At 72.3% G+C, this 113988-nt stretch carries 106 protein-coding genes and 2 pseudogenes (2 of these 108 running past the window's edge); 77 read left to right on the top strand and 31 right to left on the bottom strand.

Annotation, left to right across the window (positions count from 1 at the left end; all coding sequences use genetic code 11):
- From metH to ACH4UK_RS24895, 3 genes are all read left to right on the top strand, one after another.
- Positions 1–538: the 3' end of a methionine synthase gene (metH, locus tag ACH4UK_RS24905; protein ID WP_398359675.1), read on the top strand. The gene continues 2975 nt to the left of window position 1, outside the view; 538 of the gene's 3513 nt are visible here — the last part of the coding sequence; its start codon lies beyond the left edge, outside the window; the stop codon is at positions 536–538.
- Positions 539–681: 143 nt separating this feature from the next.
- Entirely contained in the window at positions 682–1392 is a 711-nt protein-coding gene (locus tag ACH4UK_RS24900) for an HAD family hydrolase (RefSeq protein WP_398359673.1), read from the top strand.
- A gap of 324 nt (positions 1393–1716) precedes the next feature.
- Entirely contained in the window at positions 1717–3315 is a 1599-nt protein-coding gene (locus tag ACH4UK_RS24895; RefSeq protein ID WP_398359671.1) for an ABC transporter substrate-binding protein, read from the top strand.
- 139 nt (positions 3316–3454) lie between these two features.
- Here ACH4UK_RS24895 and ACH4UK_RS24890 read toward each other — a convergent pair whose 3' ends face one another.
- On the bottom strand, positions 3455–4126 hold the full coding sequence (locus tag ACH4UK_RS24890; protein WP_073769744.1) for a response regulator transcription factor: 672 nt from the start codon (positions 4124–4126) through the stop codon (positions 3455–3457).
- A 9-nt stretch (positions 4127–4135) separates the two neighbouring features.
- Complete coding sequence (locus ACH4UK_RS24885; protein WP_398359669.1) at positions 4136–4981, bottom strand: RecB family exonuclease; 846 nt, start codon at positions 4979–4981, stop codon at positions 4136–4138.
- Positions 4982–5158: 177 nt separating this feature from the next.
- On the opposite strand from ACH4UK_RS24885, the gene ACH4UK_RS24880 reads away from it, so the two are divergent.
- The 3 genes from ACH4UK_RS24880 (at position 5159) to ACH4UK_RS24870 (ending at position 8160) form a co-directional block, all read left to right on the top strand.
- Complete coding sequence (locus tag ACH4UK_RS24880; RefSeq protein WP_398359667.1) at positions 5159–6409, top strand: site-2 protease family protein; 1251 nt, start codon at positions 5159–5161, stop codon at positions 6407–6409.
- A gap of 73 nt (positions 6410–6482) precedes the next feature.
- Positions 6483–7394 carry a tRNA (adenine-N1)-methyltransferase gene (locus tag ACH4UK_RS24875; RefSeq protein ID WP_398359665.1) on the top strand — a complete coding sequence of 304 codons (912 nt, stop codon included), beginning with the start codon at positions 6483–6485 and terminating at the stop codon, positions 7392–7394.
- 184 nt (positions 7395–7578) lie between these two features.
- A complete protein-coding gene (locus ACH4UK_RS24870; protein ID WP_398359663.1) occupies positions 7579–8160 on the top strand; it encodes a hypothetical protein in 582 nt (193 codons plus the stop codon).
- A 49-nt stretch (positions 8161–8209) separates the two neighbouring features.
- Here the strand turns inward: ACH4UK_RS24870 and ACH4UK_RS24865 are convergent, their stop codons facing one another.
- Positions 8210–8521, bottom strand: coding sequence for a ferredoxin (locus ACH4UK_RS24865; RefSeq protein WP_398359661.1), 312 nt, complete (start codon positions 8519–8521; stop codon positions 8210–8212).
- Between the two features lie 240 nt (positions 8522–8761).
- Here ACH4UK_RS24865 and arc point away from each other — a divergent pair, with 240 nt between their 5' ends.
- The 6 genes and pseudogenes from arc to prcA all read left to right on the top strand — a co-directional run bounded on the left by arc (position 8762) and on the right by prcA (position 14625).
- The gene (arc, locus tag ACH4UK_RS24860; protein WP_398359659.1) at positions 8762–10528 is read left to right on the top strand and encodes a proteasome ATPase; all 1767 of its coding nucleotides are present in this window, start codon (positions 8762–8764) and stop codon (positions 10526–10528) included.
- A gap of 236 nt (positions 10529–10764) precedes the next feature.
- Positions 10765–12276 (top strand): depupylase/deamidase Dop, encoded by a 1512-nt coding sequence (gene dop / locus ACH4UK_RS24855; protein ID WP_398359657.1) that lies wholly within the window; start codon positions 10765–10767, stop codon positions 12274–12276.
- A 130-nt stretch (positions 12277–12406) separates the two neighbouring features.
- Complete coding sequence (locus tag ACH4UK_RS24850) at positions 12407–12625, top strand: ubiquitin-like protein Pup (RefSeq protein ID WP_003970166.1); 219 nt, start codon at positions 12407–12409, stop codon at positions 12623–12625.
- Positions 12626–12779: 154 nt separating this feature from the next.
- Positions 12780–12975: pseudogene (locus ACH4UK_RS24845) on the top strand (endonuclease domain-containing protein); the annotation flags it as partial.
- Complete coding sequence (gene prcB / locus ACH4UK_RS24840) at positions 12927–13772, top strand: proteasome subunit beta (protein ID WP_398359655.1); 846 nt, start codon at positions 12927–12929, stop codon at positions 13770–13772. The pseudogene ACH4UK_RS24845 and the gene prcB, both read left to right, overlap by 49 nt.
- 58 nt (positions 13773–13830) lie before the next feature.
- Positions 13831–14625: a proteasome subunit alpha gene (prcA, locus tag ACH4UK_RS24835; RefSeq protein WP_398359653.1), complete on the top strand. Its 795-nt coding sequence runs from the start codon at positions 13831–13833 to the stop codon at positions 14623–14625.
- 44 nt (positions 14626–14669) lie between these two features.
- On the opposite strand, the gene ACH4UK_RS24830 is transcribed toward prcA, so the two are convergent.
- Positions 14670–15704, bottom strand: coding sequence for a LacI family DNA-binding transcriptional regulator (locus ACH4UK_RS24830; protein WP_398359651.1), 1035 nt, complete (start codon positions 15702–15704; stop codon positions 14670–14672).
- 135 nt (positions 15705–15839) lie between these two features.
- On the opposite strand from ACH4UK_RS24830, the gene ACH4UK_RS24825 reads away from it, so the two are divergent.
- The 12 genes from ACH4UK_RS24825 to ACH4UK_RS24770 all read left to right on the top strand — a co-directional run bounded on the left by ACH4UK_RS24825 (position 15840) and on the right by ACH4UK_RS24770 (position 28012).
- Positions 15840–17099 (top strand): MFS transporter, encoded by a 1260-nt coding sequence (locus tag ACH4UK_RS24825; RefSeq protein ID WP_398359649.1) that lies wholly within the window; start codon positions 15840–15842, stop codon positions 17097–17099.
- Positions 17100–17108: 9 nt separating this feature from the next.
- Positions 17109–18470 (top strand): Pup--protein ligase, encoded by a 1362-nt coding sequence (gene pafA, locus ACH4UK_RS24820; protein ID WP_398359648.1) that lies wholly within the window; start codon positions 17109–17111, stop codon positions 18468–18470.
- Between the two features lie 149 nt (positions 18471–18619).
- A complete protein-coding gene (locus ACH4UK_RS24815; RefSeq protein ID WP_398359646.1) occupies positions 18620–19558 on the top strand; it encodes an FKBP-type peptidyl-prolyl cis-trans isomerase in 939 nt (312 codons plus the stop codon).
- A 43-nt stretch (positions 19559–19601) separates the two neighbouring features.
- The gene (locus tag ACH4UK_RS24810) at positions 19602–19973 is read left to right on the top strand and encodes an FKBP-type peptidyl-prolyl cis-trans isomerase (protein WP_398359644.1); all 372 of its coding nucleotides are present in this window, start codon (positions 19602–19604) and stop codon (positions 19971–19973) included.
- A gap of 163 nt (positions 19974–20136) precedes the next feature.
- Entirely contained in the window at positions 20137–21090 is a 954-nt protein-coding gene (locus tag ACH4UK_RS24805; protein WP_398359642.1) for a helix-turn-helix transcriptional regulator, read from the top strand.
- Positions 21091–21103: 13 nt separating this feature from the next.
- Positions 21104–22060: a helix-turn-helix transcriptional regulator gene (locus ACH4UK_RS24800; RefSeq protein WP_398359640.1), complete on the top strand. Its 957-nt coding sequence runs from the start codon at positions 21104–21106 to the stop codon at positions 22058–22060.
- Between the two features lie 23 nt (positions 22061–22083).
- Complete coding sequence (locus tag ACH4UK_RS24795; RefSeq protein ID WP_398359639.1) at positions 22084–22389, top strand: hypothetical protein; 306 nt, start codon at positions 22084–22086, stop codon at positions 22387–22389.
- 63 nt (positions 22390–22452) lie between these two features.
- Positions 22453–22650 carry a hypothetical protein gene (locus tag ACH4UK_RS24790; RefSeq protein ID WP_398359637.1) on the top strand — a complete coding sequence of 66 codons (198 nt, stop codon included), beginning with the start codon at positions 22453–22455 and terminating at the stop codon, positions 22648–22650.
- Positions 22651–22868: 218 nt separating this feature from the next.
- Positions 22869–23165 (top strand): Sec-independent protein translocase subunit TatA, encoded by a 297-nt coding sequence (gene tatA, locus ACH4UK_RS24785; protein ID WP_398359635.1) that lies wholly within the window; start codon positions 22869–22871, stop codon positions 23163–23165.
- A gap of 49 nt (positions 23166–23214) precedes the next feature.
- Positions 23215–24180: a twin-arginine translocase subunit TatC gene (gene tatC, locus ACH4UK_RS24780; RefSeq protein ID WP_398359634.1), complete on the top strand. Its 966-nt coding sequence runs from the start codon at positions 23215–23217 to the stop codon at positions 24178–24180.
- Between the two features lie 17 nt (positions 24181–24197).
- Complete coding sequence (locus ACH4UK_RS24775) at positions 24198–25091, top strand: diacylglycerol kinase (protein WP_398359632.1); 894 nt, start codon at positions 24198–24200, stop codon at positions 25089–25091.
- A gap of 80 nt (positions 25092–25171) precedes the next feature.
- Positions 25172–28012 carry a DEAD/DEAH box helicase gene (locus ACH4UK_RS24770; protein ID WP_398359630.1) on the top strand — a complete coding sequence of 947 codons (2841 nt, stop codon included), beginning with the start codon at positions 25172–25174 and terminating at the stop codon, positions 28010–28012.
- A gap of 161 nt (positions 28013–28173) precedes the next feature.
- On the opposite strand, the gene ACH4UK_RS24765 is transcribed toward ACH4UK_RS24770, so the two are convergent.
- The 3 genes from ACH4UK_RS24765 to ACH4UK_RS24755 all read right to left on the bottom strand — a co-directional run bounded on the left by ACH4UK_RS24765 (position 28174) and on the right by ACH4UK_RS24755 (position 30443).
- Positions 28174–28611: an SPW repeat protein gene (locus tag ACH4UK_RS24765; RefSeq protein ID WP_398359628.1), complete on the bottom strand. Its 438-nt coding sequence runs from the start codon at positions 28609–28611 to the stop codon at positions 28174–28176.
- Positions 28612–28740: 129 nt separating this feature from the next.
- A complete protein-coding gene (locus ACH4UK_RS24760) occupies positions 28741–29700 on the bottom strand; it encodes an ADP-ribosylglycohydrolase family protein (RefSeq protein WP_398359626.1) in 960 nt (319 codons plus the stop codon).
- Between the two features lie 95 nt (positions 29701–29795).
- Positions 29796–30443: a fasciclin domain-containing protein gene (locus ACH4UK_RS24755; RefSeq protein ID WP_398359624.1), complete on the bottom strand. Its 648-nt coding sequence runs from the start codon at positions 30441–30443 to the stop codon at positions 29796–29798.
- A gap of 655 nt (positions 30444–31098) precedes the next feature.
- Here ACH4UK_RS24755 and ACH4UK_RS24750 point away from each other — a divergent pair.
- From ACH4UK_RS24750 to ACH4UK_RS24730, 5 genes are read left to right on the top strand one after another with little or no spacing between them, the layout of a single operon-like run.
- Complete coding sequence (locus ACH4UK_RS24750; protein ID WP_398359622.1) at positions 31099–32373, top strand: NAD(P)/FAD-dependent oxidoreductase; 1275 nt, start codon at positions 31099–31101, stop codon at positions 32371–32373.
- Entirely contained in the window at positions 32370–33092 is a 723-nt protein-coding gene (locus ACH4UK_RS24745) for a DUF1365 domain-containing protein (protein ID WP_398359620.1), read from the top strand. The genes ACH4UK_RS24750 and ACH4UK_RS24745 overlap by 4 nt, the downstream gene beginning before the upstream one ends.
- On the top strand, positions 33089–34354 hold the full coding sequence (locus ACH4UK_RS24740) for a class I SAM-dependent methyltransferase (protein ID WP_398359619.1): 1266 nt from the start codon (positions 33089–33091) through the stop codon (positions 34352–34354). Before ACH4UK_RS24745 ends, ACH4UK_RS24740 begins: the two co-directional genes overlap by 4 nt.
- Complete coding sequence (locus ACH4UK_RS24735) at positions 34351–35703, top strand: class I SAM-dependent methyltransferase (protein ID WP_398359617.1); 1353 nt, start codon at positions 34351–34353, stop codon at positions 35701–35703. The genes ACH4UK_RS24740 and ACH4UK_RS24735 overlap by 4 nt, the downstream gene beginning before the upstream one ends.
- Positions 35700–36503, top strand: a complete 804-nt coding sequence (locus ACH4UK_RS24730) for a DUF1295 domain-containing protein (RefSeq protein ID WP_398359615.1) — start codon at positions 35700–35702, stop codon at positions 36501–36503. The genes ACH4UK_RS24735 and ACH4UK_RS24730 overlap by 4 nt, the downstream gene beginning before the upstream one ends.
- A 49-nt stretch (positions 36504–36552) precedes the next feature.
- On the opposite strand, the gene ACH4UK_RS24725 is transcribed toward ACH4UK_RS24730, so the two are convergent.
- The 5 genes from ACH4UK_RS24725 to ACH4UK_RS24705 form a co-directional block, all read right to left on the bottom strand.
- Positions 36553–37920 carry a cryptochrome/photolyase family protein gene (locus tag ACH4UK_RS24725; protein WP_398359614.1) on the bottom strand — a complete coding sequence of 456 codons (1368 nt, stop codon included), beginning with the start codon at positions 37918–37920 and terminating at the stop codon, positions 36553–36555.
- A 38-nt stretch (positions 37921–37958) separates the two neighbouring features.
- Complete coding sequence (locus tag ACH4UK_RS24720; RefSeq protein WP_398359612.1) at positions 37959–38711, bottom strand: anti-sigma factor domain-containing protein; 753 nt, start codon at positions 38709–38711, stop codon at positions 37959–37961.
- On the bottom strand, positions 38708–39292 hold the full coding sequence (locus ACH4UK_RS24715) for a sigma-70 family RNA polymerase sigma factor (RefSeq protein WP_398359610.1): 585 nt from the start codon (positions 39290–39292) through the stop codon (positions 38708–38710). The genes ACH4UK_RS24720 and ACH4UK_RS24715 overlap by 4 nt, the downstream gene beginning before the upstream one ends.
- 373 nt (positions 39293–39665) lie before the next feature.
- Positions 39666–40517 carry a siderophore-interacting protein gene (locus tag ACH4UK_RS24710; RefSeq protein ID WP_398359608.1) on the bottom strand — a complete coding sequence of 284 codons (852 nt, stop codon included), beginning with the start codon at positions 40515–40517 and terminating at the stop codon, positions 39666–39668.
- Positions 40518–40563: 46 nt separating this feature from the next.
- Positions 40564–41472: a 5'-3' exonuclease H3TH domain-containing protein gene (locus ACH4UK_RS24705; protein ID WP_398359942.1), complete on the bottom strand. Its 909-nt coding sequence runs from the start codon at positions 41470–41472 to the stop codon at positions 40564–40566.
- A gap of 270 nt (positions 41473–41742) precedes the next feature.
- On the opposite strand from ACH4UK_RS24705, the gene ACH4UK_RS24700 reads away from it, so the two are divergent.
- The 4 genes from ACH4UK_RS24700 to ACH4UK_RS24685 all read left to right on the top strand — a co-directional run bounded on the left by ACH4UK_RS24700 (position 41743) and on the right by ACH4UK_RS24685 (position 46962).
- Positions 41743–42879 (top strand): glycine betaine/L-proline ABC transporter ATP-binding protein, encoded by a 1137-nt coding sequence (locus ACH4UK_RS24700; RefSeq protein ID WP_398359606.1) that lies wholly within the window; start codon positions 41743–41745, stop codon positions 42877–42879.
- On the top strand, positions 42872–45493 hold the full coding sequence (locus ACH4UK_RS24695) for an ABC transporter permease/substrate binding protein (RefSeq protein ID WP_398359604.1): 2622 nt from the start codon (positions 42872–42874) through the stop codon (positions 45491–45493). The genes ACH4UK_RS24700 and ACH4UK_RS24695 overlap by 8 nt, the downstream gene beginning before the upstream one ends.
- 163 nt (positions 45494–45656) lie before the next feature.
- The gene (locus tag ACH4UK_RS24690; RefSeq protein WP_398359602.1) at positions 45657–46202 is read left to right on the top strand and encodes a helix-turn-helix domain-containing protein; all 546 of its coding nucleotides are present in this window, start codon (positions 45657–45659) and stop codon (positions 46200–46202) included.
- A 49-nt stretch (positions 46203–46251) separates the two neighbouring features.
- Positions 46252–46962, top strand: a complete 711-nt coding sequence (locus ACH4UK_RS24685) for a helical backbone metal receptor (RefSeq protein WP_398359600.1) — start codon at positions 46252–46254, stop codon at positions 46960–46962.
- On the opposite strand, the gene ACH4UK_RS24680 is transcribed toward ACH4UK_RS24685, so the two are convergent.
- Positions 46901–48088, bottom strand: coding sequence for a TDT family transporter (locus ACH4UK_RS24680; RefSeq protein ID WP_398359598.1), 1188 nt, complete (start codon positions 48086–48088; stop codon positions 46901–46903). The two genes, ACH4UK_RS24685 and ACH4UK_RS24680, sit on opposite strands and share 62 nt — an antisense overlap.
- Before the next feature lie 70 nt (positions 48089–48158).
- Here ACH4UK_RS24680 and ACH4UK_RS24675 point away from each other — a divergent pair, with 70 nt between their 5' ends.
- Together ACH4UK_RS24675 and ACH4UK_RS24670 are read left to right on the top strand one after the other, a co-directional pair.
- Complete coding sequence (locus ACH4UK_RS24675) at positions 48159–49091, top strand: LysR family transcriptional regulator (RefSeq protein ID WP_398359597.1); 933 nt, start codon at positions 48159–48161, stop codon at positions 49089–49091.
- Between the two features lie 58 nt (positions 49092–49149).
- A complete protein-coding gene (locus tag ACH4UK_RS24670) occupies positions 49150–50112 on the top strand; it encodes a DUF2510 domain-containing protein (RefSeq protein ID WP_398359595.1) in 963 nt (320 codons plus the stop codon).
- A 78-nt stretch (positions 50113–50190) separates the two neighbouring features.
- On the opposite strand, the gene ACH4UK_RS24665 is transcribed toward ACH4UK_RS24670, so the two are convergent.
- The gene (locus tag ACH4UK_RS24665) at positions 50191–51393 is read right to left on the bottom strand and encodes an amino acid deaminase/aldolase (protein WP_398359594.1); all 1203 of its coding nucleotides are present in this window, start codon (positions 51391–51393) and stop codon (positions 50191–50193) included.
- A gap of 978 nt (positions 51394–52371) precedes the next feature.
- Here ACH4UK_RS24665 and ACH4UK_RS24660 point away from each other — a divergent pair.
- The 5 genes and pseudogenes from ACH4UK_RS24660 to ACH4UK_RS24640 all read left to right on the top strand — a co-directional run bounded on the left by ACH4UK_RS24660 (position 52372) and on the right by ACH4UK_RS24640 (position 56289).
- Positions 52372–53307 carry a hypothetical protein gene (locus ACH4UK_RS24660; RefSeq protein WP_398359592.1) on the top strand — a complete coding sequence of 312 codons (936 nt, stop codon included), beginning with the start codon at positions 52372–52374 and terminating at the stop codon, positions 53305–53307.
- The gene (gene mycP / locus ACH4UK_RS24655) at positions 53304–54485 is read left to right on the top strand and encodes a type VII secretion-associated serine protease mycosin (protein ID WP_398359590.1); all 1182 of its coding nucleotides are present in this window, start codon (positions 53304–53306) and stop codon (positions 54483–54485) included. Before ACH4UK_RS24660 ends, mycP begins: the two co-directional genes overlap by 4 nt.
- A 63-nt stretch (positions 54486–54548) precedes the next feature.
- Positions 54549–54682: pseudogene (locus ACH4UK_RS24650) on the top strand (TetR family transcriptional regulator); the annotation flags it as partial.
- 59 nt (positions 54683–54741) lie between these two features.
- On the top strand, positions 54742–55470 hold the full coding sequence (locus ACH4UK_RS24645) for an SseB family protein (protein WP_398359588.1): 729 nt from the start codon (positions 54742–54744) through the stop codon (positions 55468–55470).
- A 105-nt stretch (positions 55471–55575) separates the two neighbouring features.
- Positions 55576–56289, top strand: a complete 714-nt coding sequence (locus tag ACH4UK_RS24640; RefSeq protein ID WP_398359586.1) for an MIP family channel protein — start codon at positions 55576–55578, stop codon at positions 56287–56289.
- 84 nt (positions 56290–56373) lie between these two features.
- On the opposite strand, the gene ACH4UK_RS24635 is transcribed toward ACH4UK_RS24640, so the two are convergent.
- Entirely contained in the window at positions 56374–56736 is a 363-nt protein-coding gene (locus tag ACH4UK_RS24635; protein WP_010057174.1) for a DUF1844 domain-containing protein, read from the bottom strand.
- A 346-nt stretch (positions 56737–57082) separates the two neighbouring features.
- On the opposite strand from ACH4UK_RS24635, the gene infC reads away from it, so the two are divergent.
- From infC to ACH4UK_RS24590, 9 genes are all read left to right on the top strand, one after another.
- Positions 57083–57799 (top strand): translation initiation factor IF-3, encoded by a 717-nt coding sequence (infC, locus tag ACH4UK_RS24630; protein ID WP_398359940.1) that lies wholly within the window; start codon positions 57083–57085, stop codon positions 57797–57799.
- 121 nt (positions 57800–57920) lie between these two features.
- A complete protein-coding gene (gene rpmI, locus ACH4UK_RS24625) occupies positions 57921–58115 on the top strand; it encodes a 50S ribosomal protein L35 (protein ID WP_003970213.1) in 195 nt (64 codons plus the stop codon).
- A gap of 107 nt (positions 58116–58222) precedes the next feature.
- On the top strand, positions 58223–58606 hold the full coding sequence (rplT, locus tag ACH4UK_RS24620; protein ID WP_073737428.1) for a 50S ribosomal protein L20: 384 nt from the start codon (positions 58223–58225) through the stop codon (positions 58604–58606).
- Between the two features lie 129 nt (positions 58607–58735).
- A complete protein-coding gene (locus ACH4UK_RS24615) occupies positions 58736–59581 on the top strand; it encodes a TrmH family RNA methyltransferase (protein ID WP_398359584.1) in 846 nt (281 codons plus the stop codon).
- A 173-nt stretch (positions 59582–59754) separates the two neighbouring features.
- Positions 59755–60912, top strand: coding sequence for an ATP-binding protein (locus tag ACH4UK_RS24610; protein ID WP_398359582.1), 1158 nt, complete (start codon positions 59755–59757; stop codon positions 60910–60912).
- A 116-nt stretch (positions 60913–61028) separates the two neighbouring features.
- Positions 61029–62168 carry a phenylalanine--tRNA ligase subunit alpha gene (gene pheS / locus ACH4UK_RS24605; RefSeq protein ID WP_398359581.1) on the top strand — a complete coding sequence of 380 codons (1140 nt, stop codon included), beginning with the start codon at positions 61029–61031 and terminating at the stop codon, positions 62166–62168.
- Complete coding sequence (gene pheT / locus ACH4UK_RS24600) at positions 62168–64681, top strand: phenylalanine--tRNA ligase subunit beta (RefSeq protein WP_398359579.1); 2514 nt, start codon at positions 62168–62170, stop codon at positions 64679–64681. The genes pheS and pheT overlap by 1 nt, the downstream gene beginning before the upstream one ends.
- A 421-nt stretch (positions 64682–65102) precedes the next feature.
- Positions 65103–66452 (top strand): transcriptional regulator, encoded by a 1350-nt coding sequence (locus tag ACH4UK_RS24595; RefSeq protein ID WP_398359577.1) that lies wholly within the window; start codon positions 65103–65105, stop codon positions 66450–66452.
- Positions 66453–66537: 85 nt separating this feature from the next.
- Complete coding sequence (locus ACH4UK_RS24590; RefSeq protein WP_398359575.1) at positions 66538–67068, top strand: NUDIX domain-containing protein; 531 nt, start codon at positions 66538–66540, stop codon at positions 67066–67068.
- Between the two features lie 34 nt (positions 67069–67102).
- Here ACH4UK_RS24590 and ACH4UK_RS24585 read toward each other — a convergent pair whose 3' ends face one another.
- Together ACH4UK_RS24585 and ACH4UK_RS24580 are read right to left on the bottom strand one after the other, a co-directional pair.
- Entirely contained in the window at positions 67103–68281 is a 1179-nt protein-coding gene (locus tag ACH4UK_RS24585; protein ID WP_398359573.1) for a cytochrome P450, read from the bottom strand.
- 136 nt (positions 68282–68417) lie between these two features.
- Positions 68418–69278, bottom strand: coding sequence for a 3-hydroxybutyryl-CoA dehydrogenase (locus tag ACH4UK_RS24580; protein ID WP_032793898.1), 861 nt, complete (start codon positions 69276–69278; stop codon positions 68418–68420).
- A gap of 233 nt (positions 69279–69511) precedes the next feature.
- On the opposite strand from ACH4UK_RS24580, the gene ACH4UK_RS24575 reads away from it, so the two are divergent.
- Positions 69512–70786: a glycoside hydrolase family 10 protein gene (locus ACH4UK_RS24575; RefSeq protein WP_398359938.1), complete on the top strand. Its 1275-nt coding sequence runs from the start codon at positions 69512–69514 to the stop codon at positions 70784–70786.
- An 88-nt stretch (positions 70787–70874) separates the two neighbouring features.
- Here the strand turns inward: ACH4UK_RS24575 and ACH4UK_RS24570 are convergent, their stop codons facing one another.
- Positions 70875–71084, bottom strand: a complete 210-nt coding sequence (locus ACH4UK_RS24570; protein ID WP_398359571.1) for a DUF1918 domain-containing protein — start codon at positions 71082–71084, stop codon at positions 70875–70877.
- Between the two features lie 47 nt (positions 71085–71131).
- Positions 71132–72160, bottom strand: a complete 1029-nt coding sequence (locus ACH4UK_RS24565) for a DMT family transporter (protein ID WP_398359569.1) — start codon at positions 72158–72160, stop codon at positions 71132–71134.
- Here ACH4UK_RS24565 and ACH4UK_RS24560 point away from each other — a divergent pair.
- The 5 genes from ACH4UK_RS24560 (at position 72159) to ACH4UK_RS24540 (ending at position 76863) form a co-directional block, all read left to right on the top strand.
- Entirely contained in the window at positions 72159–73619 is a 1461-nt protein-coding gene (locus tag ACH4UK_RS24560; RefSeq protein WP_398359567.1) for a PLP-dependent aminotransferase family protein, read from the top strand. The two genes, ACH4UK_RS24565 and ACH4UK_RS24560, sit on opposite strands and share 2 nt — an antisense overlap.
- A gap of 67 nt (positions 73620–73686) precedes the next feature.
- On the top strand, positions 73687–74262 hold the full coding sequence (locus tag ACH4UK_RS24555; RefSeq protein ID WP_398359565.1) for a histidine phosphatase family protein: 576 nt from the start codon (positions 73687–73689) through the stop codon (positions 74260–74262).
- A gap of 132 nt (positions 74263–74394) precedes the next feature.
- Positions 74395–75564: a serine hydrolase domain-containing protein gene (locus ACH4UK_RS24550; protein ID WP_398359563.1), complete on the top strand. Its 1170-nt coding sequence runs from the start codon at positions 74395–74397 to the stop codon at positions 75562–75564.
- 74 nt (positions 75565–75638) lie between these two features.
- A complete protein-coding gene (locus ACH4UK_RS24545; protein WP_398359561.1) occupies positions 75639–76136 on the top strand; it encodes a peptidylprolyl isomerase in 498 nt (165 codons plus the stop codon).
- Between the two features lie 187 nt (positions 76137–76323).
- Positions 76324–76863 (top strand): hypothetical protein, encoded by a 540-nt coding sequence (locus ACH4UK_RS24540; RefSeq protein ID WP_398359559.1) that lies wholly within the window; start codon positions 76324–76326, stop codon positions 76861–76863.
- Between the two features lie 131 nt (positions 76864–76994).
- Here the strand turns inward: ACH4UK_RS24540 and ACH4UK_RS24535 are convergent, their stop codons facing one another.
- On the bottom strand, positions 76995–77399 hold the full coding sequence (locus ACH4UK_RS24535) for a DUF5997 family protein (protein ID WP_398359557.1): 405 nt from the start codon (positions 77397–77399) through the stop codon (positions 76995–76997).
- A 58-nt stretch (positions 77400–77457) separates the two neighbouring features.
- Here ACH4UK_RS24535 and ACH4UK_RS24530 point away from each other — a divergent pair, with 58 nt between their 5' ends.
- Together ACH4UK_RS24530 and ACH4UK_RS24525 are read left to right on the top strand one after the other, a co-directional pair.
- Positions 77458–78258 (top strand): LysR family substrate-binding domain-containing protein, encoded by an 801-nt coding sequence (locus ACH4UK_RS24530; RefSeq protein ID WP_398359556.1) that lies wholly within the window; start codon positions 77458–77460, stop codon positions 78256–78258.
- A 206-nt stretch (positions 78259–78464) separates the two neighbouring features.
- Positions 78465–79760: a hypothetical protein gene (locus ACH4UK_RS24525; RefSeq protein WP_398359937.1), complete on the top strand. Its 1296-nt coding sequence runs from the start codon at positions 78465–78467 to the stop codon at positions 79758–79760.
- On the opposite strand, the gene ACH4UK_RS24520 is transcribed toward ACH4UK_RS24525, so the two are convergent.
- The 3 genes from ACH4UK_RS24520 to ACH4UK_RS24510 all read right to left on the bottom strand — a co-directional run bounded on the left by ACH4UK_RS24520 (position 79671) and on the right by ACH4UK_RS24510 (position 82112).
- A complete protein-coding gene (locus tag ACH4UK_RS24520; protein WP_398359554.1) occupies positions 79671–80669 on the bottom strand; it encodes a MerR family transcriptional regulator in 999 nt (332 codons plus the stop codon). The two genes, ACH4UK_RS24525 and ACH4UK_RS24520, sit on opposite strands and share 90 nt — an antisense overlap.
- 3 nt (positions 80670–80672) lie before the next feature.
- Positions 80673–81428, bottom strand: coding sequence for a HEAT repeat domain-containing protein (locus ACH4UK_RS24515; protein WP_398359935.1), 756 nt, complete (start codon positions 81426–81428; stop codon positions 80673–80675).
- A 75-nt stretch (positions 81429–81503) separates the two neighbouring features.
- Entirely contained in the window at positions 81504–82112 is a 609-nt protein-coding gene (locus ACH4UK_RS24510; protein ID WP_398359552.1) for a GPP34 family phosphoprotein, read from the bottom strand.
- Positions 82113–82513: 401 nt separating this feature from the next.
- Between ACH4UK_RS24510 and ACH4UK_RS24505 the strand changes: the two genes are divergently transcribed.
- The 6 genes from ACH4UK_RS24505 to ACH4UK_RS24480 all read left to right on the top strand — a co-directional run bounded on the left by ACH4UK_RS24505 (position 82514) and on the right by ACH4UK_RS24480 (position 87886).
- Positions 82514–82858: a hypothetical protein gene (locus ACH4UK_RS24505; protein ID WP_398359550.1), complete on the top strand. Its 345-nt coding sequence runs from the start codon at positions 82514–82516 to the stop codon at positions 82856–82858.
- A 158-nt stretch (positions 82859–83016) separates the two neighbouring features.
- On the top strand, positions 83017–84045 hold the full coding sequence (gene argC, locus ACH4UK_RS24500) for an N-acetyl-gamma-glutamyl-phosphate reductase (RefSeq protein WP_398359548.1): 1029 nt from the start codon (positions 83017–83019) through the stop codon (positions 84043–84045).
- The gene (gene argJ, locus ACH4UK_RS24495) at positions 84042–85196 is read left to right on the top strand and encodes a bifunctional glutamate N-acetyltransferase/amino-acid acetyltransferase ArgJ (RefSeq protein WP_398359547.1); all 1155 of its coding nucleotides are present in this window, start codon (positions 84042–84044) and stop codon (positions 85194–85196) included. The genes argC and argJ overlap by 4 nt, the downstream gene beginning before the upstream one ends.
- Positions 85193–86122, top strand: coding sequence for an acetylglutamate kinase (gene argB / locus ACH4UK_RS24490; protein WP_398359545.1), 930 nt, complete (start codon positions 85193–85195; stop codon positions 86120–86122). Before argJ ends, argB begins: the two co-directional genes overlap by 4 nt.
- The gene (locus tag ACH4UK_RS24485) at positions 86119–87324 is read left to right on the top strand and encodes an acetylornithine transaminase (protein WP_398359544.1); all 1206 of its coding nucleotides are present in this window, start codon (positions 86119–86121) and stop codon (positions 87322–87324) included. Before argB ends, ACH4UK_RS24485 begins: the two co-directional genes overlap by 4 nt.
- 25 nt (positions 87325–87349) lie before the next feature.
- Positions 87350–87886, top strand: a complete 537-nt coding sequence (locus ACH4UK_RS24480; RefSeq protein ID WP_019764598.1) for an arginine repressor — start codon at positions 87350–87352, stop codon at positions 87884–87886.
- Between the two features lie 10 nt (positions 87887–87896).
- Here ACH4UK_RS24480 and ACH4UK_RS24475 read toward each other — a convergent pair whose 3' ends face one another.
- The 3 genes from ACH4UK_RS24475 to ACH4UK_RS24465 all read right to left on the bottom strand — a co-directional run bounded on the left by ACH4UK_RS24475 (position 87897) and on the right by ACH4UK_RS24465 (position 90700).
- Positions 87897–88613: a L,D-transpeptidase gene (locus tag ACH4UK_RS24475; protein ID WP_398359542.1), complete on the bottom strand. Its 717-nt coding sequence runs from the start codon at positions 88611–88613 to the stop codon at positions 87897–87899.
- 88 nt (positions 88614–88701) lie between these two features.
- Entirely contained in the window at positions 88702–89301 is a 600-nt protein-coding gene (locus ACH4UK_RS24470) for a pyridoxamine 5'-phosphate oxidase family protein (RefSeq protein WP_398359540.1), read from the bottom strand.
- Between the two features lie 10 nt (positions 89302–89311).
- On the bottom strand, positions 89312–90700 hold the full coding sequence (locus ACH4UK_RS24465) for a hypothetical protein (RefSeq protein ID WP_398359538.1): 1389 nt from the start codon (positions 90698–90700) through the stop codon (positions 89312–89314).
- A 120-nt stretch (positions 90701–90820) separates the two neighbouring features.
- On the opposite strand from ACH4UK_RS24465, the gene ACH4UK_RS24460 reads away from it, so the two are divergent.
- The 3 genes from ACH4UK_RS24460 (at position 90821) to ACH4UK_RS24450 (ending at position 94607) form a co-directional block, all read left to right on the top strand.
- A complete protein-coding gene (locus ACH4UK_RS24460; protein WP_398359536.1) occupies positions 90821–92014 on the top strand; it encodes an argininosuccinate synthase in 1194 nt (397 codons plus the stop codon).
- 87 nt (positions 92015–92101) lie between these two features.
- The gene (argH, locus tag ACH4UK_RS24455) at positions 92102–93529 is read left to right on the top strand and encodes an argininosuccinate lyase (protein WP_398359534.1); all 1428 of its coding nucleotides are present in this window, start codon (positions 92102–92104) and stop codon (positions 93527–93529) included.
- A 106-nt stretch (positions 93530–93635) separates the two neighbouring features.
- A complete protein-coding gene (locus ACH4UK_RS24450; protein ID WP_398359532.1) occupies positions 93636–94607 on the top strand; it encodes an aldo/keto reductase in 972 nt (323 codons plus the stop codon).
- A 31-nt stretch (positions 94608–94638) separates the two neighbouring features.
- On the opposite strand, the gene helR is transcribed toward ACH4UK_RS24450, so the two are convergent.
- Positions 94639–96804, bottom strand: a complete 2166-nt coding sequence (helR, locus tag ACH4UK_RS24445) for an RNA polymerase recycling motor ATPase HelR (RefSeq protein ID WP_398359531.1) — start codon at positions 96802–96804, stop codon at positions 94639–94641.
- Positions 96805–96911: 107 nt separating this feature from the next.
- Entirely contained in the window at positions 96912–98357 is a 1446-nt protein-coding gene (gene rox, locus ACH4UK_RS24440) for a rifampin monooxygenase (RefSeq protein WP_398359529.1), read from the bottom strand.
- A 292-nt stretch (positions 98358–98649) separates the two neighbouring features.
- Here rox and ACH4UK_RS24435 point away from each other — a divergent pair, with 292 nt between their 5' ends.
- Together ACH4UK_RS24435 and ACH4UK_RS24430 are read left to right on the top strand one after the other, a co-directional pair.
- A complete protein-coding gene (locus ACH4UK_RS24435; RefSeq protein ID WP_398359527.1) occupies positions 98650–99201 on the top strand; it encodes a TetR/AcrR family transcriptional regulator in 552 nt (183 codons plus the stop codon).
- Positions 99198–100742, top strand: coding sequence for an MFS transporter (locus tag ACH4UK_RS24430; protein WP_398359525.1), 1545 nt, complete (start codon positions 99198–99200; stop codon positions 100740–100742). The genes ACH4UK_RS24435 and ACH4UK_RS24430 overlap by 4 nt, the downstream gene beginning before the upstream one ends.
- 88 nt (positions 100743–100830) lie before the next feature.
- Here the strand turns inward: ACH4UK_RS24430 and ACH4UK_RS24425 are convergent, their stop codons facing one another.
- Positions 100831–101502 (bottom strand): 1-acyl-sn-glycerol-3-phosphate acyltransferase, encoded by a 672-nt coding sequence (locus ACH4UK_RS24425; RefSeq protein WP_030088450.1) that lies wholly within the window; start codon positions 101500–101502, stop codon positions 100831–100833.
- A gap of 263 nt (positions 101503–101765) precedes the next feature.
- Between ACH4UK_RS24425 and ACH4UK_RS24420 the strand changes: the two genes are divergently transcribed.
- From ACH4UK_RS24420 to ACH4UK_RS24410, 3 genes are all read left to right on the top strand, one after another.
- The gene (locus ACH4UK_RS24420; RefSeq protein ID WP_398359523.1) at positions 101766–102923 is read left to right on the top strand and encodes a glycerophosphodiester phosphodiesterase; all 1158 of its coding nucleotides are present in this window, start codon (positions 101766–101768) and stop codon (positions 102921–102923) included.
- Between the two features lie 152 nt (positions 102924–103075).
- On the top strand, positions 103076–103621 hold the full coding sequence (locus tag ACH4UK_RS24415; protein WP_398359521.1) for a sigma-70 family RNA polymerase sigma factor: 546 nt from the start codon (positions 103076–103078) through the stop codon (positions 103619–103621).
- A gap of 46 nt (positions 103622–103667) precedes the next feature.
- Positions 103668–104171, top strand: coding sequence for a GNAT family N-acetyltransferase (locus ACH4UK_RS24410; RefSeq protein ID WP_398359520.1), 504 nt, complete (start codon positions 103668–103670; stop codon positions 104169–104171).
- 30 nt (positions 104172–104201) lie between these two features.
- Here the strand turns inward: ACH4UK_RS24410 and ACH4UK_RS24405 are convergent, their stop codons facing one another.
- Positions 104202–104663 (bottom strand): hypothetical protein, encoded by a 462-nt coding sequence (locus ACH4UK_RS24405; RefSeq protein WP_398359518.1) that lies wholly within the window; start codon positions 104661–104663, stop codon positions 104202–104204.
- 1 nt (position 104664) lies between these two features.
- On the bottom strand, positions 104665–105024 hold the full coding sequence (locus ACH4UK_RS24400; protein ID WP_164613410.1) for a hypothetical protein: 360 nt from the start codon (positions 105022–105024) through the stop codon (positions 104665–104667).
- Between the two features lie 635 nt (positions 105025–105659).
- Between ACH4UK_RS24400 and ACH4UK_RS24395 the strand changes: the two genes are divergently transcribed.
- From ACH4UK_RS24395 to cobT, 6 genes are all read left to right on the top strand, one after another.
- Entirely contained in the window at positions 105660–106742 is a 1083-nt protein-coding gene (locus ACH4UK_RS24395) for a methionine ABC transporter ATP-binding protein (protein ID WP_398359516.1), read from the top strand.
- The gene (locus ACH4UK_RS24390; protein ID WP_398359514.1) at positions 106739–107410 is read left to right on the top strand and encodes a methionine ABC transporter permease; all 672 of its coding nucleotides are present in this window, start codon (positions 106739–106741) and stop codon (positions 107408–107410) included. Before ACH4UK_RS24395 ends, ACH4UK_RS24390 begins: the two co-directional genes overlap by 4 nt.
- 85 nt (positions 107411–107495) lie before the next feature.
- The gene (locus ACH4UK_RS24385; RefSeq protein WP_398359513.1) at positions 107496–108362 is read left to right on the top strand and encodes a MetQ/NlpA family ABC transporter substrate-binding protein; all 867 of its coding nucleotides are present in this window, start codon (positions 107496–107498) and stop codon (positions 108360–108362) included.
- Positions 108363–108464: 102 nt separating this feature from the next.
- Positions 108465–109151, top strand: a complete 687-nt coding sequence (locus ACH4UK_RS24380; RefSeq protein ID WP_398359511.1) for a GNAT family N-acetyltransferase — start codon at positions 108465–108467, stop codon at positions 109149–109151.
- A gap of 108 nt (positions 109152–109259) precedes the next feature.
- Entirely contained in the window at positions 109260–110498 is a 1239-nt protein-coding gene (gene cbiE / locus ACH4UK_RS24375; protein WP_398359509.1) for a precorrin-6y C5,15-methyltransferase (decarboxylating) subunit CbiE, read from the top strand.
- A gap of 333 nt (positions 110499–110831) precedes the next feature.
- Positions 110832–113988, top strand: the 5' portion of a protein-coding gene (gene cobT, locus ACH4UK_RS24370; RefSeq protein ID WP_398359507.1) for a nicotinate-nucleotide--dimethylbenzimidazole phosphoribosyltransferase. It continues 485 nt past the right edge of the window; only the first 3157 of its 3642 coding nucleotides appear in the window; it begins with the start codon at positions 110832–110834; the stop codon falls past the right edge of the window.

The following is a 113988-nucleotide window of genomic DNA, read 5'->3' as shown; positions in this document are numbered from 1 at the left end:
GGGCGACGACCTGATCCTGCTCCACGAGGACGGCTCCGAGCGCACCCGCTTCACCTTCCCGCGCCAGCGCCGGGGCCGCCGGCTCTGCCTCGCGGACTTCTTCCGCCCCGAGGAGTCCGGCCTGCGGGACGTCATCGGCCTCCAGATCGTCACGGTCGGCTCCAGGATCGGCGAGGCCACCGCCGAACTGTTCGCCGCCAACTCCTACCGCGACTACCTGGAGCTGCACGGCCTGTCCGTCCAGCTCGCCGAAGCCCTCGCCGAGTACTGGCACGCCCGGGTCCGCAGCGAGCTCGGCTTCGCCGGGGAGGACCCGGCGGACGTCGAGGACATGTTCGCGCTGAAGTACCGGGGCGCGCGGTTCTCACTCGGTTACGGAGCGTGCCCGAACCTGGAGGACCGGGCCAAGATCGCCGACCTCCTCCAGCCGGAGCGGATCGGGGTCCACCTCTCCGAGGAGTTCCAGCTGCACCCCGAGCAGTCCACCGACGCCATCGTCATCCACCACCCCGAGGCGAAGTACTTCAACGCCCGGTAGGACGGACTTCGCCCCGCCGTCACGCGCCCTTCGCGCACCGCGGCGGGACACGTCGTACACTGGTCGGTCCAGCGCAGGCCGGTCGCCCTCCCACTTCTGGGAATGGCGGCCGGCCTTCTCGTCCCTTACGGAAGGTGTGCCGGATGACCAGTACGGTCCCCGCGTCCTTGACCCGCACGGCCGAAGGCGCCGCCCTGCAGGCGGTCCTTCTCGACATGGACGGAACCCTGGTCGATACCGAGGGCTTCTGGTGGGACGTCGAGAAGGAGGTCTTCGCCGGCCTCGGGCACCGGCTGGACGAGTCCTGGCGGGACGTCGTCGTCGGCGGCCCGATGACCCGCAGCGCCGGCTACCTCATCGACGTCACCGGCGCGAACATCCGGCTGGAGGAGCTGACCGTGCTGCTCAACGACGGGTTCGAGAAGCGCATCGAGCGCGGGGTGCCGCTGATGCCGGGCGCCGAGCGGTTGCTCGCCGAGCTCGCCGTGTACGAGGTGCCCACCGCGCTCGTCTCGGCCTCCCACCGGCGGATCATCGACCGGGTGCTGGAATCGGTGGGCCGCCACCACTTCGCGCTCACGGTCGCCGGGGACGAGGTCGCCCGGACCAAGCCCCACCCCGAGCCCTACCTCACCGCCGCCGCGGGTTTCGGCGCCGACCCCTGGCGCTGCGCCGTCATCGAGGACACCGCGACCGGCGTGGCCGCCGCCGAGGCCGCCGGATGCCGGGTCGTCGCCGTACCGTCCGTCGCCCCCATCGCCCCCGCCGCCGGACGGGTGGTCGTCGGCTCCCTCGAAGAGGTCGACCTCGCCTTCCTCCGCAAGCTCATCACCGGAGCGGGCGGTACGGGCTGACGCCTGCCGAACGCGCACCCGCACCCGATCGCGCACTTGTGAACGAACAGCGGATTTTCTGCCGCGGTCCGTGTGTGTTCCGGCAACGTTCCGTGGATGTGGATCAGTAGCAGGGTGCATATGTGAAGAGGGCAACCGGGTGACCTTCCTCACCCGGAGACCCCTGACGGTCCACCGTGATGGGGTGGGCTGTCCGCAATGATGATCGTATGTCGCCCGCTCCGGCCGCCGGGGGAGCGGGGGCCCGCATCCGGACGGTCGGTCGGGCCGGCCACGGCTACTAACTTTGATTCCTCACCTGCCGGGATGAGGGAGAACGCCCAGATGAACCGCAAGACCCTGGTGCTGCCGGCCATTGTCGGCCTGCTCGCCCCCGTGCTCGCCGCCTGCGGCAGCACGGACAGCGGCGCCGGTGGCAACGATGCCATCGTCGTCGGCACCACGGACCAGCTCGTGGCCTCCAAGGAGAACCCCGCGCCGCTCGACCCGGCCATCGGCTACGAAGCGGGCGTCTGGAACGTCCTGCGGCAGACCGTGCAGACCCTGACCGCGGTGCCCAGCGGCGGCGGCGAACCGGTGCCCGAGGCCGCCCGCAGCTGCACCTTCACCGACACCGCGAACGAGAGCTACCGCTGCACCCTGCGGGCGGGCCTCACGTTCGCCGACGGGACCCCCGTCACCGCCGAGGACGTGAAGCACTCCATCCAGCGCGTCATCGACATCGGCGCGGACAGCGGACCGGTCGGTCTCCTCGCCAACATCGACATGATCGAGACCAAGGGCGAGGACCAGGTGATCTTCCACCTGAACACGCCCGACGCGACCTTCCCGTACAAGCTCGCCACCCCCGCCGCCGGCATCGTCCCGAAGGCGCAGTACCCGGCGAAGAAGGCGCGCACCGGCTTCCAGGTCAACGGCTCCGGCCCGTACACCATGAAGCCGCAGGTCGAGGACGGCCGCGTCGTCAAGATCGCCTTCACCAAGAACCCCTCGTACAAGGGCGAACTGGAGGTCCTCAACGACAAGGTCGAGATGGCCCTCTTCCCCGACGCCGAGGCCATGGGCAAGGCGCTCGACGAGAAGAAGATCCACATGATGACCCGGGCCATGTCGCCCGAACAGGCCCACGACATGCTCGTGGACCCCAAGGAGGGCGTCGAGCTCACCGAGATGCCCGGCCTGGCCATCAGTTACCTCGGGTTCAACACCAAGGACCCCGTGGTCGGCAAGCCCGTCCGGCAGGCGATGGCGCAGATCATCGACCGGGGCGAGATCGCGGGCAAGGTGTACGGCACCACCGCGGAACCGCTCTACTCCCTGATCCCGTCGAGCATCGCCGGGCACACCAACGCCTTCTTCAACAAGTACGGCGAGCCCAGCACCGGCAAGGCCGCGGCGATCCTGCGCGGCGCCGGGATCAAGACGCCGGTGAAGTTCACCCTGCACTACACCAGCGACCACTACGGCTCGGCCACCGCCGAGGAGTTCAAGGCGATCCGGCAGCAGCTGAACAGCTCGGGCCTCTTCGACGTCTCCGTCCAGGGCAAGGAATGGTCGAAGTACCGCCCCGAGCAGAAGCGCGGCGACTACGCGGCCTACGGCATGGGCTGGTTCCCCGACTTCCCGGACCCGGACAACTACACCGCGCCCTTCCTGGACGAGAACAACTTCCTCAACTCGCCCTACCGGTCGCGCGAGGCGCAGCGGGTGCTCATCCCGCAGTCCCGCAGCGAGGCCGACCGCAGCGCGGCCGCCGCCACGTACGAGAAGCTCCAGGACATCGTCGCCACCGACGTGCCGGTGCTCCCGATCTGGCAGGGCAAGCAGTACGTGGCCTCCCGCGACGGGATCGCCGGCGTGGAGCGGTCCGTCAGCGCCACCTCCGAGCTCCAGCTCTGGGAGCTCAACCGGCCCGGCGCCTGACGCCCGGAACGCCTTCGGACCACCGAAGCCGTCCGGCCCGCCCCTCCTGAACCAACAGGCCGGGCCGGACCGGACGGCTTCGCCGTATGCCGTATGCCGTATGTCGAGTGCCGTCCACGGAGAACGGCCGCCGGGGCCGCTACTGCGCGCCGGGGCGCACCAGCCCGCTCTCGTACGCGTACACCGCGGCCTGCACCCGGTCGCGCAGGCCCAACTTCGTGAGCACATGGCCCACATGCGTCTTGACCGTCGTCTCGCTGACGAACAGGTCCGCGGCGATCTCCGCGTTGGACAGGCCGCGCGCCACCAGCTTCAGCACCTCGACCTCACGGTCCGTCAGCGTGTGCAGCGCGTCCGGCACCGGCTCCTCACCGGAGGGCAGGTGGTCCGCGTACTTGTCCAGCAGCCGGCGCGTGATGCTCGGCGCGAGCATCGCCTCGCCCGCCGCCACCACCCGGATCGCCTGCACCAGCTCGGCCGCCGGAGCGTCCTTCAGCAGGAAGCCGCTCGCCCCCGCACGCAGCGCCTCCACCACGTACTCGTCGAGATCGAAGGTGGTCAGCACCAGCACCTTCGCCGGGCCGTCCTTCCCGGGGCCGGTGATCTGACGGGTCGCCTCCACCCCGTCCATCCGCGGCATCCGGATGTCCATCAGCACCACATCGGGCTGCAGCGCCCGCACCTGATCGATGGCCTGCAGACCGTCACCGGCCTCGCCGACCACCGCCAGATCGCCTTCGGCCTCCAGAATCATCCGGAAACCGGTGCGCAGCAGAGGCTGGTCATCGACCAGAAGGACGCGGATCGCCACAGGAACTCCTTAAGGGCCCTCAAGGGCCACGGCTCGGCCGGCCTCGGCCTGGACCGGTCCCATTCTGCCCTGGTCATCCTCACCCGAGCCCGTCGGGCGGACCGACAGCGGGTAGACCGGGGGAGTCCCGCCGAATTCCGGACAGACCGCCTGGTGGTCGCACCAGCCGCACAACTTCGTCGGCCGGGGCCGCCAGTCACCGGTCTCCGTCGCCAGCGCGATCGCGTCCCACAGCGCCTGCAGCTTGCGCTCCACCCGCTCCAGGTCCGCCACCACCGGGTCGTACGTCAACACGTCCCCGCTGCCCAGATAGACCAGCTGGAGGCGGCGCGGCACGACGCCCTTCAGCCGCCAGATCACCAGCGCGTAGAACGTCATCTGGAACAGCGGCCCCTCGGAATACTCCGGCCGCGGTGCCTTCCCCGTCTTGTAGTCGACGATCCGGACCTCGCCGCTCGGCGTGACGTCCACCCGGTCGATCACCCCGCGCAGCCGCAGCCCCGACGCCAGCTCCGTCTCGACGAACAGCTCGCGCTCCGCCGGCTCCAGACGCGTCGGGTCCTCCAGCGAGAACCACCGCTCCACCAGCCGCTCCGCCTCACCCAGCCAGCGTGCGAGCCGCTCGCCCTCGGCGTCCTCGGCGAACAGCCCGGTCAGCTCCGGCTTCGACTCCAGCAACCGGTCCCACTGGCCGGGAATCAGCGCCCGCGCCCGCGGCGCCGTCCGGTCGGCCGCCGGGGCGTCGAAGAGCCGCTCCAGCACCGCATGGACCAGCGTGCCGCGGGTAGCCGCCTCGCTGGGCTTCTCCGGCAGCTTGTCGATGACCCGGAAGCGGTAGAGCAAGGGACACTGCATGAAATCACTCGCCCGCGACGGCGACAGGGACGAAGGCGGCTGGGGCGGCCGCGGCACGGAAGTCATGTCTCCAGACCCTACGGCCCGCCACTGACAGCGAGCGGCATACCATCGACGGCACACCCTCGAACACTGCATGATCGTGGCAAAGGCCACACACCGAACCGAAGGGACCTCGTGGACGAGAGCGGCGACAGCGGGCGGCCGCAGCCCGGCGCAGGGGGAACGGACCCCGGCGCCGCCCCCGACAACGGCAAGCCGAAACGCCCCGCGGAGCCCGGCGGCGGCCTGCTCATGGGCCGCCCCTTCGGCGTGCCCGTCTACGTCGCCCCCAGCTGGTTCGTCGTCGCCGCGCTGATCACCTGGGTGTTCGGCGGCCAGCTCGACCGCGTGCTGCCCGAGCTGGGCGGGGCCCGCTACCTCGTCGCCCTGTTCTTCGCGATCGCCTTCTACGCCTCCGTACTCGTCCACGAACTGGCCCACACGGTCGCGGCCCTGCGCTACAAACTCCCGGTCCGCCGTATCCAGCTCCAGTTCTTCGGCGGCGTCTCGGAGATCGAGAAGGAGAGCGAGACACCCGGTCGCGAGTTCGTCCTCGCCTTCGTCGGACCGCTCCTGTCCCTGGTCCTGGGCGGGGTCTTCTACGGCGCGATGCAGTTCGTCGAGCCCGGCACCGTTCCCGGCGTCCTCCTCGCGGGCCTGATGATCTCCAACCTCATCGTGGCCGCCTTCAACCTGCTGCCCGGCCTGCCCCTCGACGGCGGCCGGATGCTCCGCGCCGTCGTCTGGAAGATCACCGGTAAGCCCATGAGCGGCACCATCGCCGCCGCCTGGGTCGGCCGGGGCCTCGCCGTCGCCGTCCTCGTCGGACTGCCGCTGCTCACCCACACCGGAACGCTGGGCGGCACCGCCCAGGACATCGGCGGCGTCGAGACCGTCATGGACGCGCTGCTCGCCGCGATCCTCGCCGGCATCATCTGGACCGGCGCCGGGAACAGCCTGCGCATGGCCCGCCTCCGTGAGCACCTGCCCGACCTCCGGGCCCGCACCCTGACCCGCCGCGCCGTCCCCGTCGAGTCCGCCACCCCGCTCTCCGAGGCGCTGCGCCGGGCCAACGAGGCGGGCGCCCGCGCGCTGGTCGTCGTCGACGGACTGGGCAACCCCAAGGGCGTCGTCCGCGAGGCCGCCATCGTCGGCGTCCCCGAACACCGCCGCCCCTGGGTCGCCGTCAGCGGCCTCGCCCAGGACCTCACCGACGGCATGAAGGTCCCCGCGGAACTGGCCGGCGAAGCCCTCCTGGACCGCCTCAAGGCCACCCCCGCCACCGAATACCTGGTCGTCGAGGAGACCGGCGAGATCTACGGAGTCCTCTCCACCGCCGACGTCGAGCGCGCCTTCGTCAAGGCCATGGCCCGCCCCGGCGCCTGAGCCCCCGGTCGCGGGCCCGTCGCCGCACCGGCCGGGCGGTCGGCGGTCCGGGAATCACCGGTAGGCTGGTCACATGTCTGAACCGACCGGTGCCGCCCGCCGACGTGGGCCCTTCAAGGTCGGGGACCAGGTCCAGCTCACCGACCCCAAGGGACGCCACTACACCTTCACGCTCGAGGCCGGAAAGAACTTCCACACCCACAAGGGTTCTTTCTCGCACGACGAGCTGATCGGTGCTCCCGAGGGCAGTGTTGTCCGAACCACGGGAAACGTCGCCTATCTCGCGCTGCGCCCCCTGCTCCCCGACTACGTCCTGTCCATGCCCCGCGGCGCCGCCGTGGTCTACCCCAAGGACGCCGGCCAGATCCTGGCCTTCGCCGACATCTTCCCCGGCGCCCGCGTCGTGGAGGCCGGGGTCGGATCCGGCTCGCTCAGCACCTTCCTGCTGCGCGCCATCGGTGAGCAGGGCATGCTGCACTCCTACGAGCGCCGCGAGGACTTCGCCGAGATCGCCCAGCAGAACGTCGAGCGCTACTTCGGCTCCCCGCACCCCGCCTGGCAGCTGACCATCGGCGACCTTCAGGACAACCTCTCCGACACCGACGTGGACCGCGTCGTGCTGGACATGCTCGCCCCCTGGGAGTGCCTGGAGGCCGTCTCCAAGGCCCTGGTCCCCGGCGGCATCCTCTGCGCCTACGTCGCCACCACCACCCAGCTCTCGCGCACCGTCGAGTCCATCCGCGAGATCGGCTGCTTCGCCGAACCGCAGCCCTGGGAGTCGATGATCCGCAACTGGCACGTGGAAGGCCTCGCCGTCCGCCCCGACCACCGGATGATCGGCCACACCGGCTTCCTGGTCACCGCCCGCCGCCTCGCGGACGGCGTCGAGCCGCCGCTGCGCCGCCGCCGCCCCTCCAAGGGCGCCTACGGCGAGGACTACGACGGACCCGGCAGCCGGAGCGGCTCCGCCGCCTCCCGCGACTGATCCGTACAACGCGCCGACGCCGCCGCGCAGTTCCCCGACCGACCGGGGAACTGCGCGGCGGCGTCTTTTCGTTGGCACCCCGCCGTTCCGCCCGGGTGTGAGGTGTGGCACGATGCTGGCCACCCCTCAGGGGTGTTCCCCACCCCCCCACCGGGCTTCCAGGAACCATCAGGAGACATACCGCGTGCAGACCTCCGCGCTCCCGGATCTCGCCCACACCGCGGCCAAGCCGGTGCACTGGCTCGCCACGGCCGCGGCGATGGCGGGAGTCGTCGCGCTGGCCGGGCTGCTCCAGCCCCGTACGGCCACCGCGACCGCCACCGCCCCCGAGCAGCGGACCACCACGCAGCACGGCGCTCCCCTGCCCGCCCCGGACCCGGCCGGTGCGGACTTCCCGCTGGAGTGCGGCGGAGCCGGGACGACCGTCGCGCGACAGGCCCCCGGGGACCTGGACGGAGACGGGCGGCCGGAAACCGTCGCCGTGGTGCACTGCGCCGCCGGATCGGGGACCCCGCCCGGCGGCATCTACGTCCTGACCCAGACCGGCCGGGCCGCGCCCCGGGTCGTGGCGACCCTGGTGGATCCCGCTGACAAGAAGACGGTCGGGGACTTCGCCGTACGCGACGGCGTCGTCTCGGCGACCCTGCTCGGCTACTCCTCGCTCGACGTGCCCCGCTGCTGTCCCGACCAGGAGGAACAGGCTTCCTGGCGATGGAAGGGGCAGACGTTCGTCCGCACGTCGGGAGCGCTCGCGCGCAGCGTCTGAGCGCGCCCCCAGGGCCTTCGCTCAGCCGCCGGGCGCGAGCCCCCGCGGGCTAGCCGGCGTCCGGCCCGTACACCTCGACGTTGTCCTTGACGCGCCGCACGTGGATGCAGTCCCCGGGGCACTCCTTGGCCGAATCGACGACGTCCTGGAGCAGCGGCAGCGGCACCGGAGTGGTCGCCCCCGGGTTCTGCAGGAGCTCGTCGTCGCCGCTCTTCACATACGCCAGGCCGTCGATGTCCAGCTCGAAGACGTCGGGGGCGTACTGCACACAGATGCCGTCCCCCGTGCAGAGGTCCTGGTCGATCCAGACCTCCAGGTCCTGCGTGTCACTGTCGCCCGGCGAGTCCTGCTGCACGGTCATGTGTCCTGCCGTTCCTGCGTATCTGAACCAATTGGAGCCAGCCCTGACGGGTGTTGAACACTTCGACGATACAACCGGCGGCTTTCCGGTGCCGCAGGGTGGGTATTCCCTTGACGTGAGGGAGATCGCAAGGGTGAAGATCGGACACGCCCCGCAGTCTTTGTGATCTAGGGGTTTCAATCATCACCCACCCAGGTAGGGTCAGGAAGCGTCCAGCTCCCCATGGAGGAGGTGAGGACCGTGGCAGCCCACGACGACGACATCAACCGCGGCACCCGGCCCGCGCGAGGGTCAGAAGACCCAGCCGGCCAGGTTGCCTATCTCGAGCAGGAAATCGCCGTCCTGCGACGTAAGCTCGCCGACTCTCCGCGTCATACGAGGGTTCTCGAAGAGCGGATCGTCGAGTTGCAGACGAACCTGGCAGGCGTGTCCGCACAGAACGAGCGGCTCGCCAACACGCTCCGCGAGGCGCGTGACCAGATCGTGGCCCTCAAGGAGGAGGTCGACCGGCTCGCGCAGCCGCCGGCCGGCTTCGGTGTCTTCCTGCAGGCCAACGAGGACGGCACCTGCGACATCTTCACCGGGGGCCGCAAGCTCCGGGTGAACGTCAGCCCCAGCGTCGAGCTCGAGGACCTCCGGCGTGGTCAGGAGGTCATGCTCAACGAAGCGCTCAACGTGGTCGAGGCCATGGAGTACGAGCGGGCCGGGGACATCGTCACCCTCAAGGAGATCCTGGAGGACGGCGAGCGCGCCCTGGTGGTCGGGCACACCGACGAGGAGAGGGTGGTGCGGCTCGCCGAGCCGCTGCTGGACATCACCATCCGCTCCGGCGACGCCCTGCTCCTGGACTCCAGGTCGGGTTACGTCTACGAGGTGGTCCCCAAGAGCGAGGTCGAGGAGCTCGTCCTCGAAGAGGTCCCGGACATCGACTACGACAAGATCGGCGGCCTGGGCGACCAGATCGAGCTGATCCGCGACGCGGTCGAGCTTCCGTATCTGCACCCCGACCTCTTCAAGGAGCACGAGCTCCGCCCGCCGAAGGGCATCCTGCTCTACGGTCCGCCCGGCTGTGGCAAGACCCTCATCGCCAAGGCCGTCGCCAATTCGCTCGCCAAGAAGGTCGCCGAGGTCACCGGGCAGCCCACGGGGAAGAGCTACTTCCTCAATATCAAGGGTCCCGAGCTCCTCAACAAGTACGTCGGCGAGACCGAGCGGCACATCCGCCTGGTCTTCCAGCGTGCGAGGGAGAAGGCGAGCGAGGGCACCCCCGTCATCGTCTTCTTCGACGAGATGGAGTCCCTCTTCCGCACCCGCGGCAGCGGCGTCAGCTCGGACGTGGAGAACACCATCGTCCCCCAGCTGCTCGCCGAGATCGACGGGGTGGAGGGCCTGGAGAACGTCATCGTCATCGGCGCCTCCAACCGCGAGGACATGATCGACCCCGCCATCCTGCGACCCGGCCGTCTCGATGTGAAGATCAAGATCGAGCGTCCGGACGCCGAGGCCGCGAAGGACATCTTCGCGAAGTACCTGACCCCGGGTCTCCCGCTGCACGCGGACGATCTGGCCGAGCACACCGGCTCCCGGCCGGCCGCCGCGCACGCCATGATCCAGTCCGTCGTGGAGCGGATGTACACGGAGTCCGAGGAGAACCGCTTCCTCGAGGTCACGTACGCCAACGGCGACAAGGAAGTCCTGTACTTCAAGGACTTCAACTCCGGCGCGATGATTCAGAACATCGTCGACCGGGCAAAGAAAATGGCCATCAAGGCATTCCTGGAACAGGGCCAGAAGGGGCTGCGGGTCGCTCATCTCCTGCAGGCCTGCGTGGACGAGTTCAAGGAGAACGAGGACCTGCCGAACACCACCAACCCGGACGACTGGGCCAGGATTTCCGGCAAGAAGGGCGAGCGGATCGTCTTCATCCGCACGCTCGTCACCGGAAAGCAGGGCGCGGACACCGGGCGGTCCATCGATACGGTGGCCAATACCGGCCAGTACCTGTAATACGCGGACCGGCTGCGGAAGCCCCCAGGGGCCTCCGCAGCCGGTTGCATTCCCCCGTTCCGGCCATGCCGGAGCAATGTCGTAATGGAGCTCCCCACCGGCGCAGAGGCGCTCTAGGCTCTGCGGTACCGCCGAGTCGCGCAGTGCGGTGACGGGCACCGCACAACGCACCGGACTCAGCAGCGGTACTTGAGCGTCGCTCCCGGAGGGGACCGACGCCGGGCAAGGAGGGCCGCATGACCGTACGGCGAGTAATGGGCATCGAGACGGAATATGGGATCTCCGTCCCCGGCCACCCCAACGCCAATGCCATGCTCACCTCGTCCCAGATCGTCAACGCCTACGCGGCGGCGATGCACCGGGCACGACGCGCCCGCTGGGACTTCGAGGAGGAGAATCCGCTGCGTGACGCGCGAGGCTTCGACCTCGCCCGGGAAACCGCCGACTCCAGCCAGCTCACCGACGAGGACATCGGCCTGGCCAATGTCATCCTCACCAACGGCGCCCGGCTGTACGTCGACCACGCGCACCCCGAATACAGCTCCCCGGAGATCACCAATCCGCGCGACGCGGTGCTCTGGGACAAGGCCGGCGAACGGATCATGGCAGAGGCCGCCGAACGGGCGGCCGCCATCCCCGGCGCACAGCCGATCCACCTCTACAAGAACAACACCGACAACAAGGGCGCCTCCTACGGCACGCACGAGAACTACCTCATGCAGCGGGAGACGCCCTTCTCGGACATCGTCCGCCACCTGACGCCGTTCTTCGTCTCGCGCCAGGTCTTCACGGGTGCGGGCCGGGTCGGCATCGGCCAGGACGGCCACGAGCACGGCTTCCAGATCAGCCAGCGCGCCGACTACTTCGAGGTCGAGGTCGGCCTGGAGACCACGCTCAAGCGCCCCATCATCAACACCCGCGACGAGCCCCACTCCGACGCCGAGAAGTACCGCCGGCTCCATGTGATCATCGGAGACGCCAACCTGTCGGAGATCTCCACCTATCTCAAGCTCGGCACCACGTCCCTGGTGCTGTCCATGATCGAGGACGCCTTCATCAACGTCGACCTCGCGGTCGACCAGCCCGTGCGCACCCTCCACCAGGTCTCCCACGACCCGGACCTGCGGCAGCTGATCACGCTCCGCAACGGCCGGACACTCACCGCGGTCCAGCTGCAGATGGAGTATTTCGAGCTGGCCCGCAAGTACGTCGACGAGCGGTACGGCGCGGACGCCGACGAGCAGACCAAGGACATCCTGATCCGCTGGGAGGACACCCTCAACCGGCTGGAGACCGATCCGATGAGCCTGTCGGGCGAGCTGGACTGGATCGCCAAGCGGGAGCTCATGGAGGGCTACCGCCGCCGCGACGCGCTGGACTGGGACGCCCCCCGGCTGCATCTGGTGGACCTCCAGTACGCGGACGTACGGCCCGACAAGGGCCTCTACAACCGACTGGTGGCCCGCGGGAAGATGAAGCGGCTCCTGGACGAGGACGAGGTCACCAGGGCCCGTACGAAGCCCCCGGAGGACACCAGGGCCTACTTCCGGGGCCGCTGCCTGGAGCAGTACGCCGACGATGTGGCGGCGGCCTCCTGGGACTCGGTGATCTTCGACCTGCCGGACCGCGACTCCCTGCAGCGGGTGCCCACCCTGGAGCCGCTGCGCGGCACGAAGGAACACGTCAAGGATCTGCTGGACCGCTGTCGTACGGCGGAAGAGCTGGTCCGGGTGCTGTCGGGCGGCTGAAAGGCCTCCGGGCTGGGAATCAATCACCTGAGGCGCGGGCGTTGACACAACTACCGGGTCAAATGTCGGACCCCGTGGGTAGGGTCTGATCAAGAGCTTCGATTGCTTCGAACCGAGCGGGGTGAGCTACATGGCGACCAAGGACACCGGCGGCGGACAGCAGAAGGCGACGCGTTCCACCGAGGAGGTCGAGGAGCAGGCGCAGGACGCGCAGGCGTCCGAGGACCTTGCGGAGCGACAGGAGAAGCTGAGCGACGACGTCGACTCGGTTCTGGACGAGATCGACGATGTCCTCGAAGAGAACGCCGAGGACTTCGTCCGCTCCTTCGTTCAAAAGGGCGGACAGTAGTTCACCGATGTGAACGCCCGATAGCGTTCCGGGCGCTCGCGCACCCACCCGCGCAGACAACGGGGGAGACGGAGTGACGGCGTCCGCCACGGCGTGCGCCGTCGCCCCGCCGGCCGGGGGGTCGTTTTCCGGCCCCGCCGGATCCGTGCGGATATCCCCCGCCGAACATGTGGATCACTCCCGCCGGACGGGTAGGGTCCCTGGCGTACGTACCTGCTTCAACTGCAATTCGGCCATCGGCAAGTTGGGGGATGATCCTGACTCTCTTGCGCAGGGCCATCGCATACCTGGAGGGAAACGCGTGGAAGCCAACACTCGTAGCACCGGGCGTCTACCAGCTGCCTTCCTGACGCCGGGTTCGTCCTCGTTCATGGACTTCCTGTCCGACCAGTCGCCCGAGATGCTCCCGGGCAACCGGAGCCTGCCGCCGCTCCAGGGGACCATCGAGGCGCCGCACGGGACGACCATCGTCTCGGCGTCCTTCCCCGGTGGCGTGGTCCTGGCCGGTGACCGGCGCGCCACCATGGGCAACGTGATCGCGACGCGCGACATGCAGAAGGTCTTCCCGGCCGACGAGTACTCGGCGGTGGGCATCGCCGGCACCGCCGGACTGGCCGTGGAGATGGTCAAGCTGTTCCAGCTGGAGCTGGAGCACTTCGAGAAGGTCGAGGGCGCCCAGCTCTCCCTGGAGGGCAAGGCCAACCGGCTCTCCACCATGATCCGCAGCAATCTGGCCATGGCCATGCAGGGCCTCGCCGTGGTGCCGCTCTTCGCCGGATACGACGTCGACCGCGAGAAGGGCCGCGTCTTCTCCTACGACGTCACCGGCGGCCGCACCGAGGAGAACGGTTACGCGGCCACCGGCTCCGGCTCGGTCTTCGCCCGCAACTCGATGAAGAAGCTCTACCGCGAGGACCTGACGGAGGAGCAGGCCCTCACCCTGGTCGTGCAGGCGCTGTACGACGCGGCGGACGACGACTCGGCGACCGGCGGCCCGGACGTGGCCCGCCGTATCTACCCGATCCTCACCGTCATCACCGACGAGGGTTTCCGGAGGCTGACCGACGAGGAGTCCGCCGAGATCGCGCGCTCCATCCTGGAACGCCGACTCGAGCAGCCCGACGGCCCGCGCGCCGCGCTGCTCTGATCCGGACCCCGAGCCTCCCCAGACGCACTCGTCACTGACAGAAAGGGACGGATAGCCGGTGTCGACGCCGTTCTATGTCTCACCCCAGCAGGCCATGGCCGACCGGGCGGAATACGCCCGCAAGGGCATCGCCCGTGGTCGCAGCCTCGTTGTGCTGCAGTACGCCGACGGCATTGTGTTCGTCGGCGAGAACCCGTCCCGTGCGCTGCACAAGTTCAGCGAGATCTATGACCGGATCGGCTTCGCGGCCGCCGGCAAGTACAACGAGTACGAGAACCTCCGCATCGGCGGTGTGCGCTACGCCGATCTGCGCGGATACACCTACGACCGGGACGATGTGACGGCCCGTGGGCTGGCCAACGTCTACGCCCAGACGCTCGGCACCATCTTCTCCAGTGCGGCCGAGAAGCCGTACGAGGTGGAGCTGGTGGTCGCCGAGGTCGGCAGCGACCCCGACGGCGATCAGATCTACCGGCTGCCGCACGACGGTTCGATCGTGGACGAGCACGGCTCGGTCGCGGTCGGCGGCAACGCCGAACAGATCAGCAGCTTCCTCGATCAGCGTCACCGCGACGGCATGACCCTCGCCGAGGCGCTCAAGCTGGCCGTCCAGGCGCTCTCGCGGGAGCCGGGCGGTGGCGAGCGGGAGATCCCCGCGGAGCGGCTGGAGGTCGCGGTCCTGGACCGCACCCGCCCCCAGCAGCGCAAGTTCAAGCGGATCGTGGGACGTCAGCTGGCCCGGCTGCTGGACACGGAGGCCGCGGGCAGCACGCCCACGGACGCCCCGTCCGACACCGAGGACAACGACACCGCCGACACCACTCCCGACTCCACGGAGGAGACGGAGAAGTAGGCGGAGCGCCCTCGGTGCCCCCGGGCCACGGCCCGGGGGCACCGTCACGCCCGAACGGCGGGCGGCGGCCCCGTGGAGCCGCGTACGACGAGCCGGACCGGCAGACCGCCCGGCGCGACGGGGCGGCCGTCCAGCACGGCGAGCAGCGCCTCCATGCCCCGCTCCCCGACCTGCTCGGCCGGCAGCCGCACCGTGGTCAGCTCCGGCTCCAGCGCGGTGGCCAGCGCCAGATCGTCGAATCCGGTCACCGACAGCTCGTCCGGCACCCGCAGCCCGAGCCTGCGGGCGGCCTTGCAGGCGCCGGCGGCCAGGATGTCGTCGTCGCAGACGATCGCGGTGGGACGGTCCCCGGTGACCGCCAGCGCCTGTTCGGCCGCCTCGCGCCCCGCCCGTACGTCCAGCGGGGCCCGTACGGTGCGCATCGTCGCGTCCCCTGCCGCGCGCAGCGCGTCGTGCAGGGCCTCGGCGCGCACCGAGAACGTCCAGGTGTCCACGGCGGACGCCAGGTGCAGGAAGCGCCGGTGGCCGAGTCCCAGCAGATGGTCCGTCACCTGCCGCATCCCGTCGGCGATGTCGAGGTTCACATGGGCGGCGGGCCCGGTGTCGGACGGGTCGCTGTCCAGCATCACCAGCGGCAGGTCCGCTCCGTGCAGCGCGCCCAGCGCGTCGGCGGCCATCGAGGACGCGATGACCCCGTCGAGCGCCGCGCGGGCCGAGGCGAACGGGTCCCGGGCCGGGCCCGTGCCGTCCGGCGAGGGATAGAGCACCACGCCGAAGTCGTGCTCGGCGGCGAGGGCCGCGGCCCCGGCGTACACCCGGGCGAAGAACTCGTTGGTGAGCGCGGGCACCACCAGCAGCGCGGTCCTGGTGCGTCCGAGGCGCAGGCTGCGGGCCGCCAGGTTGGGGCGGTAGCCGATCTCCGCCGCGGTGTCCCGGACCCGCTGGGCCGTGGCCTCCGACACCCTGCCCGGCCACTTCTCGCCGAGCACCAGGGACACCGTCGCCTGGGAGACACCCGCCGCACGGGCCACGTCGCGGCTGGTGGGCCGGGCGGGGACGGGCTGCTGCGCGCTGGTCACTTCGGCCTCCGTGCGGGATGTTTCCGTGATGCCGCGAGGTGGACCCGCGAACTGCGCACATGGTACGTATGAGCCTCGACGTTATACGTAACACCTCGGTGGCGGCGCAGCCGGACCGGGCGGAGAGGGGCGTAGATGGCCGCGGGATATCTGGACATCCTCCGGGCGCGGCATGCCGCCCGGCTGCTGACGGGCACCCTGGTGGGGCGGCTGCCCAACGGCACCGCGCACATCGCGATCGTGCTGTTCACCCGGGCGGAGGGCGGCAGCTACACGCTGGCCGGCGCGCTCGCCGCCGCCTACGGGCTGGCCACCGCCGTGGGGCAGCCGCTGCTCGGCCGGGCGGTGGACCTGTACGGGCAGCCGCGCGTCCAGCTCCCGGCCGCCGTGGTCTCCGCGCTCGGCATGGCCCTGCTGGCCTTCACCGGCCTCGGGTCGCTCCTGCCGGCCTACCTCGCCGTCATCGTCGCCGGAGTCGCCACACCGCCGCTGGAGGGCGGCCTGCGGGCCCTGTGGCCCAGTGTCCTCAAGGGCGAGGACCAGGTGCACCGGGCCTACGCCCTGGACGCCGTGGCGCAGGAGATCATGTTCACCGTCGGGCCGCTCCTGGTGACGCTGCTCGTCTCGCTCTGGTCCCCGGCCGCCGCCCTGCTCGTCATCAACGTCATCGGCGTTCTGGGCGCGCTGTCGGTCGTCCTGTCCGAGCCGTCGCGCGCCTGGCGCTCCGCGCCCCGCGAGGCGCACTGGCTCGGCGCCCTGCGCTCGCCCGGACTCCTCGCCCTCCTCGGCGCGTTCTTCTTCGTCGGACTCGCCCTCGGCTCGATCACGGTGGCCGGGGTGGCGTACGCCGACGACCACGGCCGGGAATCGGTGTACGGCTGGCTGATGGCCGCACTCGGCCTCGGCGCGCTGGTCGGCGGCCTGGCCTACGGGGCGCGGCAGTGGTCCGGTGCGCCCGAGAAGCGGTTGCGGCTCATCGTCGGGCTGCTGGCGCTGGGCTATCTGCCGTTGACGCTCACCCCCTCGGTGCCCGTCATGACCGCCCTCGCCGCCCTCGCCGGAGTGTTCCTCGCCCCGGCCATCGCCTGCTCCTTCATCGTGGTCGACCGGCATGCCCCGCGCGGCACGGTGACCGAGGCGTTCTCCTGGCTCGTCACCACGTTCGGCGTAGGCGCCGCGGCGGGAACGGCCGTTGCGGGACCGGCCGTCGAGCTCGGCTCCACCGCCTGGAGCTTCGCGGTCGCGGGGGCCGGGGGAGTGGCGGCTCTGACGGTCCTGCTGGCCACCGGACGGGTCCTCGCGGCTCCTGGCCGTACGCCCGCCGTGGTGGCGGGATCGGAAAATGATCGAAACGGTGCCGTCGAACCCGGTTTCAGCTCAGGCCATAAGGCGTAATGTTCAGTCATGGACCGCCGCATTTTCGGGCTGGAGAACGAGTACGGCGTCACGTGCACGTTCAGGGGACAGCGCCGACTGTCACCTGACGAAGTGGCGCGCTACCTCTTCCGCCGTGTTGTGTCATGGGGCCGCAGCAGCAATGTCTTTCTGCGGAACGGCGCCCGCCTCTACCTCGATGTGGGATCGCATCCGGAATATGCAACCCCCGAATGCGACAATGTGACCGAACTGGTCACGCACGACAAGGCGGGCGAGCGCATTCTCGAAGGCTTGCTCGTCGACGCCGAACGCCGCCTGCACGAGGAGGGAATCGCGGGCGACGTCTATCTCTTCAAGAACAACACCGACTCGGCGGGAAACTCCTACGGCTGCCACGAGAACTACCTCGTGGCCCGGCACGGAGAATTCTCCCGGCTCGCGGACATCCTCATTCCGTTCCTCGTCACCAGGCAGCTGATCTGCGGTGCGGGCAAGGTGCTCCAGACCCCGCGCGGCGCGGTCTACTGCGTCAGCCAGCGTGCTGAGCACATCTGGGAGGGCGTCAGCTCCGCGACCACCCGCTCCCGGCCGATCATCAACACCCGCGACGAACCCCACGCCGACGCCGAGCGGTACCGCCGCCTCCACGTCATCGTCGGTGACTCGAACATGTCCGAGACGACCATGCTGCTCAAGGTCGGCGCCACCGACCTGGTGCTCCGCATGATCGAGGCGGGCACGGTGATGCGCGACCTGACCCTGGAGAACCCGATCCGGGCGATCCGCGAGGTCAGCCACGACCTCACCGGACAGCGCAAGGTGCGCCTGGCCAGCGGCCGGGAGGCCTCGGCCATCGAGGTCCAGCGGGAGTACTACGAGAAGGCCGTGGACTTCGTCGAGCGCCGGGGCATCCGCACCGGCACCGTCGACCAGGTCCTGGAGCTGTGGGGCCGCACCCTGGACGCGATCGAGGCCGAGGACCTCGACCGGATCGGCACCGAGATCGACTGGGTCATGAAGTACAAGCTCATCGAGCGGTACCGGGCCAAGCACAACATGACCATGTCGAATCCGCGGGTCGCCCAGATAGACCTCGCCTACCACGACATCCACCGCCGCCGAGGCCTCTTCTACCTCCTGGAGCGCAAGGGGCAGACCGCCCGCATCTGCAACGACCTGAAGATCTTCGAGGGCAAGTCGGTGCCCCCGCAGACCACCCGGGCGCGGCTGCGCGGCGACTTCATCCGCAGGGCCCAGGAACAGCGGAGGGACTTCACCGTCGACTGGGTCCACCTCAAGCTCAACGACCAGGCGCAGCGCACGGTGTTGTGCAAGGACCCGTTCCGTTCCGTGGACGAGCGGGTGGAGAAGCTCATCGCCGGCATGTGAGCCGACGTCACCGCACCACGGCCCCGGCCCCCAGGACCCACCGGTCCTGGGGGCCGGGGCCGTCCGTGCGGGGTCCGGCCCCAACCGAATCAAAGGGCCTAGAGTGTTGCGGGACTGATTCACCGTGCCCCCTGAGATCTGAGGAACCAGTGCGCCGAATTGCCGGCCTTCTTCTCGCCCCCCTCCTGCTGCTGTCGGCAGTGGCGTGCGGCAGCGACGACAAGGCCTCCGACTCCGCCTCGTCCAAGAACGGCTTCCCCGCGATCACCGCGGGCGCCAAGTTCGGCGAGAAGCCCACGCTCTCCAAGGGCGAGGGTGATCCGCCCAAGGAGCTGAAGACCGACGTCGTCAGCGAGGGGGACGGCGCGAAGCTCAAGAACGGCGACGCGATCCAGGTCAACTACCTCGGCCAGGCGTGGGACTCCACCAAGCCGTTCGACAACAGCTTCGACCGCAAGCAGCCCTTCGACCTGACGCTCGGCGCCGGAATGGTCATCCAGGGCTGGGACAAGGGCCTGGTCGGCCAGAAGGTCGGCAGCCGCGTCGAGCTGGTCATCCCGCCGGAGCTCGGCTACGGCGACAAGGGCCAGGGCGACATCAAGCCCAACGCCACGCTCGTGTTCGTCGTCGACATCCTGAAGGCCACCCAGATCCCGGCCTCCGCCAAGGGCACCGAGGTCGCCCAGGACAACATCGACCTGCCCAAGGTCGGCGTGAAGGCCGACGGCAAGGCCCCGACGGTCACCATCCCCAAGGGCGACCCGCCGAAGAAGCTCGTCTCCAACTACGTCCTGGAGTCCGACGGCGACGTGGTCAAGGAGTCCGACAGCGTGGTCGTGAACTACGTGGGCATGATCTGGAAGGGCGCCAAGGAGTTCGACAACACCTACACCACCGGCAAGACCCAGACCTTCCCGCTGTCCCAGGTCACCCTCAAGGGCCTGAAGAACGGCCTGATCGACAAGAAGGTCGGCAGCCGGGTGCTGCTCGTCATCCCGCCGGACCAGGCCTTCGGCGACCAGCAGCAGCAGGCCATCCCGAAGAACTCCACCCTGGTCTTCGCCGTGGACATCCTGGCCAAGGTGTAAGACTGTCCCGGTTGCCCAGTTCATCATTTAGAGGAGCAGTTCAGTGAGCATCGAGAAGCCCGAGGTCGACTTCCCGGGCGGCGAGCCGCCGGCCGACCTGGAGATCAAGGACATCTGGGAGGGCGACGGCGCGGTGGCCCAGGCCGGCCAGAACGTCTCCGTCCACTACGTGGGTGTGTCCTTCTCCACCGGCGAGGAGTTCGACAGCTCCTGGAACCGCGGCACCCCGCTGCAGTTCCGGCTCGGTGGCGGCCAGGTCATCTCCGGCTGGGACCAGGGCGTGCAGGGCATGAAGGTCGGCGGCCGTCGCCAGCTGACCATCCCCGCGCACCTCGCCTACGGCGACCGCGGCGCCGGCGGCAAGATCGCCCCCGGCGAGACGCTGATCTTCGTCTGCGACCTCGTCGCGGTCTGATCCGTTCCGCTTGCGCGATCGAGGGCCCCCGCCGCACGGCGGGGGCCCTCACCGTTCTCCGGCGGGGCCGCGCACCGCTCTTCGGACAGCGGGCCCGGCTTTTGGTCCCCACACCCCGGGGCGGTACGGTCGACGGTCGTAGCGCACAAGAGAAAGGGCGTCGATGGCGATTGCCAAGGCCGAGCGGTTGATGAACCTCGCACTGTGCCTGCTGGGGACCCGGCGCCCGCTCAGCAAGCGCGAGCTCCGCGGATCCATCGAGGCCTACCTCGAGGCGGGCTCCGACGACTCCTTCAACCGGATGTTCGAGCGCGACAAGGACGATCTGCGCGAGCTCGGCCTCGTCATCGAGACCGTCGAGAACCTCGACGGCGACACCGGCTACCTGGCCCGCCGCGACAGCAACCGGCTGCCCCCCATCACCCTCGACGCCGAGGAAGCGGCGGCCCTCGGCCTCGCCGCGAAGGTCTGGCAGCAGGCCCGCCTCGCCGGAGCCGCCAGCGGCGCCCTCCAGAAGCTGCGGGCCGCGGGCATGCCCGAGGCCGAGGACGACTACGAGGTGCACAGCGCCCTCGAACCCCGCATCCCTGTGCACGAGGCCGCGTTCGAGCCCCTGATGCTGGCCTGCCGTGACCGCCGCCCGGTCACCTTCGACTACCGCAAGGCCAACTCCGCCCGCCCCGAACAGCGCCAGGTCGAGCCCTGGACCCTCGAATGCTGGCGCGGCCACTGGTACCTCGCGGGCTGGGACCGCGAGCGGGGGGCCGAGCGCGTCTTCCGGCTCTCCCGCATCACCGGCAAGGTCCGCTCCCGCGCCGGCGCCTTCAGCGCCGAGGTGCCCGACGTGGTCACCGTCCGCGAGACCGTGGAGAGCTGGGCCGGCGAGACCGCGACCCGTACCGCCCGGATCCGCCTCCGCGCCGGAGCCGGCTACCCGCTGCGGTCGCGCGCGATGACCGTCAGGGAACGCGGCGACGGCTGGGACGAGCTGGAGATCCCGTACGGACACGGCCTCGACGCCTGGCTCGTCGAGTTCGGCCCGGACGTCGTCGTGGAGGAACCCGCCGATCTGCGGGCCGATGTGGTGGACCGGCTGCGCGCCGTGGCCAAGGACTAGGGGTACGGAAACGATGGCTACGAACGCGATCGACCAGACCCGCCGGATGCTGTCCCTGGTGACGTATCTGCGTGAGCGCCCCGGCGCGCACGTCCAGGACGTGGCACGGGCCTTCGGGATCACCGAGGACGAGCTGATCTCGGACCTCGACGTCCTGCCCATGTGCGGCACCAGCTTCCGCGGCGGCGACCTCCTCGACATCGACACCGACGGCGACCGCATCTGGTGGCACAACCCGGACGACGTCGCCGAGCCGCTCCGCCTCGCCGCCGACGAGGCCACCGCGCTGCTCGTCGCCGCCCGTGCCGTCGCCACCCTGCCCGGCCTGCGCGAGAGCGACCGGCTCGCTCTCGTCCGCGCGACCGCCAAGCTGGAGACGGCCGCCGGCGAGTCCGGCGCGGCCAGCTCCCGGCTCTCGGTGACCTTCGAGGCCGAGGGCGGCGTCTTCGCCGACGTCGACCGGGCCATCTCCGAGCGCCGCCGGCTCTGGCTGCGCTACTACTCGCCCGCCCGCGACGAACTCACCGAGCGCGAGGTCGACCCGATCCGGCTCTTCGCCGTCGGCCACACCTATATGGAGGGCTGGTGCCGGCTCTCCGAGGCCCGCCGGACCTTCCGGCTGGACCGGGTCGCCGAGATCCGGCTCCTGGACGCCCCCGCCGCCCCGCCCGAGCTGGAGCTGCGCGACCTGTCCGCGGGGCTGGTCCAGCCCGCGGCCGAGGACCCGGAAGTCGTGATCGAGGTCGGCACCGGCGGCCGCTGGGTCGCCGAGTACTACCCGCACGACTCCGCCGAGGAACTCCCCGACGGCGGCCTCCGGATCACCCTGCGCACCCCCGACCCGGCCTCGCTGCGCCGGCTCGCCCTGCGCCTCGGCGGCGACGGCCGCATCGTCACCCCGCCCGAGCTCGCGGACAGCGCCCGCGAGGCGGCCCGCGAAGCGCTCGCCGCCTACGAGGACTCGCTCTGAGACCCGGGGGAGGGGAGACGACGATGAACCGGACGCCCCTGTCTCCGGCCGCCGCCACCGGGATCCGCCCGACGTCCCAGCCCGGACCCGTCCCCGTGCCGGTCACCGCCGCCGTGCGCTTCCGGGCCGCCTGCCCCGACTGCCGCGGGCGCTTCGAGCTGGCCGCCGCGGCGCTGCGCCTGGCGATCGGCGCCAGCAGCCGCACCACCTTCTACACCTTCACCTGCCCCGAGTGCGGCGCCTCGGTCCGCAAGCCCGCCGGGGAGCGCATCATCGAACTGCTCACCGGGGGCGGCGTGCGGACGCTGCGCCTGCACACCGCTCTGTAGCGACCCGACCGCAGCGCCCGTGGAAAGCCCTGTGGGAAGCCCCGAAGGAAGAGGCACCGCCGTATGTTCTGGCCCATGCTCGCCATCGCCCTCGGATTCCTGGGCATCGCCGTGCTCGGCGTGCTCGCCATCAAGGTCTTCGTCGAGGCCCGGCGTCTCGGCGTGCAGGTCACGGACACCACCGAGCGCATCAACCGGGCGTCCGAGGACCTGGAACGGGCGGCTACCCGGCTGGCGGCCACCGGTGACGGCCTGCGATAACGCGCCCGGGGGCCTGATGTTCGACAGCACCGGGGGGTACGCTGCAGGGGTCGGCCCAGGCAGGGAGGTGCGGGCCGCAAGCCGGAGTACGCACGGGCATTGCCTCGCGTTTACCCCTGCGGGTTACGATCGCTGCCAAGCGCAATGATCGGACGTATGCCCGGTCGAACGGGTAGCGAGCCCACCCTCCAGCCGCCTCAGTGAGAAGGAAGTCGCCCATGATCGGCAATCTGAAGCCCCTCGAGATCGTTCTGATCATCGCCGTCATCCTGCTGCTCTTCGGTGCCAAGAAGCTTCCCGACATGGCGCGCTCGCTCGGCAAGTCGGCCCGCATCCTCAAGAGCGAGGCCAAGGCGATGAAGAAGGAGGACGCCACGACCGCGGCGCCCACCACCGAGACCGTCGAGGACCCGGCCCCGCCGCAGTCCACCACCGCGCGCACCATCCAGGCCGCGCCGGGAGACGTCACCAGCTCGCGCCCGGTCAGCGAGGCCAAGCCCACCACCCAGAGCTGACAGCTGACGCGTTCCGCCGACAGCCGCCGCACGAAACGAGGGAAGTGGGTTGCTCAAGTCTGCCCGCAAGCAGGAGAAGGACGACGAGGGGCGGATGCCTCTCCTCGATCACCTGCGTGAGCTGCGTAACCGGCTGCTGAAGGCCGTGCTGGCGATCGTCGTGGTGATGATCGTGGCGGCGTTCTACCAGAAGGAGATCTACGAGTTCCTTCTGGCTCCCATCCAGGAGTCCGTGGGCTGCAAGGACGGCGTGGTCATCACGGTCGACGGCAAGTCCTGCGCACTGCTGAAGACCGACACCTTGATCGGGCCGTTCACGAACGCCCTCAAGGTCGCGCTCATGTCCGGCGTGCTGCTTGCCACTCCGGTCTGGCTGTACCAGCTGTGGGCGTTCGTCGCCCCGGGCCTGCACAAGGGCGAGAAGCGCTACGCCTACGCCTTCGCCGTCGTCGGCGCACCGCTCTTCCTGGCCGGTGGCTACCTCGCCTACGCGATCCTGCCGCAGACCGCCGAGATCATGCTCGGGTTCAGCCCCGATGACGTACAGAACCAGATCGGGCTCGACAGCTATCTGGATCTGCTGGTCCGGATGGTGATCGTCTTCGGGCTCGCCTTCGAGCTCCCCCTGCTTCTCATCGCGCTGAACATGACCGGAATCGTCTCCGGGAAGCGGATGCTCACCTGGTGGCGCGGGATGATCGTCGGCCTCACCGCCTTCGCGGCCATCGCCACTCCCGGTGGCGAGCCCATTTCGATGCTGCTGCTGGCCGGTCCGCTCGCACTCCTCTACTTCATCGCCGTCGGCTTCTCCCTGCTGAACGACAAGCGGCGCAACCGCAACAACCCCGACGCCGAGCTCAGCGACGACGAGGCCTCGGATCTCGATCTGACGCCCGAGCCCGTCGGCAGCGTGGAGAACGTCTCCGGCTCCCGCCCCGCACTTCCGGAGCAGGCTTCCGGTGAGGCGGACGGATCGGGAACGCACCGGCTCAACGGTTACGACGACATCACCTGACCTTGTAGGGTCCGCTGGTGACCAGCGAGATCACCCTCTTCGTCAATCCCACCGCGGGACGCGGCCGGGGCGCGCACGCCGCGCAGCCGGCCGCTTCCGCGTTGCGGGACGCCGGATTCTCCGTCCGTACGGTGCTTGGCGAGGACGCCGACGACGCCCTGCGCCGAGCCCGTGAGGCCGTGGCCGCGGGGACCGGGGCACTGATAGCCGTGGGCGGGGACGGGCTGATGTCCCTCGCCCTCCAGGCCGTCGCCGGGACCGCCACCCCGCTCGGTGTCGTCGCCGTCGGCACCGGCAACGACTTCGCCCGCGCGCTCGGTCTGCCGATACGTGACCCGGCCGCCGCCGGACGGCTGGCCGCGCGGGCGCTCAAGGAGGGCGGCCACCGCGACATCGACCTCGGGCGGGTCGGGGAGCGCTGGTTCGGCTCCGTCCTCGCCTCCGGCTTCGACTCCCGGGTGAACGACCGGGGCAACCGGATGCGCTTCGTCGGCGGCCGGTTCAAGTACGACCTCGCGATCCTCGCCGAACTGGCCGCCTTCAAGCCGATCCCGTACCGGATCCGGCTCGACGGGGGAGAGGCCCGCGAGATCGAGGCGACGCTCATCGCGGTCGGCAACGGAACCACCTACGGCGGGGGCATGCGGATCTGCGCCGGGGCGGAGATGGACGACGGGCTCTTCGACGTGACCGTGGTGGGGCGGTGCAGCCGCACCACGCTCCTCAAGGTCTTCCCGAAGGTCTACCGGGGCACGCACCTGGACCACCCCGCCGTCACCGTGCACCGGGTCTCCTCGATCGAGCTGGCGTCGGCCGGGGTCACGGCGTACGCGGACGGCGAACCGCTCGGCGCGCTGCCGCTCACCGCCACCTGCGTGCCGGGTGCCGTGCGGGTGCTCACCGGGCGCTGAACCGGTCCTCACCGGTGAATGGCCAAGGGCATTTAAAGATCGCGCTGAGTGTCAGAGGTGGCGGGTAGGCTCGTATCAAGATGACAGAGGACCTCTCACCAGCTGAGCGATACCAGGCTTCTCAGGTCCGTGCGGCCGAGATGGCGACGGCCCTCGGGCCCTTCCGAGAGATGTACGAGTTCGGACTGGACCCGTTCCAGATCGAGGCCTGCCAGGCCCTGGAGGCGGGCAAGGGGGTGCTGGTCGCGGCCCCGACCGGGTCGGGCAAGACGATCGTCGGCGAGTTCGCCGTGCATCTGGCCCTGGAGCAGGGCCGCAAGTGCTTCTACACCACGCCGATCAAGGCGCTCTCCAACCAGAAGTTCGCCGATCTGGTCAAGCGGTACGGCGCGGACAAGGTCGGCCTGCTGACCGGGGACAACAGCGTCAACTCCGAGGCTCCGGTGGTCGTGATGACCACCGAGGTCCTGCGGAACATGCTGTACGCGGGCTCCCAGTCGCTGTCCGGCCTCGGCTATGTGGTCATGGACGAGGTGCACTACCTCTCCGACCGCTTCCGGGGCGCGGTGTGGGAGGAAGTGATCATTCACCTCCCGGAGTCGGTGACGCTGGTCTCGCTGTCGGCCACCGTCTCCAACGCGGAGGAGTTCGGCGACTGGCTGGACACCGTGCGCGGCGACACCGAGGTGATCGTCTCCGAGCACCGCCCGGTGCCGCTCTGGCAGCACGTGATGGCCGGCCGCAAGATGTACGACCTCTTCGAGGAGGCGACCGACCACGGCGGCCGGGGCGCCGGACGCCGTGAGGTCAACCCGGACCTGGTCCGCCTCGCCCGGCAGGAGAACCAACAGGGCTACAACCCGCGCGAGCGCCGCCGGGGCAAGATGGTGCGCGAGGCCGACCGCGAGCGCGAGAGGCGTCAGCGCAGCCGGATCTGGACGCCCGGCAGGCCCGAGGTCATCGACCGGCTGGACAACGAGGGCCTGCTGCCCGCCATCACCTTCATCTTCAGCCGGGCCGGCTGCGAGGCCGCCGTCCAGCAGTGCCTGCACGCCGGACTCCGGCTCAACGACGAGGACAAGCGCCGGCTGGTCCGCGAGATCGTCGAGGAGCGGACCGCGTCCATCCCCGGCGAGGACCTGCACGTCCTGGGCTACTACGAGTGGCTCGAGGGCCTGGAGCGCGGCATCGCCGCCCACCACGCGGGCATGCTCCCGACCTTCAAGGAGGTCGTCGAGGAGCTGTTCGTCCGCGGCCTGGTGAAGGCCGTCTTCGCCACCGAGACGCTGGCGCTCGGCATCAACATGCCCGCGCGCTCGGTGGTGCTGGAGAAGCTCGTCAAGTGGAACGGCGAACAGCACGCCGACATCACCCCCGGCGAGTACACCCAGCTCACCGGCCGGGCCGGACGCCGCGGCATCGACGTCGAGGGCCATGCGGTGGTCCTGTGGCAGCGCGGCATGGACCCGACGGCGCTCGCCGGCCTCGCCGGCACGCGGACGTATCCGCTGCGCTCCAGCTTCCGCCCCTCGTACAACATGGCGGTCAACCTGGTGCAGCAGTTCGGGCGGCACCGCTCGCGGGAGCTGCTGGAGACCTCGTTCGCCCAGTTCCAGGCGGACAAGTCCGTCGTCGGGATCTCCCGGCAGGTCCAGCGCAACGAGGAGGGCCTGGAGGGCTACAAGGAGGGCATGACCTGCCACCTCGGCGACTTCGAGGAGTACGCGCGCCTGCGGCGCGACCTCAAGGACCGCGAGACGGAGCTGGCCAAGCAGGGGGCGGCGCAGCGGCGGGCGGCGGCGGCCTCCTCGCTGGAGAAGCTGAAGTCCGGGGACATCATTCATGTGCCGACGGGGAAGTTCGCCGGCCTCGCCCTGGTGCTCGATCCCGGTCTGCCCGCCGGGCGGGCCAACGGCCACCGCGGGTTCGACCATCACGACGGCCCGCGTCCGCTGGTGCTCACCGCCGAGCGGCAGGTCAAGCGGCTGGCCTCGATGGACTTCCCGGTGCCGGTCGAAGCGCTGGACCGGATGCGGGTGCCGAAGTCGTTCAACCCGCGCTCACCGCAGTCCCGGCGCGATCTGGCCTCGGCGCTGCGGACCAAGGCCGGGCACATGGCGCCCGAGCGGCACCGCAAGCAGCGGGCGGCGGCGGCCGACGACCAGGAGATCAGCCGCTTGCGGACCGAGCTGCGGGCGCACCCCTGCCACGGGTGCGACGAGCGGGAGGACCATGCGCGGTGGGCCGAGCGCTACCACCGGCTGCAGCGGGACACCCGGCAGCTGGAGCATCGGATCGAGGGGCGGACGAACACGATCGCCCGGACCTTCGACCGGATCGTCGCGCTGCTGACCGAGCTGGACTATCTCCGGGGCAACGAGGTCACGGAGAACGGGCGGCGGCTGGCCCGGCTGTACGGGGAGCTGGACCTCCTCGCCAGCGAGTGTCTGCGCGACGGCGTCTGGGAAGGGCTCAACCCCGCCGAGCTGGCCGCGTGCGTCTCGGCGTTGGTGTACGAGGCGCGGCAGGCCGATGACGCGGTCGCGCCCAAGTTGCCGTCCGGACCGGCCAAGGTCGCCATGGGCGAGATGGTGCGGATCTGGGGGCGGCTGGACGCCCTGGAGGAGGACTTCAAGATCAACCAGACGGAAGGGGTCGGGCAGCGCGAGCCCGATCTCGGCTTCGCCTGGGCGGTCTACATGTGGGCCTCCGGCCGGACGCTGGACGAGGTGCTGCGCGAGGCGGAGATGCCGGCGGGCGACTTCGTACGGTGGTGCAAGCAGGTGATCGACGTGCTGGGGCAGGTGGCCGCGGCGGCACCCCGGGACGCGGGGGCGGGGGCAAGCGGCGTGGCGAAGAACGCCCGTAAGGCGGTGGACGCGGTGCTGCGGGGTGTGGTGGCGTACAGCTCGGTCGGCTGACGGTGAGGGAAGGGCGGGGGTGGGGCGCCTGCGGCGGGCTGTTCCCCTCCCCGCCCCTTCCTGGAACCGGGGCTCCGCCCCGGACCCCGCTCCTCAAACGCCGGAGGGGCTGAGGAAAGCCGGAGGGGCGGGGCCGTCGGTGTCGCGGGGGTGTCCTCCGGTCACGTGTTGCGGGTTCTTGTCGCGGCTCCCGCGCAGACCATGCCCAACAGCACGGCCAGCCCGCCGACGATGATGTTGTTGATCACGATCCCGGCGTCCGGGCTGCTGCCCACCACCCAGCTCGACACGATGATCCACGCGCCGATGGCGCAGATCGCCCAGCTCAGGCCGTACATGCGCTCGGGCATCACGGTGAAGCCGAGGGCCAGTACCGCGATGGCGATGCCCATCACCAGGTTGTGCGTGACCAGAGCCGGCTGGCTCGCCGTGAAGTGGAGCACCCACGGGGAAACGGCGCAGTAGAGGCCGAGGAGGAACACCGGCGCGTCCACCAGCGCCACATCACGACCGCCCATCACGCGGTCGTACCGCGCACGCATTTCGGAGGCATCGGGGTGGCCCGATATATCGCTCCTCGCGTGTGAGACGTTGCTCATGAGATTTCGTCTCCTTCGGAACTGCGGGCCCCGCCGCCGTGCGGATGGATGCGGCAGGCACCCTTCCCTCCATAGTGCTCTTATCTGGAACTTATGTGTACATATGGGGCGATATTGCTTGGGGGATTCTCAGGAGGCCCGGGGGCCCTCGGCGTCCAGCCGGCCGGACAGGGCCAGGAGGTCACCCGCGGTCAGGCGGCGGTCCCCATGGCCGGGCAGCGGTACGTGCAGGAGCTCGGTCCAGCGGTCCGGGACCGCCCCGATGCCGTACACCGCACCCGCCAGGCCGCCCGTCACCGCCGCCACCGTGTCGGTGTCCCCGCCCACGTCGACGGCGGCCGCCAGGGCCCGCTCAAGGGTGTCCGTCGTGCGCAGTGCCCAGAGCGCCGTGCCCAGACAGGGCCACACCGCACCGTTGAACTCGGTCGCCAGGCCCGGGTGCCAGTCGGGCGCCAGTACCGTCGCCCAGCGGGCCCGGTGATCGGCGTGCACCTCGGCCGGCGCCCCGGGGACGGCGGCGAGCGGATCCTCGCCCGCCGGCGCCACCCGGACCAGCTCGTGGAAGACGGCGGTTCCTTCCCAGGCCGCCCGGTCGCCGTGGGTCAGCGCCGCGATCCGGCGGGCCGCCCCCATCGTCGCCGGGCGCCCGGCGTGCGCGAAGTACACCGCCGAGGTGGTCGCCCGCATCAGTGAACCGTTGCCCGCGGCCCGCCCGTTGAGCTGGAAGTGCAGGCCCGCGGCCACGTCCCACGGCTCGCCGTTGGTCAGCACGTCCTCGGTCTGGATGCCGATGTCCTTCGGGGTGCCCGCCGCCCACCGCTGGAACCGGTCGAACACGTCCGGCAGGTCCAGGCCGCCGCGCTCCAGCAGGGACTCCCCTACCAGCACAGCCATCTGCGTGTCGTCCGTCGCCTCGCCCGGATCCCAGCCGCCGCCCCCGCACAGCGTCCCGACGCCGTCCGGGAAGCGGGCGGTGAACACCCCGGCGGGGCCGAACTCGAACGGGGCGCCGAGCGCGTCCCCGGCGGCGGACCCGATCACGGCTCCGGCCACGCGGTCGCCACGGCCCACGGATTCACGGCGTGTCATCCGGTCAGGCCAACGCCGCGCCCGCGCACGACGAGGGGCGGGGAGCCGCGGCGTACGCGGCTCCCCGCCCCTCATCCGTGGGGGATCAGCGGGAGTTACTTCGGGGGCATCAGGACCGAGTCGACGATGTAGACCGTCGCGTTGGCGGTCGGGACGTTGCCGCAGACGACCTTCGAGGCGTCGTTCACGGTGTACTCGGTGCCCGAGCCGGCCGTCGTCAGCTTGCTCTTCTCCAGCGTGTCGAAGGAGCCCTTCTCCAGCTGCTGCGGCGTCAGCTTCTCGCCCACCACGTGGTAGGTGAGGACCTTGGTGAGCTCGGCCTTGTTCGCCAGCAGCGCGTCCAGGTCGGCCTTCGGGATCTTCGCGAAGGCGTCGTTGGTCGGGGCGAACACCGTGATGTTCTCGGCGTTGTTGAGCGTGTCGACCAGGCCGGCCTGCTTCACGGCGGCCACCAGCGTCGACAGCTCCTCGTTGTTCGAGGCGGCCGTGGCGACCGGGTCCTTCGCCATGCCGTCGAACGAGCCCGCGCCTTCCTTGGGCACCGACGAACAGGCCGGGCCGAACGGCTCGTCCATGGTCATCGAGTCGTCGGCCGAAGGGCTGGCCGGTGCGGACGCGCTGGGCGTCGAGCCTGCCGCGGAGTCCTTGGAGGAGTCGTCCGAGGAGCAGGCGGTCAGCGTCAGCGGCAGCACGGCGGCTGCGGACACGGCCACGGCTGCACGGCGGAAGAGGAGGGTGTTCATGGTGTTCTCCTGGATCGAAGGTGTTGAGCGAAGAAGGGAAGGGGCGAGGCGAAGGTCAGGGGGCGAGCCGGCGGCCGCCGGAGGCCGTTCGGTGACCGGGGAACCGGGCCCGTCTGCCCAGCCGCGGAAGACGGACCCGGCGCCGGGGCGAGCCGTCCGGCCAGGAGAGAGCACACTCCTGCGGCTCGTGCGGCGCCACGGCCGGAGGCGGTGAACCACCCGGACGGCTCCCCGGCCGTCCCGGCGGCGTCACACCCCCGGCCGCGCCGCGGACCGGAACCGCCGACGGGCGCTCCGCCGCCGCCCCGCCCCGGCCGCCGCGGGGACCGGCGCCGGCCGGTTCCGTACGGCATGCCGGGGAGACGCGACGGCCCGTCCCGCATCCGGCGGCCGGGCCGCCGGGCGCGGCGATCATGGCGCGCGCCGAGCGGGACCGCCGGGGCGGGCGAGCCCCGTGCATCCGCGCATCGTTCCGGTCTGTTCTCACACAGGGGGTTCGACGCCGGTCGGCCGGCGGATTGGTCCCGGATGCTCATTCACCCGTTCGGAGCAGAGTCGATGATCGACCAATCCTTTCGGCCACCGGCCACGAATGGAGGGTGAGGAGCGCTCCAGGAGCGCTCCGAACCGTGCGGAAGGACCTGAGGGAGCCGGGATGCCAGGGGAACGGCGGCGGACTGCCGTGGTGGGAGCCGGAGTGGCGGGACTGACCGCCGCCCATGTTCTCCGGGATGCTCATGAGGTGACGCTGTACGAAGCCGACGACCGCGTCGGGGGCCACGCCCACACCCACGATCTGGACGGGTCCGACGGCCGGGTGCACCGCGTCGACTCCGGGTTCATCGTGCACAACCGGCGGACCTACCCCCACCTGCTGCGGCTCTTCGACGAACTCGGCGTCGCCACCCAGGAGTCCGAGATGTCGATGTCCGTACGGTGCGAGGGCTGCGGTCTGGAATACGCCGGCGCCCGCGGACCCGCCGGGCTCTTCGCCCAGCCGCGCTCCGCCGTGCGCGGCCGCTATCTGCGGATGCTCGCCGAGGTGCCGCGCTTCCACCGTGCGGCCCGGACCCTGCTGGCACTGCCGGAGAGCGCCGCGGGCGGCCTGACGCTGGGGGAGTTCGCCCGGCGCGGGCGCTTCTCGCCGTACTTCCACGCCCACTTCCTGACGCCCATGGTCTCCGCCGTCTGGTCCTGCGACCCGGTCACCGCCCTGCGCTACCCGGCCCGCTACCTCTTCCGGTTCCTCGACCACCACGGGATGCTCGCCGTCGGCGGCTCACCGGTCTGGCGCACCGTCACCGGCGGCTCGCGCGCCTACGTCGACCGCGTCGTCAAGCAGCTCGCCGCCGTGCACACCGCGACCCCGGTACGCGCGATCACCCGGCACGCGGACGGCGTCGACGTCACCACCGAGGACGGCACGACGACCCCGTACGACTCGGTCGTCATCGCCACCCACCCCGACCAGGCGCTACGGCTGCTCGCCGACCCGAGCGACGCCGAGCGCGGCACGCTCGGCGCGTTCCGCTACTCCCGCAACCCGACGCTGCTGCACACGGACACCACCCTGCTGCCGCGCGCCCGGGGCGCGAGGGCCTCCTGGAACTACCTGATGCCCTCCTGCGCCGCCGACGCCGACCGCGTCACCGTCAGCTACGACATGAACCGGCTCCAGCGGCTCGACGCCCCGGAGAGCTTCGTCGTCACGCTGAACGGCGCCGACCGGGTCGCCCCGGACACCGTCCGCGCCCGCATGGTCTACGAGCACCCCGTCTACACCCCCGAGTCCGTCTCCGCCCAGGCCCGCCTGCCCGCCCTGTCCGGTCCCGTCACCGCCTACGCGGGGGCCTACCACGGCTGGGGTTTCCACGAGGACGGCTGCCGTTCGGGGGTCGAGGCCGCCGCCGCCCTGGGGGTGGCCTGGTGACCGCCCTCTACCCGTGCACCATCACGCACGTACGGACCCGGCCCGGGAAGTACGCGTTCCGGCACCGTACGTACCTGTGGCTGATCGACCCCGACCGGCCGCCCCGGCTGCCGCGCGCCCTGCGACCGCTGGCCCGCTTCGACCCCCGCGACCACTTCGGCGGCACCGCCCCCACCATCCGGTCCGGCCTGGAGCGCTTCCTGCGGGCCCGGGACGTCGAACTCGGCGACGGCACCGTCACCATGCTCACCCAGGCCCGGGTGTTCGGGTACGTCTTCAACCCGATCACCGTCTACTGGTGCCACCGCGCCGACGGCAGCCCGCTCTGCGTCGTCGCCGAGGTCCACAACACGTACGGCGGACGGCACGGCTATCTCCTGCGTCCCGACGGGAACGACCGGGCTGTGACCGGCAAGGAGTTCTACGTCTCGCCGTTCTTCCCGGTGGACGGCGGCTACCGAATGCGGCTGCCCGAGCCCGGGTCCCGGCTCGACCTGAGCATCCATCTGGAGCGCGACGGGGCCCGCCCCTTCACCGCGACCGTACGGGGAGGCCGCCGCCCGGCCACCCCCCGGGAGCTGGTGCGCCTCGCCCTGCGCCACCCCCTCTCCACCGTCCTCGTCTCCGCCGCGATCCGCCTGCACGGCATCCGGCTCTACCTGCGCGGGCTCCCCGTGCAACCCCGTCCCCCTCACCGCCCACAGGAAGGCATGCAGTGACCGCTCCCACCTCGGCGCTGCCGGCAGAGCACACCCCCGGTACCGACCCGGAACGCTGGCCCGACATCGTCACCCTGCCCCGGGTCTCCCGCGCCCGGACCGCCGTCGCCGAACGCATCGTGCGCCGCGCGCTCGCCGGGCTCCCGCTGCGCGCCCGGCTCGCGGGCACCGAGGACATCGGCCTCGGCGGCCCGCTCATGGACATCCGGAACCCCGACGCCTTCTTCCGCCGGATCGGCGCGAGCGGGCTCATCGGCTTCGGCGAGTCCTACATGGCCGGCGAATGGGACACACCCGACCTGGTCGGCGTGCTGACCGTGCTGGCCGACAACGCGGCCGACCTCGTCCCCCGGCCCCTGCAACGCCTGCGCGGCATCTGGGCGCTGCGCAGGCCCACCGCCCACATGAACACTCCCGAAGGCTCCCGGGACAACATCAGCCACCACTACGACCTGTCCAACGAGCTCTTCGCCCTCTTCCTCGACGAGACGCTCTCCTACTCCTCGGCCGTCTTCCGCGGCTTCCCCGCCGAGCACGCCCTGCTGCCCGCCGCCCAGCACCGCAAGATCGACCGGCTGCTGGACGCCGCCGGGGTCGGCGAGGGCACGCGCCTCCTGGAGATCGGCACCGGCTGGGGCGAACTGGCCGTCCGCGCGGCCGCCCGGGGCGCGCGGGTCGTCACCGTCACCCTCTCCGCCGAACAGCGCGAGCTGGCCCGCACCCGCGTCCGCGAAGCCGGGTTCGAGGACCGCGTCGAGGTACGGCTGAGCGACTACCGCCAGGTCACCGGCGATTACGACGCCATCGTCAGCGTCGAGATGGTCGAGGCGGTCGGCGAGGAGTTCTGGCCGGTCTACTTCGAGACCCTGGACCGGCTGCTCGCCCCCGGCGGCCGGATCGCCCTCCAGGCCATCACCATGCCCGACGACCGGCTGCGCGCCAGCCGCTCCACGTACACCTGGATCCAGAAGTACATCTTCCCCGGCGGACTGCTGCCCTCCACCGAGGCCGTGGAGCGGATCACCGCCGACCACACCCGGCTGCGCACCACCCACCGCATCCGCTTCGGCGCGCACTACGCCGAGACGCTCCGGCTGTGGCGGGAGAGGTTCACCGGCCGGGCGGCCGAGGTCGACGCCCTCGGCTTCGACGCCGTCTTCCGCCGGATGTGGACCTTCTACCTCGCCTACTCCGAAGCGGGCTTCCGCTCCGGCTATCTCGATGTGCAGCAACTGCTCCTGACCCGAGAGGAGACCGCGTGACCACGACCGCGGCCAAGCCCCCCGCCCGGCGCACCCCGACCGGGGCCGCCCAGCGCGTCGAACCGCTGATCGAGCGGCTCCTCGGCGGCCCGCCGCCCGTCCGGGTGCGGATGTGGGACGGCAGCGAGACCGGGCCCCGGGACGCCCCCACCGTCCATGTGCGGACCCGCAGAGCGCTGCGCCGCCTCCTGTGGGAGCCGGGCGAACTCGGTCTCGCCGAGGCCTACATCACCGGCGAAATCGACCTCGACACCGATCTCGGCGACGGGCTGCGCGCGATGCGCCGCGCCGTGCGCGACCGCGGCCTCACCCCGCCCGCGCCCGCCCTCGGCGACCGGGTCAGGGCGGCGGGTCTCGCCCTGCGCCTCGGCGCGGTCGGCCCCCGCCCCCCGGTCCCCGCCGCCCGCGCCGGACTGCGCGGGACCCTGCACAGCAAGGCCCGCGACCGGGCGGCGATCAGCCACCACTACGATCTGTCCAACGCCTTCTACGCCCTGCTCCTCGACGAGACGATGGCGTACTCCTGCGGCTACTGGACCAGCGACGCACCCGGCTACGGCGCGGTGGACGCGCAGCGCGACAAGCTGGAGCTGATCTGCCGCAAGCTCGGACTGCGGTCCGGCGCGCGGCTGCTGGACATCGGCTGCGGCTGGGGATCGCTGACCCTGCACGCGGCCGAGCGCCACGGCGTGCACGTCACCGCCGTCACCCTCGCCGCCGAGCAGGCCGCGTACGTACGGGAGCAGGTCGCCGAACGCGGCCTCGACGATCGCGTCGAGGTGCTGAACATCGACTACCGGGACATCGCCGGACGCCCCGGGACCCTCGGCGTCTACGACGCGGTGTCCACGATCGAGATGGGCGAGCACGTCGGGGACGCCGAGTACCCGGCGTTCACCGCGATCCTGCACGACGTGCTCCGGCCGCGGGGCAGGGCGCTGGTCCAGCAGATGTCGCGGGGGACGACCGCGCCGGGCGGCGGCGCGTTCATCGAGTCGTACATCGCCCCCGACATGCACATGCGCCCGCTCGGCGAGACCGTCGCCCTGCTGGAGGGGGCCGGTCTCGAGGTCCGCGACGTCGAATCGCTGCGCGAGCACTACGTCCGGACGGTGGAGGCCTGGCGGCGCACCCTGGAAGAGCGCTGGGCGGAGTTCGTCGCGCTGGTGGGGGAGGAGACCGCGCGGGTGTGGCGGCTCTATCTCGTCGGCGGCGCGCTCGCGTTCGAGGAACGGAGGATGGGCGTCGACCAGATCCTCTCCGTACGGCCCGATCCGGTCGGCTCCGCGGCGATGCCCGCCACCCGGCGTGACTGGTACGCGCCGGGGGACCCGGGATCGGACCGGTGAGCGGCTTCGCCTGGGCCGCGTTCGCGAACGGACTCGCGGGCGCGGCCGTCGCCGCCCTCGGCGTCATGCTCGTCACCTTCGCCGTCGCCCTGAACAAGGGCGTGCACCGGATCGTCGACGTCGCCTGGGGCATCGGGTTCGCCGCCGTCGCCCTGGTCTCCTACGGCCTCTCGGCGGGTGCGGGCGACGACGGCCGCCGGCTCCTGGTGACCGCGCTGACCGTGATCTGGGGGCTGCGCCTGGCCGTCCACATCGGGCGGCGCGGCCGGGGCCACGGGGAGGACCCGCGCTACGCGAAGATGCTGGCCAAGGCCCCCGGCAACCCGAACCTCCATGCCCTGCGCAAGGTGTATCTGCTCCAGGGGGCGCTGGTCTGGCTGGTCTCGCTCCCGGTGCAGGCCGCGCAGTACCTCACCGCGCCGCTGGCCTGGTGGGCCTGGGCGGGGGCGGTCCTGTGGGCGGTCGGGCTGGCCTTCGAGGCGATCGGGGACGCGCAGCTCGCCCGGTTCAAGGCCGACCCGGCCAACAAGGGGAAGATCATGGACCGGGGGCTGTGGTCCTGGACCCGCCACCCGAACTACTTCGGCGACTTCTGCGTCTGGTGGGGTCTCTTCCTCTTCGTCTGCCAGGCACCCGCCGCCGCTGCCGCCACCGTCGTCGCCCCGCTGGTGATGAGCTTCCTGCTGACCAAGGGCAGCGGCGCGGCTCTGCTGGAGCGGCACATGGCCGACCGGCCCGGGTTCGACGCCTACATCGCGCGCACCAGCGGCTTCCTTCCCCGGCCGCCGCGCCGGTCCTGACGGCCGAACAGGCACGTCCCGCCGGCCGTCCGATCGCGTCGTCGTCCGGTCAGTCCAGGCCGCGGGCCCGCTCGAAGCGGGCCCGCGCCTCGGCCAGGTCCACCAACGGCTCCGGGTAGTCCAGGGCCGCCCGGTCCAGGCCCTGGAGCTTCCAGGGCTCGTGGATCGCGCCCCCCGCAAGCTCCGCCAGCTCCGGCACCCAGCGGCGTACGTAGTCGCCCCGCGGATCGAAGCGCTTGCCCTGGATCACCGGATTGAGCACCCGGTTGGGCCGGGTGTCCGTGCCGGTGCCCGCCACCCACTGCCAGTTGAGCTGGTTGTTCGCCAGATCGCCGTCGACCAGCAGGTCCAGGAAGTGCCGGGCCCCCACCCGCCAGTCCGCGTACAGCGTCTTGGTGAGGAAGCTCGCGGCCAGCATCCGGCCCCGGTTGTGCATCCAGCCCTCGTGGGCGAGCTGCCGCATCGCCGCGTCCACCAGCGGATAGCCGGTGAGCCCGGACTTCCAGGCGGCGATCTCGTCCTCGTCGGAGCGCCAGCGGTCGCGGCGCGGCCGGTAGTCGGACCAGGAGGCGTCGGGGCGGGCCGCGAGCACCTGGTGGTGGAAGTCGCGCCAGGCCAGCTGCCGTACGAACGCCTCGCCGCCGGGCCCGCCCTTCTTCCGTGCGCGGTGGACCAGTTCGGCGGCGGAGACCGTGCCGAAGTGCAGATGGGGGGAGAGCCGGGACGTCGCGTCGCCGGCCAGATCGTCGTGGCCGTCCTCGTAGTCGGCCATCGGTCCGTTCAGCCAGGACGTGACCAACGCGCGGCCCGTCTCCTCGCCGCCCCGGGCCAGCCCGGGGGAGAGGTTCTCGAGCGTGTCCCGGTCCGGGAGCGCGTCGCCGGACACGCCGTCCGGCACCCGGACCGTGCGGGGAGCGGTCAGTGTGCCCCGTACTCCCTCCGCCTCCCAACGGCGGAAGTACGGGGTGAACACCGCGAAGTGGTCCTTGCCGCCCGTCGGGACCACCCGGCCCGGAGCGAGCGCGGTGACCACCGCGTCATGGATGCGCAGGTCGCAGCCGGAGCCCGCCAGGGCCTTCCGGATCTGCTCCTCGCGCAGCGCCGCGTACCGGCTGACCCCGGCGGCGAGGTGCACGGAGGCCGCGCCGGTCTCCTCGGCCACCCGCCGGACCTCGGCGGCCGTACCGCCCCGCCGGACGATCAGCCGGCCGCCCCGGTCGCGGAGTCCGGCGTCCAGGCCGGCCAGACAGTCGGCGAGGAACGCCAGCCGGTTGGGCGCGTCGAAACCGGCCCGGTGCACGGCGTCGTCCCGGACGAACAACGGGATCACCTCGTCCGCGTCCCGCAGGGCGGCACACAGCACCGGGTTGTCGTGCAGCCGCAGGTCGGAGGTGAACAGCACCACAGCGACGCTCATGGAACGTGTGCTCCCTTGCGGTATTCGTGGGTGAGCGGTCAGGCGGCGGGGAAGTCCATCAGCGCCACCGGCGACGAGGTCGGTTCGGCGGACCCTCCGGCGGGCTCGACCGTGATGCCCATCCCGGACGCCCGGTCCACCGGCCCGTCCAGCAGGACCGCGTCGTCGGCGGCCGTCGGGTCCATCAGACCCGCCGAGCGCATCGTGCCCGCGTCGTTGAACCAGAGCTGGTAGACCCTGCCGCTCGGCGGCCGCTCCATCCCGGAGGCCAGGAACACCGCGCGGTTGTGGCTCTGCGAGACGACGACGGTGCCGTGCGCGCCGCCGGTCAGCTCGCCCGATGCGGTCTTCGCGTCCGGGGCGGAGAGGACCTGGGCCAGCTGCTCGTTCTGCCGCTGTGCCTGGTTCGCCTCCTGTCGCGCGTCCTGTGCCACCTGGTTCTGCCAGACCGCGACCCCGCCGAACGCGGCAGCTGCCGCTATGCAGGCGGCCAGGGCGTAGGAATACCAGCGGCCGGTGCGTCCGCCGCCGCCGGTCCGCTCGCGTCTGCCGTGCGCCGGAGTCTCCTGGCGTACGGTCGTGATCTCCCGCAGTACCCGGTCGCGGAGCTCGCGGGGTGGGGGATCGGCGACCGCGAGGCCGAGCCGGGCGGCGGTGGCCGACAGCTCCCGCACCTCCTGGGTGCAGGCCTCGCAGTCCTCCAGGTGCCGCTCGAACGCCTGCCGTTCGGAATCCGGCAGCGCGTGCAAGGCGTAGGCACCGGTCAGCGTGTGCAGCTCGGCCGTGCTCATGCGCTCACCCCCAGGCAGTCGCGCAGCCGGATGAGGCCGTCGCGGAGTCGAGTCTTGATGGTGCCCAGCGGCACGGCTAGCAGTTCGGAAACCTCACGGTAGGTCAGGCCCCGGTAGTAGGCCAGGGTCACCGATTCCCGTTGCAGCTCGGACAGGGTGCGCATGCAGCGCCGTACCTGTTCCCGCTCCAACCGGGACTCCACCTGTTCCGACACCTCGTCGAAGGCGGGCGTCCGGTCCAGCAGCGCAGCCTTGTGCTCACGGGCGGCCGAGGCCTCGGCCGAGCGGACCCGGTCGACGGCCCGGTGGTGGGCCAGGGTCAGCACCCAGTTCATCGCGCTGCCTCGGGAGGCCTGGAAACGCGGGGCGGTCCGCCACACCTCCACCAGGACCTCCTGCGCCACCTCCTCCGACTGGGCCGGATCGCGCAGCACGCTGCGCACCAGGCCGAACACGGGCCCGCTCACCGCGTCGTACACCGTGGCGAACGCGTCCTGGTCGCCCCGCGCGACCCGCACCAGGAGCTCCTGGAGATCGGGACCGGGCGCGGGGATCCCACTGATGTGTACGGCTTCCTTCACGCGGGTTCCTCCCGGGACGATCGCGGTTCCGGCAGTGATTCGGAGCTGACGGCCGAACGGATTGGTCGGGTGCGGGCGATCTTTCCAGATCGGGTCCCGGGAGGGCGCGACGCGCCCGGCGAACGGTGCGCGCCGCCGCAGCCGGACGGCTGCCGGAACCGTCGATACGGTCCGTGGTGCGGCGGCGACGCGGGGCGACCTCGCGGTCGGGGGGCCACGCGGGTGGCTCCGAGGCCGGGCGGGGCGACCGGGCAGTGCGACCACGCGCGGGTGGCCCCGGGGCCGGGCGGTGCGACCGCGCGGGGTGGCCCCGGCGGCGGCCCCGGGGCCGGGCGGAGCCCCCGGCGCGGCTGGTCGGCGGTTCGGGCGGGTGCTACGCGGCGGCCGAGCCGCTCTCCTGCTCGCGTTCCACCTGCTCGTTCCACTCGCGCTTGACGGCGCGCCAGGCGTCGTCGTTCTGGCCCAGACGCCAGTAACCCGAGATCGACAGCTGCGGCAGCGGGATCTGCCGCTCCACGCGCAGATACCGGCGGATCTCCTTCACGAAGCCCGCCTCGCCGTGCACGAAGGCCTGGACCTCACCCGCGGGGAAGTCGAGCCCCTTCACGGCGGCGGTCAGCAGCTCGCCGACCGGGCGGCCGTCGCGGTGCAGCCAGGTCACGGCCACCCCGTCGGGCGTCACGATCTTCTGCTCCTCCGAGGCGTCCGACACCTCGACGAAGGCGTGCACCAGTGCGCCCGACGGCATCTGCTCCAGCGCCGCCGCGATCGCCGGCAGGGCGCTCTCGTCGCCGACCAGCAGGTGCCAGTCCGCCGAGGCCTGCGGCCCGTAACCGCCACCGGGGCCGAGGAAGGTCACCTGCTCGCCCACCCGGGCCCGCTGCGCCCACGGTCCCGCGAGGCCCGCGTCGCCGTGCACGACGAAGTCGACGGCCATCTCCCGGGCGACCGGGTCCCACGAACGCACCGTGTACGTACGGGTGGTGGGCCACAGCTCGCGCGGGTGGTCCTCCCGGATGGCGGCCATGTCGAACGGGTGCGCGTAGTCCGCGCCCTCGGGCGCGAAGCACAGCTTGATGTAGTGGTCGGTGAAGCCGGAGAGGGTGAAGTCCGCAAGCCCTTCGCCGCCGAGGACCACCCGCACCATGTGCGGGGTGATCTGCTCGGTGCGCACGACCTGCGCCCCCTGGGCCTTGGGTCCCTGCCGGGCCGGCCGCTCTGCCACGAGGTACTCCCTGGTTCGAAGACTTAGGTATGCCTAAGTTAACACCTCAGTGCTGAAGAGTGGTCAGAAGTCGGTGGAGCGCTCCGCCCAGCCCCCACTGCTCCGCCAACGCCTCCAGGGCTGCCGGATCGCGCGGCTCGCGCGGCACCGCCGGATCGAAGTCGGGCAGCGGTACGTCCCCGGCCACCCGGACCACCTTCGGCGCGACGGCCACATAGGCGCGCGACTCGTCCAGCCGCTTGCGCTGCGAGGGGGTCAGCTTCGCCGTCGGGTCGTCCACCGCGGCCATGATCCCGTCGAGATCGCCGAAGGCGTCCAGCAGCTTGGCCGCCGTCTTCTCGCCGATGCCGGGGACGCCGGGGAGCCCGTCGCTCGGGTCGCCGCGGAGCAGCGCCAGATCGACGTACCCCGCGCCGTCCACGCCGTACTTCTCGCGCAGCCACGCCTCGTCGGTCATCTGGAGCGTGCCGACGCCCTTGAGCGGGTAGAGCACGCGCACCTGCCGGGCGTCGTCGACCAGCTGATACAGGTCGCGGTCGCCGGTGACGATGTCCACGGGTCCCTTCGCGCGCGCCGTGAGGGTGCCGATGACGTCGTCCGCCTCGTACGGCGTGACGCCGACCCGGGCGATCCCGAGCGCCGCCAGCACGTCCTCGATGATCGGCACCTGCGGGGACAGCGTGTCGGGGATCTCCTCCTCGTCCGTCTGTCCGGCGGGCGTCTCCTCGGCGACCCGGTGCGCCTTGTACGTCGGGATCAGGTCGACGCGCCACTGCGGGCGCCAGTCGTTGTCCCAGCAGGCGACGAGGTCGTCGGGCCGGTGGTCCTGAACCAGCCGGCCGATGAAGTCGAGGAGTCCGCGCACGGCGTTCACGGGTGTCCCGTCCGGCGCGCGCACCGAGTCGGGCACGCCGAAATAGGCGCGGAAGTACAGGGAAGCGGTGTCGAGGAGCATCAGGCGTCGCGTCACAGACCCGATGATGCCCCACGCCGCTGACAGTCGCCGTCCGTCGCACCCGGTGACCCCGCTGTGGCCCTCCGTCGCAGGTCAGTGACCTGGGTCACTGTTGCGTTTGGTCTGCGTAAGGAGGGGCAGGCGCGCCACCGGAGCGGACCACGTCGCATTTTCAACTAGTGCATGTGCCACGCGGACCGAACCCGCATCGCTCCACGGTCTGCCGGCGGGGGTGGCAGACCGTTTTTCGGTTCAACGCGTGAGGTGTATGTGTCCAGGCTGCAAGCCGAACACCTGTACAAAGTCTTCGGCAGACGACCCGATGAAGCCGTGCGAAAGCTCGAGAGCGGCGTCGACCGCGACGAGCTGCGCGCCGACGGAACGACCGCAGCGGTGATCGATGCCTCGTTCACCGTGGAGCCGGGTCAGATCTTCGTCGTCATGGGGTTGTCCGGCTCGGGCAAGTCCACCCTGTTGCGGATGCTCAACGGTCTGCTCGACCCCACCGCGGGCCGGGTGCTCTTCGACGGCCAGGACCTGACGGCCCTGAGCGCCGGAGACCTGCGGAACGTCCGCTCCACCAAGATCAGCATGGTGTTCCAGCACTTCGCGCTCTTCCCCCACCGGAGTGTCCTGGAGAACGCCGCGTACGGCCTGGAGGTCCAGGGCGTGCCGCGCGTGGCGCGCGAGGCGCGTGCCGCCGAGGCGCTGCGGATGACCGGCCTCGAAGGCTGGGAGCGGTCCTGGCCCGACGAGCTGTCCGGCGGAATGCAGCAGCGCGTGGGCCTCGCCCGCGCCCTGGCCACCGACGCCGACCTGCTGCTCATGGACGAGTCCTTCAGCGCGCTCGACCCGCTGATCCGCCGTGACATGCAGGACCAGCTGCTGGAGCTCCAGAAGCGCCTGAAGAAGACCATCGTCTTCATCACCCACGACCTCAACGAGGCCATGCGCCTGGGCGACCGGATCGCCGTGATGCGCGACGGGAAGATCGTCCAGCTCGGCACCGCCGAGGACATCCTCGTCACCCCGGCCAACGACTACGTCGCCTCCTTCACCCAGGACGTCGACCGCTCCCGGGTGCTCACCGCCGGCGCGATCATGGCCGAGCCGCACACCGTGATGGGCTCCACCGCCGCGGACGGCAAGGAACTGCGCACCCCGCAGGACGTCATCGCCGCGGCGCCCGCCACGGTCGCGGAGTCCACGCCGATCATCGACCTGTTCACGCCCTGCTCGCAGAGCGCGAACCCGGTCGCTGTGACCGACGCCAAGGGCAAGCTCGTCGGCGTCGTCCCCAGCTCCCGGCTGCTCGCCGTCCTCGGCGAGCCGATGACCCCGGCCGAGGCCCCCCGCGACACCGAGCCCGCAGCCGCGGGCGGCGTGAAGAAGGTGGCCAGTGTTTAGGCTCCCCCTCGGCGAATGGGTCGACTCCGCGGTCGACTGGCTGCAGACCCACCTCGCCTGGCTCTTCGACGCCATCAGCTCCATCGTCAGCGGCATGTTCGACGGCATAGCCGCCGTCCTGTCCGCCCCCGCGCCGCTGCTGTTCGCGGGCATCGTCGCCGTCATCGCCTGGTGGCTGCGCGGCCTGCCCGCGGCCCTGCTCACCTTCGTCGGGTTCGCCCTCATCGACTCCGTCGAACTGTGGGACGAGGCGATGGACACCCTCACCCTGGTGCTCGTCGCGACCCTGGTGACCCTGGTCATCGCGGTGCCGCTGGGCATCTGGGCCTCCCGGTCCAGGACGGTCAGCGCGATCACCCGGCCGGTCCTGGACTTCATGCAGACCATGCCCGCCATGGTCTACCTGATCCCCGGCGTCATCTTCTTCGGCGTCGGCGTGGTCCCCGGCATCATCGCCACCATCATCTTCGCGCTGCCCCCGGGCGTCCGGATGACCGAACTCGGCATCCGCCAGGTCGACGGCGAGCTCGTCGAGGCGGCCGAGGCCTTCGGCACCACCTCGCGCAACACGCTGCTGCGCGTCCAGCTGCCGCTCGCCCTGCCCACGATCATGGCCGGTATCAACCAGGTCATCATGCTCGGCCTGTCCATGGTCGTCATCGCGGGCATGGTCGGCGGCGGCGGCCTCGGCGGCTCCGTCTACCGCGCCATCGGCAATGTCGACGTCGGCCTCGGCTTCGAGGCGGGCATCTCCATCGTCATCCTCGCCATGTACCTGGACCGGATGACCGGCGCCCTCGGTACCGAGGTCTCGCCGCTGGCCCGCCGCGCGGTCGCCAAGGCCCAGGCCATGGCCGACGGCTGGAAGATCTGGACCTACCGCCCGCAGCCGCGCATCGCGGTCGTCGGCATCGTCGTCCTCGCGCTCGTCGCGGGCGGCATGAGCATCTTCGGCGGCTCCAAGGACGACACCGCCGGCCAGAGCCCGAAGGTCGGCGACGGCAAGAAGATCAGCATCGGCTACATCCCGTGGGACGAGGGCATCGCCTCCACCTTCCTCTGGAAGGAACTGCTGGAGCAGCGCGGCTTCGAGGTCGACGTCAAGCAGTACGAGGCCGGCGCGCTGTACACCGGCATGGCCAACGGGCAGATCGACTTCCAGACCGACTCCTGGCTGCCCGTCACCCACGCCAGCTACTGGAAGAAGTACCAGAAGGACCTGGAGGACCTGGGCTCCTGGTTCGGCCCGACCTCCCTGGAGCTGGCCGTCCCGTCGTACATGAAGGACGTCCAGTCGATGGACGACCTCAAGGGGCGCGCCTCCGAGTTCAAGGGCCGGATCGTCGGCATCGAGCCGAGCGCCGGAGAGACCGCGCTCCTGAAGGACAAGCTCCTGCCGGGCTACGGCCTCGACAAGGAGTACAAGCTCATCGACGGCTCCACGCCGTCCATGCTGGCCGAGCTGAAGCGCGCGTACGCCAAGAAGGAACCGATCGTCGTTCCGCTCTGGTCGCCGCACTGGGCGTACAACCAGTACGACCTCACCAAGCTCAAGGACCCCAAGAACCTCTGGGGCAAGGGCGACGGCATCCACACCCTGGCGCGCAAGGGCTTCTCCCAGGAGAACCCCGAGGTCGGCAAGTGGCTGAAGAACTTCGAGATGACCGAGGACCAGCTCACCAGCCTGGAAGCCGAGATCCAGAAGTCCGGCTCCGGCAAGGAGCAGGAAGCCGTCCGCACCTGGCTGAAGGCCAACCCGGGTGTCGCCGACAAGTGGTCCCCCGTCCCGAAGGACGCCAAGGCCGCCGGCGGCAAGGACGAGCGTGACCGCGCGCTGGAGGTCGCCTGGTTCCCGTGGGAGGAGGACATCGCCGCCACGTACCTGTGGAAGGCGGTCCTGGAGGAGCGCGGCTACAAGATCAACCTCAAGCAGTTCGAGGTCGGTCCGATGTACGCGGCGATGTCGCGCGGCCAGATCGACGTGCAGTTCGACGGCTGGCTGCCGTACACCCAGAAGAATTACTGGGACAAGTACGGCGACAAGCTGACCGACATCGGCTCCTGGTACGGGCCGACCTCCATCGAGGTCGCCGTCCCCGACTACGTCAAGGACGTCAAGACCCTCGACGACCTCAAGGGCAAGGGCTCCGACTTCAAGGGCCGGATCGTCGGCATCGAGCCCGGCACCGCCACCATGGAGAACCTCAAGGAGAACGTCCTGCCGCAGTACGGCCTGGACAAGGAGTACGAGGTCCTCGACTCGTCCACGCCCGGCATGCTGGCCGAGCTGAAGCGCGCGTACGCCAAGAAGGAGCCCATCGCGGTCCTGCTGTGGACCCCGCACTGGGCGTACAACGAGTACGGCATGACGAAGCTCGCGGACCCGAAGAAGGCGTTCGGTGACGGCGACCGGCTGCACACCATCGCCTCCAAGGAGTTCCCGAAGCAGTACCCGCAGCTGACGGAGTGGTTCAAGGACTTCAAGCTCACCGAGAAGCAGCTCGGCGGACTGGAGAACGAGATCCAGAAGCGTGGCGCGGGTCACGAGGAGGAAGCCGTGAAGGCCTGGATGGACGACAACCCGGGCATCGCGGACACCATGGCACCCCAGTAGGGGCTCCACGGGCACGAAAGCACAGGTCGCAAGGGGTGGCCCCCGCCGTCGGGCGGGGCCACCCCTTCCGGCTGTCCCGAGGCCGATTACCGGACGTCGTGCGCAACCATGTGCGTAAGGTGCTGGCAACCGCGAGGATGGCGGAGGCGGGAGGGAGCCGGACATGGACGACAAGGACACACCGAGGGTGGGCGCCGCCGTCCGCAGACGGCGCAGAACCCTCGGTCTCACGCTGGCCGCGGTCGCGTCGCGCAGCGGCCTCTCCGTGCCCTTCCTCAGCCAGATCGAGAACGAGCGCGCCCGCCCCAGCGCCCGCTCCCTCGACCGGGTCGCCGAAGCGCTGGAGACCACCACCGCCCGTCTGCGGGCGGCCGCCGACTCGGCGCGCGCCGTGGACGTCGTCCGGGCCGCGGAAGGCGAGGGCGTACGCCGCCTGGTGCGCGGCCGGCACCAGCTCAGCGCCCTGGAGTTCACCGGCGAACCCGACCTCGGGCGCGAGTTCCAGCACCGCAACGACGAACTGATGTACGTCGTCGAGGGCGCCGTGGACGTCGAGGCCGAGGGCCAGGTCCACCGCCTGGAACACGGCGACACCCTCTTCCTCTCCGGCGGGGTGCGCCACCGCTGGCGCGCCACCGTGCCCGGCACCCGGCTCCTGGTCGTCGCGGTGGCCGAGCACATCGACGCCACGTACGACTCGCGCCGCTAGGGTCCCTCGGCTCCTTCCCGAAAGGCCGTCCCCTCCCGAAAGGCTGTCCGTGCGCGTCGTCTCGCTGGTTCCCTCGCTCACCGAGGCCGTCGCCGTCACCGCACCCGGACTGCTCGTCGGCGTCACCGACTGGTGCACCCACCCCGCGGATCTCACCGCCGCCCGGATCGGCGGCACGAAGAACCCGGACGTGGCCGCGATCGCCGCCCTCGCCCCCGACCTCGTGATCGCCAACGAGGAGGAGAACCGCGCCCCCGACCTGGACGCACTGCGGGCCGCCGGGCTCGACATCCTGGTCACCGATATCCGCACCCTGGACCAGGCCCTCGCCGAACTGCACCGGGTCCTGGTCACCGGCTGCGGGCTCGCCCGGCCCCGCTGGCTGGACGAGGCCGAGGCCGCCTGGGCCGCCCTGCCCGCACCCTCCGGGAGCCCGCGCCCCGCCGTCGTACCCATCTGGCGCAGGCCCTGGATGGTGCTGGGCCACGACACCTTCGCCGGCGACCTCCTCGCCCGCCTCGGGATCCGCAACGTGTACGCGGACCACGCCGAGCGCTACCCGCGCATCCCCCTCGGCGAGCTGAACGCCTCCGGGGCCGAGTTGGTCGTGCTGCCCGACGAGCCCTACCGGTTCACCGCGGACGACGGGCCCGAGGCCTTTCCCGCGCTGCCCGCCGCGCTCGTCGACGGGCGGCTGCTCACCTGGTACGGGCCGTCGCTGGCCGAGGCGGCACGGGCGCTGCCGTCAGCGCTCCGCTGAGCACCCCGCGCGCCGTCCGCGTGCCGGCCGCCGCCCAGGCCGCGACCAGGAGCACGTACAGCGCCACCGCCAGCCAGGTCAGCGCGTCCAGCCCGGTGTGCCGCGCCAGACCCGCCGCCCCCGTCACACACGTACCGACGGGGAAGGTGAACGCCCACCAGGTCATCGCGAACCCCATCCCGTCCCGCGCTGCCCGCACCACCATCGCGGTCACCAGGGCCAGCCACAGCAGCGCGAAGCCCATCACCGGCACCCCGTACAGCACGGCGAAGGCGCCGAACGCCGAGGCGTAAGGAGCCCCGACCGCGCCCGGAGCCGCGTCGGCCAGCTGGTTCACGGCGGTCGTCGACTGCCCGAGCGGCCCCAGCACCAGAAACAGCGTCGGGGTCAGCGCGAGCGGCAGCGGGCCGTGGTGGACCAGCCGGGAGAAGACCAGCGGCAGCACCACCAGGGTGGCCAGCAGCGACAGACCGAACATCGCGTAGCAGGCCAGCAGCAGCGCCTCACGCCCCTGCCCGGCCCCCAGGTGCGGCACCAGCAGCGCGCCCTGCGAGGCCGACACCATCGGCGCGACCAGTGGCAGCAGCCAGACCGGCGACGCGGTGCCCGGCGCGGGGCGGTGGCGCACCACCATCAGATACGGCACCACGACCGCGGCGGCCAGCCCCACCGCCGTGCCCGCCACGAACAGCACCACGTCCACCGCGAGCGCCGCCCGCGCGCCCACCACGTCCCCGCCCACCGTCAGGGTGGCCCCGCCGACGGCCAGCAGGGCCATCGACAGACAGCCGTAGAACGGGGCGACCGCCGGGTCCATCAGATGGGCGCGGGCCTGGTCGCGATGGCAGATCCAGTGCCCGGCCCGCGCGGTGAGGACGGCCAGGAGCAGCACGGCCGACAGCGCCCACACGAGGATGCAGGCGGCGCGCAGACCGGGAACGCCCGCCGGGAGCGCGGCGCCGGCGCTCGCGACGATCGCGGTGCCCATGACGCTCGCGTACCAGTTCGGGCCGATGTGCCGCAGGGACGGCAGTCGCTCCGGGCCGTCGGACGCCCCCACCGGCCGGGGGGACAGGGCGACCGGGGGCGACGGGGGAGCGGTCCGGGTCTGCGGAAAGATGGCCATGCCACGATTCTTCGCGGCCCGGCCCCCGCCCACCAGGGACCCCGCTCCTATGAGGCCATAAGCTGGCTTGATGACCGGCGAAGCACAGCAGCCCCCCATCCTTCTCTCCCACCGGGTCCCGGACCTCGGAGCGCTGGAACTGCTGCTCGCCGTCGCCCGGCACGGCAGCCTCGGGCGGGCCGCGCGGGACGTCGGCATCACCCAGCCCGCCGCCTCCAGCCGCGTCCGGTCCATGGAGCGGCAGCTCGGCGTCGCCCTGCTGGACCGGTCCCCGCGCGGCTCCCGGCTCACCGACGCGGGCGCCCTGGTCACCGACTGGGCGCGCCGGATCGTCGAAGCGGCGGAGGCCTTCGACGCGGGCGCCCAGGCGCTGCGCGACCGCCGCGACTCCCGGCTGCGGGTCGCCGCCAGCATGACGATCGCCGAATACCTGCTGCCGGGCTGGCTGATCGCCCTGCGCGGGGAACGGCCGGACACCGCGGTCTCGCTGCTCGTCGGCAACTCCGCGTCCGTCGCCCGCCGCCTGGTCACCGGCGAGGCCGACCTCGGCTTCGTCGAGGGCCTGTCGATACCGGAGGGCCTGGACGGCACCGTCATCGCCCACGACCGGCTGGTCGTCGTGGTCGCCCCCAGCCATCCCTGGGCCCGCCGCCGCACCCCGTTGCTGCCCGGTGAGCTCGCCGCCACCCCGCTGATCCTGCGTGAACACGGCTCCGGCACCCGCCAGGTCCTGGACGCCGCGCTGGCCGTGCACGGCGGCCTGGCCCAGCCGCTGCTGGAACTCTCCTCCACCACGGCGGCCAAGAGCGCGGCCGAGAGCGGCGCGGGCCCCTGCGTCCTGAGCGAACTGGCCCTCGGCGAGGAGCTGTCGTCCCGTCGCCTCGTCAAGGTCCCCGTCGCGGGGGTACGGCTGCGCCGCCAATTGCGCGCCGTCTGGCCCTCCGGCCACCGTCCCACCGGACCGGCCCGCGATCTGCTGTCCCTGACCGGCCAGAACTCCTGACCCCGAGAAGGCCGGGAACCCCGGCGACCGTGTCGGAGCCGGACTCTAGAGTGTGAGCATGAGTTACGCGACGCCGCCCGGCTGGTATCCGGACACGGGCGCACCCGGCACCGAACGCTGGTGGGACGGCGCGGCCTGGACCGCGCACACCCGCCCGCTCGCCGCCGCCCACGCCGCACCGCAACAGCCGCCCGCACCGGGGGCGTTCGGCCCGCCGACACCTCTGTCGCACCAGCGCGACCCCCGGGGCGAGGCCGGGGGCGGCAACCGGACGAAGGTCCTGGCGATCACGCTCTCCGGGGCCCTGGTCGTGGGCGCGGCCGTCACCGGCGCGGTGCTGCTGGGCCGCGACGAAGGCGGTACGCCGGCGGCCCCCAGGACGGCCGTCTCGTCCCCCGCCGCGACCTCCTCCACCCCCACGGCCACCGCCTCCTCCGCCGCGCCCGCCCCGGACGAGGACCCCACGGTCCTCGTCGACCAGCTCAACGGAATCACCCTGCCGGTGCCCGAGGGCTGGGAGAAGCCGGAGAACACCTCCGACGACGCCTCCACCATCCGCACCGAACAGTCCTACGACTGCCCCGGCGCCGCGTCGTTCTGCTACCACGGCACGGTCACCACCCGCACCGCCCGGGGCGGCGAGACCGCGGCGAAGGCGCTGGCCGAGACCGACATCGTCACCGCGGCCGACGCGGCCTTCGAGGAGGACAGCATCGGCCGGCGCACCCACGGCGGCATCAGGTCCCACCGGGTGCTCAAGGCGCAGGAGCTGACCGTCGCCGGACGCACCGGCTACCTGGTGCGCTGGCAGGTCACCACGGGCAAGGGCCCCGGCGGGTACGTGCAGTCCCTCGTCTTCCCCTCCTCGGTGGGCACCGGGACCCCGGTGATCGTCCGCTTCGCCTTCGACGCCGACGTCCCCGAGCTGCCGCTCTCCCTGATGGACACCATCACCCGGGGCATCCGCCCGCTCGGCGACAGCGCGACGAGCGGCGGCGTGGGCGCGTCCATCGGCCCCTGAGCGGGTTCCCGGGGCCGGGGCGGGGCCGGGTTCCCGGGGCCGGGGCGGGGCCGGGTTCCCGGGGCTGGGGCGCGCGGGTCAGAGGAAGGTGCGTCCCTCGCCCCGATAGGTCGGAACACTCGCCGTGACCCGGTCGCCCTCGATCAGGTGCAGGGCGTCGAAGCGCTCGCACAGCTCCCCGGCCTTGGCGTGCCGGAACCACACCTTGTCGCCGATCAGCAGGTCGTCGGCGGGGGAGCCCAGCAGCGGCGTCTGCACCTCGCCGGCGCCCTCCTGCGCGTCGTAGCGCAGCCCTTCGGGCAGATACGGCACCGGCGAGCGGTCCGCGCCGGCCGCGCCGGACGCCGGATAGCCGCCCCCGAGCACCGTCACCACGCCCACGCCCGGCCGCCGCACCACGGGCTGGGCGAACAGCGCCGCGGGGCGTCCGGTGAACGACGTGTAGTTGTCGAACAGCCGGGGCACGTACAGCCCCGAACCGGCCGCGATCTCCGTCACCGCGGCCTCGGCAGCGGTGTGCTGCACGCTGCCCGTCCCACCGCCGTTCACGAACTCCAGGTCCGGCACGACCGCCCGGACCGCCCGCACGACTTCGGCCCGGCGCACCGCCAGCTCCTTGCGGGCCGCCGCCTGCATCAGCCGGATCGCCCGGGACCGCAGCGGCCGCCCCGCCAGTGCGTCGCCGACCCCGGCGACATGACCCTCGTACGCCATCAGCCCCACCAGCCGGAAGCCCGGCCGCCGGTTCACCGAGCGGGCCAGCTCGGCCAGCTGGGCGGGGGACCGCAGCGGCGAGCGCAGCGCCCCGATCCGCACCCGGCCGCCCAGCATCCGCAGCGAGGTGTCCAGCTCCAGGCAGACCCGGATCTCCTCCCGCCCGCCCGCCCGGGAGGCGTCGATCAGCTCCAGCTGGGCGTGGTCGTCGACCATCACTGTCACGGCCGCGGCGAGCTTCGGATCGGCGGCCAGCTCGGCGAAGGCGGCCCGGTCTGCCGAGGGGTAGGCCAGCAGGACGTCGTCGAACCCGGCCCGCGCCAGCCACAGCGACTCCGCCAGCGTGTACGACATGATCCCGGCGAACCCGGGGCGCGCGAGCACCCGCTCGAGCAGGGCCCGGCACCGCACCGACTTGCTCGCCACCCGGACCGGCTTCCCGGCCGCCCGCCGCACCAGATCGTCGGCGTTGGCGTCGAACGCGTCCAGATCGACGATGGCGATCGGGGCGTCGAGATGGGCGGTGGCCCGGTTGTACCGGGTCCGGTCAGCGGCGCGGGCAGTCATGGCCGCAGCTTGCCAGAGAGCCGCTACGGCTGGGTAGGGGGACGATCAGGACAGATCCTCCCGCGCCCGGGGCGTCCCGTTCCCCGCCGCTCGCCCGCAGCCCGTAGAGTGACGTGCACGCGAGCACCAACGGGCCTGTCAGCGGCGGTGATCCGTGGTCGGTACGAGGACGTGTAAGCAGGGGGCCGGATGAGTACCGAAGCGCAGCGCGCCCCTGTGCCGCCCCGCCCGACCACCCCTCCCACGCCCCAGGCCCCCGCGCCGCAGCCCCCCGAGTCCGCCCCCCAGGCCCCGGCCCAGCAGCCCTCGCCGCACGGCCCGGCTGCACCGATCCCGCAGACCCCGCCGATCCACTCCGCTGCACCGGCTCCGCTGGACCCGAAGGCCCCGCCGGCCCGCTTCACTCTGGCGGCCCGTGCGGTCCCACCGGCTCGTCCGGCACCTTCGGCACCTTCGGCACCTTCGGTTCAGCAGGCCGCACCGGCCCAGCAGGCCGCACCGGTCCGTCCGGGCGCACCGACCCCGGAGGCCGCACCGGCTGCTCCCGCCCGGGTGGCCCCGCAGGCTGCACCGACCGCCTCTGCCCGAGTGGCCCCGCAGGTAGCGCAGGACCCATCGGCCCAGCAGGCCGCACCGAACTCGCAGGCCCCACAGGCCGCACCGGCTGCTCCCGCCAGGGTCGCCCCGCAGGCCTCGCAGGCCGCACCCACCGCCGCCCGGGTGGCCCCGCATGTCCCGCAGCCCGCATCGACCCCTGCGCAGGCCGTACCGGGCCGTCCGGCTGCACCGAACCCGCAGCCCACACCGGGCCGTCCGACAGGACCGGCTCCGCAGGCAGCGTCGGCCCCATCGGCCCGGCAGTCCGCACCGACCCCGCAGCCCGCACCCCCCGGCCCAGCCCGGGTCGCCCCCCAGCCCACCCCCGCCCCGCCCGTCCAGCGGCCCGCCCCCGCGCCCGCACCGCCCTCCGCGAGCCCCATGCGCGCGGACCCGCCCCCCGGTCCGCAGCCCGTCACCCGGCGCAGGCCCGTCGGGGCCGTCGATCTGACGCCCGCGCCGGGAGCCGTCCCGCCGCCCCCCGGGCACTACCGGGCGCCGGTCCGGTACAGCCATCCGGAGACCCCCGCCGAGACCACGACCCGGCTGCGGCCGGTCCGGCCCCGGCAGCGGTGGCGCACCGCTGCGGCCGCCGTCTGCGGGGTGCTCGGCCTCGGGCTGATCGGCGGGGCGGCCACCGGAGCCTGGCTGACCGGCGACTCCTCGGCCGAGACCACCCGGACCCCGTACACCACCGCGCGCAGCGCCTGGCACAGCGTCCCCGTCGACACGCTGTTCCCGCGCACCCTCCCGGGCAAGGGCGCGGGCCCCGGCGGCTCCCACCGGACCTGGACCCGGATCGCGGTCGCCGCCGACAGCACCTGCACCGACGGACTCGACCCGCTGCTCCTGACCACGCTCCGGTCCGTCGGCTGCGAGCGGCTGGTGCGCGCCACCTACACCGACGCCACCCGCTCCACCGTCACCACCGTCGGCCTGGTCTTCACCGAGGCCGACGCCCCGTCCATGCAGGCCCTGCGCACCCGTTTCACCGAGCAGAAGCTCGCCGCGCGCAAGGACCTCATGCCCCGTACGTACGCTCCCGAGGGCACACCCGCGGCCTCCTTCGGCGTCCGGCAGCGCGCCAGCTGGACGGTCAACCCGCTCACCGAAATCCCGGTCGTTGTCCTCGCCGTGTCCGGCTTCGCGGACGGCCGTACCGTCGCCGACCCGCAGCCCGCGGCCGACGCCATGGCGTCGGGCGCCACGACGGACATCGCCCAGGCCGGGCTCGGCCACGAGGCGAAGGGCATCGCGGACCGGGTGGAGCGCGGGCTGCGCACGACCGTCGCCGAACTCACGGAGCAGCCCGGATGACCCGACGACCCCACCGCGTCCTCACCGCGGTCTGCGCCGCCGCAGTCCTGGCCCTCGCCCCCGTCGCACCCGCCCACGCGGACGCCATCCGCGACCAGCAGTGGGCCCTGGAGGCCCTGCACACGGACCGGGCCTGGGAGACCACCCGGGGACAGGGTGTGACCGTCGCCGTCCTGGACACCGGGGTCGACGACGCCCACCCCGACCTGACGGGCCAGGTGCTTCCCGGCAAGGATCTCGTGGGCTTCGGCGCGGCTCGCGGTGACTCCTCCTGGGCCCTGCACGGCACGGCGATGGCCGGCATCATCGCCGGTCGCGGCAACGGCCCCGGGCGCGCCGACGGCATCCTCGGCATCGCCCCCGAGGCCCGGATCCTGCCGGTCCGGGTGATCCTGGAGTCCAAGGACCCGGCCCGCGCCGAGGCCCGCAAGTCCCGCGGCACCGCCCTCGCCGACGGCATCCGCTGGGCCGCCGACAACGGCGCCGACGTCATCAACCTCTCCCTGGGCGACGACAGCAAGTCCGCCCACCCCGACCCCGGCGAGGACGCGGCCATCCAGTACGCCCTGTCCAAGGGCGTGCCCGTGGTCGCCTCGGCCGGCAACGGCGGCGAGAAGGGGGACCGGATCTCCTACCCCGCCGCCTACCCCGGAGTGATCGCGGTCGCCGCCGTCGACGAGTACGGCACCCACGCCTCGTTCTCCACCCGCCGCTGGTACGCCACCGTCAGCGCCCCCGGCGTCGACATCGTGGTCGCCAACCCGGACGGGCACTACTACATCGAGTGGGGCACCTCGGCCGCCGCCGCGTTCGTCTCCGGCGCGGTCGCCCTGGTCCGTGCCGCCCACCCCGGCCTCGGCCCGGCCCAGATCAAGAAGCTCCTCGCCGACACGGCCCGCGACGCCCCCGCGCCCGGCCGCGACGACGCCCGCGGCTACGGCATCGTCGACCCGGCGGAGGCCATCGAGGCGGGCTCCCGGCTGCGCCCGGCGGACCTGGACGCCAAGGCCGCCCCGGCGGGACACCGGGGGCGGTACTTCGGCGAGGGCCCTGCCCCCACCCGTAAGGACAGCGGGACGGCCAACTGGGCCGCCCCGCTCGCCGGCGGCTTCGGCGCGGCGCTGCTGGCCGTCGCCGTCGTCCTGTGGCGCGGCAGGAACGCCCCCGGCCGCCGCTGAACGCGCCCCGCCCGCACCACCTCACCGGGCCACCCCGGGCACCGCGCTCCTGCGGTCGCGCGGGGCCGGACCCTCATGCTGCTGCACGAAGGGGCCCTGGTCGCCCACGGACTGAAGGACTGAAGGTCTTCCCGGACCCCGTCGCCCACGCCCGCGACGAGGCGCTCGCCCTGCTCGCCGCGGCGACGGAGCGCTGAGGTCCGGGTCCCGCCCACCTGCGGGCAAGCCGCGAGGGGCCAGGCACTACCCTCGTCCCGTGGAGCTCAAGAACATTCCGGACCCCGGTTTCTCCGACGACGACGGCTCGGCGTCCCCCGCCCTGACCCGGGCACTGGACGCCTGGTCCCGGGACCGGAGCGCCGTCGGCCCGGTCCTCGCGGCTCTGCGGGACGCCCGGCTCCTGGTCCCCGTCGTCGCCGTCCTCGGCGAGGTCGAGGAGGACGAGAAGGGGCTCCGGCGCGAGAAGACCAGCGACATGGCCGTCCCCACCCTCCGGGCCGGCGACCGGTGCGCGCTCCCCGCCTTCACCTCGACCGCCTCGCTCGCGCTCTGGGACCCCGAGGCGCGCCCCGTCGCCGTACCGCTGCACCAGGCACTCGCGGCCGCCGCCCACGAGAAGGCCGACACCGTGGTGCTGGACCTCGCCGGGCCCGTGGCCTTCGAGCTGAGCGGGCAGGCGTTGCTGGCGCTGGCCGAGAACCGCGTCAGCATCGACCCGCTCCAGGACCCCGCGGTCATCGACGCCGTACGGGAGACCGTGGCCGCCGACCCCGCCGTGGTCCGCGCCCATCTCGGGCCCGGCAGCGCGGACGGCACCCTCGCGCTCGTCCTCGCCCCGGACGCGGTGCCCGCCGAGGCGGCCCGCCGCATCGCCCGTGCGCTCTCGGCCAGCGAGGTGCTGCGGGCCCGGCTGGTGAGCGGCCTGGACCTGGCTCTCCTGCCCGCCGGTACGGCCACGCCGGGGGAGCCTCTCTTCGCCCGCTGACCAGCGGTCGGTCCGGCCCGACGAGCGCGAAGCGCCCGCCGCCGTGAGAATTGTCGGGGAAATCGGAGGAATCCGACCAACCGGACGACATCGCGAGGTGGTTCCATGCAGAAGCGGATCGTGGCGTCAGAGTTCCTCGGCACCCTGCTGCTGGTGTTCTTCGCCGTGGGGTCCGCGGTGGTCGCCGTCGAGTACCTCGGCACGGTGGGCATCGCCCTCACCTTCGGCTTCACCCTCCTCGCGCTCGCCTACGCGCTGGGACCGATCTCCGGCTGCCATGTGAACCCGGCGGTGACGCTGGGCATGCTGATGGCCGGCCGGATCGACCTCCGCAGCGCCGTGGAGCGCTGGGTGGCCCAGTTCCTCGGCGCGATCGTCGGCGCGGCCCTGCTGTTCCTGCTGGCCAAGCAGATCCCCGGGCTCGAGACCAGCGGCGAGTTCGGCACCAACGGCTACGGCGACCGGTCGGCGGTCGGCATCAACATCGGCGGAGCCTTCCTCGCCGAGGTGGTGCTCACGTTCCTGCTCGTCTACGTGGTCCTCGCGGTGACCCACAAAGTGGCGGTCACCGGCTTCGACGGGCTGCCCATCGGCCTGGCGCTCGCCGCGATCCACCTGGTGGGCATCCCGCTGACCGGCACCTCGGTCAACCCGGCGCGCAGCTTCGGCCCGGCGCTCTTCGCGGGCGGCGCGGCCCTCTCCCAGCTCTGGCTGTTCATCGTCGCGCCCCTGGTCGGCGGAGTGATCGCCGCCTACGCCCACCGGCTCACCCACCCCTACCCCAACATCCTGCCCGTGGAGACCGAGGACGCCGTCTGAGAACCGCCGCTTCCCCCGCACACGCGGGAGCCCGCCGCCCCACGGGGGGACGGCGGGCTCCCGGGCGTACGGGGGAGGGGGCGGCTAGCCGTAGACCGGCCCGGTGTACTTCTCGCCGGGGCCATGGCCGGGCTCGTCCGGCACCAGCGAGGCCTCGCGGAAGGCGAGCTGGAGGGACTTGAGACCGTCGCGCAGCGGCGAGGCGTGGAAGGTGCTGATCTCCGTGGCGCTCGCGTCCAGCAGTCCGGCCAGTGCCTGGACCAGCTTGCGGGCCTCGTCGAGGTCCTTGTGCTGCTCGCCCTCCTCGGTGAGTCCGAGCTTCACGGCGGCTGCGCTCATCAGGTTGACGGCGACCGTCACGATCACCTCGACCGCGGGGACCTCCGCGATGTCGCGGGCCATGTCGTCGAAGCCGGGGTTCTCACTGCTGGGGGTCGCGTCACTCATGCCCACACGATAAGGCCAGGCCATCGGCCTCCCGCGCGCGGGAGGCGCTTCGGGGTCCCGAAGGAGACACGTGATTAGCGCACGCGTACACGGGGTGCTAGCCTCGTGTAACGACCGGCCGGACATCTATGTGCCCGGCCCACAAGTGGAGGCTCCGATCTCCCACCTGGCTGTCCTCATCGGACGGCGGGTCACCGGTCAGACGGTCCCCATCGTTCCGTACGGACGATGGAACCGTCCGATGCGCCCCGCGGTTGACCGCGGCGGTGCTCCGGTAGTTCCTGGAGCCTCGCCTGTGTCCCGTCCGGGGCATTTTTGTGCTTCCGGCGCGGTTGGTCTTGACGTTATAAGACGTTACGCGGCTGTCCGCCAGGCGGCCACGTGGTGCTACCGAGGAGGATCCATCAGCGCCGAGCCCCGCATCAACGACCGGATTCGCGTTCCCGAGGTCCGACTTGTCGGTCCCAGCGGTGAGCAGGTCGGGATTGTTCCGCTTGCCAAGGCCCTGGAACTCGCACAGGAGTATGACCTCGACCTGGTCGAGGTGGCGGCGACAGCCCGTCCGCCCGTGTGCAAGCTCATGGACTACGGGAAGTTCAAGTACGAGTCGGCCATGAAGGCCCGTGAGGCGCGCAAGAACCAGGCGCACACGGTCATCAAGGAGATGAAGCTCCGGCCGAAGATCGACCCGCACGACTATGACACCAAGAAGGGTCACGTCGTCCGGTTCCTCAAGCAGGGCGACAAGGTCAAGATCACGATCATGTTCCGTGGTCGTGAGCAGTCCCGCCCGGAGCTGGGCTTCCGACTGCTCCAGCGTCTGGCTTCGGACGTCGAGGACCTCGGCTTCATCGAGTCCAACCCGAAGCAGGACGGCCGGAACATGATCATGGTTCTGGGCCCGCACAAGAAGAAGACCGAAGCCATGGCCGAAGCCCGTGAGGCCCAGGCCGCCCGCAAGGCCGAGCGTCAGGGCACGACCGACGCCGCGTCCGAGGGTGACACCGCAGAGGCTCCGGCCGAAGCGGTCGAGGCTCCGGCCGAGACACCTTCCGAGGCGTGACCTTCGGGGGTCGCCATCCAGGCGCCCCCGGGTCATCCCGGAATCCCATAGAGATCTGACGCCCCTGCAGTCCGGTGCCCCGCACCGTGAGGGGCGCCACTGACGAGGAGAGAACGGCGCGATGCCGAAGAACAAGACGCACAGCGGTGCCAGCAAGCGCTTCAAGATCACCGGCTCCGGCAAGGTGCTTCGCGAGAGGGCCGGCAAGCGCCACCTGCTCGAGCACAAGTCGTCCAAGAAGACCCGCTCGCTGACCGGCACGGTCGTCGTGGCTCCGGCCGACGCCAAGAAGATCAAGAAGCTTCTCGGCAAGTGAGGTTCGGCCTCCGGATCGCTCCGGAGGCACGACCTCGATCACACCGGGACCAATTCGTTTCCGGGCCGTGTGAAGACACCCACGGCCCCGCTACAAGGAGTTAACAAGTGGCACGCGTCAAGCGGGCAGTCAACGCCCACAAGAAGCGCCGGGCAATCCTCGAAGCCGCCAGCGGCTACCGCGGTCAGCGCTCGCGTCTGTACCGCAAGGCCAAGGAGCAGGTCACCCACTCCCTGGTCTACAACTACAACGACCGCAAGAAGCGCAAGGGCGACTTCCGTCAGCTGTGGATCCAGCGCATCAACGCCGCTGCCCGCCAGAACGGCATGACGTACAACCGCCTCATCCAGGGTCTGAAGGCCGCCAACATCGAGGTGGACCGCAAGATCCTGGCCGAGCTCGCGGTCAACGACGCCAACGCGTTCGCCACCCTCGTCGAGGTCGCTCAGAAGGCCCTCCCGAGCGATGTCAACGCCCCGAAGGCCGCCTGATCCAGGCACCACCTTCCAGGTACGCGAACCGGACCCGCAGGCGCACGCCGCCTGCGGGTCCGGTGCGTTGATCCGCCGACGCCCCACCCCCACCGCCACAGCCGTACGCAGAGAGGCTCGCCGCCGACCATGGGCACCCCCGAACTGATCTCCCCGCGTTCCCCCCGTGTCGCCGCCGCCCGCCGGCTGGCCAGACGGAACTTCCGCGGCAAGGAGCGCAGGTTCATCGCCGAGGGGCCGCAGGCCGTGCGGGAGGCCGCCGCCCACCGGGGAGGCGACGGGGAGCCGACCCTCATCGAGCTGTTCGCCACCCCCGAGGCCGCCGACCGGTACGCCGACATCGTCGAGGCCGCCCACGCGGCGGGCGCCCGGGTGCACCTGGCCGACAACGACGTCCTCGCCGACGTGTCGCAGACCGTCACCCCGCAGGGCCTCATCGGCGTCTGCCGCTTCCTGGACAGCCCGTTCCAGGAGATCCTCGACGCCAAGCCCACGCTGGTGGCCGTTCTGGCCAATGTCCGCGACCCCGGGAACGCCGGTACGGTACTGCGCTGCGCGGACGCCGCCGGTGCGGACGCCGTGGTCCTCACCGACGCCTCGGTCGACCTCTACAACCCCAAGTCCGTACGGGCCTCGGTCGGTTCGCTCTACCACCTGCCCGTCGCCGTCGGCGTCCCCGTGGAACAGGCCGTGCAGGGCCTGCGCGACGCCGGGGTGCGCATCCTCGCCGCCGACGGGGCCGGGGCGGACGACCTGGACGACGAGCTGGACGCGGGCACCATGGGCGGCCCCACCGCCTGGGTCTTCGGCAACGAGGCCTGGGGGCTGCCCGAGGAGACCCGCGCGCTCGCCGACGCCGTCGTCCGCGTCCCCATCCACGGCAGGGCCGAGAGCCTCAACCTCGCCACCGCCGCCGCCGTCTGCCTCTACGCGTCGGCCCGCGCGCAGCGCCCGCGGCGCGCCCCCGCCGCGTAACCCTCACGTCGTCCGGCGGTCCGTCACCGAACGGTCCCGGCCATTCCCGTACGGTGTCCACCGGCGCACTCCCACCGCGCGCCCCCACAGGGTGTCGCCCGTTCACCGCCGCCTAGTAGGGTGACGAACTCGGGGGCCCACTGCACCGGTTCGAGAGGTGGAGATACGGGAATATGGCTGTCGGCATGAGCTCGCCGCGACCGGCGCACACCACCGCCCCGCGCACTGCGGGCGAGGGACCGGGCGGGGCAGCGGCCGGTCCGGACGGCCTCGGCGCGGGCATCGACCCGGACGACCTTCCCGACGGTCTCGTCGTCGCCGACGAGAGCGGGCACGTCATCTGCTTCAACGCCGCCGCCGCCCGCATCACCGCCACCCCCAGCGCCGACGCGATCGGCCGCCCCCTGGAAGCCGCCCTCCCGCTGGAGGACCTCAAGGGCAAGCGCTGGTGGACGCTCACCGACCCGTACGGCGGACTCGCCACCCGGGGCGGCCAGCCCGAGCGCAACCTGCTGCTGCCCGGCGGCCGCGAAGTCCTCGTCTCCGCCCGCTATGTCCGCGAGCGGCCCAAGGGGCCGGTGCGCCGGGTGGTCGTGTCCCTGCGCGGCACCGAGGCCCGCCGGCGCACCGAACGCAGCCACGCCGAGCTGATCGCCACCGTCGCCCACGAGCTGCGCTCCCCGCTGACCTCGGTCAAAGGGTTCACCGCCACCCTGCTCGCGAAGTGGGAGCGGTTCACCGACGACCAGAAGCGGCTGATGCTGGAGACCGTCGACGCCGACGCCGGGCGGGTCACCCGGCTCATCGCCGAGCTGCTCGACATCTCCCGGATCGACTCCGGCCGCCTGGAGCTGCGCCGCCAGCCGGTCGACGTCTCCGCCGCCGTGGCACGGCACATCCAGGCGCTCATCACCGGCGGCCAGGCCGCCGAGCGCTTCCTCGTCCGCACCCGGGGGCCGCTGCCCGACCTGTGGGCCGACCCCGACAAGGTCGACCAGGTCCTTGGCAACCTCCTGGAAAACGCGGTGCGCCACGGCGAGGGAACCGTCACCATTGAGATCGCCCCGGCACCCGCGCCGGGGACGAGCGACGCGATGGGAACGGCTGTCACCGTGAGCGACGAAGGCCCCGGCATTCCCGAGGAGTCGATGGGCCGTGTCTTCACCCGCTTCTGGCGGGGGAGCAAGCGCGGCGGCACGGGCCTGGGCCTCTACATCGTCAAGGGCATCGTCGAGGCGCACGGCGGCACGATCACTGTCGACCGGGGACCCGGCGGCGGAGCCGAGTTCCGATTTATTCTGCCCGTGAGCATGCCCGCCTACCTGGTGTGAGCAGCCCGCGGGCTCCCCGACCGTCCTGCGGCCTTTAGACTCGACCTTTGGCACCTTTGCGTCCTGCGGTCGTCGAGCCGGGTCGCGCCACCAGCCAATCGGAAGCACGGGAAGAGATGTCGGCACCGAACAAGTCGTACGACCCAGTCGAGGTCGAGGCACTGAAACCGGAAGAGATCGAGCGCCTGCGGGACGAGGCGTTCGCCGCCTTCGCCGCCGCCGGCGACCTCGACGCGCTCGCCCAGGCGAAGACCGCGCACACCGGAGGCGCCTCGCCGCTGTCCCTCGCCAACCGCGAGATCGGCGCCCTGCCCCCGCAGGCCAAGGCCGAGGCGGGCAAGCGCGTGGGCCAGGCCCGCGGCGCCGTCTCCAAGGCGCTGGCCGCCCGCCAGGCGGAGCTGGAGGCCGAGCGGGACACCCGGGTGCTCGTCGAGGAGGCCGTGGACGTCACGCTGCCCTACGACCGCGTCCCGGCCGGCGCCCGCCACCCCCTGACGACCATCATGGAGCGCGTCGCGGACGTCTTCGTGGCCATGGGCTACGAGATCGCCGAGGGCCCCGAGGTCGAGGCGGAGTGGTTCAACTTCGACGCCCTGAACTTCGTGCCCGACCACCCGGCCCGCCAGATGCAGGACACCTTCTTCGTCCGGGGTACCACCCCCGACGGCAAGGCGACCGAGGGTGACGAGTCCGGCGTCGTGCTGCGTACGCACACCTCGCCGGTCCAGGCCCGCTCCCTGCTGGAGCGCAAGCCCCCCGTCTACGTGGTCTGCCCCGGCCGGGTCTACCGCACCGACGAGCTGGACGCCACGCACACCCCGGTCTTCCACCAGATCGAGCTGCTCGCCGTCGACGAGGGCCTCACCATGGCCGACCTCAAGGGCACCCTCGACCACATGGTCCAGGCGCTCTTCGGGCCGGACATGAAGACCCGGCTGCGGCCGAACTTCTTCCCGTTCACCGAGCCGTCCGCCGAGATGGACATGGTCTGTTACGTCTGCCGCGGCGAGTCCGTCGGCAACCCGGACCGCCCCTGCCGCACCTGCGGCAGCGAGGGCTGGATCGAGCTCGGCGGCTGCGGCATGGTCAACCCCAAGGTGCTCACCGCCTGCGGCGTCGACCCCCAGAAGTACAGCGGATTCGCCTTCGGGTTCGGCATCGAACGGATGCTGATGTTCCGCCACAACGTCGAAGACATGCGAGACATGGTCGAGGGCGACGTCCGGTTCACCCGGCCGTTCGGGATGGAGATCTGATGCGCGTCCCGCTTTCCTGGCTGCGGGAGTACGTCGACCTGCCGGCGACGGAGACCGGCCGTGACGTACAGGCCAAGCTCGTCTCCGTCGGCCTCGAGGTCGAGACCGTCGAGCAGATCGGCGCGGGCCTCAAGGGCCCCCTGGTCGTCGGCAAGGTCCTGACCATCGAGGAGCTGGAGGGGTTCAAGAAGCCCATCCGCTTCTGCACGGTCGACGTCGGCACCGCCAACGGAACCGGCGAACCGCAGGAGATCGTCTGCGGCGCCCGTAACTTCTCGGTCGGCGACAAGGTCGTCGTGGTCCTCCCGGGCGCGGTCCTGCCCGGCGACTTCGCGATCGCCGCCCGCAAGACGTACGGCAAGACCTCGCACGGCATGATCTGCTCCACCGACGAGCTCGGCATGGGCGACGACGGCACGCACGGCATCATCGTGCTGCCGCCGGAGCACGAGGTCGGCACCGACGCGATCGAGCTGCTCCAGCTCGTCGACGAGGTCCTCGACATCGCCGTCACCCCGGACCGGGGCTACTGCCTGTCGATGCGCGGGGTCGCCCGCGAGACCGCCATCGCCTACGGGCTGCCGCTGCGCGACCCGGCGCTCCTGGACGTGCCCGCGCCGAACGCGTACGGCTACCCGGTCGAGATCTCGGAGCCCTCGCGCTGCGACCGCTTCACCGCGCGCACCGTCACCGGTCTCCAGCCCGAGGCCCGCTCCCCGATCTGGATGCAGCGCCGGCTGCAGAAGGCCGGGATGCGGCCGATCTCGCTGGCCGTCGACATCACGAACTACGTGATGCTGGAGCTCGGCCAGCCGCTGCACGCCTACGACCGCACCCGGGTCGACGGGCCGATCGGCGTGCGCCGCGCCACCCAGGGCGAGAAGCTCACCACGCTGGACGGCACCGTGCGCGTGCTGGACGCCGAGGACCTGGTCATCACCGACAACCGCGGGCCGATCGGCCTCGCGGGCGTCATGGGCGGCGCCAACACCGAGATCGCCGACGCGGACGGCGAGAGCGCCCTCACCACCGAGGTCGTCATCGAGGCCGCGCACTTCGACGCGATCTCGATCGCCCGCACCGCGCGCCGCCACAAGCTGTCCTCCGAGGCGTCCAAGCGCTTCGAGCGCGGCGTCGACCCGCAGGCCGCCGCCGCTGCCGCGCAGCGCACGGTCGACCTGCTGGTCCTCCTCGCGGGCGGCACCGCCGAGGCCGGGGTCACCGAGATCACCGCCCCGTCCGCGCCGCGCACCATCGCGATGCCGGCGAACCACCCGGACAGGGTGGCCGGTGTGGACTACGGCCGCGAGACCGTCGTCCGCCGCCTCCAGCAGGTCGGCTGCGACGTCTACGGGCAGGACGAGCTGATCGTCACCGTCCCGTCCTGGCGGCCCGACCTCAACGAGCCGAACGACCTGGCCGAAGAGGTCATCCGGCTGGAGGGCTACGAGAACCTGCCCTCCACGCTGCCGACGCCCCCCTCCGGCCGCGGTCTCACCGACCGCCAGCGGCTGCACCGCCGCATCGGCCGGGTGCTGGCCGGAGCCGGTTACGTCGAGGCGCTGAACTACCCGTTCATCGGCGACGCGGTCCTGGACCAGCTCGGCCTGGAGGCGGACGACGCGCGCCGCCGCACGGTCACGCTGGTCAACCCGATCTCCGACGAGGAGCCGGCGCTGCGCACCACGCTGCTGCCGGGACTCCTCGGCGCACTGCGGCGCAACGACGGCCGTGGCAGCCACGACCTGGCACTCTTCGAGACCGGTCTCGTCTTCAGGCCCACCGGTGCGGAGACCCACGCCGTCCGGCTGCCCGTCGACCGCCGGCCCACCGACGAGGAGATCGCCGCTCTGGACGCGGCCCTGCCGCGCCAGCCGCGCCGTGCCGCCGTCGTCCTCGCGGGCGCCCGCGAGCAGTCCGGCTGGTGGGGCAAGGGCACCCCGGCGACCTGGGCGGACGCCGTCGAGGCGGCCCGCTCGATCGCCGCCGAGGCCGGCGTCGAGGTCACCGTCCGCGCCGACCAGCACGCCCCGTGGCACCCGGGCCGCTGCGCCGGGCTGTACGTCAGCGTGAACGGCGAGGAGACCCTCTTCGGACACGCGGGCGAACTGCACCCGCGCGTGATCAAGGCGCTCCACCTGCCCGAGCGGACCTGCGCCGCGGAGGTCGAGCTCGACGTCCTGGAGCAGGCCGTCGACGGAGCGCTCCAGGCGCCGCGGATCTCCACCTTCCCGGTGGCGACCCAGGACGTCGCGCTCGTCGTCGCCGGGGACGTCCCGGCCGCCGACGTGGAGCGGGCGCTGCGCGAGGGCGCGGGTGAACTCCTCGAATCGCTGCGGCTGTTCGACGTCTTCACCGGCGAGCAGATCGGCGGGGGCAACAAGTCCCTGGCGTACGCGCTGCGCTTCCGCGCCGCCGACCGCACGCTGACCGTCGAGGAGGCCTCGGCCGCCCGCGACAGCGCGGTGGCCCTGGCCGCCGAGCGCACGGGCGCGGTGCTGCGCGGGGCGTAGTACCCCGGGGAGACATGGAGAAGGGGCGTATCCGGCCACCGGATACGCCCCTTCTCCTTCTCCCGCCGAGCGGCGGAGGGACCACACGCCGGATCCGGAGCGGGAACCGGGAGGAACGCGGTTCCGGCCTCCGTTCCGCAGCCACCCTCCTTCGTCGTCGGTCAGTGGGCCGTGTGGTCCGGGCGCCGTCCGCGCTGCCTCGGAGTGTCGGGCAGGTCAGCAGTGCGGACGGCGCGGGTGCGGGTCGTGGGCCATGACGAGGGGGAGCCGACGACCCGGGCCGCCTCTTGCGAGGGAGTTCATTCAACCGAGCCCGGGACCCGCGCGGCAGAGCGCACAGCAGGAGGGTTCGGGCATTCCGTTCACACCCCGTGTGAATCGTGCTCCACTAGGCTCATTGCGACACGCACCTGGGGGGACGATGGAGCCCAATGTCCTGCTCGAATCGCTGATCGAGGAGTCCGGTGTCTCCCGGGCGGGCCTGGCCGGTCACGTCAACCGGGCGGGCCTGACCCGCGGGCTGAGCCTGCGGTACGAACACACGGCGGTCTCCCGCTGGCTCAAGGGCCAGCGCCCGCGCGGGCAGGTGCCCGACCTGATCTGCGAGGTGCTGGCCGGCCGGCTGGGGCGGCCCGTCGGGCTCGACGACGTCGGGATGGGGGCCTTCGCCGCGTCGGGGACGGACACCGGCGCCGAGGGCGCCTCCCTCTCCGGGTTCGTCGAGCGGGCCACCGCCCTGTGGCGCTCGGACGAACAGCAGCGCCCGCACCTGGCCACCGTGCCCGCCGTCACGGGCACCCCGGCAGTGATGCCGGTCTGGGAGTGGGAGAACCCGCCGGAGGACACCGACGTCTCCCGCCCCGGACCCGGCCGCGTGAGCGCCGCCGACATAGCGATGCTCAAGGCGGCCCGCGACCACTACGAGCAGATGTACCGCAAGACGGGCGGCATCGCGACCAGGTCCCGGGTCGTCCGCTTCCTCAACGCGGAAGCCGCGCCGCTGCTGCGCGGCGGCTACAGCGACTCCCTGGGCCGGGCCCTGCACCGGGCGACGGCGGGACTGGTGGCGGTGGCGGGCATCTGCGCCTACGACTCCGACGCCCACGGCCTGGCCCAGCGCTACTTCCACCAGGCGCTGCGGCTCGCCAAGTCCAGCGGGGACCGGGGCCTCGGCGGCTATGTGATCGCCCTGCTGGTCACCCAGTCGCTGTTCCTCGGGGACTACCGCCGCTCCATCGCCTTCGCCGAGGCCGCGCTGCGGGCCGCCGGAGGGCACATCACCCCGGCCCTGGCCGCCGACCTGCACGCCATGCAGGCCAAGGCGTACGCCCAGCTCGGCGATGCGGCGAGCGCCCGCGCCTGTATCGGGCGGGCGGAGGCCCAGGCGGGCCGGATCCACACCGGCCGGGAGCCGGACGAGACGGGGTACGTCCAGCCGGGCCTGGTCGACGTCCAGGTGGCGGAGGCGCTGCTCGGGCTCGGGGATCTGCCCGCCGCCCGGGAGCACGCGGCCTCCGCGGTGCGCGCCCCGGCGCACGACCGGGGGCGCGTGCACCGTCTTGCGATGCTCAGTCATATCGAGCTGCTGCAGGGCGAGGCCGACCGCGCGGCCGGTACAGCTGCCGAAATGGCGATGCGGGCCCGGGGCATGGAGTCCCAGCGGCTGCGCGACCGGCTGCGGCAGGTCCGGCGCGAGCTGGCCGCGAGCGGGTGCGCCGACGCGGTGGGGACCACCGATCTCATCGACGAGGCGCTCCGCGTGCCTCTGTGAGCTCCGCCGACGCCCCGTCGTTCGTTCTCCCGGCAGTCGAGCCTGCTGGCATGTTGACCCCAACATGTCGAAAGGCGGCACAACCGTGCAGTGGACGAACTTAAGCGAACAGAATGTGTATCAGAACCCCTGGTTCCGGGTGAATCTGGCGGACGTTCAGCTCCCCGACGGCAGCCACCTCGACCACTTCGTCATCCGGCTGCGCCCCGTCGCGGCCGCCACCGTCGTCAACGAGGCGAACGAGGTGCTGCTGCTCTGGCGGCACCGGTTCATCACCGACAGCTGGGGGTGGGAACTGGCCGCGGGCGTCGTCGAGGACGGCGAGGACATCGCCGCGGCGGCGGCACGGGAGATGGAGGAGGAGACCGGCTGGCGCCCCGGTGAGCTGCGCCCGCTGCTCACCGTGGAACCGGCGAACGGTCTCACCGACGCCCGCCATCACCTCTACTGGTCCGACGAGGCGCACTGGACCGGGCCCCCGCAGGACGCCTTCGAGTCCTCACGCCGCGAGTGGATACCGCTCAAGGTGATCCCCGACATGATCGCCCGGGGCGAGGTGCCCGCCGCGAACATGGCGGCGGCCCTGCTGATGCTCCACCACCTCAGACTGGGCTGACGGCCCGGCCCCGGCCCCGGTCGACCTGGCGGTCTCAGAGCAGGACAGGAAGAGACGTCAGTCCGCGAACGAGTCGGGTCTGCCTCCAGACCAACTCCTCGGCGGACACGGCGAGTCGAATTCCGGGAAAGCGGGTCAGGACCGCGCGCAGGGCGATGTGGGCCTCGGCCTTTGCCAGGGGAGCGCCGACACAGCGGTGGATGCCGTGGCCGAAGCTGAGGTGGCCGGTCGCGTCCCGGTCCAGGTCGAGCCGGTCCGGGGCGCGGAAGCGCTCCGGGTCGCGGTTGGCGGCTCCGAGGGCGACCAGCACGGGGGCGCCCGCGGGGATCTCGGTTCCGCCCAGGGTGATGGCTTCCGTGGCGAACCGGAACGTGGAGGTGCTGACCGGCGCGTCGAAGCGCAGCAGCTCGTCCAGGGCCTGCGGGACGGCCTCCGGGCTCCTGCGCAGGCGGTCCAGTTCGGCCGGGTGCCGCAGCAGGGCCAGGGCGGCATTGCCGAGGAAGTCGGTGGTCGTCTCATGGCCGGCGATGAGCAGGAGCACGGACAAGGAGACCAACTCCTCCTCGTGCAGACGGTCCCCGCCGTCGCGCGCGGCGATGAGACGGTCCAGGAGCGAGTCGCCCGGCCTCAGGCGCTTCGACGCGATGAGGTCGGTCATGTAGGCGGCGACGGCGTACGAGGCGGCGTCGGCGCGGCCCGGCTCTCCGGCGGCGAACAGTTCGGCGGACCAGCGCTGAACCTGCGGCCGGTCGCTCTCCGGCACGCCGAGCAGTTCGCAGATCACCATGACCGGAAGGGGGACGGCGAGGTCGGCCACGAGGTCGACCGCCCCGTCGGCGGTCCAACGGTCCAGCAGTTCGTCGGTCAGCCGGGCGATGAAGGGACGGAGCCCGGCGACAGCGCCGCTCGTGAACGCCCCGGTGACCAGTCTGCGGAGCCTGGTGTGCCGGGGCGGGTCGCTGGCCAGCATGGTGTGCGCGACGGCGGGGTGCAGCCGGCGCTTCGAGTCCTTGCCGGCGAAGAAGGCGGCGGTGTCCTTGGAGAGCCGCTCGTCGCCGAGAGCCTGCCGGGCTTCCGCATATCCGGTGACCAGGTAGCTGAGGCGTCCGCTCGACCCGGATGGCACGGCCTGCACGGGGCATTCCGAGCGCATGGTCGCGTAGGCGGGATAGGGGTCGCGGGCGGAGTGGCTGTTCCCGGTGGCGTCGTTCATGGTGTCAGGCTCCCAGCGGCGAGGTGTACCGGTGGACAGCCGGTGACCGGACGCCGGTGGGCGGTGCAGCACACCCCTGCCCCAGGACCTGCCCGGCGCGCCCGGCGGCGTGAGCGCCGGGCCCGCGGGCGGACGGTCAGGCGTACGGGTAGAAGCCCGAGCCGGTCTTGCGGCCGAGGCGGCCCGCGTCGACCATCCGCTGGAGCAGCGGGGGAGCGGCGTACAGCGGCTCCTTGTACTCGGCGTACATCGAGTCCGCGACCGAGGCCACGGTGTCCAGGCCGATCAGGTCCGCGAGCTTCAGCGGGCCCATCGGGTGGGCGCAGCCCATCTCCATGCCGTTGTCGATGTCCTCGCGGCTGGCGATGCCCGACTCGAACATCCGGATCGCGGAGAGGAGGTACGGGATCAGCAGCGCGTTCACGACGAAGCCGGACCGGTCCTGGGCGCGGATCGGGTGCTTGCCGAGCACGTCCTGCACCACGGCCTCGGCGCGCGCGATCGTCTCGTCCGACGTGGTCAGCGCCGGGATCAGCTCGACCAGCTTCTGGACCGGGGCCGGGTTGAAGAAGTGGATGCCGATGACCCGGTCCGGGCGGGAGGTGGCGACGGCCAGCTTCACCAGCGGGATCGAGGAGGTGTTGGAGGCCAGGATCGCGTCCTGCCGGGTCACCACCTGGTCGAGCACCTGGAAGATCTCGGTCTTGACCTGCTCGTTCTCCACGACGGCCTCGATGACGAGATCGCGGTCGGCGAACTCCCCGAGGTCGGTGGTGAAGCTCAGCCGGCCGAGGGTCTCGTCCCGCTCCTCCGCGCTGATCTTGCCGCGTTCGGCGGCCTTCGAGAGGGAGTTGTGCAGACGGGTGCGGCCGATCTCCAGCGCCTCGCCGGTCGTCTCGGCGACCTTCACTTCGAGGCCGCTGCGCGCGCACACCTCCGCGATACCTGCGCCCATCTGGCCACAGCCCACCACTCCGACGCGTGCAATGTCGGCCATAGAGTCCGTCACCTCGTGCCTTTCGCTGTTCTCCGTATCGCAGGGTCCCGTGTGGTTCCGGTGCCCGCCTCGACCCCACGACGTTACTCCGCGCGCCGACGCGGACGACCTGCGGGTCATGACGGCTACGGATGGGCATGATGCGGTTACCCGCAGTTGTCGGAGCCGGGTGCGAGGACCGAGAAGAGAGGTGGACCAGGATGCGGCGTACGGGTGTGGGCAGGAGGGCCTTCGTGCTGAGCGCGGCCGGACTGCTGGCGGCGATGACCACGGCCGGTGACGCGGTCGCCGCCCCCGCGGGGCGGGGAAGAGGCGGCGGCGGGCGGCCCGGGGCGGAGGTGGGCAAGGTGCGCGGCATGTGGATCGCCACGGTCGACAACGTGGACTGGCCCTCCAAGCCCGGTCTGGCGGCCGCGCGGCAGGAGGCCGAGCTGTTCGCGTATCTGGACCGGGCCGTCGAGCTGCGGCTCAACGCGGTGGTGCTCCAGGTCCGGCCGACCGCCGACGCCCTGTGGCCCTCGCCGTACGAACCGTGGGCGGCCTGTCTCACCGGGACCCAGGGGCAGGACCCGGGCTGGGACCCGCTCGGCACGGCAGTGCGCGCGGCGCACGACCGGAGCCTGGAGCTGCACGCCTGGTTCAACCCCTACCGGGTGGCGAACCACGCCGACCCCACCCGTCTCATCGCCTCCCACCCGGCCCGGCTCCATCCCGGATGGCTCGTGCCGTACGGCGGGAAGCTCTACTACAACCCCGGGCTGCCGGAGGTCCGCAGCTTCGTCCAGGACGCGATGCTGGACGCGGTCCGCCGCTACGACATCGACGCGGTGCACTGGGACGACTACTTCTACCCCTATCCGGTGGCCGGGCAGGCCTTCGACGACGACGCGGCGTTCGAGCGGTACGGCGGCGGCTTCGCCGACCGGGCGGCCTGGCGGCGCGACAACACCGACCGGCTCGTGCGCGAGACGGCGGAGCGGATCCGGCAGATCAAGCCGCACGTCCGCTTCGGCATCAGCCCCTTCGGGGTCTGGCGCAACGCGGAGACCGACCCGCTGGGTTCGGACACCCGGGCGGGGGTGCAGACCTACGACGACCTGTACGCCGACACCCGTAAGTGGATCAAGGAGGGGTGGATCGACTACATCTGCCCGCAGATCTACTGGCACATCGGCCTCGCGGCCGCGGACTACGCCACGGTGCTCGCCTGGTGGAGCGAGACGGTCCGGGGCACGGGCGTCGAGCTGTACGCGGGCGAGGCGCTGTACAAGGCGGGCGACCCCGCCCAGCCGGAGGCCTGGCAGGACCCGGCGGAGCTCTCCCGCCATCTCGCCCTCGCCCGGGACCACGAGGAGGTGGGCGGCCATGTCTTCTTCTCCGGGAAGAGCGTGATGGCCGACCGGATCGGCGCGATGCGACGCGTGGTGGCCGACCACTACACGGACCGGGTCCGGCTCTATCCGGACCGGGGCCGCGCCCACCCGCACCGCGGCCGCCCTTCGGGGTGAGCCGGGGCCGGTCGTCGGGGCCGGTGTTCGGTGTTCGGGGTGAGGGCGCGGGGCCGGGACCCGGGCGGGCGGTCCCGGCCCGGCGCTCCTACCGCGGCGGCCCGTCCTTCGTCGCCTCCATGTGCTGGACGACGCTGTCGGGGCCCGGTGACATCAGGTGCTCGTGGCCGTCGTCGAAGCGGAGCCGGTAGGGGGGAGCGCCCCCGTCGCCGAGCACTTCGATGATCTCGGCGACCCGGTCGTGCTGTCCTACGGTCCTGCCGTGCATCAGCAGCCGGTCGCCCGTGTGTGCCTCCATCGGGAGCGACCTCCTCACAGGGGGAGACGGTGTCCGTGTCGACAAGTCTATGACCGTACGGTCCGGGATTCCCCTGCTGGGCGGCGGCCGGCCCGCTGGGTGGCGGCGATGCAGACGAGCACGGCCACCGCCGCGACCGGAGCCGCGGCCGACACCTCCTCGCCGAGCAGGAGGAAGGACCACACGAGCGTCAGCAACGGCTGGGCGAGCTGGAGCTGACTGGCGCGGGCGACGCCGATCGCCGCCATGCCCCGGTACCAGACGTACAGCCCGAGGAAGGTCGATCCGGCGGCGACCCAGACCAGGCCGAGGACGCCGTGGGCGTTCAGGTGTACGGGTTCGAGCGGCAGGGCCACCAGGCTGCCCGCCACCGCGAGCGGCAGACACAGGACCAGGGCCCAGCCGATCACCTGCCACCCCGGCATCACCCGGGCCAGCCGGCCGCCCTCGGTGTACCCGGCCGCGCACACCAGCAGCGCGCCGAACAGATACAGGTCGCCGGAGGTGAGGGCCCCGCCGCTCTGCTGCACGGTGAAGGCGATCACCACGGCCGCCCCGGCGAGGGCCGCGATCCAGAACGTGCGCGAGGGCCGCTCGCCGGTGCGCAGGGACCCCAGCACGGCCGTCGTCAGCGGCAGCAGGCCGACGACCACGGCCGCGTGCGAGGTGGTGGAGGTCTGCAGGGCCAGCGTCGTCAGCAGCGGGAAGCCCACCACCACCCCGCCCCCGACGACCGCGAGCCCGGCCCAGTGCCGGCGCGCGGGCAGCGGCACGCGCGCGGCCAGCAGCACACTGCCCGCGATCAGGGCGGCGAGCACGCTGCGCAGGGCGACCAGGGACCAGGGGCCGAAGCTCTCCAGACCCCAGGCCGTGGCCGGGAAGGTGAGCGAGAACGCCACGACGCCGAGCCCGGCGAGCACGGTGCCGCTCCGGTCGGCCGACGGCCCCGGAGCGGCACCGTGCGCCGACCCGTTCCCGGCTGCTGTCCGGGTGGCCGCCGGAGCGGTCCCCGGGGTGGTGGCCGAACCGGCGACCGCTATCGGTGAAGGCGGGGTAGCGCTATCCTGTGCTCTCATGCAAGAGCGTAGCAGCGTCGCCGAACTGGTCACTTCCCTGCGGGCCGAACTCAACCGCTACTCACCCGGTGGAAAGCTGCCGTCCAGCCGTGCACTCGTCGAACGGTTCCGGGTCAGCCCCGTCACGGTCTCCCGCGCCATCGCCCAGCTCGCCGCCGAGGGGCTCGTCGTCACCCGGCCCGGCTCCGGCGCCTTCCGGGCGGAACCCCGCGCCGGACTGCCCGCCCCCGGCGACACGTCCTGGCAGGAGGTGTCGCTGAGCGGCGACGGCGGCCCCGAGGTGGTGCCGCGCACCGTCGACGCCTCCGGGGTCCTGGTCACCCTCGCCGCACCGCCACCCGGCGTCATCGAGTTCAACGGCGGCTATCTCCACGCCTCGCTCCAGCCCGAGCGCGCGCTCGCCGCGGCCCTGGCCCGCGCGGGCCGCCGGCCGGGCGCCTGGGGCCGCCCCCCGACGGACGGACTGCCCGAACTGCGGTCCTGGTTCGCCCGGGAGATCGGCCCCGCCGTCTCCGCCGCCGACGTCCTGATCACCGCGGGCGGCCAGAGCGCGCTGGCCACCGCCCTGCGCGCGCTCGCCCCGCCCGGCGCCCCCGTCCTGGTGGAATCGCCCACCTATCCCGGGATGCTCGCCGCCGCCCGCGCCACCGGACTGCGTCCCGTCCCCGTGCCGATGGACGCCGACGGGGTCCGGCCCGAGCTGCTCGCCGACGCGTTCCGGGCCACCGGCGCCCGGGTCTTCGTCACCCAGCCGCTCTTCCAGAACCCCACCGGGGCCACCCTCGCACCCGCCCGCCGCCCCGAGATCCTGGCCATCGCCCGTACGGCCGGGGCGTTCGTGATCGAGGACGACTTCGCCCGCCGGCTCGTCCACGACGACGCGGGACCGCTCCCCGCGCCGCTGGCGGCCGACGATCCCGACGGCGTCGTCGTACACGTCTGCTCGCTCACCAAAGTCACCTCGCCGAGCCTGCGGGTCGGTGCGCTGGCCGCCCGCGGGCCGGTGCTGGAGCGCCTACGGGCCATCCAGGTCGTCGACAGCTTCTTCGTGCCCCGGCCGCTCCAGGAAGCCGCGCTGGAACTCGTCGGCTCCCCGTCCTGGGGCCGCCACCTGGCCGCCGTCGCCACCGAGCTGCGCCACCGCCGTACGGTCCTGGCGGCCGCCCTCGGCGGCGAGCTGCCGACGCTCACGCTGCCGCACCTTCCGGCGGGCGGCGGCAGCCTCTGGCTCCGGCTCCCGGGCGGCGGCGCGGGAACGGGCGCCGACGAGCCGGCCGTCGTCTCGGCCGCCCTGCGCGCCTCGGTCGCCATCGCCCCCGGGCGCCCCTACTTCTGCGCCGAACCCCCGGCCGGACACATCCGGCTGAGCTTCGCCGCGGTCTCCGGAGCGGCCGAGATCGCGGAGGGCGTCCGCCGCCTCCGTACCGCCTTCGACGGCCTTGTCGATCTTCCGGAGTAGCGGTCCGCCCGGACGCGACGGCGTAGGCCCTCTTGACCAAACAGGCGTTCGGCCCCACGATCCCGCCATGACGCTTCGGGTCTCCCTGGTCGCAGCGGCGCGCAGCTCCTCCCGGCTGGCCGAACGCTTCGACGACGACCGGCCGCTCGATCAGGCCGGCTGGCACGAGGTGCAGCTCGTCGCCCACACGCTCGTCCCGCTCGGCGCCGCCGAGCTGCGCTACTGCTCGCCCACCCCGCGCAGCCGCGCCACCGGGGACGCCCTCGGCTTCGCGCCGATGGCGCAACCGGCCCTGCGGGACTGGGAGATGGGCCGCTGGAGAGGGCTGACCCTGGGGGAGGTCACCGCCCGGGAACCGGCCGCCGTGGACCTCTGGCTCGCCGACCCGCGCAGCGCCCCGCACGGCGGCGAGTCGATGCTCGGCTTCATCGGCCGGGTGGGCGGCTGGCTGGACACCCGCCCGGCCGACGACGGCCTCGTCGTCGCGGTCGCCGAACCCGCCGTGGTCCGGGCCGCCCTCGTCTACGCCCTGAACGCCCCGCCCTCCGCGTACTGGAACGTCGACGTCCGCCCGCTGTCCACCATCACCCTCACCGGTCTCCCGGGCCGCTGGAGCCTCAGCCTGGAGGCGGGCATCCGCTGACCCGCGCGGGGGCCGTTCCCCGGCCGCCTCCGCGGTCCGGAACCACCGCGTCTTCCCTCCGGTCCGACCAGTCGGTACGTTACGGGTCGTCCGGTCCCGCGCCGGAAGCGCGACCGCGACGAGGGAGGCCCCGTGCCGCAGATCCACGGCCACTGCGACGACCGGTTCACCGGGGTCCGGGACGCGTTCGCGGAGAACTTCACGGACCGCGACGAACTGGGCGCGGCGGTGACCGTCCTGCTCGACGGCCGGCCGGTGGTGGACCTCTGGGGCGGCTGGGCCGACGCGGCACGCACCCGCCCCTGGGAGCGCGACACCCTGGTCAACGTCTGGTCCACGGGCAAGGGCCCGACCGCGCTCTGCGCCCATGTCCTGGCCGACCGGGGACTGCTGGACCTCGACGCCCCGGTCGCCGCCTACTGGCCGGAGTTCGCGGCGAACGGCAAGGAATCCGTCCTCGTACGCCACCTCCTCTCGCACCGCTCCGGAGTGGCCGGGCCCGACACCCCGCTCACCCTGGAGGAGCTGTACGACTGGGAGAGCGCCTGCGCCCGGCTCGCCGCCACCGCACCCTGGTGGGAGCCGGGAACCCGCTCCGGCTACCACGCGATCAGCTACGGATTCCTCGTCGGCGAAGTGGTCCGCCGGATCACCGGGCTGCTGCCCGGGGCGTTCCTCCGGCAGGAGATCACCGGGCCGCTGGGCATCGACTTCACCTTCGGGCTTCCCGAGAGCGAGACCCACCGGCTCGCCGAACTCGTCCAGGCCCGCCCCGACCGGGCCGCCCAGGCCGCCCTCCTGGACCGGATGACACCGGTGGCCGTCGCCTCCCTGCTCAACCCGCCCACCGGCCGGGCGGCCGCCAACACCCCCGCCTGGCGGGCCGCGGAGATCCCCGCCGCCAACGGCCACGGCACCGCCCGCGCGGTCGCCGCGCTCTACGGCATCCTGGCCGGACGCGGCAGCCTCGACGGCCGCCGGATCCTCTCCGAGAAGGCCGCGGCCCGCGTCGGCGAGGGGCAGGGAGCCTGCCGCGACCTCGTCCTCGGCGACGGCTTCGCCCACGAGACGGAGATCGGCCTCGGCCTCTGGCTGAGCGGTGCGAACCGCTCCTACGGCCCCGACCCGCGCGCGCTGGGACACGACGGCGCGGGCGGCTCCTGCGGCCTGGCCGACCCGGATGCCGGAGTCGCCCTCGGATACGTCATGAACCGGATGGGCTCCCGGCTCGCCGACGACCCGCGCAAGACCGCCCTGGTGAACGCCGTCTACGCGGCTCACGGGGAGACCGCCGGGAGGTGAGCGGAACAGGACATCCGACGTGCCGACCCAACCCGGGTTTCACCTGTGGTTGCCAGGAATGTGAGGATGTCACCATGACAACCAAGGTCTACTTCGACATCACCATCGACGATGCGCCCGCAGGGCGGATCACGTTCAACCTGTTCGACGACGTCGTCCCCAAGACGGCGGAGAACTTCCGCGCGCTCGCCACCGGCGAGAAGGGCTTCGGCTACGCCGGCTCGTCCTTCCACCGCGTCATCACGGACTTCATGCTCCAGGGCGGCGACTTCACCCGCGGCGACGGCACCGGCGGCAAGAGCATCTACGGCGAGAAGTTCGCCGACGAGAACTTCAAGCTCAAGCACGACCGCGTGGGCCTGCTCTCGATGGCCAACGCCGGACCGAACACCAACGGTTCGCAGTTCTTCGTCACCACGGTGCTCACCCCGTGGCTGGACGGCAAGCACGTCGTCTTCGGCGAGGTCGCCGACGACGACAGCCTGGCCCTGGTCCGCAAGATCGAGGCGCTCGGCTCCTCCAGCGGCAAGACCCGCGCCAAGGTCACCATCGCCGAGTCCGGCGCTCTCTGACCGAACCGGCAACCCGACGGGCCCGTGGCGGGCCGTTCCACCGACGTACGCGTCGGCGGGGCGGCCCGCCACGGGCCCGTGGCATGTCCGCGGTGGTCCACCGGGCCGGCGCACGGTCCGGTCGTTTCCTGGCGCCCGCCCCCGCAGTCGGGCAGAATTTGAGGTGTTCACGACCGGGGGGAACACCATGCGTCGCACCGATGCCGCACGAGAACTGGGCGGATTCGTCCGCGAGCACCGCACCGACGGCGCCAGACGTCTGCGCCTGGCCGGGATCCTGCTGGTGGTGGGGGCCGTCGGCACCGCCTTGGGGGTGCCCGTGACCATCGCCTCCATCAACACCACCGAGGGCGCGCCCGAACTGGCGGGACTGCTGCTCGGGGTGGGGCTGGTGGGACTGGGCCTCGGGGGGTGGCGCCTGACGCAGGCCCTCCGCACGCGGGAACAGTGCTTCGACGTCCACGAGCGGGGGCTGACCCATCGGATCGCGGGCACCGCCACCCTGATTCCCTGGACGGACATCGTGCGGGTCGGGGCCGCTTCGGCCGAGGACGGACGCCCGATGGCCGAGGCCCGGGGGATGGGCTTCGGCTTCGCCATCGAACTGAGCAGCGCGGAGAAGATCCGGGTGGACACGTTCACCGAGGACGCCCGGGAACTGGCCGCCACGATTCACCGTGCGGTCAGCCTGGGCGAGTTCCCGCGGGGCCGCGGCCGCCGGCCCTGACGGATCGCTCCGGCGCGCGGCGGATCGAGCGAGCGGATCGTCGCTACGGGATGCGGATCGTCGCTACGGGGATCCGGGCGGGGTTCCGGGCATGCCGTACGCGGCCGGCTCCCGGCTCCCCGCAGCGGGGATCAGGCTCGCGGTTCGCCGGACTGCGCGGCCCGCTCCGCGTTGCGCTCCTTGATGCGGGCGGTCTCCTTGCGCACCTCGGCCTGCGTGCCGCGCTCCTTCTCGAGCCACTCGGGCATCTCGTCCTTCAGCGCGTCGATCTGCTCGGTGGTGAGCGCCTCGGTGACCCCGCCGCGGGCGAGCCCCGCGATGGAGATGCCGAGCTTCGTGGCGACGACCGGGCGGGGGTGCGGGCCGGTGCGGCGCAGCTCCACCAGCCAGGCGGGCGGGTCGGTCTGGAGGGCGTTGAGCTCGGTGCGGGAGACGGCACCCTCCTGGAACTCGGCGGGGGTGGCCTGGAGGTACACACCCAGCTTCTTCGCCGCCGTGGCGGGCTTCATGGTCTGGGCGGTCTTGTGCGACGTCATGGGTCCAGGGTATCGACCATGGGACATACCTCCGACCACCGACCGGTAGCCTTGTTCCGTGACAGGCTCGGACCTCCCCTCATCCTTCAGGCTCGCGTACGTTCCCGGCGTGACGCCCACCAAGTGGGTGCGGGTCTGGCGCGAGCGGCTGCCCCGCACCCCGCTGGAACTCGTCCAGGCCACCGCCGCCGAGGCCCCGGAGCTGCTGGCGGGCGGCGGCGCCGACGCCGGTCTCGTACGGCTCCCGGTCGACCGGAGCGCCCTCAGCGCGATCCCCCTCTACACCGAGACGACCGTCGTCGTGATCCCCAAGGACCATGTCGCGACCGCCGCGGAGGAGGTGTCGCTCGCGGAGCTGGCCGACGAGATCGTCCTGCACCCGCTGGACGACCTCCTCGACTGGGAGACCCTGCCCGGCCGCCCCGCCATCGAGCGCCCGGCGACCACGGCGGACGCGATCGAGCTGGTGGCGGCGGGCGTGGGCGTCCTCCTCGTCCCGCAGTCCCTGGCCCGCCTCCACCACCGCAAGGACCTCACCTACCGGCCGGTCCCCGGGGCCCCCGAGTCGCGCATCGCCCTGTCCTGGCCCGAGGCGGAGGTCACCCCCGACCTGGTGGAGGAGTTCATCGGGATCGTCCGGGGGCGCACCGTCAACAGCACCCGGGGCCGCGCGGCCACCCCGCCGCGCCCGACGGCGAAGGCCAAGGACAAGGCCAAGGAGAAGGACAAGGGCAAGCGGGCCGGCGCGGGAGGCGCGGGAGGCGGTGCCCGGCACAAGCCCGCGGCGGGCCGGAAGCCCGCCCCGGGCGGCCGGGCCGGCGGCCAGAGCGGCAAGCGCGGAAAGCCGCGGGGCCGGTAGCGCACCGGGCCCGGCGGTCGGCACCCCTCGCCCGCAGCGCCACCCCACGCCGGTTGTCTCGTTGATGGGACAACCGTCGTATGCAGGGGAGCGTCCGTCCGATGCAGAACATCCGCAGGCCGATGCAGAACATCCGCGGGCCGTTGCCGAGCATCCGCGGGCCGTTGCCGGACACCCGCGGGAGCCGGCGCCTGGGCCTCGTCGGGATGCTGCTCATCGCAGTGGCCTTCGCCGGGCTCCAACTGACTGCGGTCACCGGGCGGGCCTCGCCCGATACGAAGAACTACCTCTCCTACGCCCTGAGCCTCGGCGGTGAGAGCCGTCAGGAGGCGGGCCGCCGGGCCATCGGCTACTCCTGTACCAGCGGGCAGCACGCGCCCCTGACCTCCATCCCCTGGACCAGCAGGAAGGCCGCGGGGGAATCGGAGGAGCAGTGCGTGCGCCGGCTGAACGACTCGGTCGCGTACTGGTCCCGTCATGGCAACACGTCGGGGATGACCGCGCCGTTCGCCAACCAGCGGTTCATGGCCATCTTCGAGGCCAGGCCCGGCTATCCGCTGTTCCTGGTCCCCTTCGTGACCGCCCTCGGTGCCACCTGGGGCCTGTGGCTCGCCGGGCTCGTCGTCGCGCTGGCCGGAAGCGTCTGCGTCCTGCTCACCCTCCGGGCCGCGGGTGCTTCCCGGCGCGCGGGTCTGGCCGGGCAGGCCCTGTACCTCGCCCTGCCCACCGGCACCGTCGCCATGAACCCCCTGAGTGACGGGCTCTCCCTGGCGCTCGGCACGGCCGTAGTCCTCGGCTGCACCCTGCTCCTGCGGGACCGGCCCCGTACCGGCGCGGCGCTCGTCACGGGCGGTCTCGCTTTGATGTTCCTCGTCCGCTACTCCCAGGCACTGCTGCTGGCAGCCGCTCTCGCCGGTGTCCTCCTGGCCTGGTCCGGGTGGCTCCGCCTGAAGCGCCGGCCGCCCACCCCCGTACTGCGGGCGGCCGGGCTGTGCGCGGTGCCGGCGGCGCTCATCTACGCCGGGGCCCATCTCCTGTCCTGGCCCATGGGCCAGGACAGCGCCCAGGACCTGCTGACCCACCACTACCAGCGCCCCGATCTGCCCGACCCCTGGCCCGCGTTCTTCGTCCAGGAGCGGGTCTTCTGGTCGGCGTGGCTCCGGCGCCAGGCCACCTACCCGGTCCTTCCCGTGCTGCTCGCGCTCTCGGCCTGGGCGCTGCTGAGGCGGCGCTCCGTGGTGCTGCCCGTCGCGCTGGCGGCGGGGGCGGCGGGCCTCCTCAACCAGGCGGGCCACCCGAACCTCGACCAGCTGCTCGGCCAGCGCCTCATCGTGTTCGTCTGGCTGCTGCCCGCCCTGGCGATCCCGCTGCTCCTGGACCGGCCGGCCGGCCCCGCGTCCGGGCCGGGTCCGTCACCGCGCGTCGCGCAGCCGAAGAACGTACCCGGCGGTCAGCGCGACGGCGCGGTCCGCGTCGTGCAGCAGCTCCCCGAGGGCACGTGAGGCGCCCGCCCCCGGGACGCCCGCCAGGGCCTGGGCCAGCCGGCCGCGTACCGGCGCGCGGGCGGTGTCGTCGGCGAGGCGGTCCACGAGCAGCGCCGCGATCCGGTCCGCCGCCGCGTCGTCGTCGGCCAGCACGCTCAGCGCGTCGGCCGCGTCGGTGTCGTTCCTGCCCGCCACGACCATGTCGACGAGCGCCGGGACCGCGACCGCCTCACCCCGGGTCCCGAGTGCCAGAGCGGCGTAGTCGCGGACCACGGCATCGGGGTTCGTGAGGGCGCCCCGCAGCAGCGCGGTGGTCTCATCGCCGGGCATCTCGGCGAGGGACCGTACGGCACGCTCCCGCACCGCGGCCGTCGGGGAGCCGAGCCCCTCCGCCAGCAGCGCCGGGCCGCCGCCGTCCGTTCGCGCCAGCGCCCATCGAAGGGCCCCGGCCACGTTCGGGTCGCTCTCGCCGAGCGCCGCCTCGACCAGGGCCTCCACCGGAACCTCGTCGATCGAGGCGAGGGCGGCGCGCTGGCGCGCGTCGGCGCTCGGGGACCCCAGGGCGCGCAGCAGCGTCACGACGTGGAGGACGTCCTCCCAGCCGGCCGGGCCGGCGGCGTGGATATGGTGCAGCCGCGTGAGCAACTCGCTCTCCGCCGCGATGCGTTCGCGCGTCCGCCGGATGAGGTCGTCGACGAGCGCCGAGGGCGCGAAGCCGGGCTCGTCGAGCGCGCGCCCGATCTCCCGCAGCGAGAGCCCCATCGCCCGCAGGCTCTCGATGTGGAAGATCCGCTGGATGTCCGCCCCGGAGTACTCCCGATAGCCGGACCCGGTGCGGCCCGAGGGCCGCACCAGACCGAGCGACTCGTAGTGCCGGAGCATGCGGGCACTGACCCCGGACCGCCGCGCGACCTCACCGATCAACACGCTCTACGGCCCTTCCCCACCGGAGCCGCCGGAGCCACCCGTGCCGCCGGTGCCGCCGGAGTCGCCCGCACCGGCGCCGTCCGCACCAGTGCCGTCCGCACCGGCGCCGAGCGCAACGACGCGCTTGGCCTCCTCCAGCGCGAACGCGAATCCGGCGTCCGGGTCGCGCAGCAGCCGTTCCGTGGCCAGCGCGTGCGCCCGTACCCGAGGGTCGAGGGCCCCCGACGCGGCGGCCAGGGCCGTCGTCATCGCGTCCCCCAGCGCGACCAGCGCCCGGCTGAGGCTCAGCTGCGTCTCCCGCCCACCGCGCCCGAGCTGTGTCGCCAGCAGCGCGCCCAACGCGGCCTCCTGCCCTTCCGGCACGAGCACGACCGCGGCCCGCCAGGCGCTCCGCGCCACCTCGTCGTCGGCGTCGGACAGGAGCGTCCGGGTGATCGCCGGCCACGCCCGCGGGTCCCCGATCTTGGACAGCGTGTGCAGCGCCTGGCTCCGCGCCCCCGCACGCTCCGAGCGGACCTCCCGGAGCAGCCGGGGAAGCGTGATGGACACCGGGTGGCGGGTGAGCGCCCAGGTCAGCATGTCGCGGACGAAGAAGTCGGGCTCGATGGCGCACCGCTCGACGAGCGTGTCGACGAACCGTGCGTCCGGCAGCGTGCCGACGGCCAGAGCGGCCCGCAGCCGTACCGGCGACCGGCCGTCCACCAGCCCCCGGAGCGCTCGTACCGTGTCCGTGTCCGTGTCGTGTCCCGTGACCGTCATCGAGACCACCTCCTCGACCAGCAGTGAAGAGCTTGTCACCGTGTCAAGGTCAAGCCGGTGCGACCCCGGCCCGGCTCACGGGCCGCGCCAGACGTTGGCGAAGGCGGTGTTCTCGATGGTGCGTCGCTGGCGTACGGCTTCCAGCTCCATGACCGCTTCGTGGACGGTGGCGATCACGGTGGTGACGGTCTCGTCGCCGGGGCGGGGTTCGTCCTCGTCGGACGGTCCGCCGTCGATGCCCGCGGCGGACGCGAGGGCGGCCAGGACGGGGTCGCCCTCCTCCAGGCGGCCGGCGGCGTGGCGGCGGGCGGGCGTGTCGACCAGCTCCACGCGTCGGGGGCCGAACGGCAACCGGCCGTCCCTCTTCTGCGTCAGCTCGCCGGCCTCCTCCAGGGCGTCCTGGTAGGCGGCCGAGAGGTCCCGGCCGCGGCGCCACAGCCAGTCCTCGATCCGCTCGTGGGGCGGTTGCCGGGTGATCCGGCCGGCGGCCTCGGCCAGCAGCCGATCGTCCGGCGCCGAGGACCCGCCCGGCACGATGAGATCGCCGTCCACGGTGACCGCACCCGCACCGACGAGATCGAGCAGCTCGGCTCCCGCGAGTGCGAGCGACAGATCACCCTGCCCCACGGTCCGTTCCGGCAGCGGTTCCATGGCGATGATGAACAGGTCTTTCGCCGTGGTCATGAACGGCTCCCCTCGGAGGCATCGAACAAGGGCGGGCCCCACCGGCCCGCCCGGCCGGAGGCCGGTTCGGCGGCGAGGCGACTGCTACGACCAGTATCGCCTCCGCCCGCCCCGGGGAGCGGCGTGGGTCGGCCGCAGCCGGTGGGACGGTCCGCCACGGCCGTGACGAGCGCTGCCGGAGGCCCGCGCGGGCGAGCGGGTCCAGCTCGGTTCTGGATCATGATCGGTCGCTTTGTGTGTCACCATGTGTACGCAACGTCACGACGCTGTCGCTTCGGTGCCCCGGGCGTCACCGCGCCCTGCGGACGGACGTTCCCGCGTGTGGCCCCACCCGCGACCGGTCCTGGTCGCCGGGAAGGGCGGGCCATGGCGACACCCCCACCATCAGAAGGATTTCCCTCATGCGCTTTCGCTCCGCCCTCCCCGCCGTCCTCGGCGTCGCGCTGCTTCTCGCCGCCGTCCCCTCGTCCGCCTCGGCCGCCGAGGGGCAGTTCCGCTACGACTACGTGACCGTCGAGGGGTACGAGGCGACCGGCTTCCTGAACAGCCCGCCCAGTGGCCGGTGCGTCAATCTCCCGGGCGTGGGCCCGGAGAACCCCGAGCCCGGACACTCCCCGAAGAACCGCACGGACGCCTGGGCGCAGGTCTTCACCGATGCCGACTGCGAGGGCGACTCCTTCCCCCTCCGCCCACACACCGGCGGGGCCTCGGAGCGGCTGAAGGTGCGTTCGGTCCTCTTCCTCTGACGTACCGCCGTACGCACCGCCCGCGCGGTGGGACGCGCTGCCCGGGTCGACGGCCCGTGCGGCGCGTTCGTCGTTCGGGGGTCGGGGCCTGCCGGGGAGCACTTTGCATAAAAGTGCGTCGATGCGTATAGTCATGCCATCGATCAGGAGGGTTACCGATGGCGGTACGAGCAGCAGTGGCAGGGGCGAGCGGGTACGCCGGCGGGGAGCTGCTCCGCCTTCTGCTGGCGCACCCCCAGGTCGAGATCGGCGCCCTGACCGGGCACTCCAACGCCGGGCAGGCGCTCGGATCGCTCCAGCCGCACCTGCGGCCCCTGGCCGACCGGGTGCTGGAGCCCACCACCGCCGAGGTGCTCGCCGGGCACGACGTCGTCTTCCTGGCGCTGCCGCACGGGCAGTCCGCTGCCGTCGCCGAGCAGCTCGGGGACGAGGTCCTCGTCGTCGACATGGGGGCCGACTTCCGGCTCGAGGACGCCGGCGACTGGGAGACGTTCTACGGGTCCCCGCACGCCGGAACCTGGCCCTACGGGCTGCCCGAGCTGCCCGGCGGGCGGGCCGCGCTCGCCGGGTCGCGGCGGATCGCGGTGCCCGGGTGCTACCCCACCGCCGTGTCCCTCGCCCTCTTCCCGGCGTACGCGGCATCCCTCGCCGAGCCGGAGGCCGTGATCGTCGCCGCCTCGGGCACCTCCGGGGCGGGCAAGGCGGCCAAGCCGCATCTGCTCGGCTCCGAGGTGATGGGCAACATGACCCCGTACGGCGTCGGCGGCGGGCACCGCCACACGCCCGAGATGATCCAGAACCTCAGCGCCGCTGCCGGCGAGCCGGTCACCGTCTCCTTCACGCCCACCCTCGCGCCCATGCCGCGCGGCATCCTCGCGACGTGCAGCGCGAAGGCGAAGCCGGGCGTCGACGCGGAGAGCCTGCGCGCGGTGTACGCGAAGGCGTTCGCCGACGAGCCGTTCGTGGACCTCCTGCCCGAGAGGCAGTGGCCCGCCACCGCCGCGGTGTACGGCTCCAACGCCGTACAGATCCAGGTCGCGTACGACGCGGCCGCCGGTCGGATCATCGTGATCAGCGCCATCGACAACCTCGCCAAGGGCACCGCCGGCGGCGCCCTGCAGAGCATGAACATCGCCCTCGGACTTCCCGAGGACACAGGTCTCACGACGATCGGAGTTGCACCGTGAGCGTCACGGCAGCACAGGGATTCTCGGCGGCGGGCATCGCCGCGGGGATCAAGGACAGCGGGAACCCGGACCTGGCCCTCGTGGTCAACAACGGTCCCCGTCGCGCAGCCGCGGGCGTCTTCACCTCCAACCGCGTCAAGGCCGCCCCGGTGCTCTGGTCCGAGCAGGTCCTCAAGGGCGGCGAGGTCACCGCCGTCGTCCTCAACTCCGGTGGCGCCAACGCCTGTACGGGACCGCAGGGCTTCCAGGACACCCACGCGACGGCCGAGAAGGCCGCCGAGGTGCTGGAGGGCCACAGCGCGGGCGAGATCGCCGTCGCCTCCACCGGCCTCATCGGGCTGCTGCTCCCCATGGACAAGCTGCTCCCCGGCATCGAGCGGGCGGCGGCCGCGCTCAGCGAACACGGCGGCGAGAAGGCCGCCATCGCCATCAAGACCACCGACACCGTGCACAAGACGGCCGTCGCGGGCGGCGAGGGCTGGACCGTCGGCGGCATGGCCAAGGGCGCGGGCATGCTCGCCCCGGGCCTGGCCACCATGCTCGTCGTCCTCACCACCGACGCCGACGTCCCCGCACCGGAGTTGGACGCCGCACTGCGCGAGGCCACCCGGACCACCTTCGACCGGGTCGACTCCGACGGCTGCATGTCCACCAACGACACCGTGCTGCTGCTGGCCTCCGGCGCCAGCGGCCGCACCCCGGAGCAGGGCGAGTTCGCCGAAGCCGTACGGGCCGTCTGCGCGGACCTCGCCCGGCAGCTCATCGGCGACGCCGAGGGCGCGTCCAAGGACATCCGGATCGAGGTGATCAACGCGGCCACCGAGGACGACGCCGTCGAGGTCGGCCGGTCCATCGCCCGCAACAACCTCCTCAAGTGCGCCATCCACGGCGAGGACCCCAACTGGGGCCGGGTCCTCTCCGCGATCGGCACGACGAAGGCCGCCTTCGAGCCGGACCGGCTCAACGTCGCCATCAACGACGTCTGGGTCTGCAAGAACGGCGGTGTGGGCGAGGACCGCGAACGCGTCGACATGCGCTACCGGGAGGTCAAGGTCACCGCCGACCTCGCCGCGGGCACCGAGTCGGCCGTCATCTGGGCCAACGACCTCACCGCGGACTACGTCCACGAGAACAGCGCGTACAGCTCATGAGCGCCGCGCGGAAGCACACCGCACTGCCGAAGGCGCAGATCCTCATCGAGGCGCTGCCCTGGCTGACCCGGCACAACGGCAAGACCGTCGTCATCAAGTTCGGCGGCAACGCCATGATCGACGAGGAGCTGAAGGCCGCCTTCGCCCAGGACGTCGTCTTCCTGCGGCACGCCGGCCTCAAGCCGGTCGTCGTGCACGGCGGCGGCCCGCAGATCAGCGCCCAGCTCGACAAGCAGGGCCTGGTCAGCGAGTTCAAGGCCGGGCTGCGCGTCACCACCCCCGAGGCGATGGACGTCGTACGGATGGTGCTCGCCGGACAGGTCCAGCGGGAGCTCGTCGGGCTCCTCAACCAGCACGGCCCCCTCGCCGTCGGCATGACCGGCGAGGACGCCCACACCATCACCGCCACCCAGCACCGGCCCACCATCGACGGAGAGCTCGTCGACATCGGCCGGGTCGGCGAGATCACCGCCATCGACACCGGGGCCATCCAGGCCCTGCTGGACGACGGCCGTATCCCGGTCGTCTCCTCGATCGCCCGCTCCGCCGACGACCACCACGTCTACAACGTCAACGCGGACACCGCGGCCGCCGCGCTCGCCGCCGCCCTGAACGCCGAGACCCTGATGGTCCTCACCGACGTCGAGGGTCTCTACGAGGACTGGCCCAAGAGCGACGACGTCATCAGCCGGCTCACCGCGAGCGAGCTGGAGAAGCTGCTGCCCGAGCTGTCCAGCGGCATGGTCCCCAAGATGCAGGGCTGCCTGCACGCGGTGCGCAACGGTGTGGAGACCGCCCGGGTGATCGACGGCCGGGTGCAGCACTCGATCCTGCTGGAGATCTTCACCGACGAGGGCATCGGCACGATGGTCGTCCCGGACGCCCCCGTCGACGTACACACAGGGCACGAACAGGGGGAATCATGACCGGCACGGAGACCGCGGGGCTCACCTCGCGCTGGCAGGGCGCGCTGATGGACAACTACGGCACGCCCCGGCTGCCGCTCGTCCGCGGCGAAGGCGCCCACGTCTGGGACGAGGACGGCAACCGCTACCTCGACTTCGTCGGCGGCATCGCGGTCAACGCGCTCGGCCACGCCCACCCCGCCGTCGTCGAGGCCGTGTCCACCCAGATCGCCTCGCTGGGCCATGTGTCGAACCTCTTCATCGCCGAGCCGCCCGTCGCGCTCGCCGAGCGGCTGCTCCAGCTGTTCGGCCGTCAGGGACGGGTCTTCTTCGCCAACTCCGGCGCGGAGGCCAACGAGGCCGCCTTCAAGATCGGCCGGCTCACCGGGCGCACCCACATGGTCGCCACCGACGGCGGCTTCCACGGCCGGACGATGGGCGCGCTCGCCCTCACCGGCCAGCCGGGGAAGCAGGAGCCCTTCCGCCCGCTGCCCGGTGACGTCACCCATGTGCCGTACGGGGACGTGGACGCGCTGCGGGCCGCCGTGACCACCGACACCGCGCTGCTCGTCATCGAGCCGGTGCAGGGCGAGAACGGTGTCGTCGTCCCGCCCAAGGGCTATCTGGAGGCCGCCCGGGAGATCACCCGCGCGACCGGCACCCTGCTCGTCCTGGACGAGGTCCAGACCGGCATCGGCCGCTGCGGCCAGTGGTTCGAGCACCAGGCCCACCAGGGCGTCGAGCCCGATCTCGTCACCCTCGCCAAGGGTCTCGGCGGCGGTCTGCCGATCGGCGCGACCGTCGCGTTCGGGCCGGCGGCCGACCTGCTGAAGCCGGGGCACCACGGCACCACCTTCGGCGGCAACCCGGTCGCCTGCGCCGCCGGACTCGCCGTCATCGACACCCTCGCGGCCGACGGCGCGCTCGACAACGTCAAGCGGCTCGGGGAGAGGATCCGCGACGGCGTGGAGGCGCTCGGACACCCGCTGGTCTCCCATGTCCGCGGCAGTGGCCTGCTGCTGGGTATCGTGCTCACCGGACCCCTCGCACCGCAGGTGCAGCAGGCGGCCCAGGGAGCCGGCCTCCTGGTGAACGCGCCCGCCCCCGATGTCGTACGGCTCATGCCGCCACTGATCATCGGTGACGCGGAGGTGGACGCGTTCCTGGAGATCCTGCCGAGCGCTCTCGACGCGGCACACGGGGACGGACGATCCGGAGCATGACCCTTCGGAGAATGAGGCGACGACGATGACCGAGGCGCAGGAAACCGAGCACGGCGGGCCGTCCGTGCCGCAGACCCGCACCGCCCGCCACCGCCGGATCGTGGACATCCTGAACCGCCAGCCGGTCCGCTCGCAGAGCCAGTTGGCCAAGCTCCTCGCCGACGACGGGCTGAGCGTCACCCAGGCGACCCTCTCCCGGGACCTCGACGAGCTGGGCGCGGTGAAGATCCGCAACACCGGCGGCGAGCTGATCTACGCGGTGCCGAGCGAGGGCGGATTCCGCACCCCGCAGGCCCCGCTGGGCGGCTCGGCCAAGGAGGAGCGGATGCGCCGGCTCTCGGCCGAACTGCTCATCTCGGCGGAGGCCTCGGCCAACCTCGTGGTGCTGCGCACCCCGCCGGGCGCGGCCCAGTTCCTCGCCTCGGCCATCGACCAGGCCGAACTGCACGACATCCTCGGCACCATCGCGGGCGACGACACGCTGATGCTCATCAGCCGCGATCCGAACGGCGGTCAGGCGCTCGCCGACCACCTGCTGAGGCTCGCTCAGAACGACCGCTGAGCCGCCCCGTTCAGTAGCGCGTGATCGCGGTCGGGCCCGAGAGGGTCCCGACCGCGATGTGCGGTCGCCGCTCCGGCTTCGCCCACGCCAGGATCTCCGCCATGGCGTCGGCGGGGACCGAGACGCAGCCGGCCGTCGCCCCGCGGCCGTTCACATGCAGGAAGATCCCCGCGCCCCGGCCGCGCACCGGACGGTCGTAGTTGAACCCGATCACCAGCGCGCGGGCGTACTGCGTCCCGTAGGACACCAGGTGCTCGGCCTCCGCCGCCCGGCAGTCCGCGGGGCGCGGTTGCACCCAGCGGTTGTACGCGCGCGCGTCGTTGTCCTGGCACCACCAGGAGTCCTCGGTGACCTCGCGGTACGGATACGTCGTGCCGGCCGGGGCGTCCTCGACGCCGAAGGCGTACGGCAGGTCGTAGAGGCCGGTCGGGGTGGTGCTGGTGCCCTGCTCCCGGGTCGCGCCATCGGCCAGCCCGTTCGCCCCGAACCGGGCGGGCGCCGACCCGGCCTCCGCCCATCGGCCCCCGCGCCGCTCCCACCAGGTCACCGTGCCCGTCGTGGAACCGGTGTCCGGGGCCTCGGCCGTGATCAGCTGGGAGCCGCCTCCCGTGTCCGCCAGCCGGTCCGGCAGCGGAGGGACGTCGGAGGAAGGGGCGCCGGCCGGTCCGGCCCCGAGGGAGCCGGCCAGGGCGAGGAGTACGGCGGCGGTCACCAGTGGTCTGCGCATGTTCCGGACCGTACGGCGGCCGGCGGGCGCGCCCCACCGGACCTGCTCCGTACGGCTCAGCGGCTCACCCCGGAAGGGGCGGCGGGTCTCACTCCGGGACGGACGCCGTCAGCGGTGGCAGCGGGAGCGGCAGGCCCGGCAGCCCGTCGATGCTCGTCGCGATGTCCTGCTTCTTCGCGAAGTAGGCGCCGAGGCTCTCGTCGTCCTCGCGCCCGAACCGGTCCGCGTGCAGCGTGCGGTCCTCGTCGTAGCTCAGATACGGCACGGCGAACCCGCAGGTGTCGCGGATCAGTTCGGCGCTCACCACGATGATCGCGCGCAGCCCGTGCGGGGCCGGGTCGACGGCCGGGAAGCGTTCGAGGAGCCCGGGGAAACGGGGGTCGTCGCGGAAGACCGGCTCACCGCGGCCGTGCACCCGCACGATGTTCGGCGGGCCCTGGAAGGCGCACCACATCAGGGTGATGCGGCCGTTCTCGCGGAGATGGGCGACGGTCTCCGCGTTGCTCCCGGCGAAGTCCAGATAGGCCACGGTCCGCTCGTCGAGGACGGCGAAGGAGCCGGTGACCCCCTTGGGGGAGAGGTTCACGGTGCCCTCGCCGTCCAGCGGGGCCGTGGCCGTGAAGAAGATGTGCTGCTCCTCGATGAACGTTCTGAGTCTTCCGTCGATACGTTCGTGCGTTTTTCCCATGATCTTATTATTAATCCCTTCCTGGCTGGTGGTGCCGCTCCGCCGCCCGCAGCAGCCGCTGAGCCGCCACCCGCACCGCACGCGGCCGCTCCGGCGCGGACCGCTCGCGCAGCAGGGCCTCCGGAATCCCGGCGGCCTCCGGCAGCAGGGCCCGGGTCGCCGCCCGCACCACGGCCGGGCTCGGGTCGTCCAGCAACGGTGTCAGCCGTTCCCGTACCACCGCCTCCAGCGCGCGCAGCCCGGTGATCGCGTGCAGCCGCACGGCGGGCAGCGGGTGCGCCGCGAGGGCCCACAGGGCCTCGGTGTCCGTCGCCCGCTCCCCGCACTCGCCGAGGCCCGCGGCGGCCCCCGGGTACGCGGCGGGATCGGCGCACAGGGTCCGGTAGAGGGGGAGCGGGTCGACGCCGCCCTGCCGCAGCACGTAGCGCGCACAGGCCCGTACGACGGCGGACCGGTCGGCGAGGAACGGCTCCGCGGCGCTGTGCCGACCGGTCCGCCGCAGCGCGGTCACCCCGGCCGAGCGCACCCGGGAAGCACGGGCCGTCAGCAGCCGCTCCAGCACGGCGTCGTGGTCCCCGTCCCGTACGGACTCCCCGGCGGTGTCCGTGGCCGGCGGGCCCGACAGGGCGGCGACGGCGGCCTCCGCGCAGAGGTCCTGGAGCGTGACGTCACCGCAGGTCGCCGCCGTGTCGGCCAGGCGCATCGGCGTCAGCAGCCCGCGTTCCACCGCGATCCGGTACGCGCACCGGCTGGTCGCCCGGTCCCGGTGGGCCGTCAGGGTCAGCACCTCGGCCGCCGGTCCCTCCCGCAGCGCGCCCTCCAGCAGCGCCCGTGCGAAGTCGCCCCGGTCCCGCCGCGACAGCCGCAGGATCAGCTCGGCCAGCGGGAGCAGGGCGCTGCCGGGCAGTTCGGCGAGCAGCGTCCGGGCGCGCTCGCGCACCGGAGGCGCCCAGTCCGAGCACCGCACCACCAGGAGCGGACGCAGCTCCGGGGCGGTGCCGGCCGCGTCCAGCGCCGCCTCCCGGATCCGCCCGTCCGGGTGGCAGAGGGCGATGGCGGGCGGCGGAGGGGGAGGCGTGGGCACGGGCGGGGGAGCTGTGCGGGAACGGGTCGTCCCGCGCAGCCGGTCCAGCCAGGTCCGGGCCGGTCGTCCCGGCTCCTCGGCCGTGCGTTCCGGCTCCTCGGGCGGGCGGGACAACAGCCACGGGCGGTCGTCGAGGTTCCGTACCCCGGCGTCGAAGGCCAGCCACGCCTCGGCCGACGCGATGTCCAGCACCTCGGCCGGCGAAGCGCCCTCGCGCACCCGCACCACAGCCTTCAGGATCTCCCCGTCACCGCCGTCCACCACGGCCCCCGTCTCCTCGTCGTCGGAGGCCGATGCTAGAGGTGTTCCGGCCAAGAAGCGCCGCCCTTTTCCGTCCGCACGGCCAGGTGCACCGCCCTGACCTGCCGTTTTGACAAACAATACGGAGGACTGCATAGTTATACCCATCAGTGATTGCACCGTAAGGAGAAACCCGTGACCGAGCGCGTCGTACTCGCCTACTCGGGCGGCCTGGACACCTCCGTCGCCATCGGCTGGATCGCCGAGGAGACGGGCGCCGAGGTCATCGCCGTTGCCGTGGACGTCGGCCAGGGCGGCGAGGACCTGGACGTCATCCGCAAGCGCGCGCTCGCCTGCGGTGCCGTCGAAGCCGAGGTCGCGGACGCCAAGGACGAGTTCGCCGAGGAGTACTGCCTCCCGGCGATCAAGGCCAACGCCCTCTACATGGACCGCTATCCGCTGGTCTCGGCCCTCTCCCGGCCGACCATCGTCAAGCACCTCGTCGCCGCCGCCCACAAGCACAACGCCGGGATCGTCGCCCACGGCTGCACCGGCAAGGGCAACGACCAGGTCCGCTTCGAGGCCGGCATCTCCGCGCTCGGCCCCGACCTGAAGTGCATCGCCCCGGTCCGCGACTACGCGATGACCCGGGACAAGGCGATCGCCTTCTGCGAGGAGAAGAACCTCCCGATCGCGACCACCAAGAAGTCCCCGTACTCCATCGACCAGAACGTCTTCGGGCGCGCCGTCGAGACGGGCTTCCTGGAGGACATCTGGAACGGTCCGATCGAGGACATCTACGAGTACACCGAGAACCCCGCCGTCCAGCGCGAGGCCGACGAGGTCGTCATCTCCTTCAAGGAGGGCGTGCCCGTCGCCATCGACGGCCGCCCCGTCACCGTCCTCCAGGCGATCCAGCAGCTCAACGAGCGGGCCGGTGCGCAGGGCGTCGGCCGGATCGACATGGTCGAGGACCGGCTCGTGGGCATCAAGTCCCGCGAGGTGTACGAAGCGCCCGGCGCCATCGCGCTGATCACCGCCCACCAGGAGCTGGAGAGCGTCACCGTCGAGCGCGAGCTGGCCCGCTACAAGCGGCAGGTCGAGCAGCGCTGGGGCGAGATGGTCTACGACGGCCTGTGGTTCTCCCCGCTGAAGCGGGCCCTGGACGGCTTCATCAACGAGGCCAACCAGCACGTCACCGGCGACATCCGGATGACCCTGCACGGTGGCCGCGCCGTCGTCACCGGCCGGAAGTCCAGCGAGTCGCTGTACGACTTCAACCTCGCCACCTACGACTCGGGCGACACCTTCGACCAGTCCAAGGCGCAGGGCTTCATCGAGATCTTCGGTCTCTCGTCCAAGATCGCGGCCAAGCGCGACCTCGCCTGACCCTCCTTCGTTGTACAGCCGCCTCCCCTTCGTCACGCGGCGGGGAGGCGGCCGCATATCCGCACCTTTGCCTTTGAGGAGCACGCAGTGAGCAGCAACAACGGTGACGTCCGGCTCTGGGGCGCGCGTTTCGCCGACGGACCGGCCGAGGCGCTGGCCAAGCTGTCGGCCTCCGTCCACTTCGACTGGCGGCTCGCGCCGTACGACATCGCCGGCTCCCGTGCCCACGCCCGTGTGCTCAACAAGGCGGGCCTGCTCAGCGAGGACGAGCTGACCCGGATGCTCGCCGGGCTCGACCAGCTCGAAGCCGACGTCGCCGACGGCTCCTTCACCGGCACGATCGCGGACGAGGACGTCCACACGGCCCTGGAGCGCGGGCTGCTGGAGCGCCTCGGCCCCGACCTCGGCGGCAAGCTGCGGGCCGGCCGGTCGCGCAACGACCAGATCGCCACGCTCTTCCGGATGTACCTGCGCGACCACGCCCGGATCGTCGGCGGCCTGATCGCCGACCTCCAGAGCGCGCTGGTCGGCCTCGCCGAGGCCCACCAGGACGTCGCGATGCCGGGCCGCACCCACCTCCAGCACGCCCAGCCCGTCCTCTTCGCCCACCATGTGCTCGCCCATGTGCAGTCCCTCTCCCGGGACGCCGAGCGGCTGCGCCAGTGGGACGAGCGCACGGCCGTCTCCCCGTACGGCTCCGGGGCGCTCGCCGGATCCTCGCTGGGGCTGGACCCGGAGGCGGTCGCCGCCGACCTCGGCTTCGAGCACGGGTCGGTCGCCAACTCCATCGACGGCACCGCCTCGCGGGACTTCGTCGCGGAGTTCGCCTTCATCACCGCGATGATCGGCGTCAACCTCTCCCGGATCGCGGAGGAGGTCATCATCTGGAACACGAAGGAGTTCTCCTTCGTCACCCTGCACGACGCCTTCTCCACCGGCTCCTCGATCATGCCGCAGAAGAAGAACCCGGACATCGCCGAGCTGGCCCGGGGCAAGTCCGGCCGCCTCATCGGCAATCTGACCGGCCTGCTCGCCACGCTCAAGGCGCTCCCGCTCGCGTACAACCGGGACCTCCAGGAGGACAAGGAGCCGGTGTTCGACTCCTGCGACCAGCTGGAGGTCCTGCTGCCCGCCTTCACCGGCATGATGGCCACCCTCACCGTCAACCGCGAGCGCATGGAGGAACTGGCCCCGGCCGGCTTCTCGCTCGCCACCGACATCGCGGAGTGGCTCGTCAAGCAGGGCGTCCCCTTCCGGGTGGCGCACGAGGTGGCCGGCGCCTGCGTCAAGGAGTGCGAGCGGCACGGCATCGAGCTCGACCAGCTCACCGACGAGCAGTTCGCCACGATCTCCGAGCACCTCACCCCGGAGGTCCGCACGGTGCTCAACGTGCGGGGCGCCCTCGCCTCCCGGAACGGCCGGGGCGGAACGGCCCCCGCTGCCGTCGCCGTCCAGCTCGGCGAGGTGAAGGACGACCTGGCCGCCCAGCACGCCTGGGCGACCGCCCGCCGGTAGCCGTACCGTGCGACGGCCGTACGGTGTCGTCGCAGGCGTACGAAGGGTGTCGCGGACTACGTTCACCGGGGTAGGAGTATCCGAAACCCGACCCGAGGAGACCGCGATGCCCTTCGCCGCCCTGGCCGCCGCGACGACCCCGACCGCCCACATCGGGCTCGGCCTTGCCGCCGTCGGGAGGCCCGGCTACATCAATCTCCACCGAGACCGGGACCTGCCCGCCGACCGGGACGCCGACGCCCTGCGCGCCCGCACCCACGAGCTGCTGGACGCCGCCTACGCCCAGGGCGTCCGGTATGTCGACACGGCCCGCTCCTACGGCCGTGCCGAGGAGTTCCTCGCCGCATGGCTGGACGCCCGACCCTCGTTCACCGACCTCGTCGTCGGCAGCAAGTGGGGCTACACCTACACCGCCGACTGGAGCGTCACGGCCGAGGCCCACGAGGTCAAGGACCACGGCCTCGCCACCTTCGAGCGCCAGTACGCCGAGACCCGGGCCCTGATCGGCGACCGGCTCAGCCTCTACCAGGTCCACTCGGTCACCCCGGACAGCCCGGCGCTCACCGACAAGGAACTGCTCGGACGCCTCGCCGCCCTGGCCGCCGACGGCGTCACCGTCGGGCTCTCCACCAGCGGGCCCGCCCAGGCCGACGCGATCCGGGCCGCCCTCGCCGTCACGGTCGACGGAGAGCCCCTCTTCCGTACGGTCCAGGCCACCTACAACGCCCTGGAGACCTCGGCCGCGCCCGCGCTCGCCGAGGCCCACGACGCCGGGCTCACCGTGATCGTCAAGGAGGGCATGGCCAACGGACGGCTCGCCGGGGACGAGGCCCCCGCCGTGTTCCAGGAGCTAGCCGCCGACGCGGGCGTGGGCGGCGACGCGGTCGCCCTCGCGCTGGTCCTCCACCAGCCCTGGGCGGGCGTCGTGCTCTCCGGCGCCGCGACGGTGGGCCAGCTCTCCGGAAATCTGCACGCCGCCGTCGTCGACCTGGACGACGAGCAGCGGGCCCGCCTCGACGCCCTGGTCGAGGAGCCCGAGGCCTATTGGCGGCACCGCGCCGGCCTGCCCTGGCACTGAGCCCCGCCCCCGCCCCCGCCCCGGCCCGGCCCTAGGAGCTCGTCAGAATGACGAGCTCCCGGGTCGCCCGGGTCATCGCGACATAGCGGTCCACCGCCCCCTCGACGCCGTCGCCGAAGCTCTCCGGGTCGACGAGGACGACCAGGTCGAACTCCAGGCCCTTCGACAGCTCCGGAGTCAGCGACCGCACCCGGGGCGTCCCCCGGAAGGCGGGGGCGCCGATGACGCAGGCGACGCCGTCGTCGTGCGCGGCGAGCCAGCCGGCCAGGACGGCGTCCAGGTCCCCGGCGGAACCACGGACGACGGGGATGCCGCTGCCGCGGACGGAGGTCGGCACGTTGGCGTCCGGGAGCACGGCCCGGACGACGGGCTCCGCCTCCGCCATGATCTCCTCCGGCGTCCGGTAGTTGATGGTCAGAGAGGCCAGGGTGATCCGGTCCAGCCCGACCCGCTCCAGCCGCTCCTGCCACGACTCGGTGAACCCGTGCCGGGCCTGCGCACGGTCCCCGACGATAGTGAAGCTCCGGGACGGGCACCGCCGGATCAGCATCTGCCACTGGGCGTCGGTCAGTTCCTGGGCCTCGTCGACGACGATGTGCGCGAAGGGCCCGGCCGTCAGGTCGGGTTCCTCGCCGGTCGGCCGGTCGGCGGTGGCCAGCGACTCCCGCAGGTCCTCGCCGCGCAGCATCACCAGCGCGCCCTCGCCGTCCGCGTCGGCGTCGACCAGGGTCTCGTCGGCGAGCAGACTGTCGACGACCCGGTCCATCTGCTCCCGCTCGGCGGCGGCCGCGGCCTCGTGGCGGCGCTTGCGCCGGGACGCCTCCGGGTCGCCGAGCCGCTGCCGGGCCGCGTCCAGGATCGGCAGGTCCGACACGGTCCAGGGCTGGCCGTCCGTACGCTGCAACCGCCGGATCTCCTCGGGGGTCAGCCAGGGAGCGCATCTGCGCAGATAGGCGGGTACGGACCAGAGGTCGCCGACGAGGTCCGCCGCGTCGACCAGCGGCCAGGCGCGGTCGAAGAGGGCGAACAGCTCCCGGTTCTGCCGCAACGAGCGGCGCAGCTGCTCCTCCGGGGCGTCGCCGTCGTGCTTGTCGACCAGGAGCGTGAGCAGCTCCTCCCAGATCTGGTCGCGCGCCTCGTTGTGCGCGGCGCCCGGGTCCGCCGCCCCGAACGCGGCGGCCCAGTCGGCGGCGCTCAGCCAGATGTCGGACCAGTGCGTCTCCACCCGCACCCCCTTGGCGGGCGGCTCCTCGTAGAACCGGACGGCCGGCTCGACCGCCTGCACCAGGTCCGCCGAGGCCTTCAGGCGCGCCACCGCCGGGTCGGCCTCCACGACTGCCCCGGCCCCCTCGGCGACCAGGTCCCGCAGGGTGCACGTCTGGACGCCCTCCTCGCCGAGGCTGGGCAGGACATCGGCGACGTACCCCAGGTAGGGCTCGTGCGGCCCGACGAACAGCACACCGCCCCGGCGGTGGCCCAGACGCGGGTCGGAGTACAGGAGATAGGCGGAGCGGTGCAGCGCGACGACGGTCTTCCCGGTGCCGGGTCCGCCGTCGACGACGAGGGCGCCCCGGGAGCCCGCCCGGATGATGGCGTCCTGGTCGGCCTGGATGGTGCCCAGCACATCGCGCATCCGGGCCGACCGGTTGCCGCCCAGACTGGCGATGAACGCGGACTGGTCGTCCAGCGCGGCATGCCCGGCGAACCCTTCCGGGGTGAACACCTCGTCCCAGTAGTCGTTGATCCGGCCGCCGGTCCAGCGGTAGCGGCGGCGGCTCGCCAGGCCCATCGGGTCGGCATGGGTGGCGCCGAAGAACGGCTCGGCCGCGGGGGAGCGCCAGTCGAGCAGCAGCCGGCGGCCGGTGCTGTCGGTCAGGCCGAGCCGTCCCACGTACAGCGGCCCGGAGCCGTCCGCGGCGACCATGTGCCCGAGGCACAGGTCCAGGCCGAACCGGCGCAGGGCGCGCAGCCGGGCGGTCAGCCGGTGGATCTCCACGTCCCGGTCCATCGCCTGCCGGCTCGCCCCGCCGGGGGCCCTGCGCTCGGCCGCGAGCCGGTCGGTCAGCTCGGCGATCGACTGTTCCAGGCAGTGGGCGATGGCCGCGAAGTGCTCCTCGTCATCGGCGATCAGCGCCGGGTCGGCCTTGGGGGAGAGGCGCTCGGGGAGGTCGAACGCGCTGGTGGTCAGGGGTTTCACGGCGTGGGTTCCGATCTGCGTGTGTACGTGCGGGAGGCGGCGTTTCCCCGGTGTGGAGCGGGGCGGTGCGGGGCTTGGCGGGGCTGAGGTGAAGGGAGGCGGGGCGGTCAGGCGACGGGGGCGCCGAACCATCGCGGCAACGCGTCCAGCAGTCCCGCCTGCTCCTGACCGGCCCACGCGACGTGGCCGTCCGGCCGCAGCAGTACGGCGGGGACGTCGAGCTCGTCGGCGACGTCGACGACATGGTCGACCCGGTCCGCCCAGCCCGCCACGGACAGCCCGCCGGTGGCGTCGAGCAGCAGCCCGCGGCCGTCGTGCGTGAGGTCGTAGAGACGGCCCCCCTTCAGCGTCAGATCCCGCAGGCGCCGGCCCAGCAGCGCGTGGCCCTCGCCGAAGTCGTAGCGGACGTCGACCGCGGTGATCATCCCGGTCACGTACGCGTTGACCTCCTCGAACTCCATCAGCCGGGAGAGCAGCTCCCGCAGCGCGACCGCGCCCGGAGCGGTGCCCAGCAGCGTGATCTGCGCGCGGGTGTTGTCCAGGACGCGCGCGCCCACCGGGTGCCGCTCGGTGTGGTAGCTGTCCAACAGCCCTTCCGGCGCCCAGCCGTTGACCGTCGCGGCCAGCTTCCAGCCGAGGTTGAACGCGTCCTGCACCCCGAGGTTGAGCCCCTGCCCGCCGGTCGGCGGGTGGATGTGCGCCGCGTCCCCGGCCAGCAGGACCCGGCCGACCCGATAGCGCTCGGCCTGCCGGGTGGCGTCGCCGAACCGGGACAGCCGGCGGGGCGAGTGGGCGCCGAAGTCGGTGCCCGCGACGGCCCGCAGCCGCTGTTGGAACTCCTCCAGGGTCGGCGCGGCCGTCCGGTCCTCAGCCACCCCCTCGGCGGGCACGACCACGCGGAACGTCCCGTCCCCGTTGGGGATGGCGCCGAAGCGCAGCTGTGTCCTGCGGACCTCCTCGACGACGGCGGCGACGGTCGCCGGGTCCTCGGTCAGCTCCAGGTCGCCGAGCATCGTCTCGACTGTGGAGGGCTGCCCGGCGAATTCGACGCCGAGCTGCTTGCGCACCGTGCTGCGGCCGCCGTCGCACCCGACGACGTACCGCGAGCGCAGGCGTGTGCCGTCCGTCAGCTCGACGCTCACGCCCGCCGCGTCCCCGTTCCCGTCCTCGGACTGGCTCAGCGCGGCCACCTCGCAGCCAGGCCGGATCTCCGCGCCCAGCTCGACGGCGCGTTCGCGCAGCAGCCGCTCGGTGACCGGCTGCGGCGTGGAAAGGCCGTACGGATGTGCGGTGTCCAGCCGGTCCGGCCACGGTTTCCGAATGCCGCCGAAGAAGCCGCCCACCTGGAATTTCTCGCTGACCGCCAGGAACCGGTCCAGCAGCCCGCGCTGGTCCATCACCTCGACGCTGCGCACATGCAGGCCGCGCCCCCGGGTCTCCCCGGTCGGCTCCGTCAGTTTCTCCAGCACGACCGTGTGCACGCCGGCGAGCCGCAGTTCAGCGGCGAGCATCAGCCCGGTCGGCCCGCCGCCGACGACGATTACGTCGATCATCACCATTCCACCTTCGTCGACGTCGAATGCGCCGGAATCGAGGAAACCGACTTCCTGGATTCCGGCTTCGGCGGACGATTCTGCGGCATATGGGGGGCCTTGCCGCAAGGCCCCCCATGAGCTATAAGTTAAGAGTGGCAAGGAGTGGTTTTTCCTCCTGCCGCTTCTTTTTTCTCTTCCTTTCCCCTCGCACTCCCTTCCGGCGGCCGTGAAGCCCGGGGCGGAGCTCTGTCCGTGAGACCGTAGACCCCCCGATGAGACGAAGTTGTCTCATGCGGGTTATGGTCGTCTCATGACTCTCGACCGTGAGCAGGTACTGCGCAGCGCCGCCGCCCTGCTGACCCACAAATCGACCGCCACCATGGACGAGGTCGCCAAGGCGGCGGGCATCGGCCGGGCCACCCTCCACCGCCACTTCGCCGGGCGCGACGCCCTGGTGAGGGCGCTGGAGAATCTCGGCATCCAGGAGTTCGAGGCGGCCCTGGACGCCGCCCGGCTGGAGGAAGGCACCTCCGAGGAGGGGCTGCGCCGCCTCATGGCGGCCGTCGAGCCGAGCGCCGGACTGCTGTCCTTCCTCGTCAACGAGAACCAGCTCTTCGAGGGCGACGAGGTCAACGAGGGCTGGAACCGGGCCGACGCCCGGGTCTCCGCCTTCTTCCGCCGCGGCCAGGAACGCGGCGAATTCCGTATCGACCTCACCCCCGCCTGGCTGACCGAGGCCCTCTACGGGCTCGTCGGCACCGGCGCCTGGGCCGTCCAGGCCGGGCGGGTCGCCGCACAGGACTTCCAGTACATGATCGTCGAGTTGCTGCTCGGCGGAGCACGCCGGAGCGTGGAGCAATGACCAGCACCGACCGGAACCCGGACACCACCGACGCCGTACACCGCCCCGGGCGGTGGATCGCGCTCGCCGTACTCGTCCTCGCCGTGCTGCTGGTGGCCGTCGACGCCACCGTCCTCGGCCTCGCCACCCCGTTCCTCAGCGAGGACCTCGAGCCCACCGGCACCCAGCTGCTGTGGATCGGTGACGTCTACTCCTTCGTCATCGCCGGCCTGCTCGTCTCGATGGGCAGCCTCGGCGACCGTATCGGCCGTAAGAAGCTGCTGCTGGTGGGTGCCGTGGCGTTCGGCGCGGTCTCCGTGCTCAACGCGTACGCGACCACGCCCGAGATGATGATCGTGGCCCGAGCCCTGCTCGGCGTCGCGGGCGCCACGCTGATGCCCTCCACCCTCGCCCTGATCCGCAACCTCTTCCACGACCCGCGCGAGCGCAGCCTCGCCATCGGGATCTGGGGCGCCATGGCCTCGGCGGGCGCGGCGGTCGGCCCGGTCGTCGGCGGGTTCTTGCTCGAACACTTCTGGTGGGGCTCGGTCTTCCTGATCAACCTGCCGGTGATGGCCGTCCTCGTCGTCGTCGGCATCAAGCTGATCCCCGAGTCCAAGAACCCGGCCCCCGGCCCGTGGGACATGCTCAGCGTCGGGCTCTCCCTGGTCGGCATGATCGGCGTGGTGTACGCCATCAAGGAGACGGCCTCGCACGGCACGAGCTGGGAAGCCGGCGCCGCGGCCGTCCTGGGCGCCGGCGCTCTCGCCTGGTTCGTCCGCCGGCAGCTGAGGCTGCCCGCACCCCTGCTGGACATGCGGCTCTTCCACCACCGGGGCTTCTCCGGCGCGGTCCTCGCCGACCTGCTGACCATCCTCGGCCTGTCGGGTCTGGTCTTCTTCCTCTCCCAGTTCCTGCAACTGGTGCAGGGCCGGGGCCCGCTGGAGGCCGGGCTCGCCGAACTGCCCGCCGCCATCGGCGCGGTCACCGCCGGTCTGCTGGCCGGATTCGCCGCCCGCCGCTTCTCGGTCCGCTCCGTCGTCTCGGGGGGCCTGGCCGCGGTCGGGCTGGCCCTGGGCAGTGTGACCCTGCTCGACCAGCACACCGGCTATCCGCTGCTCGGCGCCATGCTGCTGGTCGTCGGCGTCGGCGCGGGCTTCGCCTTCACCGTCACCGCCGACGTGATCCTCTCCAGCGTTCCGAAGGAGCAGGCGGGCTCCGCGTCCGCCGTCTCGGAGACCGCGTACGAGCTGGGCGCGGCCCTCGGCATCGCGCTGCTCGGCTCGATCGTCACCGGGATCTACCGGGGCTTCCCGACCCCGTCCGGCATCCCCGCCGACGTCGAGTCGGCCGCCCACGAGTCACTGGGCGGGGCGGTCGAATCGGCCGCGTCGCTGCCCGCCGCCCAGGCGGGGCCGCTGGTCTCGGCAGCCCAGGAGGCGTTCGTCGACGGACTGCGGTCGGCCGCGGGCGTCGGCGCGGCGGTGCTGCTGGCGGCGGCCGTCGCCGCCTGGTTCCTGCTGCGGGGGCAGAAGCTGGAGGACGGCATCGAGCACCCGTAGGACGTGTCCGGCGGACCGTACGGAGAAGGGCCCGCACCCCTCGGCGTCAGCCAGGGGTGCGGGCCCTTCTCCGTGACCGCCGTACGGGTCAGGCGGCCTTCGCCTTCGTCGCGTACATGTCCACGTACTCCTGGCCGGACAGCCGCATCACCTCGGCCATCACCGAGTCGGTCACGGCCCGCAGCACATAGCGGTCGCGGTCCATGCCCTCGTAGCGCGAGAACTCCATCGGCTCACCGAAGCGCACCGTGACCTTGCCCGGCCGGGGCAGACCCGCGCCGCCCGGCTGCAGCTTGTCGGTGCCGATCATCGCGAAGGGGACCACCGGCGCGCCCGTCATCAGCGTCAGCCGTGCGATGCCCGTACGGCCCCGGTAGAGCCGGCCGTCGGGGGAGCGGGTGCCCTCGGGGTAGATCGCGAAGGCCTGCCCCTCCTCCAGCACCCGGCGTCCCGTCATCAGGGCCGCGACCCCGCCCCGGCCACCGTCCCGGTCCACCGGGATCATGCCGCAGCCGGTGAAGAACCAGGCCATCAGCCGGCCTTTGAGGCCCTTGCCCGTGACGTACTCGTCCTTGCCGATGTAGAACACCGGCCGGTCGCAGCAGATCGGCATGATCATCGAGTCGATGAAGGTGAGGTGGTTGCCCGCGAGGATCACCGGCCCGGTCCCCGGAATGTTCTCGGCGCCTTCCACCTGTGGGCGGAACATCAGGCGCAGAATCGGTCCGAGCACTGCCTTGATGACCGTGAGACGGGACAACGGTTCCTCCGGTGTCGTGGCCGGGCCGGCCGCGGTGGATCAGGTCCACCGGGCGGTGGCCGGTGCCGACGGATGATGGTCGGTGCAGGTGAGGACGATACTCGCGGGTATGCACTGATCGCACATCGGGTTCACGAAGCGGATACGCAGTGTTGACGCGTGTTTCCGCCATGTTGGCCGACAGTCCGTGCTCCCGTACGTCTCCCAGCCTACGATCAGGCCTCGCTCGACCGGTCCCGGACATCACCAAGCGAGGAGCTTTCATGACGGAGCGTGCGCGGACGACCCCCGGCCGGCGGACCCTTCTGGGCGCCGCGGTCCTCGGCACCGCGGCCCTGGGCCTGCCCGCCGCCGCCCAGGCCGCCGAGCGGGGCCGCGGCCACGGCGGCGGCCACGGATCGCTGCGCGATCTGCCCGTGCCGACGGTGATCGGCCACCGCGGGGCCAGCGGCTACCGCCCCGAGCACACCCTCGGCTCCTACCAGCTCGCCCTCGACCTCGGCGCGCACATCGTCGAGCAGGACCTCGTGCCGACCAAGGACGGCCATCTCGTCTGCCGCCACGAGAACGACATCACCGCCACCACCGACGTCGCCGACCACCCCGAGTTCGCCGGCCGCAAGGCCACCAAGAGCATCGACGGACTCTCCCTGACCGGCTGGTTCACCGAGGACTTCACCCTCGCCGAGCTCAAGACCCTGCGGGCCAAGGAGCGCATCCCGGGCAACCGCCCGGACAACACGCTCTACGACGGCCGCTGGACGATTCCCACCTTCGAGGAGGTCCTGCGCTGGGCGGAGAAGGAGGGCCGCAAGCGCGGCAAGCCCGTCTGGCTGTACGTGGAGACCAAGCACCCCACCTACTTCCGGGGGCTCGGGCTCGGCCTGGAGGAGCCGCTCGCCCGGCTGCTGCGCCGTCACGGCCGGGACCGCAAGAACTCCCCGCTCATCCTCCAGTCCTTCGAGCCCACCTCGGTCCAGCGCCTCGCGCGCCTCGTCGACACCCCGCGCATCGTCCTGCTGTCCGGCCCGAAGGAGCGCCCCTGGGACTTCGTGGAGTCGGGCGACCCGCGCACGGTCGCCGACCTGGTGAAGCCCGCCGGGCTGAAGTGGATGGCCTCCTTCGCCCAGGGCATCGGCCCCACCCTCGACCTGGTCATCCCCAAGGACGCCGCGGGCCGGCTCACCACCCCGACCACGCTGGTACGGGACGCGCACGCCGCGGGGCTCCTGCTGCACCCGTACACGATGCGCAACGAGAACAGCTTCCTGCCCGCCGACTTCCGGCGCGGCACCGATCCCAACGCCTACGGCGACGTGTTCGGCGCCTACGCGGCCTATCTGGCCACCGGCATCGACGGCATCTTCGCCGACCACCCGGACACGGCCCTGCTCGCCGCGGCGGACTTCGCGGGGCGCTGACACGGCGGGGACGCGTCCCGTACTCCGGGTGCGGTGGCCCGCCCCGCTCCGGCGGCCGGGCCACCGTCAGCCGCCCGCCCCGGCATGCCCCGGTCGGGTGGTGCCACGCGGCCGGGGCAACCGGCCGCCGTGACCGGCACGTCCGCCGGGACATGACGCTTTCCGATCATGACCTCGACCCGGCCGCTTCCACCGCCCTCGTCGTCCGCGCCCTGCACCCGCTGGTGCGCGCCGAGGCGAGGGCCGAGGCCCCGGCCGCCGGGGTCGACCCCGCCGACCTCGAACAGAGCGTCTGGGTGCGGCTGCTGGAGCGCCCGGTCGCGGCCGGACCGCCATCCGACGCGGCCCGCTGGGTGCGCGACACCGTACGGGCGGAGGCCCGCCGGGGCCGCCGCACCGCCCGGTGGGAACGCCCCTTCGGCGGGGTGGAACCCGTCGCCGGACCGGCCGGCTGCCCGGAGACCGCCGCCCTCGGGGCGGCCGAACGCCGGGCGCTGCGCGCCGCGATGGCCCGGCTGCCCGGACGCTGCCCCCGGCTGCTGGAGGCGCTGCTCGCCCCCACCGACCCGACCTACCGGGAAATCGCAGGGGAGTTGGGTATGTCACAGGGGAGCTTGGGCCCGATCCGTTCCCGATGCCTTGGATGTCTGCGCAGAATGCTGGCTGCGGAGGTTGTCGCTCCATCCGTGCGGGGATAGAGAGCGGTAGGCAACCGGCGGACAGGTGAGCGGGAGGCGTGCACACATGGGCATGAGCGTGACCATCTCGGCGGCGACGGCACAGGACGTCGAGCAGATATTCAGACTTCAGTACCTCTGCTTCCAGCGCGAGGCGGAGCTGTACGACAACTACCGGATCGATCCGCTCGTCCAGAGCCTCGCGTCGCTGCGCGCCGAAGTCACCGACGACCTGGTGTTCGTGGCCCGGCTCGGCGACGAGGTCGTCGGCTCGGTCCGAGGACTCACCGACCCCGACGGCACGGGTCTCATCGGCAAGCTCTGCGTCCACCCCCGGCTCCAGGGCCACGGTCTCGGGGCGCGGCTGCTTCTCGCGGCCGAGTCGGCGCTCTCCGCCGAGCGGGCCGCGACCCGCTTCCGGCTGCACAGCGGACACCGCAGCGAGAGCAATCTGCGGCTCTACCGGCGGGCCGGATACGCCCAGGTCGGAGCCGTCACCGGAGCCGACGGCGTCCGGATGGTCCTGCTGGAGAAGGACGCCGCCGACCGGGACTACGTGGCCAGCGCCTGACGGTGCGCCGCGCGCGGCGGGAACGGGTCCTCAGGGGGTGTCGGACGCTCCCCGGACCGCCACCGTCCTCGCGCGGCGCAGCCAGATCATCCCCGTGACCGGCAGGATCACCGGGATGAAGAGATAGCCCATCCCGAAGTCCGACCACACCGTCGCGTCCGGGAAGGCGGCCGGATCGGCCAGCGTCCACGCGCCGACGACCAGCACGCCCAGCAGCTCCGCCGCGCAGCACACCAGCGCCGCCCGGCGGGCCTTCTCACCGCCGCGCACGAGCGAGTACGTGATGAAGCCGTACACCAGGGCCGCGACGGCGGAGAGCCCGTACGCCAGCGGAGCCCGGTCGAAGTCGATGATCATCTGGACGATCGAGCGCGAGGCCGCGGCGACCGTGAACACCCCGTAGAACCAGACGAGGACCCGGCCGGGACCGGTGCCCAGTTCGAAGGACGGCTTGGGGGCCGCGTCGACCTCGGGGCGGTCGGTGTCGCTCACGTCAGTTTCCCCAGATGTCATAGAGCCGGACTTCGAGAACCGCCAGCACGACCGCGCCCGCCGCCACCGTGACCGAGCCCCACCGGGTCCGCTCGGTCAACGACAGGAATCCGGCCGCGGGCACGGCGGCGAACGAACCGATCAGATAGGCGATGAACACCGCCATCCCCTGCTCCGGCCGCTCCCCGCGCGCCAGCTGCACGACGCCCACCGCCAACTGGGCCAGCGCCAGCACGGAGACGACCGCCATCCCGATGAAATGCCAGTCCTTCGTCGGCTGATCCCGGTAAGCGGCATGTCCGCACCAGGCGGCGAGGGCGAGCGCGGCCACGGCGACCGCGACCGTCAGGGCGTCAAGCATGAGTCGAGGGTATTACGGGCGGAACGCCCGCTCGCGCGGGCCCCCGGACTCGACGCACCGGGCCGGAAACCGGCCGGGAGGCGATCGGCGGGCGGCCACCGCCCCGGCGGCGAAGAGGGTGGCCTTGACCACAACCGGGGGGCGAAGTTCCGCTCCCCGAACACCCGGACGCCATCGGACGAACCCCCGCGACACTCCTGTCATCGCAGGTCACAGCTGCGCTCCGGGAAGCGGTCGGCGAAACCGGAAGCAGGGCCTCCGGCCATCCAGCCCTGTCCGTTATACGGACAGCCGGGATCGTGGAGACGTCACGTCTGTTTTACTTGGGCCCATGACCACGACGAGCAGCCGCACCCTTGCGACCGAGGCGATCAGTACGCCCGGTGCTCGTTGTATGTGTCGAATGCGCGCCTTCTGAGGGCCCCCGCCTGAGCCTCGCGCCCCGAAGCGAGACCGAGCCTGCGCCGTCCGCACCCTGCGAAGACGAGCGCGCCCACGCATGAGCCGACCCACGGCCGACCGCCGCGTACAGCCATGCCGAGACCCCCGGCCCACCAGCCCGAACAGTCTCTTCAGACGAATGCCCCGTGCCCGGCGGACACCGCGCCGCGCACTCGACAGTGACGGAAACCCCTGTGATCACCACGACGGGCCTCACGAAGGTCTACCAGTCGCGCGACCGTGAGGTCACCGCACTCGACGGCGTCGACCTGCACGTCCGCGAAGGCGAGGTGTACGGCGTCATCGGACAGAGCGGCGCCGGAAAATCCTCCCTGATCCGCTGCGTCAACCTCCTGGAACGCCCCACCTCCGGCACCGTGACGGTGGCCGGCCAGGACCTCACGGCGCTCGCCGGCCGAGGCCGGCGGGCGAGCGCGGAGCTGCGCCGGGCCCGCACCCGCATCGGCATGGTCTTCCAGCACTTCAACCTGCTGGACTCCCGCACCGTCCTGGACAACGTGGAGCTGCCGCTGGAGATCCTCGGCATCTCCGGCCAGGAGCGCACCCGCAAGGCCAAGGACCTCCTCGACCTGGTCGGCCTCGCCGAAAAGGCGAAGTCCTACCCCGGTCAGCTCTCCGGCGGCCAGAAGCAGCGCGTGGGCATAGCCCGCGCCCTGGCGGGCGACCCCCAGGTGCTGCTCTCGGACGAGGCGACCTCCGCGCTCGACCCCGAGACCACCCGCTCCATCCTCCAACTGCTGCGCGACCTCAACCGGCAGCTCGGCCTGACCGTCCTGCTCATCACCCACGAGATGGACGTCGTCAAGACCGTCTGCGACTCCGCGGCGCTCATGCAGCGCGGCCGGATCGTCGAGTCCGGGACCGTCGGCGAACTCCTCGCCACCCCCGGCTCCGAACTGGCCCACGAGCTGTTCCCCGTCGGCGGAACCGCCTCCGGCCCGGACCGCACGGTCGTCGACGTCACCTTCCAGGGGGAGTCGGCCTCCCAGCCGGTCATCTCCCAGCTCTCGCGCACGTACAACATCGACATCTCGATCCTCGGCGCCGCCATGGACACCGTCGGCGGCAAGCAGATCGGCCGGATGCGCATCGAGCTGCCGGGCCGCTTCGAGGAGAACGTCGTCCCCATCGGCTTCCTGCGCGAGCAGGGCCTCCAGGCCGAGGTCGTCGAGGACGGGACCGGCCCGAAGGCCCCCGCCGCGACCGCCGTACCGGAGCAGACGCCCGCCCCGCTCACCAAGGAGGTCGTCAAGTGACCTGGTCCGAAATGCAGCCCCTGCTGACCCAGGGCACCGTCGACACCCTCTACATGGTGCTCTGGTCGGCGCTGGTCACCGTCGCCGGCGGACTGCCGCTCGGCATCCTGCTGGTCCTCACCGACAAGGGCGGACTGCTCCGGAACACCGTGGCGAACAAGGTCATCGGCGTGATCGTGAACATCGGCCGCTCGCTGCCGTTCATCATCCTGCTGATCGCCCTGATCCCCTTCACCACCTGGGTCGTCGGCACCTTCATCGGCCCCACCGCGATGATCGTGCCGCTCGCCGTCGGCGCCATCCCGTTCTTCGCCCGGCTCGTCGAGACGGCGATCCGCGAGGTCGACCACGGGCTCGTCGAAGCGGTCCAGTCCATGGGCGGCTCCATCCCCACGATCGTCCGCAAGGTGCTCCTCCCGCAGGCCCTGCCCTCGCTCGTCTCGGGGGTCACCACCACCCTCATCGTGCTCATCGGCTACTCCGCGATGGCCGGCGCGGTCGGCGGCGAAGGGCTCGGCTCCAAGGCCGTCACCTACGGATTCCAGCGCTTCGACAACCAGTTCATGCTGATCACCGTCGCGCTGCTGATCGTCATCGTCACCGTGATCCAGCTGATCGGCGACCTCGCCGTCCGCCTGCTGGCCCGCCGCGGCCGCACCGCCTCCTGAGGCCGCCGCCCCCCGACTTCCTCTCCCCATCGAGCCCGAACTCCTTGTCCGGGCGCACCACCACCACAAGAAAGAGGCACTTTTCGTGCGCAAGAACATCAAGATCACCGCTGCCGTCGCTTCCGCCGCCGCCCTCGCCCTGGGCCTGAGCGCCTGCGGTACGGACTCCGACCCGGCCTCCAGCACCGAGACCGGCGCGAACGCCGACGCCTCCAAGGCCCTGGTCGTCGCCGCGTCCCCGACGCCGCACGCCGACATCCTGAACTTCGTCAAGAAGAACCTGGCGGAGAAGGCGGGCCTCAAGCTGGAGGTCAAGGAGTTCACGGACTACGTCCTGCCGAACACCGCCACCCAGAACGGCCAGGTCGACGCCAACTTCTTCCAGCACAAGCCCTACCTGGACGACTTCAACGCGAAGCAGAAGACCACCATCGTGCCGGTGGTCAACGTGCACCTGGAGCCGCTCGGCCTCTACTCCAAGACGGTCAAGGACCTGAAGGACATCAAGGCCGGCCAGACCATCGCCGTCCCCAACGACACCACCAACGGCGGCCGCGCCCTCCAGCTGCTCGCCGAGAACGGCCTGATCACCCTCAAGGACGGCGTCGGCACCAGCGCCAAGCTGAGTGACATCACCGACAAGAAGGGCCTGGAGTTCAAGGAGCTGGAGGCCGCCACCGTGCCCCGCGCCCTGAACGACGTGGACGCTGCGGTCATCAACGGCAACTACGCCCTGGAGGCCAAGCTCTCCCCGGCCAAGGACGCCCTCGCACTGGAGAAGGCCGAGGGCAACCCCTACGCCAACTTCCTGGCGGTCAAGGACGGCAACGAGAAGGACCCGCGCGTCGAGAAGCTCGCGAAGCTCCTCAACTCCGACGAGGTCAAGAAGTTCATCGAGGACACCTACCAGGGCTCGATCGTCCCGGCCTTCGGCGCCCCCGCCAAGTCCTGACACCCGTACGGCACTTGCCCCCGGAGCCCCGCACCTCCCCCTCGGAAGGCGCGGGGCTCCGTCGTGCCGACCCACCCATGCGCGACGCCGCCCCGATGCTGCATGCTGTGCCTTTACCCGGTCTTCGGCATGGAGCTGCGCATGACTACCACCTTTCCGTCCATCTCCATCAGCACGGACAGGTTGGTGATGCGCCCCTTCGAGATGGCCGACATCCCCGCGTACATCGAGATGATGAACGACGAGACGGTCACCGCGTGGATGGACGGGCCGAACCCGTACACCCAGGTCGACGCCGAACGCTGGGTCCGCAGGATCGCTCCTGCCGAACGCACCGCGGGCCACGGCATCGCCCTCGCCGTCACCGAATTCCTCACCCAGCGGCTCGTCGGCAGCGTCCGCCTCCTCAACACCGACTGGCGCACCCTGGCCACCGAGGTCCGCTACATCACCGCCCCCTGGGCCCGCGGCGAGGGGTACGCCACCGAATCCGTGCTCGCCATAGCCGAATGGCTCTTCCGTGATCAGGGCTTCGAACGCATCGAACTGCGCACCCCCGCCGACAACACCGCCTCCCAGCAGGTGGCCCAGAAGCTCGGCTGCATCAGCGAGGGCGTCCTGCGCAACGCCCGTATCGCCCGGACCCGGACCGAGAACGGCACCGACGGCGGCTGGACCGACATCCGCACCGACCTGATCGTCTGGGGACTCCTCCCCGAGGACCTCGAAGGGGTCGCGGAACAGCTCGCCGACGCCGGCGGCTACGGCACGTACAACGACTGGAAGTAGGGCCCGAGGCCACCCGCGGGCCCAAGGTCCGGACCAGGTAACCTCACCCCTGCCCGGCAGTGCGCGGGCAACGCCCGCTCCCTCCGACACCCCAGGAGACAGACGACGATGGCCGACCGGGTCACGGTGATCGGCTGGGACGGCTCGCCACTGACCAGAGCGGCCACGGCCGCGCTCTCGGCCGCCACGCTCGTCGCCGGCGCCGCCCACCACCTCGCCCTGCCCGAAGTGCCGCCGACCGCCGAACGCATACGGCTGGGCAGCATCGATCTCGCCGCCCGCAGGATCGCCGGCCACCGCGGCAGCGCCGTGGTCCTCGCCGACGGCGACCCCGGCTTCTTCGGCGTCGTCCGCACCCTGCGCGCCCGCGAACACGGCCTGGAGGTCGAGGTCGTCCCGGCCGTCTCCTCCGTGGCCACCGCCTTCGCCCGAGCCGGCATGCCCTGGGAGGACGCCCAGATCGTCGTCGCCCACCCCCGCACCCTGCGCCGCGCGGTCAACGTCTGCCGGGCCCACCACAAGGTCGCCGTCCTCACCTCGCCGGGCGCGGGCCCCGCCGAGCTGGCCCTCCTCCTCGACGGCGTCCACCGCACCTTCGTGATCTGCGAGGAACTGGGCACCGAACGCGAACGCGTCACCGTCCTCACCTCCGACAAGGCCGCCGACCACGCCTGGCGCGACCCCAACGTCGTCATCGTCATCGGCGGCGGCCCCGACACCACCGCCACCGGCGCCTGGATCGCCGGCCGCCAGCCCGCCTACCCGCAGGGCATACGGGGCTGGGCCCTGCCCGCCGCGGCCTACCGGGCCGCCGGGGCCGAGCGGATGCAGGAGTCCGGCGAAGGCGAGTTCCCCGGCCTGCGCGCCGCCCAGCTGGCCCGCCTCGGCCCGCGCACCGGCGACCTGGTCTGGGACATCGGCTCCGGCAGCGGCGCACTGGCCGTCGAGGCGGCCCGTTTCGGCGCGGCGGTCCTCGCCGTGGACGCCGACCCCGCCGCCTGCGCCCGCACCGAGGCCGCCGCCCGCGCCTTCGGCGTCCCCGTCCAGGTCGTCCGCGGCCGCGCCCCGCACGTTCTGGAACGGCTGCCCGAACCGGACGTCGTACGGATCGGCGGCGGGGGAGTGCCGGTGGCCACCGCGGTCGCCGACCGCCGCCCCGAACGCATCGTGACCCACGCCTCGACCCGGGACGAGGCCGAGGCCCTCGGCGGGGCCCTCACCGCCAACGGCTACACGGTCGAATGCGCGCTGCTCCAGTCCGTCGACCTGGACACCACCGCCTGGACCGAGCGCGAGAGGTCGGTCGTGTTCCTGCTGTCCGGGCGGCGTTCGGACCTCGCCCCCTGACCCGTTCGGCCCGGTACGGGAGGTAGGCTGGCCGATTGTTGTACCGCGCCCGGCCGTTCGTCGCTTCGTTCGTCAATGTCCGGAAAAGTGGACCGTTTTGGTCCGCACTGTGGTACGGCACCAACCGGGGGACGCGCAACGTGGCGCAGTCCACAGTGAGCCGTGGCGGAACAGCCTGTCGCGGTGGCGAACGGCCGCGAGAATAGGAAGCTCCGTGGGCGTTTCGTGCCGCGCGGCGAGCCCGCTCGTTCTTGATGACGAGCACCGGCGTGCCGTGGTTCGGCGTCCCGGGCGATGGGCCGAAGGAGCACTGACGATGGGCGAGGGGTACGCATGACTGACACCGGCCAGATCCCGGGCGAGGGACTGCCGGAGAACGCAGGCATGGTGGAGCAGCCGGGCATCCCCGCCCCGGACGCGTACACCTTCCGCGACCCCTCCGAGCACCACCCCGAGGACGACGACCTCCTGCTGATGCCGACCTCCCAGGGCGCCTGGAGCGACCAGCAGGCCGCCCCGGCCCCCTCGCAGGGCCAACAGGCCGCACCGGCCGCCGTGGGCCAGCTCCCCGTGCCCGAGCAGCCCGAGCAGGGTGGCCGGCAGCCCCAGCCGCAGGTTCCCGCGCAGCAGGCCCAGGCGGCCCCCGCCCCCGCGGAGACGCACGGCACGCACGAGTCCGGTGGCCGCGACTCCGGCGCCGTGGACCTCAGCGGCGTACGCATCCCGGCTCCCGCGCCGGTCGGCGCGCACGCGGCCGCCCCCGCCCGCCGCGCCCTGCACCGGGGGCCGGCCCCGGCCGATGCCCCGTCGTACGGCGGTACGCAGGGCGGCGTCGTGCGCTCGCTGGCCGACCGGGGGCCCGCCGGAGCCACCCGGACCGCGCCCGCCCGCCACGCGGGCCCGGCGACGACCGGCCCCGAGTACTTCGACGTTCCGGCCGAGGACCCCTCGACCCTGCCGGGCCCGCAGTTGGGCGAGATCCCGCCGCAGGCCGGCGCCCCGTGGGGGGCGCAGCCGGAGCCGGCGGTCGCGGAGCCGGTGGCCGCCGAGCAGCCCGCTGCCGAGGCGACCGCCGGTGAGGCGGCTCCGCAGCCGGAGCAGGCCGTCGAGGCGGAACAGCCGGTGGCTGAGTCCGTGGCGGTCGAGCCCGTGGTGGCTGAGCCCGTGGTGATCGATCCCGTGGTGGCCGAGCCTGCGGTGGTCGAGCAGGCCGCTGCCGAGGCCGAGCAGCCGGTCCAGGCGGCCGTGGCCGAGCCGGTGGCTGTGGCCCTCCCGACCGCCCTGGCCGAGGAGCCGGAGCAGTCGGAGCAGACCGCCGCCGTTGCGCAGCCCGAACCGTCCCCGCAGGCGGTCCCGGCAGAAACGGTCGTTCCCGAGCCGGCCGCCGCTCAGACGCCCCCCGCCGCACCGGTCGTCGTCCCGGAGCCCGAGGCGGCCCGGCCGGAGACTCCGGTGGAGCTCCCGGTCCAGGCCCCGGCCGATGAGGTGGCCCCACCCGAGGAGGCGCCGCAGGGCGTCACCGTGGCCCTGGAGCCCGAGGCGCAGGCCGTCGTCACCGTGCCGGCCGCTGTCCCCGAACCCCAGGCCCCGGCGCAGGCCCCGGCGGCCGTCGCGCCGGTGGCACAGCCCGAGCAGGAGCAGCCCGCCGAGCCGGCCCCGGCCGCAGTGCCGGACGAGAGCCCGGCGGCCGTGGCGGTTCCGGAGACCGTCGTGGTGGAGCCCGTGGCCGCGCCCCTCGCAGCCGAGCCCGAGCCCGTACCGCACGAGCCCGTCGCTGTGGAGCCCGCTGAGCTCGCTGAGCCCGTCGCGGCGGGAGCCGAGGGAGCGGACGCGCCGGAGCCGACGGCCGAACAGCTCCCCGCAGGGGAGCAGGAAGCCGCCCCGGTCGCCCCCGCCCCCGAGCCCGCGGGGGAGACGGCGGCGGAAGCAGCCCCGGTGGCGGCCGCCGTCCCGCTTCCCGAGGTCCCCGCGCCGGCTGCCGAGGACGGCACCGGCCCCGAGGTCATCGAGACGCCGGAGCTTCCGGAGCCGCTGGACCCCGAGCACCGGACCGCCGCTCAGCCGGCACCGGCCGAGGCAGCGCAGCCGCCCGCCGACCGGCCGGCGCAGGCCGAGGCAGCGCAGCAGATCGAGGCAGCGCAGCAGGCCGAGGTGTCGCAGGAGGTCGAGGCAGCGCAGGAGGCCGATGCGCCGCAGCAGGCCGTGACGGCCCAGCAGCCCGAGCAGCCCGCCGAGGCGTTCACCCCGCCCGCCCCCGGCTACGACGACGCCGAACGGGAAGCGGTGCTCCGGGTCATGCGCGAGCGCCGGGACATCCGCAACGGCTTCCGCAGCGACCCGATCCCCCACGAGGTCCTGCTCCGGGTGCTGGAAGCGGCGCACACCGCGCCCAGCGTCGGTCACTCGCAGCCGTGGGACTTCGTCGTCATCCGCTCGGCGGAGACCCGTCGCTCCATGCACGAACTGGCCCAGAGCCAGCGCGACGCCTACGCCAAGTCGCTGCCCAAGGGCCGGGCGAAGCAGTTCAAGGAACTGAAGATCGAGGCGATCCTCGACACCCCGGTCAACATCGTCGTGACCGCCGACCCGACCCGCGGCGGCCGCCACACCCTGGGCCGGCACACCCAGCCGCAGATGGCGCCGTACTCCTCGGCGCTCGCCGTCGAGAACCTGTGGCTCGCCGCCCGCGCCGAGGGCCTCGGCGTCGGCTGGGTCAGCTTCTTCGACGAGCGGGAGATGGTCCGCGCGCTCGGCCTGCCCGAGCACCTGGAGGTCGTGGCCTACCTGTGCGTCGGTTACGTCGACGAGTTCCCCGAGGAGCCCGAGCTGATGCAGGCGGGCTGGTCCAAGCGCCGCCCGCTGTCCTGGGTCGTCCACGAGGAGACGTACGGCCGTCGCGCGCTGCCCGGCGCCGAGCCGCACGACCTGCTCCAGGAGACGATCTCCGCGATCCGCCCGCTGGACGCGAAGGCGCTCGGCGAGGCGTGGGAGCGGCAGAAGCGGATGACGAAGCCCGCGGGGGCGCTCGGCATGCTGGAGATCATCTCCGCGCAGCTGTCCGGGCTGTCCCGGATGTGCCCGCCGCCGATCCCGGAGCCCGCGGCCGTCGCGATCTTCGCCGGTGACCACGGGGTGCACGCCCAGGGCGTCACCGCCTGGCCGCAGGAGGTCACCGCCCAGATGGTGGCGAACTTCCTGGGCGGCGGAGCCGTCTGCAACGCGTTCGCGGCCCAGGTGGGCGCGGAGGTCTGCGTCGTGGACGTCGGCGTCGCCACGGACCTGCCCGCTACCCCCGGCCTGCTGCCCCGCAAGGTGCGGCCGGGAACGGCGGACTTCACCACGGGCCCTGCGCTCAGCAGGGAAGACGTCCTCGCCGCGATCGAGGTCGGCATCGAGACCGCCCGCGACCTCGTGGCGGCGGGCAACAAGGCCCTGCTCACCGGTGAGATGGGCATCGCCAACACCACCGCGTCGGCTGCCCTGATCTGCG

Source organism: Streptomyces sp. NPDC020884 (assembly GCF_044333935.1).
GTDB lineage: Bacteria > Actinomycetota > Actinomycetes > Streptomycetales > Streptomycetaceae > Streptomyces.
The sequence above is the reverse complement of the archived record's forward strand: the minus strand, read 5'-3'. Positions and strand labels throughout refer to the sequence as shown.

Coding starts and splice junctions, on each gene's coding strand:
- ACH4UK_RS24720 (WP_398359612.1), bottom strand. CDS start 38,711: ATGAGCACGGCCGAGCTGCACACGCTGACCGGTGCCTACGCCTTGCAC.
- ACH4UK_RS24755 (WP_398359624.1), bottom strand. CDS start 30,443: ATGAACACCCTCCTCTTCCGCCGTGCAGCCGTGGCCGTGTCCGCAGCC.
- dop (WP_398359657.1), top strand. CDS start 10,765: ATGACCGTACGGCGAGTAATGGGCATCGAGACGGAATATGGGATCTCC.
- ACH4UK_RS24580 (WP_032793898.1), bottom strand. CDS start 69,278: ATGGCCGACATTGCACGCGTCGGAGTGGTGGGCTGTGGCCAGATGGGC.
- ACH4UK_RS24565 (WP_398359569.1), bottom strand. CDS start 72,160: ATGAGAGCACAGGATAGCGCTACCCCGCCTTCACCGATAGCGGTCGCC.
- ACH4UK_RS24610 (WP_398359582.1), top strand. CDS start 59,755: ATGGCTGTCGGCATGAGCTCGCCGCGACCGGCGCACACCACCGCCCCG.
- ACH4UK_RS24670 (WP_398359595.1), top strand. CDS start 49,150: ATGAGTTACGCGACGCCGCCCGGCTGGTATCCGGACACGGGCGCACCC.
- ACH4UK_RS24615 (WP_398359584.1), top strand. CDS start 58,736: ATGGGCACCCCCGAACTGATCTCCCCGCGTTCCCCCCGTGTCGCCGCC.
- ACH4UK_RS24400 (WP_164613410.1), bottom strand. CDS start 105,024: ATGCTTGACGCCCTGACGGTCGCGGTCGCCGTGGCCGCGCTCGCCCTC.
- ACH4UK_RS24525 (WP_398359937.1), top strand. CDS start 78,465: ATGCTGCTCATCGCAGTGGCCTTCGCCGGGCTCCAACTGACTGCGGTC.
- ACH4UK_RS24570 (WP_398359571.1), bottom strand. CDS start 71,084: ATGGAGGCACACACGGGCGACCGGCTGCTGATGCACGGCAGGACCGTA.
- rpmI (WP_003970213.1), top strand. CDS start 57,921: ATGCCGAAGAACAAGACGCACAGCGGTGCCAGCAAGCGCTTCAAGATC.
- ACH4UK_RS24675 (WP_398359597.1), top strand. CDS start 48,159: ATGACCGGCGAAGCACAGCAGCCCCCCATCCTTCTCTCCCACCGGGTC.
- ACH4UK_RS24865 (WP_398359661.1), bottom strand. CDS start 8,521: ATGACCGTGCAGCAGGACTCGCCGGGCGACAGTGACACGCAGGACCTG.
- ACH4UK_RS24665 (WP_398359594.1), bottom strand. CDS start 51,393: ATGACTGCCCGCGCCGCTGACCGGACCCGGTACAACCGGGCCACCGCC.
- ACH4UK_RS24895 (WP_398359671.1), top strand. CDS start 1,717: ATGAACCGCAAGACCCTGGTGCTGCCGGCCATTGTCGGCCTGCTCGCC.
- ACH4UK_RS24420 (WP_398359523.1), top strand. CDS start 101,766: ATGACGGAGCGTGCGCGGACGACCCCCGGCCGGCGGACCCTTCTGGGC.
- ACH4UK_RS24540 (WP_398359559.1), top strand. CDS start 76,324: ATGCGTCGCACCGATGCCGCACGAGAACTGGGCGGATTCGTCCGCGAG.
- ACH4UK_RS24545 (WP_398359561.1), top strand. CDS start 75,639: ATGACAACCAAGGTCTACTTCGACATCACCATCGACGATGCGCCCGCA.
- ACH4UK_RS24725 (WP_398359614.1), bottom strand. CDS start 37,920: ATGAGCGTCGCTGTGGTGCTGTTCACCTCCGACCTGCGGCTGCACGAC.
- pafA (WP_398359648.1), top strand. CDS start 17,109: ATGGACCGCCGCATTTTCGGGCTGGAGAACGAGTACGGCGTCACGTGC.
- ACH4UK_RS24635 (WP_010057174.1), bottom strand. CDS start 56,736: ATGAGTGACGCGACCCCCAGCAGTGAGAACCCCGGCTTCGACGACATG.
- ACH4UK_RS24515 (WP_398359935.1), bottom strand. CDS start 81,428: ATGACGGTCACGGGACACGACACGGACACGGACACGGTACGAGCGCTC.
- cbiE (WP_398359509.1), top strand. CDS start 109,260: ATGGCCGACCGGGTCACGGTGATCGGCTGGGACGGCTCGCCACTGACC.
- ACH4UK_RS24555 (WP_398359565.1), top strand. CDS start 73,687: ATGACGCTTCGGGTCTCCCTGGTCGCAGCGGCGCGCAGCTCCTCCCGG.
- ACH4UK_RS24900 (WP_398359673.1), top strand. CDS start 682: ATGACCAGTACGGTCCCCGCGTCCTTGACCCGCACGGCCGAAGGCGCC.
- ACH4UK_RS24585 (WP_398359573.1), bottom strand. CDS start 68,281: ATGAACGACGCCACCGGGAACAGCCACTCCGCCCGCGACCCCTATCCC.
- ACH4UK_RS24430 (WP_398359525.1), top strand. CDS start 99,198: ATGACCAGCACCGACCGGAACCCGGACACCACCGACGCCGTACACCGC.
- ACH4UK_RS24750 (WP_398359622.1), top strand. CDS start 31,099: ATGCCAGGGGAACGGCGGCGGACTGCCGTGGTGGGAGCCGGAGTGGCG.
- argB (WP_398359545.1), top strand. CDS start 85,193: ATGAGCGCCGCGCGGAAGCACACCGCACTGCCGAAGGCGCAGATCCTC.
- ACH4UK_RS24825 (WP_398359649.1), top strand. CDS start 15,840: ATGGCCGCGGGATATCTGGACATCCTCCGGGCGCGGCATGCCGCCCGG.
- ACH4UK_RS24800 (WP_398359640.1), top strand. CDS start 21,104: ATGGCTACGAACGCGATCGACCAGACCCGCCGGATGCTGTCCCTGGTG.
- ACH4UK_RS24790 (WP_398359637.1), top strand. CDS start 22,453: ATGTTCTGGCCCATGCTCGCCATCGCCCTCGGATTCCTGGGCATCGCC.
- ACH4UK_RS24510 (WP_398359552.1), bottom strand. CDS start 82,112: ATGACCACGGCGAAAGACCTGTTCATCATCGCCATGGAACCGCTGCCG.
- ACH4UK_RS24850 (WP_003970166.1), top strand. CDS start 12,407: ATGGCGACCAAGGACACCGGCGGCGGACAGCAGAAGGCGACGCGTTCC.
- ACH4UK_RS24505 (WP_398359550.1), top strand. CDS start 82,514: ATGCGCTTTCGCTCCGCCCTCCCCGCCGTCCTCGGCGTCGCGCTGCTT.
- ACH4UK_RS24450 (WP_398359532.1), top strand. CDS start 93,636: ATGCCCTTCGCCGCCCTGGCCGCCGCGACGACCCCGACCGCCCACATC.
- ACH4UK_RS24480 (WP_019764598.1), top strand. CDS start 87,350: ATGACCGAGGCGCAGGAAACCGAGCACGGCGGGCCGTCCGTGCCGCAG.
- ACH4UK_RS24470 (WP_398359540.1), bottom strand. CDS start 89,301: ATGGGAAAAACGCACGAACGTATCGACGGAAGACTCAGAACGTTCATC.
- ACH4UK_RS24680 (WP_398359598.1), bottom strand. CDS start 48,088: ATGGCCATCTTTCCGCAGACCCGGACCGCTCCCCCGTCGCCCCCGGTC.
- tatA (WP_398359635.1), top strand. CDS start 22,869: ATGATCGGCAATCTGAAGCCCCTCGAGATCGTTCTGATCATCGCCGTC.
- pheS (WP_398359581.1), top strand. CDS start 61,029: ATGTCGGCACCGAACAAGTCGTACGACCCAGTCGAGGTCGAGGCACTG.
- ACH4UK_RS24770 (WP_398359630.1), top strand. CDS start 25,172: ATGACAGAGGACCTCTCACCAGCTGAGCGATACCAGGCTTCTCAGGTC.
- ACH4UK_RS24765 (WP_398359628.1), bottom strand. CDS start 28,611: ATGAGCAACGTCTCACACGCGAGGAGCGATATATCGGGCCACCCCGAT.
- ACH4UK_RS24380 (WP_398359511.1), top strand. CDS start 108,465: ATGCTGTGCCTTTACCCGGTCTTCGGCATGGAGCTGCGCATGACTACC.
- ACH4UK_RS24560 (WP_398359567.1), top strand. CDS start 72,159: ATGCAAGAGCGTAGCAGCGTCGCCGAACTGGTCACTTCCCTGCGGGCC.
- ACH4UK_RS24535 (WP_398359557.1), bottom strand. CDS start 77,399: ATGACGTCGCACAAGACCGCCCAGACCATGAAGCCCGCCACGGCGGCG.
- ACH4UK_RS24475 (WP_398359542.1), bottom strand. CDS start 88,613: ATGCGCAGACCACTGGTGACCGCCGCCGTACTCCTCGCCCTGGCCGGC.
- ACH4UK_RS24640 (WP_398359586.1), top strand. CDS start 55,576: ATGCAGAAGCGGATCGTGGCGTCAGAGTTCCTCGGCACCCTGCTGCTG.
- ACH4UK_RS24435 (WP_398359527.1), top strand. CDS start 98,650: ATGACTCTCGACCGTGAGCAGGTACTGCGCAGCGCCGCCGCCCTGCTG.
- pheT (WP_398359579.1), top strand. CDS start 62,168: ATGCGCGTCCCGCTTTCCTGGCTGCGGGAGTACGTCGACCTGCCGGCG.
- ACH4UK_RS24875 (WP_398359665.1), top strand. CDS start 6,483: ATGTCTGAACCGACCGGTGCCGCCCGCCGACGTGGGCCCTTCAAGGTC.
- rox (WP_398359529.1), bottom strand. CDS start 98,357: ATGATCGACGTAATCGTCGTCGGCGGCGGGCCGACCGGGCTGATGCTC.
- ACH4UK_RS24660 (WP_398359592.1), top strand. CDS start 52,372: ATGCGCGCGGACCCGCCCCCCGGTCCGCAGCCCGTCACCCGGCGCAGG.
- ACH4UK_RS24805 (WP_398359642.1), top strand. CDS start 20,137: ATGGCGATTGCCAAGGCCGAGCGGTTGATGAACCTCGCACTGTGCCTG.
- ACH4UK_RS24760 (WP_398359626.1), bottom strand. CDS start 29,700: ATGACACGCCGTGAATCCGTGGGCCGTGGCGACCGCGTGGCCGGAGCC.
- argC (WP_398359548.1), top strand. CDS start 83,017: ATGGCGGTACGAGCAGCAGTGGCAGGGGCGAGCGGGTACGCCGGCGGG.
- ACH4UK_RS24485 (WP_398359544.1), top strand. CDS start 86,119: ATGACCGGCACGGAGACCGCGGGGCTCACCTCGCGCTGGCAGGGCGCG.
- ACH4UK_RS24705 (WP_398359942.1), bottom strand. CDS start 41,472: ATGCTCCTCGACACCGCTTCCCTGTACTTCCGCGCCTATTTCGGCGTG.
- ACH4UK_RS24795 (WP_398359639.1), top strand. CDS start 22,084: ATGAACCGGACGCCCCTGTCTCCGGCCGCCGCCACCGGGATCCGCCCG.
- ACH4UK_RS24595 (WP_398359577.1), top strand. CDS start 65,103: ATGGAGCCCAATGTCCTGCTCGAATCGCTGATCGAGGAGTCCGGTGTC.
- ACH4UK_RS24410 (WP_398359520.1), top strand. CDS start 103,668: ATGGGCATGAGCGTGACCATCTCGGCGGCGACGGCACAGGACGTCGAG.
- ACH4UK_RS24415 (WP_398359521.1), top strand. CDS start 103,076: ATGACGCTTTCCGATCATGACCTCGACCCGGCCGCTTCCACCGCCCTC.
- ACH4UK_RS24690 (WP_398359602.1), top strand. CDS start 45,657: ATGGACGACAAGGACACACCGAGGGTGGGCGCCGCCGTCCGCAGACGG.
- ACH4UK_RS24885 (WP_398359669.1), bottom strand. CDS start 4,981: ATGCAGTGTCCCTTGCTCTACCGCTTCCGGGTCATCGACAAGCTGCCG.
- mycP (WP_398359590.1), top strand. CDS start 53,304: ATGACCCGACGACCCCACCGCGTCCTCACCGCGGTCTGCGCCGCCGCA.